The organism is Lysobacter dokdonensis DS-58 (genome assembly GCF_000770795.1).
Classification (GTDB): Bacteria; Pseudomonadota; Gammaproteobacteria; order Xanthomonadales; family Xanthomonadaceae; genus Noviluteimonas; species Noviluteimonas dokdonensis.
In genome coordinates, this window is the sequence record NZ_JRKJ01000023.1 from 1 (window position 1) to 110785 (window position 110785).

The window sequence follows — 110785 nt, forward strand, 5'->3', positions numbered from 1 at the left end:
GGCGCGGATGCTGCGTACGTCGAACACGTCCGCCACGCGAGCCACGACCCCGCGCTGCTGCAGGCCGGCGCCGCGCTCGCAGGCAACCGCATCCCCGAAGCCGAAACGCTGCTGCGCGCGCACCTTCACCGCGCACCGACGGACGTGGCCGCGATCCGCATGTTCGCCGAGCTCGCCGCGCGTGTCGGCCGCAGCGAGGAAGCCGAACATCTGCTGTCGCGCGCGCTCGAACTCGCACCGAGCTTCCACGCCGCGCGTTTGCACCATGCGCTGGTGCTGAACCGCAACAACAAGCCGGCCGACGCGCTGGCGCAGGTCGAGCGCCTGTTGCGCGTGGACCCGAACAACCCGGCGTATCGCAATCTGCACGCCGTCGTGCTGTGCCGCATCGGCGAATACGCGCGCGCACTCGACATCTACGCCCGCCTGCTGCGCCAATACCCGGCGCAGGGCAAGATCTGGATGAGTTACGGGCATGCGCTGAAGACCGAGGGCCGGCAGGACGAGGCCATCGCCGCGTACAAGCGCTGCATCGCGCTGGATCCGTCGTTCGGCGAAGCGTGGTGGAGCCTGGCGAACCTCAAGACGTTCCGATTCGATGCGACCGACCTGGCGACGATGCGCCGGCAACTCGACAAGGACGCCTTGCCCGCCGAGCATCGTTTCCACCTGGAATTCGCCCTCGGCAAGGCGCTGGAAGACGCGGGCGAATACGCCGAATCCTTCGTGCACTACGACAACGGCAACCGGCATCGCCGCGAAACGATCCACTACACGCCCGAGGACAACACGGCGCGCGTGCGCCTGATCAAGCGCACCTACACCAAAGCCTTCTTCGCATCGCGCGCCGGTAGCGGATGCGACGCGCCCGACCCGATCTTCATCGTCGGCATGCCGCGCGCGGGCTCGACCCTGATCGAGCAGATCCTGGCCAGCCACTCCGCGGTCGAAGGCACGATGGAATTGCCGGAGATCATCGCGATCACGCGGGAGATGCGCCGACAGGTGGACGCCGCGCAATCGCAGCCCTATCACGAGGCGCTGGCCGAACTCGATCCTGCGCAGTTGCGCGCACTCGGCGAGCGCTACCTCGAACGCACGCGCGTCCATCGCAAGACCGGCGCGCCGCGGTTCATCGACAAGATGCCAAACAACTTCGCGCACATCGGCCTGATCCAGCTGGCGCTGCCGAACGCGAAGATCATCGACGCGCGCCGCCATCCGATGGCCTGCTGCTTCTCCAACTTCAAGCAACACTACGCGCGCGGGCAGAACTTCAGCTACGGCCTCGAGGACATCGGCCGCTACTACCGCGACTACGTCGAGGCCATGGCGCACTGGGACGCCGTGCTGCCCGGCCGCATCCATCGTGTCGACTACGAACGCATGGTCGCCGACACCGAAGGCGAAGTGCGCCGCCTGCTCGATTACCTGGGCCTGCCCTTCGAGGCCGGCTGCCTGCGATTCCACGAAAACGATCGCCCGGTGCGCACCGCGAGTTCCGAACAGGTGCGCCGGCCGATCTACAAAGACGGCGTCGACCAATGGCGTCATTACGCACCCTGGCTCGGTCCGCTCGAGGCGGCGCTGGGTCCGGTGCTCGAGGATCCATCGTTGTCCTAGCAGATCGGATTTCCACACCTTGGGAGGGGAGCTGGATGCATCGTTCAAGTCAGACATCGCGAAAGAACCGCCACGTGTGCAAGCGCTTGCCGCTGGTGGCCGCCATCTACCTCGCCTTCGGATCCGCCCTCGCACAGGAGGCCGCGCAAACCCCGCCCGCCCAGGCGCCCGCACGGCAAGCGGTGCTGGACACCGTCACGGTGACCGCGCAGAAGCGCACCGAGGACGTGCAGAAGGTGCCGATCAGCATCCAGGTGCTCGGCAAGGAAAAGCTCGACGAGCTCGACCTGAAGGATTTCAACGATTACGCGGCCTACGTGCCGGCGCTGTCCTTCGACACCGGTGAAGGCGGCAGCGCGGTGCCCTACATGCGCGGCGTGGCCAGCGGAGAGAACAGCAACCACTCGGGCCCGCAGCCCAGCGTGGGCGTGTACTTCGACGAGCAGCCGGTGACCACCATCGGCGGCGTGCTCGACATCAACCTGTACGACATCGACCACGTCGAAGCGCTCGCCGGCCCGCAGGGCACGCTGTACGGCGCGAGCTCGCAGGCGGGCACGCTGCGCATCATCACGCGCAAGCCGGACAAGGAAGCGTTCTCGGCCGGCTACGCATTCGGCGTGAACACGCTGACCGGCGGCGACAACGGTTTCGTGGCCGAAGGCTTCGTCAACCTGCCGATCGGCAAGAACGCGGCGATCCGCGTCGTGGCGTGGGACAAGAAGGACGCCGGCTACGTCGACAACAAGCCGGCCACGCGCACCTTCCCCTCGTGGGACGCCGACTCCGGCGGCAACGGCACGATCACCAACGTCGGCACCGTCGCCGAGGACAACTACAACGACATCTTCACCCGCGGCGCGCGCGCGGCGTTGCGCTTCGACTTCGCCGAGAACTGGTCGGTCACGCCGATGGTGATGACGCAGAAGACCGACAGCTACGGCAACTTCGCCGGCGACGACCACCTCGGCGACTACATCGTCAACAAGTACTACCCCGAAAGCGCGACGGACGACTGGACCTCGGCCGCGCTGACGGTGGAAGGCAAGATCGGCAACTTCGACCTGACGTATGCGTACTCGCACCTGCGCCGCGAGATCGACAGCGAGTTCGACTACAGCGATTACTCGTTCTGGTACGACAGCCTGGATGGATCGGGCGCTTACTTCTACGACGACACCGGTGCGCTCATCAATCCCTCGCAGATCATCGTCGGCGTGGACAAGTACACCAAGCAGAGCCACGAGCTGCGCATCGCCTCGCCGAGCGACGAGGACTTCCGCTTCGTCGCCGGCGTGTTCTTCCAGAAACAGACGCACGACATCCTGCAGCAATACAAGGTGATCGGCGATCTGGCGGCCTCGCTGGAAGTGACCGGTTGGCCCGACACGATCTGGCTGACCAACCAGGGCCGTCGCGACACCGACGAAGCGGCCTTCGGCGAAGTCTCCTACGATTTCAACGACCACTGGACCGCCACGGTCGGCGCGCGCTATTTCCGCTACGACAACAGCCTGCGCGGGTTCTTCGGTTACAGCGCCGGGTACAGCAGCAACTACGGCGAAGCGTTGTGCTTCCTCGACACGCCGTACCACGGCGCGCCGTGCGTCAACCTGGACAACACGGTCAAGAAGAGCGACACGATCTTCAAGGGCAACCTGACCTACCACATCGACGAGAACAAGCTGATCTACGGCACGTGGTCGGAAGGTTTCCGGCCCGGCGGGTTGAACCGCAACGGCAACGTCGGTCCCTACCTGCCCGATTACCTGACCAACTGGGAACTGGGCTGGAAGACGACGTGGCAGGACAACCGCCTCGCGTTCAACGGCGCGGTGTTCCAGGAAGACTGGGACGACATCCAGTACTCGTTCCTGCCGCCGAGCGGCTCGGGCCTGACCGTCATCCGCAACGCGGGCAATGCACGCGTGCGCGGCCTGGAAATGGACCTGAGCTGGGCGGCGACCTACAACTTCCGCCTCAACGGCGGCGTGGCCTTCTACGACGCGGAGTTGACGAAGGAGTACTGCGGCTTCAACGACCTCGCGGGCAATCCGGTGACCGCGTGCCCGCCGGGCACGGTGAATCCGAACGATCCCCTCGATCCGGACGACGACGAAGTGGTCGACGGCGCGCAGGCGCCGGTCGGCACGCGCCTGCCGGTGACGCCGCGCTTCAAGGGCAACGTGACGGGGCGCTACGCGTTCGACATCGGGTCGCTGGAGTCGTACGTGCAGGGCTCGCTGGTGCACGTCGGCAGCCGCCCGGCGGCGTTGACGCGCGAGGACCTGGCCGCGTTCGGCGACCTGGATTCCTACACGCAGTTCGACTTCTCCGTCGGCATCCGCAAGGACACCTGGTCGCTGGACTTCTTCCTGAAGAACGCCTTCGACGACCACCCGGAGCAGACGCGCTTCGCGCAATGCGCCACCGATACCTGCGGCTTCCAGTCGTACACGGTGCACGGCGCGCCGCGCAGCATCGGGATCCGGTTCTCGCAGGAATTCTGAGACGATTTGCCAACCACCGGTGGCGGCCCCACGCCGCCACCGGTTTTTTTTTCACCCGACGAAGAGGGATAGCCCCCCGATGACCCGTACGTTGCTGGGCGCGATGCTCGCGCTGACCATCGCCGCGCCGTGCGCCGCGGCCGACCTGACGCCCGAACAGGCGCGCGCGCGCGAGATCTATTCGACACTGATCGCGTACAACACCGCCGAAGGCAACGCGCAGGTGCCGGTGATGGCCAAGTGGCTGGCGAAGCAATTCCGCGACGCGGGGTTCGCCGAAGCCGACATCCACGTGTTGCCCGTGGGCGAGACCGCGTCGCTCGTCGTGCGCTATCCCGGCGACGGCAGCGGTGGCAAGCCGATCCTGTTGATGGCGCACATGGACGTCGTGGCGGCCGATCCGAAGGACTGGAAGCGTGATCCGTTCAAGTTGGTCGAGGAGAACGGGTATTTCTTCGGCCGCGGTACGAGCGACGTGAAGGATGGCATCGCCACGCTCACCGCGACCTTCCTGCGGTTGAAGAAGGAAGGCTTCGTGCCCACGCGCGACCTGGTCATCGTGTTCACCGGCGATGAGGAAACGCAGATGGCCACCACGCGCGATCTCACCACGACGCATCGCACGCTCATCGACGCCGAGTACGCGCTCAACGCCGACGGTGGCGGCGGGACGCTGGAAGAAGACGGCACGCCGCGTTCGTACAGCATGCAGACGGCGGAGAAGACCTACGCCGATTTCGAACTCACGACGCACAACCCCGGCGGCCACAGCTCGCGGCCCACGCCGCGCAACGCGATCTACGAACTGGCCGATGCACTCAAGAAGGTGCAGGCGCATGCGTTCCCCGTGATGTGGAACGACACGACCGTCGCGGAGTTGCGCGCCGAGGGCAAGGTCGCGCCGGGCGCGGTGGGGGCGGCGATGGCGGCCTTCGCGAAGGACCAACGCGACGCGAAGGCGATCGCGACGCTCGCCGCCGATCCGGGCAGCGTCGGCCGCATCCGCACGACGTGCGTGGCGACGATGCTGCGCGGCGGTCACGGACGCAATGCGCTGCCGCAATCGGCGACCGCGAACGTCAACTGCCGCATCTTCCCGGGCACGCCGGTGGACGACGTGCGGAAGACCTTGCAGGGCGTGGTCGGCCAGGACGTCGAAGTGACGACGATCGGTTCGCCCGTCTCCAGCGATGCCTCGCCGCTGCGGCCCGATGTCGTCGCCGCGGTGACGCGCGCGGTGCACACGCTGTATCCGGGCATCGAGATCGTGCCCAACCAATCCTCGGGCGCGACGGACGGGATGTATTTCCGCTCCGCGGGCATTCCGACGTATGGCGTGTCGGGGATGTTCGCGAAGGACAGCGATGCGTTCGCGCACGGGCTGGACGAGCGCGTGCCGGTGAAGGGGTTCTACGACGGGCTCGATTACTGGTACGTGTTGCTGAAGGACCTGGCCGGGAAGAAGTAAAAAAAAAGGCGGCCCGAGGGCCGCCTTTTTTCTTGCGCGCGGGGTTACTTCACCCCGTGCATCAACTTCTGGATCAAGGGCGCGATCAGGAACAACGCCACGCCGCCCACCATCAGGATGATGAAGCCCTGCGTGTAGCTGGCGTACGCCGAATCGATGGTCATTCCCGTTTCGCCGCTCGCGTGGCTGGCGAAAATGCCCGACAGGTTGTTGCCGATGCCCGTCGAGAGGAACCAGCCGCCCATGCCGAAGCCCACCAGGCGCACCGGCGCGAGCTTGGTGGTCATCGACAGGCCGATCGGCGACAGGCACAGCTCGCCCACCGACTGGATGACGTAGACCATGAAGAGCGTCCAGAACGGGATCTTGCCGGCGACGACCATGCCCGACAGCGCGGCCATCAACAGCAGGAAGGCCAGGCCGTTGAAGATGATGCCCAGGCCGAACTTGCGCGGGATCGACGGGTTGTGGCGGCCCATCTTGATCCACGTCCACGCCACGATCGGCGCGAGCGTGATGATCGCCAGCGAGTTCACCGACTGGAACCAACCCACCGGGAAGATCCAGCTGCCGAAGTTGCGGTCGACGATCTGCTCGGCGAGGAAGTTGAACGAGCTGCCCGCCTGTTCGAAGAAGCACCAGAACAGGATGTTGAAGGTGAAAATGATCAGCATCGCAATGGCGCGGTCGCGCGCGACCTTGCCGTCGCGGATGCCTTCCATCAGCAACATGCCGCACAACGCGAGGAACAACACCGTCAGCACGGCCTGCAACTTCGCCGCGTCGATGGCGAGCAGGAAGTAGTACACCGGGATCGACGCCAGGCAGAACGCCAGCACGTACAACACCTTGTGCTTGCCGCCCGCCCCTTCCGCCGGCCGGCCGATGCCACCAAGCTGGCGGCGTCCGAACCAGAACCACACCAGGCTGATCAGCATGCCGACGCCCGACACCATGAAGACGATCTTGTAGGTCGGCATCTCCGGCGTGCCGCCGAACATGTGTTCGGCCATCCAGCCGGTCAGCAGCGGCGCGATCATCGCGCCCAGGTTGATGCCCATGTAGAACAGGGTGAAGCCCGAATCGCGGCGCTCGTCGCCCTGCGCGTAGAGCTTGCCGACCATCGTCGAGATGTTCGGCTTGAACAGCCCGTTACCCGCGATCACGGTGGCGAGACCCACCTTGAAGACCGTCTCGTCGGGGTAGGCGATCATGAACAAGCCCGCCGACATCACCACCGCGCCGAGCAGGATCGAACGCTGGTAACCGATCACTCGGTCGGCGATGTACCCACCGAAGATCGCCGCGGCATAGACCAGTGCGAGATACGCGCCGTAGATGCGGCTCGCCGGCGCCTGGCCTTCGCCGCTGCCGTCGAAGAACGCCTGCACGATGTACAGCGTCAGTGCCCAACGGATCCCGTAGAACGCGAAGCGCTCCCAGAACTCCGTCATGAACAACATCCACAACGGCCTGGGGTGTCCCAAGACCTGTCGGAATTCCGGAATGGGCGCGCTCGCGCCCGATGTCGCCGCTGAACTCATGCGGTGCCCCTGATTTCGAATCGATGGTGCGCCAGCCGGGATGGCAGGCAATCCGGTCGAGGTTTACCGGCTAGCGAGGGGCCAAGTCAAACCGGCGAGTTGTGATGTTGCGCCGCAGCAAGAGGCGTCGCGCATTCAGGCGGGCGGCTGGGCGTGCGCGGGCAAGCCGATCACCGTGCGGACTTCGAACAGCTCCGGGAAGAAGGTCAGCTCCAGCGCCTGGCGGAGGAATCCGACGCCACTCGACCCGCCGGTGCCCTTCTTGAAGCCGATGATCCGCATCACCGTGCGCATGTGGCGGAAGCGCCAGAGCTGGAATTGCGTTTCCAGGTCGACGAGGTCCTCGCACAGGTGGTAGGCCTCCCAGTTGCCGCGCGTGTTCTCGTACACCGCTTCGAACACCGGGACCAGCTCCGCCGAGAACGCGTGCGGTTGCGACCAGTCGCGGTCCAGGTGCCTGGCCGGGATCGGGTGGCCGTGGCGCGCGAGGTACATCAGCGTCTCGTCGTACAGGCTCGGCGCATCGAGCACGGCCTTCAGGCGCGCCTGGCCGTCCGGGTCGTAGGCGAACACGCGCAGCATCTGCGCGTTCTTGTTGCCCAGCAGGAATTCGATGGTGCGGTACTGCAGCGACTGGAACCCCGACGATGGCCCGAGGATCTCGCGGAATTCCATGTATTCCGACGGCGTGAGCGTCTCGAGCACCGACCACATCTCTGTGAGCTGGCGCAGCACCTGCTTGCAGCGCGCGAAGATCTTCTGGCACGGCTCCAGGCGGTCCGCGCGCAGGTGCGCGATCGCCGCCGACAGCTCGTGGACCAGCAACTTCATCCACAGCTCGGAGACCTGGTGCTGGACGATGAACAGCAACTCGTCGTGGTGCGGCGGGTTCGACAAGGGTTGCTGCGCGGACAACAGACGCCCGAGTTGCAGGTAACCGCCGTACGTCATCCGCCCTTCAAGGTCGACGTGGATGCCTTCTTCGAGCGGGCGCTGGTTGTCTTCGATGGCCATGCTCACACCCGTGTTTGCCGCGTTGCAGCGCGAAAGAGTAGCGCGGGACGGATAGAGTAAGACAGCGGTCACACCCGGCGGGGACGATGCCGGGGGCGCTCCGCGCTACACGACGCGCCAACCAAGGCGCGCATTCCAATCATTTCGGGGGTTACATCGATGTCGAATCGGAACGTGCGCCGCCTGGCGCTCGCGGCAGGGTTGTTTTGCGCCGGCATGGGCGCCGCGCAGGCGCAGGTGGTGATCAGCCAGGTGTACGGCGGCGGCGGCAACAGCGGCGCCACGCTCAGGAACGACTTCATCGAACTGCGCAACAACGGCACGGTGGCCGTCGACGTCTCGACCTGGTCGGTGCAGTACGCCTCGGCGACGGGCGCCTCGTGGCAGCGCACCAACCTCGTCGGCAGCATCCCGGCCGGCGGCTACTACCTCATCCAGGAAGCGCAGGGCGCGGGCGGCACCACCGCCCTGCCGACCCCGAACGCGATCGGCACGATCCCGATGGCCGGCGGCGCAGGCAAGGTCGCGCTCGTCACCAACCAGGTGAGCCTCACCGTCGCGTGCCCGACGGCGAACGTCGCCGACTTCGTCGGTTTCGGTGCCACCGCCAATTGCTTCGAAGGCGCCGCACCGACCGCCGCGCCGTCGAACACCACGTCCGTGCTGCGCAAGAACGCAGGCGCGCAGGACACCAACCAGAACGGCGACGACTTCGCCACCGGCACGCCGGATCCGCGCAACGGCGACTCCACGCCGCCGCCGCCCGTCGACCCGCCGATCGCACTGACGATCCACCAGGTGCAGGGCGCCGGACTCGCTTCGCCGTACGCCGACAAGCGCGTGATCGTCGAAGGCATCGTCACCGCGCTGAAGTTCAACAACGGCTTCTTCCTGCAGGCCCACGATGCGGACGCGGATGCGGACTCCGACACGTCCGAGGGCGTCTTCGTATTCACCTCTTCCGCGCCGACGGTCGCCGTCGGCGACCGCGTCAAGGTGACGGGCAAGGTGCAGGAATACACGCCGTCGACCAATCTCAACCAGTTGAGCATCACCGAGATCGTCGAGCCGTCCATCGAGAAGGTGTCCTCGGGCAACGCACTGCCCGTGATCGTCGCGCTCGGCGCGTACGACCTCTCCACGTCCGCGACGCCGGGGACGCTCGAACGCCTCGAGGGCATGCGCGTGTCGCTGGCCGAAGCCGTCGTCGTCGGCGCCTCCGACGGACGCATCACCGAAACCACCGCGACGGCCTCGACCGACGGCGTGTTCTACGTGACGCTGCCCGACGTCGCGGTGCCGTTCCGCGAGCCGGGCATCGGCGTGATGGATGCCATCGCGATCCCCGCCGGCAAGAATCCGCCGCGCTTCGACACCAACCAGGAGCGCCTGATGGTCCGCAGCCGCGGGCAGGTCGGGGCGAATGCACTGGCGCTGGACAACGAAGCCATCGTCGCCGGCCTGTCCGGCGTGCTCGATTACTTCGACGGCACGTGGGCATTGCTGCCCGACGCCGCGACGCCGCCGCAGGCCGTCGGCGGCAAGACGCCGATCTACGTTGCGCCCGCGAAGCACGAAGAAGCCACCATCGGCGGCTTCAACCTGCTGCGCTTCTTCGACGAGGTGAACGACAGCAACGGCGCACCGACGCTCACGCCCGCCGCGCTCGACTTCCGCCTGGGCAAGACCGCGCGCGCGATCTGCGAAGGCCTGCAGGCGCCGGACATCCTCGGCGTCGTTGAAGTCGAGAACATGCACGTGTTGCAACTGCTGTCCGAGCGTATCGACGCCACGTGCGCCGTCGCCCCGCATTACGTGCCGTACCTGGTGCAGGGCAACGATCCGGGCGGCATCAACGTCGGCGTGCTCGCGTCCACGCGCGACAATGGCGCGGGCGTGCCGCGCGTCGAAATCGTCGATGTCACGCAGTTCGGCAAGGACGCGACCTTCGCCAATCCGAACGCCACCACGAGCCTGCTCAACGACCGTCCGCCGCTGCTCGTGCGCACCGTGATCCACCAGGACAACGGCGCGTCGTATCCGGTCAGCGTCATCGTCAACCACCTGCGGTCGCTCAACGGTGTCGACGACAGCACGCCGGGCAGCAACGGCTGGTCGAGCGAAGGCGCGCGCGTGCGCGGCAAGCGCGCGGCGCAGGCGGCGTACCTGGCCGGTCTGGTGCAGGAACTGGAAACGCAAAATCCGAGTGAACGCTTCGTGCTGGTCGGCGATTTCAACGCGTTCGAATTCAACGACGGCTACGTCGACGTCATGGGCGTGGTGAAGGGCACGCCGGTCGCCGACGACCAGGTGCTGACGGCGATCGCCTCGCCGCTGACGACGCCGCTGCTCGACGGCAAGGACTTCGTCGCCGATCCGAACGAGCGCTATTCGTACGTGTTCGAAGGCAACGCGCAGACGCTCGACCACGCGCTGCTGAACCAGGCCGTCGTCGACAGCGCGCTGCATGTCGAAGTCGACCATGCGCGCATCAACGCCGACTTCGGCGTGCACCACTTCGGCGATGCGACGCTGCCGATCCGCGTGTCCGACCACGACCCGGTGCGGGTGCGCATCGCGGTGCCCGCCTTCCGTTCGGCGGACCTGCGCACGACCTTGTCGGCGCCGGCCACCGCGCATCCGGGGCAGGTCGTGCATTTCGATGCGGCGGTGTCGAACGCAGGCCCGAACGACGCGGAGAACGCGAGCGTGGCGTTCGTGTTCGACGGCGCGTGGTCGCCGTCGACGACCGCGCCGGGCTGGGCGTGCGATGCGCCCGTGCAGGACGCCGCGACCACGACGGTGATCTGCCGCAACCCGGTGTTCGCCAGCGGCGCTGCGGCCGACTTCGACATCGATGTCGCGGTGCCGCAGGCCATGGCCGTCGGCACGCTGAAGCTGGCTGCGAGCGCGGCCTCGTCCATCACCGATCCGGCCAACGCCGACAACGGTGCGACGGCGAGCGTTGCGATCGCGGCGCAGGCCAACCTGATCGCAGCGATCACCGGTTCTACGCTGCCGGTGAAGGCCGGCGCGAAGACGCAGGCGCCGGTGCGCGTGCGCAACACCGGCCCGGATGCGATGTGGCAACCGACCATGACCCTGACCGGCGACGTGCCGGCAGGCCTGGTGACCCTCGCCGTGCCGGCGGGCTGGTCGTGCACGACGATCAATGCGGGCACGGGCTTCCAGTCGAACTGCCAGTACGGCGATTGGCTGGCGGCCGGGCAGATGCAGACCTTCCCCGTCTCGATCGTGGTGCCCGGACCGCCGGGCCGCACGATCACGCTCACGGTGCAGGTGGCCTCGCCCACCACGCCCGACAGCCGCCCGCAGGACGACACGGCGACGGCGGTGCTGCGCGTCGCACGCTGAGGGCGGCCCGCGGCGCAACGGGAACGCGGCCTGCGGGCCGCGTTTCCTTTTCCGGCGTGACGAGGGGCAGGCACGGTCTTGAACCGGCTGCGGGTATCATCCGGGGTTCCTGTCGCCCGAGACGAAGTCCGCATGACCCTCGCCGCACAGTTCCAGATCGAATACCTGCAATACCTCGGCCCCGACGGCAAGGCGGTCGCCGAACTGCCGCAGGCCTTCCGCGATGCATCGGCCCTGGTGCCGCTGTTCAAGCAGATGTTGTACGTGCGCACCTTCGACGCGAAGGCCATCGCGCTGCAACGCACCGGCAAACTCGGCACGTATGCCGCGTGCCTCGGCCACGAGGCCACGCACGTGGGCATCGGTGCCTCGATGCAGCCCGACGACGTCTTCGCCCCCAGCTACCGCGAGTACGGCGCGCAGTTCATGCGCGGCGTCAAACCGCGCGAAGTGCTGATGTACTGGGGCGGCGACGAACGCGGCAACGATTTCTCCGGCCCGAAGCACGACTACCCGTGGTGCGTGCCGATCGCCACGCAGTGCCTGCACGCCGCGGGCGCGGCGCTCGCGTTCAAGCTGCGCGGCGAAAATCGCGTTGCGGTGACGTGCTGCGGCGATGGCGGCAGTTCGAAGACCGATACGTACGCGGCGATCAACTCCGCCGGTGCGTACACGCTGCCGTTCATCCAATGCATCATCAACAACGGCTGGGCGATCTCGGTCCCGCGCACCGCGCAGACCGGTGCGCAGACGCTCGCGCAGAAGGGCCTGGCCGGCGGCCTGCATTGCCTGCAGGTGGACGGCAACGACCTGATCGCCGTGCTCGAAGGCATGCGCCGCGCGGTGGTGCGCGCGCGCAACGGCGAAGGCGGCAGCGTCATCGAATTCATGACCTATCGCCTGCACGACCACACCACCGCCGACGACGCGCGCCGCTACCGCGACGAAGCCGAGGTCAAGGACGCATGGACGCGCGATCCGGTGCCTCGCATGCGCGCGCACCTCACCGCCAACGGCGCCTGGAACGAGGCGCAGGAAGCGGCGTGGATCGAGGAATGCGGCAAGTTGGTCGACGTGGAAATCAACGCATATCTCGAAAGCAAGGTACAGCCGGTGACGGCGATGTTCGACTATCTGTATGCGGATCCGCCGCCGGACCTGCTGGCGCAACGCGCCGCCGCCGTCGCACTGGAGGGCAAGCCCCATGGCTGATGCCGCTCCCGCGATCACATTGATCGAAGCGATCACGCAGGCGCTCGCGTACGAAATGCGCGCCGACGACACCGTCGTCGTGCTCGGCGAAGACGTCGGCGTCAACGGCGGCGTGTTCCGCGCCACCGCCGGCTTGCAGGCGACCTTCGGCCCGCAGCGCGTGCTCGACACGCCGCTCGACGAAACCACCATCGCCGGCCTCACCGTCGGCCTGGCCTCGCAAGGCATGAAGCCCGTCGCCGAAGCGCAGTTCGACGGCTTCGTGTACCCGATGGTCGACCACATCATCTGCCATGCGGCGCGCTTCCGTTACCGCACGCGCGGGCGCCTCACCTGCCCGATGGTGCTGCGCGTGCCGTGGGGCGGCGGCATCCGTGCGCCGGAGCATCACTCCGAAGCCAACGAAGCCATCTTCACCAACGTGCCGGGTTTGCGCGTCGTGTTGCCGTCCTCGCCCGCGCGCGCCTATGGCCTGTTGCTCGCCGCGATCCGCGACCCGGATCCGGTGATCTTCATGGAACCCAAGCGCATCTACCGCCAGTACAAGGAAGTCGTGCCCGACGACGGCGAAGCCTTGCCGCTGGACGTGTGCTACGTGCTGCGCGACGGCACCGACGTGACGCTGGTGACGTGGGGCGCGCAGGTGAAGGAATGCCTGGAAGCCGCCGACGCGCTCGCGAAGGACGGCATCAGCGCCGAAGTCATCGACGTGGCGACGCTGCGTCCGCTCGACTTCGCCACCATCGCCGAATCGGTCAGCAAGACCGGTCGCTGCGTGATCGTGCACGAGGCCCCGAAGACCGCGGGCTTCGGCGCGGAGATCGCCGCGCGGCTTGCCGAAGAGTCGATGTACGACCTCGTCGCGCCAGTCGAACGCGTCACCGGTTACGACACCCACATCCCGTTGTTCCGCCTCGAGATGAAGTACCTGCCGAGCGTGGACAAGATCGTCGCCGCCGCCAAGCGCGCGGCCGCGCACGCATAAGGACACGCCATGAGCAAACAGTTCCTGCTTCCCGACCTCGGCGAAGGCCTGCCCGACGCGACCATCGTCGAGTGGTACGTCAAGGTCGGCGACACGATCAAGCTCGACGACAACCTCGTGTCGATGGAAACCGCGAAGGCGGTCGTCGACGTGCCCTCGCCCGTGTCGGGCAAGGTGCTCAAGCTCGCCGGTGGTCCGGGTGATGTCATCGTCACCGGCACGATGCTCGCCGAATTCGAGATCGACCCGTCGATGCCGCAGCGCGCGGAAGGCCAGGACACCGGCCACCACCACGGTCCGCCGAAAGGCGCGGGCGCGCACGTGTCCGATGACAAGGTCGTGGCCTCCGACGAAGGCGGCGTGATCACCGAGACCGACAAGCCCGCACCGAAGGCCGAGCGCGAAGACAGCGGTACCGTCGTCGGCGCGATGCAATCGTCCGACGCGGTGCGCAGCGAAGCGGCGGTCGCGGTCGGCGGCGTCAAGGCGCTGCCGGCGGTGCGTGCGCTGGCCCGCAAGCTGGGCGTGGACATCACCCGTGTGCGCGCCACCGGCCCCGACGGCGTGGTCACCAACCAGGACGTCAAGAACGCCGCGGCCGACGGCTCGGCGGCGATCGGCGCGGCCCCCGCGGCGCGCACGCACGCCCCCACGGCCTCGCAGCCGACGCAGCCGGTCGCCGCACCCGCGCGCACCACGGTGTCGCAGGCGGGCAAGCCGATGCGCACGCAGCCGCCGGGCGTGCAGGCCACGGGACAACCGGAACAGTTGAAGGGCGTGCGCCGCAACATGGCGCGCGTGATGGCCGATGCGCATGCGAAGGTCGTGCCGACCACGCTCAGCGACGACGCCGACATCCATGCCTGGGTGCCAGGCAACGACATCACCGGGCGCCTGGTGCGCGCGATCGTCGCCGCGGCCAAGGCCGTGCCGGCGCTCAACGCGTGGTTCGACGGCGAGGCGCTGACGCGCACGCTGCACCCGCATGTCGACATCGGCATCGCGGTGGACACCGACGACGGGTTGTTCGTGCCCGCGCTGCGCAACGCCGACATGCTCGACGCACGCGGCGTGCGCGAAGCGGTCAACCGCCTGCGCACGCAGGTCGAAGACCGCACGATCCCGATGACCGAGCTCACCGGTTACACGATCTCGCTGTCGAACTTCGGCATGTTCGCCGGCCGTTACGCGACGCCGGTCATCGTGCCGCCGTGCGTGGCGATCGTCGCCGCGGGCAAGGGCCGCCACCAGATGACGCCGGTGATGGGCGGCTTCGAGTCGCACAAAGTCATCCCGCTGTCGGTGACCTTCGACCACCGCGCCTGCACGGGCGGCGAAGCGGCGCGCTTCCTCAAGGCGATGCTCGACGACCTCGCCAGATCCCACTGAAGGAACACCCCATGGCGCACCGCAGCCGCCTCGCTGGTTTCATCATCGACTGCAATTCCGATGACCACGCCGCGGCCGCGGATTTCTGGAGCCAGGCGCTGGGGTTCGAGAAGGAACAGCACTACGTCGAAGAGGGCGCGGAGTACACCAACCTGACCGGCACGCCGTCGGACCTGCAGGTCGAAGTGCAGCAGGTGAGCCACGAATCGCGCGTGCACCTGGACATCGAAACCGACGACCAGGACGCCGAAGTCGCACGCCTGGAAGCGCTGGGCGCCAAGCGCATCGCGTGGGTCAAGCGCTGGTGGGTGATGGAAGCGCCGACCGGCCAGCGCTTCTGCGTGGTGAAGATGCGCCACCCGGAAAAAGGCGCGAAGCCCAACGACTGGTGATCAGCGTGGCGTGTCGTCCGCGACGACGCGATTGCGCCCCGCTTTCTTGGCCCGATACAACGCCTGGTCCGCGCGCTCGAACACGTGTTCGGGCCCGCCCTGGTTCGACGCCGAATCCGCGATCCCCACCGACACCGTGACCGGCACCGGCAACGCGAGACGCTCCACTTCGCGCCGGATGCGCTCGCCGATCTCCGCACCGCCGTCCAGGCGCGTATCGGGCAACACCACCAGGAATTCCTCGCCGCCGAAGCGCGCGGCGACGTCGCTGGCGCGCACCGAACGCGACACCGCGTCGGCCACCGCGCACAACACGCGATCGCCGAACAGATGGCCGTGCCGGTCGTTGATGCGCTTGAAGTGGTCGATGTCGAGGACGAGCAGCACGTAGGGCTGCGCGTCGAGTTCGCGCTGCACGTCGCTGCGTGCGCGCAGGCGCTCCAGGCCCGCGCGATTCAACAAGCCGGTGAGCTGGTCGTGGTGCGCGGTGTATTGCAGGTCGTCGTGGCGGCGCTGCAGGTCGGCGCGCGCGTGGCCCTGCTCGAGCATCAGGCGGCGCAGTTCGAGCAGGTGCTGCACCTGCCGCGCGAGCAGCCGCAGGCCTTCGAGCTGCGGATTGCCGAGCATGCGCGGCACGACGTCGGCCACGCTGAGTACGCCGAGCGCATGGCCTTCGGGGCTGAGCAACGGCACGCCCGCGTAGAAGCGCGGACGCAGGCCGAGCACGCGGCGCCGTTGCGCGTAGACCGGGTGTTCTTCGAGATCCTGCACGACGAGCGTGTCGTGCGGCGCGTCGATGGCGTGCCCGCACAGCGAGCGCGCGCGATCCAGTTGCGGCTGGTCGATGCCGATGCGCGCCTTGAACCACAGGCGGTCGCGGTCGATCAGCGAGATCGCCGCCGCCGGCATGTCGCACAGCGTGGCGGCCAGCCTGACGATGTCGTCGAAGGCCTCTTCCGGTGCGGTGTCCACGATCGCATAGCCGTCGAGCGCCGCCTGGCGCTCCGCTTCGCGGACGTCGAACATGAGGGAGGTCGGGACGGCGGACATGGGCGTGCGGGGGGAAGTGGAACGGGCGGCTTCCCTGCCGACGCGATGACACTGAACAGGCGGCAGATTCTACAGGCCGCCCGCTTTCGAACCGTTACTGCTTCCGCAACATGCGATGCCGGATCCAGAACGCCAGGCCCAGCGCCGCGAGGAACACGCCGTAGGAGACCGACGTCCCCACGATCTGCTGCCACATGCGCCCGTATCCGCGGTCGGCCCAGGCCTGCGCCCAGTGCAGGCTGAGGACGAAGGCCACCGCCGACGCCGCCAGCGCGCCGACGTCGAACCCCCGCCGCCAGGCGGGGCGTGGCTGGCGCGGGTAGATCCAGTAGAGCACCGCCAGGATCAGGAACCAGGGCAGGAACAGCAGGGCGGCGAGGTTGATCTCGACGAACGGGGACATCACGCCTCTTCCGCGAACCCGGCGAGCGCAGCGCGCAGGTCGTCGACGCTGCCGTCGGCCGGCACGCGACCGAGCACGCCTTCGCCGAAGCGCACGGTGCCTGCGGCGGCGTCGACCGTGAGGCTGCGCCCCGCGTCCTGCTTCGCCCGTGCGACGAGCTGGCCCGCATCGCGCGCCGAGTCGAAGCCTTCGCTTTGCAGCAGCACGCGGTCGCCGTCGACGAGTTTGAAATAGAACTTGCCGTCGGCTTCGCGGTACTGCTTGAACGCCGGCGCGGCGCGCCTGGATTCGCGCGCCTGCGCGGCGCCGGACTGTTGCGAGAGATCGCGCAGGCCCACCGAATCGCGCAATGTCGTCATCAGCGGCGCGGCGTAGGTTTCGCGCAAACGCCGCGCACCATCGCGCAGCAGCGCTTCGATCTTCGCCGGCTCCGCCATCAGCGCTTCGTATTTTTCGCGCAGCGGCGCGACGTCGCGATCGATGCGTTCGAACAGCTGCTGCTTCGCATCGCCCCATGCGATGCCGTCCGCGAAGGCCTTGCGCATCGCGTCCACTTCATCGGCGGACGCGAACGCCTGGTACAGCTGGAACAGTGCCGACTCCTGCGTGTCCTTCGGCTCGCCCGGCGCACGCGAATCGGTCTTGATCGCGAAGATCAGCTTCTTCAACTGCTCGCGGGGCGCGAACAGCGGGATCGTGTTGTCGTAGCTCTTGCTCATCTTGCGGCCGTCGAGACCGGGCAAGGTGGCGACGTGTTCCTCGATCGCCGCTTCGGGCAACGTGAAGTGCTCGCCGTACAGATGGTTGAACCGCTGGCCGAAGTCGCGCGCCATCTCGATGTGCTGCACCTGGTCGCGGCCCACGGGCACCTTGTGCGCGTTGAACAACAGGATGTCGGCGGCCATCAATACGGGGTACATGAACAGGCCCGCGGTGACGCCCGCATCGTCGTCCACTTGTTCGACGCGATTGCGGTCGACCGCCGCCTTGTACGCATGCGCGCGGTTGAGCAGGCCCTTGCCCGCCACGCACGTCAGCAGCCAGGTCAGTTCGGTGGTCTCGGGGACGTCGCTCTGCCGGTAGAACCAGACCTTCGCCGGATCCAGCCCGCACGCGAGCCACGCGGCGGCGATCTCGAGCGTCGAACGCTGCACGCGCGCCGGGTCCTGCACCTTGATCAGCGCGTGGTAGTCGGCGAGGAAGTAGAAGCTTTCGGTATTCGCATCCAGGCTGGCGGCGACCGCCGGCCGGATCGCACCGACGTAGTTGCCCAAATGCGGCGTCCCCGACGTGGTGATGCCGGTGAGGACGCGGGTGCGGGGAGACTTCGAGGCCATGAAAACCAACGGCGATTGAACAGGCGCCCAGTGTAACCGGCCGACCTGCAACCCCACCGGCCCGGGCCGTGCGTTGGAACGGGCGCATCAATCCTCCGCGAGGCCCACCATGTTGCGTTCCCTGTTGTTCGCCGCCGCCCTGCTCGCGTCCACGCAGGCCCATGCCGCGCTGGTCGATATCGACCTCATCGACCGCGACACCGGCCGATGGCTGCCCGAAACCCCTTTCCGCGGCGACACCTGGGTCGCCGGTGCGCCCGGCCATCGGTACGCCGTGCGCCTGACGAACACGACGGGCGAGCGCGTGCTCGTCGTGTTGTCGGTCGATGGCGTCAACGCGGTCACCGGGCAAACCGCGCGCCCGTCGCAGGCCGGCTATGTGCTCGAGCCGTGGCAGAGCACCGAAGTCGCCGGCTGGCGCAAATCGCTCGACGACATCGCGCAATTCGTCTTCACCGATTTGCCCGATTCGTATGCGGCACGCACGGGCCGGCCGCGCAATGTCGGGGTCGTCGGCATCGCCGTGTTCCGCGAGGCACGACCGGTGGTGTACGAGTACGAAACACCGCCGCAAATCGCACGCGATGCCGCGCAGCCTGCGCCCGCCGCGCCACGCGCGCAGTCGAGCGCGAAGGCCGCCGCCGAATCGAGCGCGCAGCAACAGCGCCTGGGCACGGGCCACGGCGCGCGCGAGTGGTCGCGCGTGGAGCGCACCGATTTCGTCCGCGCGACGCGCTCGCCGACGCAGGTGACCGAATTGCGCTACGACGACTACGACACGCTCGCGGCGATCGGCGTGTATCCGCGTCCGCGTCCGCACCATTGGCGCGATGCGCCGCGCGCATTCCCGAACGGCTTCGTCGCCGATCCGCCGGGGGGCTGATCGCCCGGAAGGCAAAAGGGACGGCCCGGTGTCCGCCGGGCCGTCCCTTTTTCATGCGTCCTTGCCTACCGCGGCGCCACTCCTGTACGCCGCTTCCCTCCCTCGTCGGGCCTCAGCAGTTGCTGTCCTTGCAATCCTCAGCCTTCTCTTCGACCTTTTCGCCCGCCTTCTGCACGTCCTTGCCCGCGCCGGCCACGGTGTTGCACGCGGCGAGCATGTTCATCGAGAACATCGCGAGGACCATCAGGTACACGGTGCGCTTGAGTGCCGTCTTCGTCATGGGAATGCGTCTCCTGGGGATGGAAGGGACGGCACTCCGCCGTCCACGGATCGCATTCCACGCAAGCGGCCGTGAAGCCGGTGTCGAATCTGCGTCGCGCGATCTGCTCCGTTCAGCAGACGTACGGCGCGTGCACGCCGCGTCAACGACGGGACGGCGCGGTTCGCGCGTCAGTCGCGCATCAACGTCGACTTGCCGAACAGGCTTTCGACGAGATCCACCGCCAGCTGCGCCGTGGCATTGCGCGAATCCAGCAGCGGGTTGAGCTCGACGATGTCGAGCGACCCCATGCGTCCGGTGTCGGCGATCATCTCCATCACCAGCTGCGCTTCGCGGTAGTTCGGGCCGCCGGGCACGGTCGTGCCGACGCCGGGCGCGATGCTCGGGTCGAGGAAGTCGACGTCGAAGCTCACGTGCACGTGCGTGTCGGCGTCGACGCCTTCGAGCGCCGCTTCCATCGCGCGCTTCATCCCGACTTCGTCGATGTAGCGCATGTCGTACACATCCAGCCCGTGTTCCTTGACCAGGCGCTTCTCGCCTTCGTCGACCGAGCGGATGCCGATCTGCCGGATCTCCCCGGCCTGCAGGGCGGGCGACACGCCACCGATGTGCGTGAGCTCGCGCGGGCCCATGCCGCACAGGCACGCCACCGGCATGCCGTGGATGTTGCCCGACGGGGTGACGTTGGAGGTGTTGAAGTCCGCATGCGCGTCGAGCCAGATCACGCGCAGCTTCTTGCCCTTGCGACGGCAATGGTTGGCGACCGCGGTGATCGACCCGATGCCCAGGCAGTGATCGCCGCCCAGCAGGATCGGCATGCGCCCGACCGCGAGTTCGGAGGCCACCGCTTCCATCACGACGCGGTTCCAGTCCGTCACTTCCTTGAGATGCCGATAGCCGTCGTTCGGCGGCTGCCACGGATTGCGGGGACCATCGAGGTTGCCGCGATCGACCAGGTCGATGCCACGCGCGACGAGCGCTTCGGGCAAGCCTGCGATGCGCAGTGCGTCGGGGCCGAGGCCCGCGCCGCGATGACCGGCGCCGACATCCGTCGGCGCACCCAGGAGACTGACGGGGGGATAGGTGCGAGCCATGCCGGGATGGTATCGCAAGCGGCGCGGAACGCCGCGAGGGTGGTGCCGGCAGTCAGAATCGAACTGACGACCTACCGCTTACAAGGCGGTTGCTCTACCAACTGAGCTATGCCGGCGAAAGCGCGGGCATCCTAACCCATTCGAGCGAACGCACGCGCCTCAGCGCAGGTTCGCGCAGTCGAGCGGTTCCGTGCGCGGCGCGGCGCTGTCCCGCGCGGCGAGGGCAGCGTCGAACGCATTGGTCGCGGCCACGTCGATCCAGCCTTGCGTGCGTACGTCGCCCACCGGTTCCACCTTCGCCTGGTCGAATCCCGCGGCCTGCACCTGCGCCAGGCGGCGGCGCGCCGACTCCTCGCTGCCGAAGCGCCCGAGTGCGATGCCGTTACGGTCAACGCCGGTCGGCATGACGATCAGATCGTCCAGGCCCGCGGCCGTCATACGGTCGGCCAATGCCTGGGCGGCCTCCTGCGTGGCCAGCGGAGGCGCGATCACGCGCCATCCGCGCGGCGCGCCGACAACGACGTTGCGCACGTTCGCGCGCAGCACCTGCGGTTGCAGGCGTTCGTGCGCGCGACGCAGCAGCGCGGGGTTGTCGAACGGGCCGAAGGAGACGCAGCGCGCGTCGGCGGGGATTGCGGCCGTCGCGAGCGACGTCGACGGCGCGGGCGTTTGCGGGCGCGCGCGTTGCGGCGCCTCGGCCAGCAATTGCAGACGCGGGACGCCCGCGGGCGCTTCGATCGGGGCGCCCTGATTCCGCGGCGAACGCGAAGCCCACCACGCCGCGACGCCGACGTTGATCACGACCAGGAAAACGATGAGCGCGCGCTGCATCATGCGGCGGCCTCCATATGCGCCCAGCGCGCGAGGCCTTCGAGAACGAGCGTGGAGCGCACGCGTGCGTCCGGAAGGTGCGCATGCAACGCGTCCGCGCCCCCACCGTGCAGGAGGAGCGTCGGCGCGCTGCCGAGCAATCGCGTGGCTTCGGTCGCGCTGCGTTCGATCAGCGCGACCGCCGCGCCGTCGCAACCGGACACCAGTGCGTCTTCGGTGTCGTTCGCGAATTCGGCGTACGTGCCGCCGATGGGCGCGAGTTGGGTCGCGCGTGCATGGAGCATTTCGCGCATGAGCGTGGGCGATGGTGCGATGCGGCCACCACGGTGCAGGCCGCCGGCATCGACGAGATCGATCGTGAGCCCGGTGCCGACGCCGACGACCAGCGCCGGCCACGCATCCCGTGCACCGATCATCGCGAGGAACCGGTCGACGCCGAGCTTGCGCGGATTGGCATAGGCGATGCGCAAGCCGTCGAATGTCGCCGTCGTGCGCGCGATGGCGATGCGGCGGAAGCGCCCCGTCAATGCATCGAGCAAGCGCACGCGCGCGTCTTCGCCGGCGACACTGGCGAGGTACGCCACGCCGCCCGATGGCAACGAATCGATCTCGGACGGCGCGAACGCGCGCACGTCGCCTACGCCGCCGTCCGCACCGAGGGGTGCGCACTTCAGTCGCGTGTTGCCGAAATCGAACAGCCAGTCCTGCGTCATGCCCCGCGTATCCGAACGCTGACTTCGCCGGAGTGGACCACACGCACCTCACCGTCGTCGAGGCGCACGCGCAACGCGCCGTCGGGCGCGAGCCCTTCCGCGACGGCGTTCCGGTTTCCGTCGTGCTGGTGCAACACGACCGCGCGGCCCGCCAGTGCATCGACGGCGGCGTGGCGTGCGAGGAAGGGGTCGAGGCCCTCGCGATCGAACGCGCTCAACGCCGGCAACAGGTGCGACAGGACGGAGGCGGCGATGGCGTTGCGCGTGCGCGCATCCCCGAGCGTGGCCAGGTCGCACCACGGCTGATCGATCTCGCGCGCGAAGGCCGCCGGCATCCGCACGTTGAGCCCGAGCCCGATGACCGCGCGCACCGGTCCGCCATGCTCGCCACCGCCTTCGACGAGCAATCCCCCGAGCTTGCGCAGGGCCGCGTCGTCTTCCACGACGAGGTCGTTCGGCCATTTCAGTTTGACGTTCGGATGGCCCGACGCATGCAGCGCTTCGGCTGCAGCGATGCCCGCGACGATCGGCAGCCCCCCGAGCCGCGCGAGCCCGCCACCGAAATGGCGAGCGACGGACAGATACAGGTGCGCGGCCAGGGGCGACGCCCACGCCCTTCCGCGCCGGCCGCGTCCGCCGGTCTGGCGCTCGGCCAGCAGAACGTCCGCTTTGCGCACATTCGTGCTGCGGCGCAACAGTTCGGAGTTGGTCGAATCGATCGACCACACGACTTCCAGGCCGGCCAAGGCGTCCCGCGCCGCCGGCGACAGGCCGTCCTGAATGGCCTGCGCGTCGAGCAGGTCGATGGGGTGCTCGAGGGCGTAACCACTGCCTGCGCGCGCCGCGATTCCCACGCCCGCCGCGCGCAAGGCCTCGATCCGCTTCCAGATCGCGGCCCGCGTCGTGCCGGCCTCCGCGGCGAGGCGATCGCCGCTGGCGGGGCCTTGCGCCAACCGGGCGAGGAGGTCGCGGTCGTCCATGCGGGTCCGGGTGGTGCGGGGTCGCGGGGATTCTACGACTGCGATGACCGACGAGCGGTCGGCGGGGCTTGCAACTTTCTGCGTCGACGCCGCATCCACGCTATAGTCCGGGGCCTCCACCCCCTGGCCTGTGCACCCCACCCGCACCAGGATCCCGCCATGACGTCCCGTGCCCTCCTTTGCATTGCGTTGCTGCTCGGCAGCACGGGCGTGTTCGCCCGCGACGTGCACCTGGCCGGCCCGGGCGGCGGTGGCGGCGGCAAGGGCGGCAACCTGCAGCAGTGCGACGACGTCGACAACGCCGTGGCCGCGGCCACCGCGAAGGCGCCGGCCAAGCCGCGCACGACGGTCGCCAGCACGCAACCGGCGCGTCCGATCAAGGTGAAGTCGGTGCCGGCCGCGCGCGGCGATACCGACGCCGATGCCCCGCGCATGCCGACGCCGCGCTGGCACAGCTTCCTGCCGGGCATGTTCCGGTAAGCAGCCGGTCCCCCGCGTCGCTTGCGTTCGTTCCTTCGGCGCTTCCTGCGCCCCGACCCCATCGATGAAGCGCACTGGCGCGACGCGGTCGCGTCCGTTCCCTTCGTGCATGCGCTCGATGCGCAACGACAGTCCAGGCTGCACGCGCTCACCTCGCGCTTCGTGCACGACAAGGCGATCACGCCGGTCGGCGATCTGACGCTCGACGACACCCAACGCATCCAGCTCGCCGCGCTGTGCTGCCTGCCCTTGCTCGAGTTCGGCGCCGAAGGCCTGCACGGCTGGTCGCAATTGCTCGTCTATCCCGATGCGTTCCGCGTCAACCGTACGCACGTCGATGCCGCGGGCGTGCTGCACGAATGGGACGACGAATTGATCGGCGAGGCGTGGGAAACCGGACCGGTGATCCTGTCGTGGGCCGACGTGCAGGCGGATTTCGAATCGCCGCGCGAAGGCTTCTGCGTCGCCGTGCACGAGATCGCGCACAAGCTCGATGCACTCGACGGTGTGCTCGACGGCACGCCCCCGTTGCCGCGCGCATGGCAGCGCGAATGGGCGCGCGATTTCCAGAAGGCGTACGACGCGTTCGCCGACAAGGTCGACCGCAATCGCAAGACGCAGATCGACCCCTACGCCGCCGAAGCCCCGGAGGAATTCTTCGCGGTGTGCACCGAATACCACTTCAGCGCGCCGGGCTTGCTGCGCGCGGAAATGCCCGCGATCGCCGCGCACATGGAAAAACTCTACGGGCCCTCGCCCTTCGCCTGAGTCACAGGCCGGGCGGCAGTTTCACTTCGAAGCGCGCGCCGCCCAGTTCTTCCGAGCGCCGCACGTCCAGTTCGCCGCGATACCCGCGCACGATGTCCTGCACGATCGCCAGGCCGATGCCGTGGCCCTGCACGCGTTCGTCGCCGCGCACGCCGCGCTGCAACAGTTGCGCGACGCGCTCGGGCGCGATGCCCGGGCCGTCGTCGTCCACGGCGAGCAGCAAACCGTCGCGGCGGCCCGGCGAGGTCTCGCCGACGCGCACCGTCAACAACACGCGCGCGCGCGCCCACTTGAACGCGTTCTCCAGCAGGTTGCCGAGCAGTTCCTGCAGGTCGCCCGGTTCGCCGTGGAAACGCGCGTTGGGATCGAACTCGAATTCGCACAACACCTTGCGCGAGGCGTATACCTTCTCCAACCCGCGCACGATCTGCTCGGCATGCGGCTCGATGTCGATGGGCGCGGCGAACAACGCATGGCCGCTCGATGCGGCGCGCGCGAGCTGGTAGGACACCATCTCGTTCATGCGCCGCAACTGCGTGGCGACTTCCTCGCGCAGCTCGGCTTCCGGCGTCGGGTTGTCCAGGCGCGCGCGCAGCACGGCGAGCGGCGTCTTCAGACTGTGCGCGAGGTCGGCCAACGTGTTGCGCTGGCGGTCGAGGTTCTCGCGCTCGCTCGTGATGAAGGCATTGATGCTTTCGGTGAGCGGTTCGAGTTCGCGCGGATGCTGCGCGCTCATGCGCGCGAGCTGGCCCCGATGCACACGCTTGAGTTCGCCGACGACCTGCCGCAACGGACGCAGCGACCACCGCAAGACGAGCATCTGCAACAGCAGCAACACCAGGCCCGCGCCGCCGAGGTATCCCCACAGCGCGCGGCGGAACACGCGGATCTGCGAGGCCAGCGCGCTGGTGTCCTCGGAGATGTACACCGTGTACGGGAACTCGCCCTGCGGGCCGCCTTCGGCCCACACCAAGCCCTTGCCGAGGCGATAGACCTCGCCGGGCGTGCCGTCGCTGCGCGTGATCGGCAGCGGGCCTTCGAACTTGTCGATCGCGGGCGCGAGCATGCCGCCGAGCGGAAGCTCCGGGCCCTGCGCCGACGGTGAATCCCAGTGCCCGTTCGGCAGCACGACTTCCGCATACAACCCGCTACCGGGGCGTTCGAAGCGCGGTTCGGGCGGGGTGTCGGGCACGTAAAGCGTGCCATCGCGCAGGAACTCGATGCCGCTCGCGTATTCGAGCGCGTAGCTCTCCAGGCGCGTGCGGAGATTGCTCTGCGCGGTCTCGAGGAACGCGCGGTCGAGCGCGTAACCCGCGAGTGCGAGAAACGCGACGAGCCCCAGGCTCGCGGCGAGCAGCTGCCGCGACTGCAACGAGCGCGCGCGCCACCGAGTCTTGTCGAAGAGCGCGTCGCCCACAGGCTAGGAGGTCAATCCCCGCTGCGCGGGATGGCGAAGCGGTAGCCACGCCCGCGCACGGTCTCGATCGGCTTGAGTTCGCCTTCGGGATCGAGCTTCTTGCGCAGGCGGCCGATGAAGACTTCGAGCACGTTGGAGTCGCGGTCGAAGTCCTGCTGGTAAATGTGTTCGGTGAGGTCGGCCTTCGAGACCAGCTCGCCGGCATGCATCATCAGGTACTCGAGCACCTTGTATTCGTAGGAGGTCAGGTCGACGTTGGTGCCGTTGACCGTCACCGTCTGCGCGGCGAGGTCGAGCACGACCGGCCCGCATTCCAGCGTCGGCTTGCTCCATCCCGCGGCGCGGCGCACGAGCGCATTGATGCGCGCGAGCAGTTCCTCGACGTGGAAAGGCTTGACCAGGTAATCGTCGGCGCCCTGCTTGAGGCCCTCGACCTTGTCCTGCCACGACGAGCGCGCGGTGAGGATCAGCACCGGGAATTTCTTGCCTTCGTCGCGCAGGGCCTTGATCAGTTCCATGCCCGACATCTTGGGCAGGCCGAGGTCGATGATGCCGAGGTCGAACGGGACCTCGCGGCCCATGTAGAGGCCTTCCTCGCCATCCTGGGCGGAATCGACGGCGAATCCTTCGCGCTTGAGGCGGGCCGAGAGTGTTTCGCGAAGCGGGGCTTCGTCTTCGACGAGCAGGATGCGCATGGTGACTCCGTGTCTGCGAAGGCCTGAGCGGCCGTTGGCTCAGAGGGTGGGGTCGCCGTCGTCGTCGGAGCGTGTACGGGGCTTGTCCTTCCGCCCTTTCCCGCTGTCCCCGCCGCTCTTGGAGGGCCGTTGCGAGCGGGGTTCGTCCCACGCACGGTTACGGGCATCCTTCGCGGCCGGATCGTCCCAGAAGACCCGCACGCGACCCTTGTCGTCGATGATCTTGACACGATTCACGTCGCGTCCGTCGGACTGCACCTGCTCGGCGCTGAGCACCTGGCCGTTGCGTTCGGCGCGGCGCACGGACTCCGACAGGCCCTGCTGCCGGTCGCGCGCGTGCGGCTGCGGCTGTTGCTGCTGGTGCGGCGGCGGTTGCTGCGGCGGCTGCGGCTGGGCCCACGCGACGGCGCTGACGCCCGCAAGGGCGACGGCAAGCGACGATCGGCGACGGGACAACGACAGCGGCATGGGGCGCTCGGCTCGGTGCAGCGGGGATGCGTCATTTTTCGAACGCGGCAGTGAATCACGTCTGAACTTTTTCTTCACGCTGGCGGACCGTTCATGGCCGCTCTGCCCGGGAAGTACGTTGCGGGGCCTCAGAACAGCTCCCCGACGCAGCACCGCAACGACCCGCCGGCGGCCTCGATCGCGGCCATGGGCACCGTGCGGAGGGTGAAACCCGCCGCCGCCAGGGCCTGCCGCGTGGCGGCCGTCAACGCCGCGCCTGCCCCCTCGCTCATCCATACGACATCGTTCGACAGCGTGATGGCGTTGCCGGCGAATGCCGCATGTTCGGCGTCCGACAGCGCGATGGCGTGCGGTCCGTAGACCGCCCGGAGCGCATCGACGACGGCGGCGTCGGCGAACCCGCGCGGACACACCAGCGCCGCGCGGCCCGCCAGCACGGCGAGCACGACGTTCGTGTGGTATTCGCCCGGCGCCAGGTCGAACAACAACGTGGCGCGCAAGCCGAGGGCTTCGTGCATCAGCTGCGCACCGGTCTCGTCGCAGCGTTCCGACAATCCGCACCAACCCACGCCGCGCGCGCGGTCGATCACCAGCGCGCCGGTGAGTTCGCAGGGATGCACCTGGTCGGAGAGGTCGATTTCCGCGTAATCCAATACACCGCCGAAGAAGGCGCGGATGTCGGCGCGCGCGGCTTCGCGCTGGCGCACGGGATGGCGCATGCGGCCGACGAGATAGCGTCCGGCGCCGGTGGCGAAGACGTTGTTCGGGAACAGGCCGTCGGGCGCGTCGGGATCGCCCGGGAAGCAGATCGTGGGCACCACTTGCGCGAGTGCGCGATGCAACGCGCGATGTTCTTCGGACGCGCGCATCGCGTCGAAGCGCGCGGCATCGGCCATGTAGCGGTTGTCGCGCGCGGATTCGTCGGCCAGGCGGAAGCCGTCGGGCGCGACGAGGAAGGCGCCCCGCGCGGTGGGCGGGCCGAAGTCGTGCGCGAACCCGCGCACGCGCGCGACGAACGCCCCGAGATCGCGCGTGATCATGCCGCCACCGCCGGCGATTGCGTGAGCGCCAGCGCCTGTTCGATCAGGGACCAATCGGCACCGGGCTTGTGCGCGCCCTCGCTCAGCACCTGGCGGAACGCGCGGCCGCCGCGTTCGCCCGCGAACAAGCCGAGCAGATGCCGCGTGATGTGCTTGAGGAACACACCGCGCGCAAGTTGATCTTCGATGTACGGACGCAGCGCGCGCAGCAATTCCCCGCGCGTGCGCAACGCGCCGCCGAACCACGCGACGTCGAGGCGGTGCAGCAAGTACGGGTCGTGGTACGCCGCGCGGCCGAGCATCGCGCCATCGACGTGGTCCAGGTGCTTCGTCGCTTCGTCATCCGTTGCGATGCCGCCGTTGACGATCACCTGCAACCCGGGACGGTCGCGCTTGAGCGCATACGCCCAGTCGTAGCGCAGCGGCGGCACTTCGCGGTTCTCCTTCGGCGACAGGCCTTGCAGCCAGGCGTTGCGCGCGTGCACGACGAACATGCGGCACCCGGCGTCGGCCACGGTGTCGATGAAGGCGAGGAAGCGACCGAAGTCGTGGTCGTCGTCGACGCCGAGTCGGCATTTCACCGTCACCGGCACGTCGCACGCGGCGATCATCGCGGCGACGCTGTCTGCGACCAACGCCGGTTCGCGCATCAGGCACGCACCAAACCGCCCGGCCTGCACGCGATCGGACGGGCATCCGCAATTGAGGTTGATCTCATCGAAGCCGTGTTCGGCGCCGATGCGCGCGGCCTGCGCGAGCAGTTCCGGTTCGCTGCCGCCCAACTGCAACGCGACGGGATGTTCGACCGGATCCAACGCGAGCAGGCGCGTGCGGTCGCCATGGATCACCGCGTTGGCATGCACCATTTCGGTGTACAGCCGCGCGTGCGGCGCGAGCGTGCGATGGAACACGCGGCAATGCGTGTCCGTCCAATCCATCATCGGGGCGACGGATAACATGATTTCGCTATGTCGCTGATTATACTGCTTATTCATTTTCCGCAAAGGCGTTTAAACGGGGCGTGTGCGAGACTCAGTGCACACGCGGTGCACAAGCGGGAAAGATCCGAGTAATAATCGGTGCACGATTGAGCGGACACAGAATGCACACATGGCCTCTTTTGCCCAGTTGCCATCAGGGAAATGGCGCGTTCAAGTGCGTCGCGGTGGATTGTATAGGGCCGCCACGTTCCCACTAAAGCGCGAAGCTGAAGCATGGGCGCGAGCGGTCGAAGGACAGGCTCACCAGGTCGCCGCCAGCGGCTACGCGCTGCCGCCAAAGGGCGCATCTCTCGGCGAATTGATCGACGCTTACATAGCTTCGCGCGCCGGCACTGGCGGTAAGACGAAGGCCGCAACGCTAAGGATGCTGAAGGCACGACTCGGCAAGGTAAAGCTGCAATCGCTGACGGCGATCGTCCTGCGGGACTTCGTCGACAAGCGCGTGGACGACGGCGCCGGCGGCGTAACTATTGCCGCGGACCTGTCTTTTCTCGGGGCAGTGCTGACGTGGGGTCGCCATGTTCGCCACCTTGACCTGCCGGCCGAGCTTCCTTCGCAGACGCGTGCGTCCCTCAAACATCGCGGGCTGGACACCCGCAGCAAGGAGCGGGAGCGGGAGCCAACCGACGATGAACTGAATCGACTTTACAAACATTGGGAGTCGAGCGACCGCCGGAAGATCGACATGCCAACCCTGTGCCGTTTCGCCCTGGCGACCGGCATGCGCCTTGGCGAGATCTGCGCGCTGCGTGTCGAGGACATCGACTTGAAGCGAAAGACTGCGCTGATCCGCGATCGCAAAGACCCGCGCAACAAGATTGGGAACAATCAGACCGTCCCGCTGCTATCTGCCGCAGTGGACATCGTGAAGCCACTGCTGCTGGATCGCGAGATTGGCCTCCTGTTCGGCGTAAAGGCCGACTCCGCGTCGACAGCGTTCACCCGCGCTTGTAAGGCGGTCACGCCACCCATTGCAGACCTGCACATGCATGACCTTCGCCATCGCGCGACTGCCCAATTCTTTCGAATGGGCCTAGACATCCCACGCGTCGCGCTACTGACGGGCCACAAGACTTGGACAATGCTGCGCCGATACACATCGATTAAACCGGAAGACGTACACGCAATCATTGAAGGGGCAAAGTCACATGGCGAGTAAGAAACCCAACCTCACTGTCAAATCCGGTTTCTGGATTGACCCAAATCATCTGCCGGAAGAAGTGCGCTCCGACCTGATGCTGGAACTAAATGACTCAGGGCTCGATTACGAGCAACAACAGGCACTCCTCACGCACGCAAATCAAATTGCACAGATGCCACACACCGGAGATGTGCCCACGGCCCAACAATGTGATGAATTGAAGAAGCTCGTCACCGATGTGCACCGCCTGCAAAACTGTTTAAACGCCTTGAGCGAAGCAACTATTGCGACGCTAGAGATTCACACCCGCGAGGCGGCCGTACTTGAGGACCCTTATCCATTCTCTTATGCCATTCTGGAAAAGCTTGGAGACATCGAGTCGGACGGCATACTTAGTGAGTCCTGGGACTGGATCAACGCCCTCGGCGAGGCTGCCGAATACGCACTCACCCAGCAGTCTCCATCTAGGCAAGCCAAACCCAAGCAAGCGCGCGCACGCAGTGTGGTTGCCGAATTGGCCCGATATTTCATAAAGATGACCGGGAAGGCGCCGCCACTGGATGCGGCATCGTGGTTCGCTGGGTTCGCGGGCAGGCTCGCAGAACACATGCAACTTGAAGTCGGTCCCCGCATCGTGAGATCGGGAATTGAGCTGGTCACCGAGCCACAGGGCAAAGTCTGAACGTTGATCTCCAGAATTCGGCGATCACTGTAGGGGCGAGGGAACCTCGCCCTTTGGAGAATGCCCCGTAAGCGAACCGGCACTCTGTCGGGAATAACGGGGCAACATGGTCACCGACCAGAAAAGCAACATCGAACGCATTCGGAAGATGGCAGACAGCTTGGACTGCTTGCTGGAGGAAGACTTCCGGATGCTCGCAGGTGCAACGCAATCCACCGTTGAGGCGTGGCGCAAGCGCGGACAAGGGCCCGCGTATATCCGCCTTGGTAACCGCGTTCTGTACCCACGCGAGGCCGTCGCAGAGCACCTTCGTTCCATCACGCGCGAGCGCAACAGTGCCGCGGCGTCTCTCCTGTGAGCCGGCGCTCACGAGGTCGGCTCCGGTCATGGAGTACGGAGGCCGGAGAATTCTTTCGACTTGTCACCCGCCCTCCCAAGGACGGTGACCCCGAGTCACTTTCGAAATTGCAAGCGGCTCGGTGGGAAGCGGCCCGACGGTCAATTCGAGCAGGCCTACGCTCCATGCCAGTCGAATGCGTACTGGCTTATGCGCACAGCATGGCAACCACGTCGACCCGTTGGCAGGACATGCCGAATCCGCAGCCGCCGTTTGACTTAGATGTGCTTGAGGCATACCGAATGGTTTTGCGCGAACTCGTCTTCCCAAGCAGCCGACGATGAGCAACACGAGCATTGACCTGTTATTGAGTCGCCTTGATGGCGTGAAGCCAAACGGTAGGGGCTGGCGGGCGTACTGCCCTTGCTGTGGTGGACGTGGTTCCAAGGTTAGCGTTGCCGCGGGAGATGACGGGCGGGCGCTGCTTCATTGCTTCGGCGGATGCGATGCGGCCACTGTTGTCGAGGCCGTCGGCTTGTCATTGGGTGCCCTGTTTCCGGAACGACCGGCGGACGATACGCCTGAATCAAGGCGGCGCATGCGGCGAATCGCCCGCGAAGCGCAATGGGGCGCAGCACTGGAAATGCTGGATACGGAATTGTGCGTGATTCATTTCGCCGCGCGCGAGGTAAAAGCCGGCCGCGCAATGAGCAGTGAAGACGCCGCGCGCCTGGAGCTCGCCGTAACTCGCGTGTGCGATGCGCGATTCGTGCTGCGCGAGCAGAAGCCATGGCGACCGCAACGGAACTTGCGCTAATGGAAGCCGCGATGGGCCTTGAACAACGCGTGCTAGCGGCGGACGCGTCGGGTGTCCTGGTGGGGACGGCAGTACGGCCTTCTGTCACGCCTCACCGCGTGCTATGGGATGCCTTGGGCTTGGCCTTCGACGCCCGAGGAACGCCGCCACCGAATCTAGACAACGCCGTCAGGGTGCTTGAGGGCCATCGCGACCTAAAAGGCCGCGTGTGGTTTGACGAATTCACGGGGCGCGTGATGACAACCCTCGGCGGTACCGTGCATGAGTGGGGCGACGGCGAAACGATCAGTACGACACTGTTCCTACAGCGGACGATCGGCCTTTCGCAAATGGGCTCAACTACGGTCGACCAAGCCGTTTCTGCGGTCGCCTTCGCGCACCGTCGCAATAGTGCGCAGGAATGGCTACGCTCGCTGCAGTGGGATCGTGTCGACCGTCTTCCCTGTTTTCTTTCAAGGGCCTTCGGAACGGCGCAGAGTGAGTACACCGCCGCTGTCGGGCGATGCTTCATGGTGGGAATGGTCGCGCGTATTCTCCGACCTGGGTGCAAGGTCGACACGATGCCTGTCTTCGAAGGCGCGCAAGGCCTCGGAAAGTCTGCCGCGCTGCAAGCTCTGGTCGGAACGAATTGGTTCGCCGAGGCGGCCGAAAGCGTCACATCAAAAGACTTCTTCGTCGTTCTGAAAGGGAAAGCGTTAGTCGAGATTGCGGAACTCGACACGATCAGTCGCGCAGAAGTAACGGCAGTCAAACGCGTATTGACCTGTGCTACCGATCGCTATCGTGCGCCTTATGGCAAGCGTGCCGAAGACCATGCCCGCACGTGCGTCTTCTCGGGGACGACCAATCGCGACGACTGGAACCGAGATGAAACGGGCGCGCGCCGGTTCTGGCCGGTGGCTTGCAAGTCAATTGACTTGGAGTGGATTCGCGATATTCGCGAGCAGCTCTTTGCAGAAGCGGTTGCGCGGCTTGATCGCGGAGAACCTTGGTGGGACGTCCCTGCTGAAGAGGCGAAGCGTGAGCAGGAAGCTCGTCGCGAAGTTGACGAATGGGCAGAACCGATTGCGCGGTACTTGAAAGGCCGGCGAGAAGTTCAAGTTGCGGCCGTCATGGAAACCGGTTTAGGTATTCCACCGGAAAGGTGGACCAAGCCGCTGCAAATGCGCGTCGCCTCCATCCTAAAGGGAATGGGATGGGTGAAGCGGGATACGTGGTGGGAAGGTCGGAAGGCCAAGGTTTGGCAACGTCCGGATGCGAAGGATCTTGGAGGTGGGGAAGGTGGGAAGGACGAACCGTTCTAATTTAAGGGTTCGCCCCACCTTCCCACCTTCCCGCCTAGCCAAATGATTTGTAGAGACTGCATAGGGCATTCTAGGAACTGGTAGGTAGGTGGGTAGGGTGGGACATGTGGGAGCTGCCGGCCGTGGCGTTGGGTCCTTCCTTGAGGGGGTGAGGTGCGGCGTCCTCGACACCGTAACAATCGAATTTTGCGTGGCACGGCGAAACCGATTTGTTGTTTACCTCACCTCGTAAACTTTCTCCGTGATTGGCCAGAGTTTTGCTTGTGCGATTGGTGGTGGATGCAGTCCTCAGCGAACCCGTCTCTGCGAGGATTTTCCCTACATCAGGGAAATCAACTGAGAAAAAGCGGGCCTCCCGCCAGCTTCTAACGCCAGATGCGGGGCACAAGCGCTTGCGCTTCCTGTCCGCCGGCAACGTTGAGACTTTGAACGGGAACGTCGGAACAGGGAACCGTATCAGGGACCGCATCAGGGAGGCGCGGCGTAAGAGTCGCGTGCGAGGCTTGCTCCAGTCCAACACCTCAGAGGAAGGCATGAGTGATCGTATCGATCGGAAGAAGCTCTACGATCTGGTCTGGAGCGAGCCCATCAGCACGTTGGCGGAAAAATTCGGGTACTCCGACGTCGGCCTTTCCAAGTTGTGCAAGCGCCATGGCATTCCCCTTCCCGCCCGAGGACATTGGGCAAGGATCCAGGCCGGCCAGAAGCTTCGGCAGCCTCCGCTTCCCGCTGCCAAGGCGGGGCAGGACGGCCTCGCGTTGAAACCGCTCCCCGATGCGGAGCGGCACTCGCGCGCGGCCCAAAAGGCGCAGAGCGCCGCCGTTCGCCATTCCATTTCCGCGGATGCCGTCGTGAGGGACACGGAGAAACTTCACCCGTTGGCAAGAGGAGCGCGTCGTCGCCTTAGGCAGAAGGACAGCAGAGTTGATCCGAAGCAGCTGAGATATGCGCCGAAGGAGGTCCTCGACATCGAGGTGACGCCCGGATCCATCGACAGAGCAACCTCCATTGCCAGTGCGGTGCTCGTCGCCCTTGAGAAGCTGGGGGCTACCGTCCTTGTCGACCGCGACAAGGGCCGCACCGTTCTCGCACTGATGGACACCCAGCTTCGAATCAAAATCTCCGAGCACGTCGCGCGGTCTGACCACCAGGCGACCGTCGCGGAACAGCGGGCGGTGGAGCGAGACCGCAACAACATCCGCTGGGGATCGGGCACTGTGGAATACCCCCACATCCCGCGGCACGACTTCACGCCCACGGGGCTACTGACCATCACGGCATCGGGTTGGCCCCATCGGAGCTGGCGCGACACAAGGCGCACGCCCCTCGAGCAGCGATTGGGCGAGGTGGTCGCGGGCATCCTGTCCTTGGCAGAAGAGGTCCGCGATCGCGAGCAGACGGAGGCTCGCAAGAAGGCCGAGCACGAGTGCAAAGTGCAGCGCTACGAGCGTGAGATGGCACGCAGGACCGAAGAGCGAGCCGCTTACCGACAGCTGCGGTTGGACGCCAAGCGCTGGGTGGCCGCCAATGAGCTTCGAGCGTACTTGCGCGCCGTTGGCAGCGTGGCGGCTTTGCATGGCACCGATTCGAACGAACTCGCAGAGTGGATCGGGTGGGCCTCGAGGAAGGCCGATTGGCTCGACCCCACGGTTCTGGTGTCGGACGCAATTCTGGATGCGCCGCAGCCGGAGAAGCCACGATCCTGGTACTGGTGACCGCGGGCTAACGGCCCCTTGACCATCTCCATTATTTCGATATTCTTCGAAATATGGAAATGCCATCCGCCCTCGCCAGCCTCTCCGCCCTCGGCCACGAGTCCCGTCTCCGCGCCTTCCGCCGCCTCGTTGAGGCCGGCCCCGACGGTATGCCGGTCGGCGAGCTCCGTGAGTACCTGGACCTCCCCGCCGCGACCCTGACCGCACACCTCAATATTCTGCGTGGGTCGGGGCTGGTGGTCGACCAGCGCGAGGGCCGCGTGATCCGCGTGCGCGCGAACTACGCGCAGATGAACGCCCTGATCGCCTACCTCACCGAGAACTGCTGCGCCGGGACCGCGGACTGCGGCCCCACCCCCACTGCCTGCAAGCCACGCAAGAAAGGAGCCTCGAAGTGAACCGCTTCCACGTACACCTCAACGTCGCCGACCTCGCCGCCAGCATCCGCTTCTATTCGCAGCTCTTTGCCGCGCCGCCTGCCGTCGTCAAGGACGACTACGCGAAGTGGATGCTCGAAGACCCGCGCGTGAACTTCGCGATTTCCAACACCGGGCGCGCACCGGGCGTTGACCATCTGGGCCTGCAAGTCGACAACGGCGACGAGCTCGTCGCGCTCGGCAAGCGCCTCGACGCCGCCGGCGGCACCGTGATTCCCGAGGAGGCGACGATCTGTTGCTACGCACGCTCCGACAAGAACTGGACCGAAGACCCACAGGGCACGCGCTGGGAGACATTCCATACCTTCGGCGAAGCGACGACGTACTACGCCGGCGATGCGGCCTGTGCGACCGACGGCGCGGCATGCACGCCGAACGTCGCGGAGATGAATCCCAAGGTCGACAAGGGCTCGCCGTGCTGCTCACCCGCCGCGGCCTGCTGCTGAGGACGCCGACATGCAAAATGTCGTTTACAACGCACTGTTCCTGTGCACCGGCAACTCCGCCCGCAGCCAGATCGCCGAGGTTCTGTTGAACGCGATGGGCAAGGGCCGCTTCCGCGCGTATAGCGCTGGCAGCCACCCAAGCGGCGAAGTGCATCCACTGGCGGTGCGCACCATTCGCGACCACGGCCTGAGCGCGCAGGGGCTTCGCAGTAAGAGCTGGGACGAGTTCGCCGGCCCGGACGCGCCCACTATGGATTTCGTCATCACGGTCTGCGACAACGCGGCTGGCGAAACCTGCCCGGTGTGGCCCGGGCATCCTGCGGTCGCGCACTGGGGCGTTCCCGATCCTGCCGCATCCGGCGACCCCCAAGCGTTCAAGGACGCATGGTTGGTCCTTAGGCGTCGCATCGAGCTGCTCCTCGCGCTTCCGCTCGAAAAGCTGGACAACTTGGCGCGCACGCAGAAGTTGAACGAGATCGCGATGCACGGCGAGGAGCACTTGGCATGAAGCGCGTGCTCTTCGTGTGCGTTGAGAACTCGAACCGCAGCCAGATGGCGGAGGCGTTCGCGCATATCCATGGCGGTGATGGTGTCGAGGCATTGAGCGCGGGTTCGGCGCCGTCGGGCGTGATCAACCCTAAGGCGGTCCGCTTCATGTCCGAGCTGGGTTACGACCTGACGCAACACGCCTCCAAGTCCCTGGACGAAATCGACGGCGAGTTCGATGCCGTCATCACCATGGGCTGCGGCGACAACTGCCCGTGGGTGCCTGCAAAGCGCCGTGAGGATTGGGGCTTGCCCGACCCCAAGCACATGGACGATGCGGGCTACCGCGCCGTCCGCGACGACATCGAGGCGCGCGTCAAGGCGTTGCTCGCGGAGATCGCATGAACCTGCGCCGCCGCCTTCTTGCGGAGTTCCTCGGCACGGCGTTGCTGTTGGCGACCGTCGTCGGATCGGGCGTCATGGGTGTCGCGTTATCGGCCGGCAATGATGGCATCGCCTTGCTGGCAAACGCCGCGGCCACGGCGGGCGTGTTGTACGTCCTGATCGGTATCCTGGGGCCAATCTCTGGCGCCCACTTCAACCCGGCGGTCACCTTGGCGATGCGCCTGCGCCGCGAAATCGGCTCGCGCGATGCAGGCCTTTACATCGTGTTGCAAGTCATCGGCGCAATTGCAGGCGTCATGCTGGCACACGCCATGTTCGATCTTCCCCTGATCCAACCCGGCAACCATACCCGCACGGGGATGGCGCAGTGGATCAGTGAAGGCATCGCGACGTGCGGCTTGTTGCTGACGATCCTGTTGGGGGTTCGGCACCGACCGACGGCCATCCCCGCGCTGGTCGCGAGCTACATCTTCGCCGCCTATTGGTTCACAGCCAGCACGTCCTTCGCCAACCCCGCGGTCACGCTGGCGCGGTCGTTGACCCAATCGTTCGCCGGCATCCGTCCGGCGGATGTCCTGGGCTTCACGATCGCGCAGCTAGTCGGCACCGGTGTCGCGCTCGCCCTCGCGGGGATGCTTGTTCCGCAGCGCGCCGAAATCGTCGAAGACGTTGGGGGCGAAGCCGCGTCCAAGCCCTAGGAGATCGTCATGAGCACCAACTTCGAGAACAAAATCGAAATCTTCGAGGCCATGGCTTCGGCTTTGCGGGTGTTGACTGGGCGGCTTGCCGAGGTGGCGCGCGAGGCCACCCACGAACAGATTCAAGCGAAGGAAGATGGCGCCGCTGCGGTTGCGCGGCTCCCGGACGATCTCGAACTGAAGGCCCTGAAGGCTCGACCTGAAATCGCCGTGGACTTGATTCGCATGATTGGCGATGTCCGCCGCATCAGCGAGCTCGTCGACCACCTTGCGGCGCGGACAACGCTGAAAGTACCGGCGGTGTCGGCCGAGATGGATGATCGGCTCCGTCGCATTTTCGACCTGACCGGAACCCTGCTCGGCGAAACGCAGGACGCGATCGCAAGCCGCGGCGTCGAGCAGGCCCGTGCCGCCGCGCGCCGCGAATCGGAGCTCGATGATTGGTATGACCTACTACTCACGGAGATGTTCGAAGACGTCGTCGAGGAAGGCGCGGTGCCGCCGCAACTGCACGACGTCGCGGCGACGGCAAAGCTGTTGGAACGCGTGGGTGGATCCGCGGTCGAACTGGCGCAAGGCGCAGCGCGCGTTCTGGGTCGCTCCGCCTCCGCCTAAACTTCGACGATGGGCCTGTTGGGGGTCGCGCCCTACCGCCGACTAGACGTCCAGGAGAGCCGCGTTTTCCGTACTCCGCTCCATCTGCAACGTCGGATGATCGATGCCGAACTGCGCGTGGAGCATCGCTGCCAATCCCGGCCGCACAATGTTGTGAGCACCATAGAATTGGGAATGAGGATTTAGGATCGTCTGGCGTCGCTTACTCCAGCAGTTCGTCCAGCCCGATCAGCGCGTATGTGAGATCCCCCATGTCGCGCGCAATGCGGGCGCGAACATCTGGCGCAAGCCGAGAACTGTCAAACTCCCCGACGAAATCCAGATCCCCGAAGGTTGCGTTAGGTTCGACCGCTGCCTTCGCGAGCAGATAGCGATCGCGGCACCGGAATACCTCAGTTTCATGTTGGTCGAGCCTCATTCTCGTTCGAGACGGGTAATCGTGCCGTCTGCCGTGGGCTCGAAGCGAACGCGATCCGCCGGCTTGAGGGACCGAAGATCGATCCCCGGAGCCTTGAACGTCATGGTCATGGCCGGCCATCGCAGCGCCGCGACCGGGCCATGTGCGATGGTGATCCGACCACCTTGCGCATCAACGGATTCGACAACCCCTTCGGCCGAGGCACTGGTTCTGGCCGAGGAAGATCCCGTGGAAGACGCGGATGACGATGGAGAACGGCCGGTCACTTGCGGAGTCGATTCCGGTGATCGCGTACACGCAGAAAGCAGCACGATTGCGAGCAACAACCTGAGTTTTCTCACGGCAGTCTCCTGGTAGCTGTGGATGGGGTTCGAGCAAGTTCGCGCCTTCGAAGCAGAAGAAAGGCAGCAGGAATCACCAGCATCGAGAGCAGGGGCGCGCTGAGCATCCCGCCGACCATGGGCGCCGCGATGCGTTGCATGACTTCGGAGCCGGCGCCTCCACCGAGCAAGATCGGAAGCAAGCCGGCCAGGATCACGGCGACGGTCATCGCCTTGGGTCGCACCCGTTGCACAGCGCCCTCTCGGATTGCTTCTTCGAGTTCGACCGCTCCGGCGTTAGCGTTTTCCGCCAGTTGCTTTTCCCAAGCGTGGCGCAAGTACAGCAGCATGATGATGCCGAATTCCGCTGCAACACCGGCCAATGCAATGAAGCCGATCAGGGTCGCAACTGATACTGCGTGGCCCAAGACCCATATCAGCCAGAGTCCACCAATGAGGGCCAACGGCAGGCTCAGCATGATGATTGCGGCGTCGGAGGCGCGCCGGAATACGAAATAGATCAGGCCAAAAATAATTACCAACGTCGCCGGCACAACGATGCGCAGCCGCTCGCTAGCGCGCTTCCAGTATTCGTACTGCCCGGACCAATCGACGGAATATCCCGCCGGCATCGGGACTTGATCGGCGACAGTGCGCTGCAAGTCCGCCACCACGGATCCCAGGTCGCGGCCGGCCACGTCGATGTAGATGTAGTTCGTGAGCCTCGCGTTATCGCTTCGCAGCATCGGCGGCCCTTCGGACACCCTTAACTCGGCGACCTGGCCGAGCGTGAGCTGTACCCCACCGGGGGCAATTAGGGGCATTTGCCCGAGGGCCGCAGTCGAGTCGCGCAGGCTCCTCGGATAGCGGACGACGACGGGATAGCGTTCGCGTCCCTGGATGGTCTCGGAAATGGGTTCACCGCCGACCACCGTGGCGATCAGGCGCTGCACCTCCGCTTGGCTCACCCCATACCGTGCTGCCACGTCCGGCTTGACCTGGACGTCAAGGTACCGGCCGCCGGTAATGCGTTCGGCCAAGGCCGAATTCACGCCGGGCACAGTGCGCGCGAGCTGCTCGATGCGATCGCTGAGCATGGCCAGCACGGCGGCATCCTGTCCTGACACCTTGATGCCGATCGGGCCTTTGATGCCCGTTGCCAGCATGTCGATACGGTTGCGGATCGGCGGCACGAACAGATTCGTCAGGCCCGGCACGTTCACCGCACGATCCAGTTCCTCGCGCAGCTTCTCCGGTGTCATGCCGGGTCGCCACTGGCTTCGAGGCTTGAAGGTGATCGTCGTTTCGAACATCTCCAGCGGCGCCGGGTCGGTCGCGGTTTCCGCACGTCCCGCCTTGCCGAACACATGGTCCACCTCGGGGACGGTCTTGAGCATGCGATCGGTCTGCTGCAACAGCTGCGAGACCTTGCCCGCCGACAACCCCGGCAGCGCGCTGGGCATATACAGCAGCGTGCCCTCCTCCAATGGCGGCATAAACTCGCTGCCCAGCCGTAGCAGGGGTACCAGGCTGAGCAGCAGCATCACGCCGGCAAGCACCAGCGTCAGCTTCGGAAAGCGCAGCACCGCATCCAGCACGGGTCGATACACCGCGATCAAGGCGCGATTGAGCGGATTGTCCTGTTCGGATCGGATGCGGCCGCGGATCAGGTAGCCCATCAACACCGGAATCAAGGTGATCGAAAGGCCCGCTGCCGCTGCCATGGCATAGGTCTTGGTGAAGGCCAGCGGCGCGAACAGGCGGCCCTCCTGTGCCTGCAATGCGAACACCGGGACAAACGACAGCGTGATCACCAACAGGCTGACGAACAGGGCTGGGCCGACTTCGCTGGCCGACAACGCCATCAACTCCCAGCGTTCGTCTCCCTCGGGTTCGCGCTGCTTTTCATCCCGGAAATGTTCGAGATGCTTGTGCGCATTTTCGATCATCACCACCGCAGCATCGACCATCGCACCGATCGCAATGGCAATGCCACCCAGCGACAGCAGGTTGGCGGTGATGCCTTGGTAGTGCATCACAACGAACGCCGCGAGCACGCCCAGCGGCAGGGTGATGACGGCAACAAGCGAAGAGCGCAAATGCCACAGGAACAGCGCACACACCAACGCGACGACGAGGAACTCCTCGCCCAGCTTGCGGGTGAGGTTATGCACAGCGTTGAGGATCAGCTCCGAGCGGTCGTAGGTCGGCACGATCTCGACGCCGGCCGGCAAGCTGCGTCTTAAGGTTGCAAGCTTCGCCTTCACTGCTTCGATCGTCGCCAATGCGTTCTTGCCCGATCGCAGGATGATCACGCCGCCCGCGACTTCCCCTTCCCCATCAAGTTCGGTGATGCCACGCCGCAGTATGGGTCCGCGCTGCACGATCGCCACATCCCGCAGCAACGCCGGGACGCCATTGACGTTGGTCGCCACTGGCACCTGTTCAAAGTCAGCACGGCTGCGCAGATAGCCCTCGCTGCGCACGATGAGCTCGGCCTCGCCTTGTTCGATCACCGATCCGCCGGTGGCGCCGTTTGCCGAATTGATGGCGTCGACTAGCTGATCGATGGTGATCCCCCGGGCAGCCAGCGCTTGTGGATCCGGGATCACTTGCCATGCTTGGACCATGCCGCCAACGCTGGCGACTTCGGCGACGTCGGGTACCGTCTTAAGGTCATATCGCAGGAACCAGTCCTGCAGGGCGCGCAGTTGCCCAAGGTCGTGGCGACCGCTGCGATCGACGAGCGCGTACTCGTAGATCCAGCCCACACCCGTCGCATCAGGGCCAATCGCCGGATTGACCTGCGCCGGCAAGCGATCCCGCGCCTGGCTCAAATACTCGAGCACGCGCGAGCGTGCCCAGTACAGGTCGGTCTTGTCGTCGAACAGCACGTAGACGAACGAATCGCCGAAAAAAGAGAAGCCGCGCACGGCCTTTACTCCGGGCACCGACAACATCGTCGTCGTCAGCGGATACGTGACTTGGTCTTCCACGACCCGCGGCGGCTGTCCGGGCCATTCGGTGCGGATGATGACCTGTGTGTCGGACAGGTCCGGCAACGCGTCGAGCGGCGTGCGGACGACCGACCAGATGCCGGCGATCGCAAGCGCCATGGCGGCGAGCAGCACTAGTACTCGGTTTTCGATTGAGGCGCGGATGAGGCGGGCGATCACGGCTGTCGCTCCGATGCTGGGAGGACATCACGGATCGTGCAGTCCGGGCTCGCCTCGGGCGCAAACTTGGGCACCAGTTGCATGTCCATGAAAGGAGACTTGCCGGGTTTTTTGAAGTGCTTATCCGGCACCATCGGGTCGAACCAATAGAGAACGCGACATTGCACCTTCGGTCGCGCGCCGACCGACGACTTCTTTTCAGAACGTGTCGCCGGTTTCGGCGGCGCGGGCGACTGCGGCGCGGTCATGTTTGGCATGCCGGGCATTACATCCCTCGGCAAATCGCTTTCATCCGGATTGAGTTCCTGGGCCTTGTCCGCATTGAGGCGCTCCAGCGCGCCGGAGAGATTCGCTTCCGAATCAATCAGAAACTGTCCCGAGACAACGACCCGCTCACCGCCCTGCAGGCCCGCCAAGATTTCGGTCATGCCATTGCTGCTGCGTCCGGTTTGCACAGCCACCGGGTGGAACGAGTCATCAGCGCCGAGCACGATCACTCGCGCCTGCGTTCCGGCTCCGATCAGCGCTTCGGTCGGCAGCACCGGATGTTCGACGCCAGCAGTGGGTCGCAAGGCAACCTGCGCGAACATGCCGGGTGCAAGCGCGCCATTCGGGTTGCCCAGCACGATGCGCGCCCGCTGCGTGCGACTGCTCGTGTCGATCTGCGGCAACATGACTTCCACGCGACCGCGGAACGTTTGGCCAGGGAATGCGTCGACGGCCGCCTCGACCGGCGTCCCCGCCGCGACGTCTGCGAGTCCCGCCTGCGGAATCGCGGCTTCGAGCCAGACCGTCCGCGTTCCGTTGATGCGGAACAACAGCGTCCCCGCTGGCGCCGACTGCCCTTCGCGCACGCCGATTTCACTGACGACCCCCGTTACGGGCGACGTCAATGTGAGTTGTCCACGCGGGCCCGCGCCACTGCCTGCGGGCACTCCCAAAGCACGCAACCGCGCGTGTGCCGCCGATTGCAATTCTCTCCCCGTGGTCGAGTGCGAACCGCCTAGGGCCTGTGCCTCAGCGATCGCCGTATTCCAGCTCGGCGCGATAATGCTGGCCAAGGGTTGCCCTGCTCGCACCGGCTCGAACGGTGCACGGATGTGCAAGCGCTCGACGATCGTGTCGACACGCGCACTGACTACGCGCTCCTGGCGCAAATCCCAACCGATGGTCCCCGGCACCCGGAGGTCCGCGTCCAGCTGGCTACGCTTCACCACAGTCGTACGGATGCCGAGGTTTTGACGCACATTGGGCGCGATCGAAATGCCGCCCGCCACTGCTTCATCCGCATACTTCGGCACCATCTGCATGTCCATGAAAGGCGACTTGCCCGGTTTGTCGAAGTGCTGATCCGGCACCATCGGGTCGTACCAATAGAGGACCTTGCGTTCGCCGGATTGTGAGGTTGCCGTGCCGGCGGCAGGACCGCGCCCTTGGGAGCGTCCCCACCAATAACCGGCGCCGGCAGCGCCCATCAGCGCGAGGGACACGGCGGCGATCACGACGGCGCGATGGGTGATCTTCATGGCTGCGTCTCCGCGGGAAGAAGAAACGCCAATGCGGCCCAGGCACGTCCGAGCTCACCGAGGTGTTCGGCGTGCGCAAGATGCACATCGAGTTCGTCGCGTCGCGCGTTGAGCCATGGCTGCAAATCGCCGCCCGCACGGTAGGCGGCAAACGTCGTCGCGCTGCGATCCTGCGCGAGTGGCAGCAATGCATCCTCGTGCAAAGCAACCTGGCGCTTGAGTCCTTCCCACCGGGCCAGGTCGGCACGAATCCGCGCCGCTTCCTGACGCCGCAGATCTTCCCGGCTGGCGAGTGCGGCTTGGTAATCGGCCTCGCGTGCGGCGATGCCGCGATCCTGTCGATTGCGTGAGAACAGCGGCAGGCCAATTCCGACCTCCAGCATGATCATGTCGCTACGCCCACCGGAACGCTGGCCGTACGAGGCGCCAACGCTCCAGTCCGACCGCTTCTCGGCGCGCGCGACATCGATGGCGGCTGCAGCGGTCTCGACCTGCGCCGTCGCGGACAGCAATGGACCGACTTGGTCCACCGCTGCCAGCAAATTGGCTTCCGGCATCGGCAACGCATTGAAATCGGGCGCCGCTTCGCTCGCATCGACTGCGGCATCGCCTACCCAGCGCGCAAGGCTTGCTTGCGCGACTCGCTTGTCCGCCTGTGCGGCTTCGATGCGGTTGTCGAGTTCCAGCAATGCCGCCTCGGTGGCGAGCGCGTCGCTCACCGATTCGCCGCCGCCTGCCACACGCGCCTTGGACAGCTTCACCGCCAACGCAGCTTGATCCCGCAGTGTTTGCAGCGCCGCCAATTCACGCTGTGCCGTCCACACCGCGATCCAGGCCTCGGCGGTGGCACGCCGCACAGCCAGGATTTCGGCGTCCGCCTTCGCTTGGGCCCCTTCGGTCTCCCGATCCGCAAATGATCGGCGTGCGTCGCGTTTCGCACGCGACGGAATCTGCTGCCACAGACCAATCTTTTTCATGGTCATGTCGTCGACGCTCGCATCGAACGCATCGCTGCCGGTCACCGGCAGATTGTCGATGCCGACGGTCAGCGTGGGGTCGGGTAGAGCGCCGGCGCGGGCGGCCTCTTCCTGGGCGGCAGCTACCCCGTAGCGACGGGCGTCGAGCGCGGGCGCGCGCGCAGCCGCCAGCCGGAGAGCCTCTGCCAACGAAACACCATCGGCGGCGACCGCAGTCGCGAATGGCGCGGCCAGAATGGCCGCGCACAAGAACCCAGCGAGGAGCGCGCGCGCAGGCACGCGACGTGCGCTGCAACGAACAAATCGGGTGTTCATGGAACCTCCAAAACGGACATGGCGACGCGCGCGGCGTTACAGCGCCGGCGCGGATTTGCTACGTCGTTTGGGGGTCTAGATCAGAAGGCTGCAGAAACGCAGCCGCGGGGGCGGATCCGATCTGGAGATTGGCACGTCGGCCTGAACGGCGACCTGTACGGTGGAATGCAAGACAACAGGGATCGCCGTGGACGCTGGCAGCGCCAGCGACGGCACCGACAGTTTGACGAGATCAGCGGCGACGGAGTGTTCCGGATTGCAGTGCTTCTCGCACAAGGCCGGGTTGTCCCGGGCCTGTTCCATTCCCATCTCGGCGCAATGCTCTGCCATCCCCGTCATCTCGGCGGGCATCTGCTCAAGGGGGCATAAATACGCCGCCAGCGCGGCCTGCTGGAACAGCAGGCAGAAGACTGCCAACAGGGCAATCCGAAGGCGGTGGCGGGCGCGCCGGGTCATGGGCGGATAATACTCCGGCTTGGACGTTGGCGGGCCCCTTGGCCCACCCTGTCTCATGGGTCACTTTCGCCTTCCAATCGGTCGCATGCCGCCCCCTGGGGGCGGCCGGAGCGGAACTGCATCGGCGTCAGGATGGCAAATTCCGAAGCCTCGATCTGCGTCAGTAGGTTGCGGGCGAGTACGTCGTCAAACGCCTCCAGCGACACAAAGCCTAGGTAATCGAGCACCGCAAGGCGCTCGGCAGAAAGCACGCTTGAAGCAGGCGACAGCAGATAGTCGCCTGAGGGACAGCGGTAGATGTTGAGTGTGGTCATGGCGGACCCGGAGTCAGGCGTGCAGATGGCCCTCGTCACAGGGCGTACGCTCGACTTGCAAGGTCGCGTGCCCGTTTCCGATTTCCTTCACTAATGGTCTTGGTTCGAATCGATAGTCCTAGTCATTGGGCATCTTCGTTTCGCCGCGGCTGGCGAGTTATCGAGGTGATCGTCGCTTGCATGCCCACCGACGTGAACTCGAACGTAACGTTATCGCCAGGCCGAAGCGAATCAGTATCTATGCTTCCAGTCCGAAATGTTCTCGTCGTTGCCGACCACTTCAGCGACTCCACCGGCCCGTGAGCAATGGTGATTCGACCACCACGCGAGTCAACTGTCTTGACCACCCCGACCGCTGATGCGCTAGTGAAATGGCTGATGGCGTGCGGAGGTAATGATGGAGAATGACTGATAGCATGCGGCGTCGACTCCGGGGCTCGAGTGCATGCGGACAACAGCAAGAGTGCGATAAAACGTTGGAGTGTCTTCATGGCGAAGTCGCCCCGATGTCAGGTGTGCGCATGGGCCTCATCACACGGCGTACGTTCGACTTGCAAAGTCGCGTGCCCGATTCCAAATTTCTCTTCAAGCGCTGCCGCGAGCGCTACCCGGACCTCTTCTGGATCGCTCGTGGCGTCGCCAAGCACGATATGGGCCGTCAGCACAGGTTCCCGCGAGCCCAACGACCATGCGTGCAAATCATGAACCTCGATGACACCAGGATGCGATGTGAGGAGTGCACGCACCTGCTCCAGCTGAAGACCTGCCGGAACACCCTGCATCAGAATCTGCATGGCAGCGCGGAGCAGCGTCCAAGTGCGCGGCAGGACCCAGAGACCGATGAGGACGGCGATGATGGGGTCGGCGACGGTCCAACCGGTGTATCTGATGACGAGTGCGCCGATCAGCACGCCGACTGATCCCAGCATGTCACTCCACACCTCGAGGTAGGCACCTTTGACGTTGAGGCTTGTGCCGCTGCCCGCTTTCAGGAGCCGCATAGAGATCAAATTGATGACCAGGCCGATGATCGCGATCACGAGCATACCGGTTGACGCAACACTGGGCGGATTGCGGAAACGACCGACTGCTTCCCACAGGATGTAGCCGGCCACAACGAAGAGCAGCCCACCGTTGATCATCGCGCCGATGGCCTCCAGACGCGCATAGCCGTACGTTCGCTGGGCATCCGGAGGTCTCCTGGCCAGCCTTACGGCGATCAGGGAGATCGCCAGCGCAATGACGTCAGTCATCATGTGCGCGGCATCCGACAGGAGCGCCAAGCTGTTCGTCAGCAATCCGCCGACAACCTCCGCCACTAGAAACGCGGACGTGAGACCGAACGCCCACCACAGGGGCTTCTCATGTTCGATCTCACTAAGGCCGTGATCGTGTCCCGCGCCCATATGCAATCTCCGGTCCGAAGTCAGGAAGCTGTGTCATCTTTCGCGTCTCGCCGAAACCACGCGGAGCGCAAAAAAGCAGGCAGTTGTTTGGCACGAAACACCAGCAATCCCGCCGCGAGCACGAGGTAGATCCACGCCATGGCGGTTAGCACGGCAATTTCTTTTTCAGGGATCGCTTGATAGGCGAACGCGAGTCCAAGTTGGATGAAGAAGAGAACCAGCAACGCCGCAGCGCCCCACAGGCCAAGGCGCCACCCCAGAAGCAAGGTCAAGGCAAACAGCGACTGGGCAGCGGTCAGAAAGAATTCCTCATGCTGTCGCGCGTCGAGCGGCAGCGACGTGAACTCGCCTGCACCAAGGCTCATGGCGATCGGCAGCATCCCCACCAGCAGAGTCCATTGATTGATCTTGTCGCTGATCATGGTGGTCAGGCCCGCCCTGGCGCGACCATCGACGACGAACAGGATAGCGATCGTGATCGCGGGAGCTTCGCTGGCCAGTGGCGCAAGCCACTGAATGAGCAAAAACTCATCGAGACCCAATCGGCGACCTGAGGCGACAAGAGACTCGGCGAACGGCTCGGCCGCCAACAGGATGACCCCAGCCGCGACGACGCTCATCACCGCCATCGTGGCCCAGCGCTTGAAAGGCGAAAGCTGGGCGATGATCGCGCCGGGTCCCGGCTCCTCGTCTTCCTCTTCTTCTTCATTCTCCGCGCGCGATGTGCGCCACAGGTAAAGGCAAAACAATGCGGCCAGCACGATGAAATCAACGATGCCGATCCGGTCCTTCAGCACGATGATGAAAGCGTACGCACTGGCGAGAGCCAGGAACGCGATCTCCACCGCGTTCGTGCTCTGTAACGCAATTCCACGTTGTCGCGATCGCCACCAGTGAAGACCCACAAGCAATGGCCACGCCAAGCCGATGAGCAAACGATTGGCGCCCGTCATGTTGGCCGCGGCATACGCAACGTAGCCAGAACCCGGATCTTGCCCGGCGCGATAGGCGAAATAGAAATCCACCGCGTATTCGGGCAAGACGGTGATCAACGCAACCACGGCCAAGACGAACCCGGTTGCAAGGTATTTCTCGGCCGCCTCGGCGCCCCATGAGAGCAGAAATCCCGCAGCCAGAATGGCCACGCCAAAGAGGAACATGTCGCCGACGGGGCCTAGACTGCGATCGCTCAAGCGTAGGAACATCGCCGGCAGGAGCGCCGCTACGGCCAGCGACACCGGAAGGGCGAACTCGCGCAAGGCATTGTGGAGACGTGCCATCAACCGCTCCTTCGAAGTTCGAAACGCGTCTTCGAGACGCACAGGAAGCGGTGGGGCAAGCCCACCGCTCCTGCTCTCCGACTAGCTGGCGTTGTCGATCGGAAGGGTTTGTTCGATTGGACTGACATAGATCCAACCAGCATCGGACCGGCCAGTCCGACCCACGCGACGGAAGATCTCCACCGCCCGAGCGACGTCGTCGTCTTCGCAGAACAACTCCATTTGCACTTCGCTGATCACCTGATCACCAAGAGCAACCGAGTACTCCTGTTCGCGCGCGCTCAACGCACGCAGCAACCCTTTCACGTCAAATAGCGCTAGCCGCTGAAATCCGGCCGCACCTAGCGCGTGAACAAGATCAGAAACACGATTTCGGTGCACGAATGCCTTGATCTGTTTCATTACACGGCCTCCTTCGGATTGGATCCGGCCGCCTTGCGTTCGGCGCGGGTTTCAAGCCATTCGTAAAGCACGGGGAGCAGCACGAGGGTTAGAAGTGTCGAGCTAATCAGACCGCCGACTACCACGGTCGCCAGCGGCCGCTGTGTTTCGGCACCCACGCCGGTCGAGAGCAGCATCGGCACCAAGCCCAGGATCGCGACACTCGCGGTCATCAGCACCGGTCGCAACCGCAATGCCGTGCCCTGCACTACCGCCTCGCGGACAGACAGACCCTTGTCGCGCAGCTCGTTGAGGAAGCTCACCAGCACAATGCCGTTAAGCATCGCCACACCGAACACGGCGATGAAGCCGATCGCCGACGGCACCGAAAGGTACTGGCCGGTAATGGCCAGTGCGATCAACCCGCCGATGGTCGCAAACGGTACGTTGGCGATGATCAGCGTCGCGTACTTGACCGAGTTGAAGGCGGTATACAACAACACGAAGATGAAGAAGATCGTGGCCGGCACGATCAGCGCCAGCTTTGCCAAAGCGCGTTGCTGATTCTCAAAGGCACCGCCCCACTCGATCCAGTAGCCGGCCGGCAACTGCACCTGCTGCTTGATCGCCGCGTTCGCGTCCTTTACGAATCCATCGACGTCGCGGCCGCGCACATCCATCTGGATCACTGCATAACGCTGCAACTGCTCGCGGCGAACGAACGAATAACCCTCGGCGACGCTGACCTCGGCCACTTCCGACAGCGGCACCAAGGCTCCGCTAGCAGTGCGCAACGGAATCTGTCGCAGTCGTTCGACCGAATCACGGGTGCCCTCGCTCAGCCGAACCGCAATGTCAAAGCGCTTGACTCCATCGAGTAGCACGCTGACTGGCTCGCCGCCCAACCCGTTGCGCACGATGGTCAGCACTTCTTCGGCATTCATACCGTGTCGGGCGAGCTCATCGCGGTTGACTTGGATCCGGATCTGCGGCTTGCCGACGTTCGCTTCCAACGATAGGTCCGCAACGCCCTGAACCTTGCCAAGGACCGTCTTGATTTCGCCGCTGAGCTTGTCGAGTTCCCCGAGATCCTCGCCGTACAACTTCAGCGCCAGCGTGGCGCGCACGCCCGAGATCAGTTCTTCGACGCGCATCTGGATTGGCTGCGTGTAACCGGGTACGACATTGGGCACGACCTTTTCCAGCGTCTCCTGCATGGCCACTTCCAGCTCCTTGATGTCGCGTCCGCTGGTCCACTCGTCCTCGGGCTTCAGAGCCGTGTAGATCTCCATGTAGTTGACATCGGCAGTCTCGCCCTTTTCGGCGCGACCGATCATGGCAAGCGTCGTCTCAACTTCGGGGAATTGCTTGAACGCAGCCGAGATTGCGTTGCTGGTGCGGATCGACTCATTGAGCGAGGTCGACGGAATGCCCGTCACTCGCCACATGATCGAGCCCTCCTGCAGTTGCGGCATAAATTCCTTGCCCAGGAACGGGAATAGCGCAAGGCTCGCGACCAACGCCACAACGGCACTGATCACCACCGCTCGCTTTTTTGCCAACGCCTTGTCGAGCAACGGCCGATACATACGCTTGATCCGCGCCACCAGCCAGGTGTCGCGTTCCGGCTTCGGCTTGAGAATCATGGAGGCCAGCACCGGGATCAGGGTCAGGCTCAAGACGAGTGAACCCGCCATTGCAAACGCAATGTTGAAGGCCATGGGCTTGAACATCTTGCCTTCCAGACCCTCGAGCGCAAACAACGGCAAAAACACCACGATGATGATGATGATCGCGAAGGCGATCGGATTGGCGATTTCCTTGGCCGCGGCCAATACCGCCGACGTCTTGTCGACTTTCTCGCCGTGCTCCAAGCGCTCGGCCATGATCCGGAACGCGTTCTCCACCATCACCACGGCGCCATCGACCATCATGCCGATACCAATGGCGAGACCGGCAAGCGACATCAGGTTTGCCGACAGCCCCGCTTGGCCCATGCCGATGAAGGCGATCAGCATGGCCAGCGGCAACGTAACGATGACCACGAGCGCCGAACGCACCTCACCAAGGAACAGGAACAGAATGATCGCCACGAGGATCGAGCCCTCGATCAGGGCGCGTACCGCGGTTTCCACCGCCTTGTTGACCAAGTCGGTGCGCTCGTAGATCGGCTTGAGGACCATGGTCTTGGGCAACGCGTCGCGCACGACGTCGAGCTTGCCCTTGACGCTTTCGACGACGTTCTTTGCGTTCTCGCCAATGCGTGCCAACGCCATGCCGAGTACGACCTCCTGCCCGTCACGCGTGACCGCACCGAAACGCGGAGCAGGTGCTTCCGTTACGTTCGCCACATCACGCAGGTACACCGGCACTCCGTGCTCGGCCTTCAGGACGATGCCGCCAATATCCGCGCTGGACTTCAGCAGCCCAAGTCCGCGCACGAGGAACTGCTCGCGCCCCACATCCATGACGTTGCCGCCGACTTGACCGTTATTGGCCGGGATCGCATTGATCACGTCGCCAAACCCCAAGCCGCGGGCATACAGGCGCTGCGGATCGATCTGCACCTGATATTCGCGTTCGCCACCGCCCCAGGACGTTACGTCATCCACACCGGGCGCTGTACGCAGAATCAGGCGTACGGTCCATTCCTGCCAGGTGCGCAGGTCCATGTCCGTCACTTGGTCCTTGGTAACCCCGGGGGCGCGTTCGACCGTGTACCAGAACACTTGGCCAAGACCCGAGGTGTTCGGCCCCATGCTGGGCTTGCCATAGCCTTCGGGCAAGCGGTCGCCAATCTCCTGCAATCGCTCGTTGACCAGCTGGCGCGCGAAGTAGATGTCCATGTCGTCTTCGAAGTACACGGCGACATACGACAACCCAAACAGGCTGACCGAGCGAATTTCCTGCACTTTCGGCAAACCGGCCAACGCCGACTCCACGGGCGTGGTTAGCAACTGCTCCACGTCTTCCGCCGCAAGGCCAGGAGATTCGGTGTAAATGTTGACTTGCGCCGGCGTGACATCCGGGAAGGCATCGATCGGCACGCTGCGCACTGCGCTGAAGCCCAGAAAGGCTACGACCGCGAAGATGATCAGCACCAGGAACTTGTAGCGCAGGGAGAGTTCGACCAAGCGATTCAGCATGGCGCACCTCCCAACAACGGGAGAAGGGAATTAGTGACCATGCCCTTCTCCCAGCTGCGCCTTGAGGATCTGCGACTTGACCGCGAACGCGCCAGCCACAACGACAGAGTCGCCCGCCTTCAGGCCTTCGCGGATGACCGTGCGATCACCGATCACTTCCCCGGTACGCACCGGCACCGGCTCCAGCGCGCCTTCGGCGTTGCGGCGGAACACAACGGTCTCGCCTTCCAGCTGCACCAGCGCGTCGGTAGGAATGGCAAGCTGCGTGGCGGCCTTGTTGTCGGAGTTGGCCCCCGAGGCGGCTTCGAAATACACCTCGACAAAATCGCCACCGTGCAGGCGGTCACCCTTGTTCGGTACTTCCAGCCGGACGCTGGCCGTCCGCGTCGCGTCAGACGTGCGGTGGGCGCTGCGCAACACCTTGCCCGAGATGCGTTCGCCCTGGACGACGATGGTCGCGGAGCTGCCCGGTTCGATGCGCGAGACCGTGCCGGACGGCAGCTTGGCATCGACCCATACAACGGACTCATCGACAAGGCGGAATAGCGGCTTTCCCGGCTCAATGCGCTCGCCTACGACGAACTCGTCTTCGGTAATGCGCCCGGCGTGCGGTGCGGTCAGTGTGAATTGCCCGTTGACACCGCCGCTGGCGGTGCCCGGCAGGCCGTAAGCCTGTGCCTTGGCGCGCGCGCGATCCACCGCCACCTTGGCTTCGTTGATACGACGCCCGGCCACGGCTTCGCGACCCAATGCGGAAACGCGCCGCCATTCCTGTTCGGCGATGCGCAGTTCGGCTTGCGCATCGGACACCTCGACACTCGCGAGCGTAGCGAGCGGTGCCCCCGCGCGGACTTCGTCTCCGAGCTTGGCATGACGGCGAACAACAAGAGCCTCGACCTGCGGGGTGATCAACGTGGTGCCATAGGCACTATCGACCACTTCACCCGGAGCACGCAGTTCCTCGCTGAGGGAGGACGGTTGCAATGTCTGCAGACGGATGCCGGCGGCCTTCATGGACGCCTCATCCATCTTGACGGGACCTGCGGCCTCTTCTTCGCCGCCTTCGGCGTGATCTGCTTCGCCTTCGGCATGTTCCGCTTCAGCGGTGGGCTTGGCCGCATCGGCGTCAGTGGATTTGGAACACGACGCCAGCACGAGCAGCAACGAGGCAGCCAGCGGCAGGGTCAACAAGCGGATGCGATCCATCGAAATCTCTCTCATGGGGTGCCCTCCAGCCCGGCCCAGCGTTCGAGCTGACCGGTGGCGGCGAGGTAGTCGGCATAGCTGCGCCACAGGCGCGCTTCGAGTTCGGCGCCCGCGAGCGCCGTATCTAGGGTTTGCTTCAACTGCAGAAGGTAGTCCGCGGTGGACAGTTCTCCCTCTCGCCACAGGCGCTCCAGTAACGCGGCGCGGCGCTCGACATCGGTGCCCCGACTGGCCTGCCAGCGTGACCAGGCCGCTTGCGCAGCGGCATAGCTTTCAACGGCGCGCTGCCGGTCGACGGTGAGTTCCAGTTCGATCCGCTTCGCGTCCGCGGCGGCGACATCGGCATCGGCCTGCGCGGCGACGACCTCCGCCCGGTAGGAGTTCCTGACGAACAATGGGATCGTGACCGACACGCCCACAACGTTGTCCTGGAGTTCACCGTAGTCGACGCGTCCGCCGTACACACCGACGGTGGGATCGGCAATCCGGTTGCGGCGAGCTACCGTGACGTCACGTTCGGCTGCCAATGCAGCCGCCTGCGCGGCCTGCCAATCCGGCAGCTGCTCCACGCCCGTCAGCGGTGTGCTCGGTGCCGGCAGCGTGTCGGTGGGCAAAGAGATCGCGGCAAGCGATTCAGGGCGGCCGCCGACGGCTCGAAAGCGCGCTTCGGCATCTGCACGATCGGCGATCAGCTGCGACTGATCCGCTTGCGCCTCGTCGCGCGCCAGCTGTGCCAAATCGCGTTCGAGTCCGGAGATGTCGTCGGCGGCGAATTGCTTGTCGGCCAACTCGGCGAAGCGCGTTACCAGTGTCAAACGTCTTTCGCCCGTTCGCACGCGTTGCTGCGCTGTTTGCAAGTCCGCCCAACTCGCGAACCATTGACGGGCGAAATCGCGTCGGCGCAGCTTGGCTTCGGCTGTGACCTGATCGGCACGCGCGGCAGCGGCGTCGCGACGCACGCGGCGTTTGCCGCTCAAATCCAGCGTGAGGTTGATCCCGGCGGTCCGGGTGCGGTCAACCCCTTCATCCTCGCCTTCCAGATCGAGTTCTGGGTTGTAGAGCGGCTGACCCGCCGCATCCAAGCGCGCTTGCGCGGCGGCGAGCTGCGCCTCGGTGGCGCGATAGCTTGGATGTTGTTGCCAGGCCGACTTCACGGCCTCGCGAATCGGGGCAGGCGCCCGGGCTGCCGGCAACTCCGCGGCAGACAACGAACCTGCGAGCAAGCATGCCGCGAGTAATGCGGCCGCCAGCGGCCGAACGCGGCATGCGCGCGGCGCGGAAACAAGGTGCATTGAAAAATCCTCTGAATGATGGTGCCTCCAGCGCGATAGGCCAGAGGGAACTTATGCACATCACTCAGACAATCGGTGGCTTCAACTCACTGCGCAGCGCTGCGTTCGGCGGCGTTTGCAGCGTGAGGCCCGGCGGACATTCTCGGGGGGCACCAAACGTGGCGTCGGCGTCCGTGAGGACTGCTGCCGCATGATGACAACTACAGTGCTGACAAGTGGCTGCGTGCGAGGCCGCAGTTGCGGGCACGCTCTCGTCCGTAATTGGTGGCGCTGCCTTGGCCACCGCGTCCTGCGAACTCGCGGTACCCAGTCCCAACTCGGCGAAGTCATGACTGACGCACGCGCTGGCCGCGCCAATCTTCAGCACCATCAACACGAGCACGAGCAGAGCCAACCGCGCCGAACCACGCAGGCGGGCGAGCAGGGTCGGGGCGGAAGCGGCGTGCATCCTCCCAGCATACAGGCCTAGGCCGGTGTTACGGAATTTCACGCTTGGCGGGCACGCGCGTGGCCGCGCAGGCTGTGGCGACGGGGATTTCGACTCGGTTCCAATCGACCCACCCTTGGGCCAGGACCGTCCACGCCGTGCGCAGGAACAGCATCGCCACCAAGGTGCCCACCAACAGATCCGGCCAAGGGCTCTGCGACCAGGCAACCAGCACCGCGGCAATGATCACGCCTACGTTGTTCACGAGGTCATTGCGCGAACACAGCCAGACCGACCGCATGTTCATGTCGTCACTGCGAAACCGCGTCAGCAACACAAAGCACGTTAGGTTCCCGACCAGCGCCACCGCCGCGGCGACAGCCATGTACGAGGCACGTGGTTCGGCGCCCAGCCACGCGCTGCGCGCAACTTCCATCAACACACCCAGTCCGAACAACGCCTGGATGCCGCCCTTGAGAAACACGGCCTTGGTGCGCTGACGCAGCGTGCCGCCGATCACCATGAGGCTCAGCACATACACGGAGGCATCGCCCAAGCTGTCCAGCGAGTCCGCTTGCAGCGCACTCGAGTCAGCCCACCAGCCCACGCCGAATTCGCCCACGAACAGGACCACGTTGATGACCAACACGATCCACAGCACGCGACGGCGCGCACGATCTGTATTCGCGCTCAGCGCGCTCGCCGTGTCATTGCAGCCGCAACCACTCATCCTGCGCGTCCTCCGCTGGCATCCGCCACTCTTCGCGTCGAACGAATGTTCACCCAGAAGCCGATCGCTGCCGCGATTGCCACGGCCGCCTGGGCGGCCAGCGATTGCAACGAGGGATACACACCCAGCCAGTCAATGCGCGGCGCAGGCACCAGCGCTTGCGCCACCCACCCGGCTTCCTGCAGGGCAGCGATGCCCTTGCCCACCAAAACCACGGCCAGGATGGCGATCAGGAGCGAACTGATCGAGAAGAACTGGCTGATGGGGAGGCGACGACTGATGCGCAACATCCAGAACGCAACCGCACCAAGTACGACGGTGCCCGCGACCAATCCGCCGATGATGGCGCCGCCATTGTGGTCACTCCACATGGCGATGAAGAACAAGATCGTTTCGAACACTTCGCGATAAACGGCGATGAATGCCAGCGAGAAGAGGAAGATGGCCGAGCGCCGCGTCAGTGCCGCCGACATCTTCGCGTGCAGGTAATGCTGCCACCGTCCGGCCAGGCTCTTCTGATGCATCCAGATGCCAACGCTGAGCAGCACGGCCGCAGCGAACAATGCCGAAAGCCCCTCGGTCACCTCGCGATTAGCGCCGCTGACCCCAACGAGATAGGTGGCCACCGCCCACGTGACAACGCCAGCCAGCAACGCGCCAATCCAGCCGGCGTGCACGTAAGGCAGGACGTCGCGGCGTTCGGCTTTGCGCAAGAATGCGATCATGCCGATGACGATCAGCAACGCTTCCAGGCCTTCGCGAAGAAGAATGGTGAAGCTGCCAAGGAAGGCGGTGGTCGCGTCGGTACGACTTTCCTGTAGCGTGGTAGCCGCGCGATCGAAGAGCGTGACGATGCGCCCCGCCTGCGCCGTGACTTCTGCGGCGGGTACGGCCTCTGCGATTTGCGCGCGAAACTGGCCCATCGCCGTTTCGATCTCACGCATGAGCGGGCGGTTGCGCGCGGCCAACATCGGCTCGACCGGCTCGACGCCGTCCAGGTATGCCGACAACGCCAGCGCCTTGGCCTGTGCCTGATCACCGGCGCGGTAGGCCTGCAGGGCCGCGTCCAGCTGTTGGCGCGCAATTGAGAAGGTCGCCGCAGCCTCCCGCTTTCTGGCTTCCACGGACTCAGGGTGAGCGCGCAGATACGCGGTGATCGCTTGCGCTTGATCCGCCTGGAGGGATTTCGCGAGGTCCTGTTCGCTGGCGCGCGAGAGCGCTTCCAGTGAGGGCACGACGGTGTGCACCGCAGGATCGTCGCGCCACAAGGCTTCGCCCCGCGCCCTCGCCTCGGGTCCGTAGGCGAATCCACCGACGTAAAACGCCAGCGCCCAGCGGTCGGCTTCGGATAGTTGGCTGAAGCTCGCCATCGCGGTCCCCGGCAAGCCTTGCGTGATCACCTGGTACAGCGCGAGCGGACTGCGTTGTGCGGCGCGCTGCGCATCGGCAAATGCGATCGGCGGCGGCGAAAGGCTGGCGGCGGCCGGTCCATCGCCATGTCCCGATGCGCCGTGGCACGCAGCGCACTGCTGCGCATACAGGTGCGCTGCCGCGCCTACGCGCGGTGGCGCCTTGGGCTGGGCCTCGATCCCATAGGCCGTCAGTAACTGGTCTGCCAAAGCATGGGCGGCCTTGCCGACGCGCTCCGGCGAATCGCGGCGAGCGATACGCGCCTTCAGCTCGTCAGCCGCGGTCAGCAGCCCGGCCTGTTGCGGCTGTGCGGGCAGGCCCTGCAGCTTGTCGCGCACGCTGGCGGCAAACTCCTGCATCTCCGCGTACTCGCCAGGCTCCACGACCTCGCCGTCTCGCACCGCGCCGGGATAGTCCACGGCGATGTAGTCCAGCAACTGCCAAGCTTGGCGCGCATCGGCCAGCGGATCCGCCGCCCAGCTCATCCCTATCCCGCCCCACATGAGTAGGGCTCCCACGACACATCGCATCCAGCAGGAACGCATCGATCGCACAGGCAGGGTCCGGGGAAAAGGCGCGCAGGGGCGCGGGGGGTCTTGACCAACTCGTCCCAGTGTAAACTCCGTAGCAGCTACAGAGTCAAGCGAGATGCGAATGAAAATCAGTGAGGCGGCGTCGGCTAGCGGGTGTCACTTGGAAACCATCCGCTACTACGAACGGATCGGCTTGATGCCCCGCCCCGGGCGCACCGGCAGTGGTTACCGCGCCTATGCGCCAGAGGAAGTTGAACGGCTGCGCTTCATCGCCCGCGGCCGGGATCTGGGCTTCACCCTCGAAGAAATCCGCAGCCTCCTCCGGCTGGCCCAAGATCCGGCGCTGTCCTGTGCCGAGGTCGACCAATTGGCGCGGCAGCATCTCAACGACATCCAGGCTCGGATTGCCGACCTTCAACGCATGGCCGTGGAGTTGGAACGCACAATCGGCCGCTGCCGCGGGGGAGAGCGCGGCGCGTGCACGATCCTGGAGACCTTGCGGCAGCCCGTTGCGGCAGCGTCATGAGCCTGCAGCTGGCCCTGGCGCAATTCGATTTTGGAGTTGGAGATCTTGGCGGGAACACCGACAGGATCATTACCCTCATCGCCGAGGCCCGGGACCGATACCGCGCCGACTTGGTGCTATTTCCGGAACTGGCGATCAGCGGATATCCGCCTGAAGACCTGTTGTTGCGCCCGCGCTTCCTGGCTGACTGTGAGCAGGCATTGCAGCGGATCGCCGAGAACACGTTTGGCATTGTGGCCGTAGTGGGTTGGCCGCAAGCCGCGGGGGCCGTGGTGTACAACGCCGCCAGCGTGTTGCGCAACGGCGGCGTCGCCACGACGTATCGCAAGCGCGACTTGCCCAACTACGCCGTGTTCGACGAACGCCGATATTTCGCCGTCGATCCCGATGCGGGCGCGTGCGTGTTTGAGGTCAAAGGCGTCCAGATCGGACTCCTGATTTGTCAGGACCTCTGGGGCATCGAACCAATTGCGGAAACTGCGGCCGCAGGCGCACAACTGGTGCTGGTTCCCAATGCGTCGCCCTTCGAGCGTGACAAGCATGCCGAGCGCGATGCACTGCTCGCCGAGCGCACGCGCGACCACCATGTTGCCATCGCCTATGTCAATGTGGTCGGCGGCCAGGACGGCCTCCTCTTTGACGGGGCTTCGCTGCTGGCCGACGGCGACGGCCACGTGCATCCGGCGGCGGTGGCCTTCGAGTCGCACTGGCTCATTGCCGACTTTGGCAAGAATTCAAAACAGTTCACGCCCACCTCGTGGCCGGTCGACACCGATGAGAGCCGCGATGGGTTGGCGTGGCGCGCCGTGGTACGCGGCACGCGCGACTATTGCCGCAAAAATGGCTTTAACCGCGTCTGGGTCGGGTTGTCCGGCGGACTGGACTCCGCGGTCGTGCTTGCGATCGCAGTGGACGCATTAGGCGCAGAGAACGTCCGCGCGGCGCGCATGCCCTCGCAGTACACAGCCTCGCTGTCGAATGATCTGGCGGAGGAGCAGTGTCGGGCACTCGGTGTGGACGTGCACACCTTGGCTATCGAATCGCCGTTTCAGGGGTTCCTCGCAGCGCTTGGCCCACTGTTCGCCGGTCAGCAGATCGATACCACCGAAGAGAACATCCAAGCGCGTGTGCGTGGGGCGCTACTGATGTCCCTATCCAACAAACTGGGTGGCTTGTTGCTGACTACGGGCAACAAAAGCGAATACGCGGTGGGTTACACGACCATCTATGGCGACATGTGCGGTGGCTACGCGCCGCTTAAGGACCTCTACAAGTCCGAGGTCTACGCCCTCGCACGCTGGCGCAACACCGTGGCCGGCGCGCCAGTCATTCCATCCGGTGCCATCGAACGTCCCCCCTCTGCGGAGCTTCGCCAGAACCAACGAGACCAGGAGACCTTGCCGCCGTACGATGTGTTGGATGCAATCCTGTTCCGACACGTCGACCAAGAACAGTCGCGGGATGAAATCGTGCAGGCCGGATTCGATCCATCGATCGTCGAGCGGGTGCTGGACCTGGTACGCGCGAGTGAATGGAAACGCCAGCAGGCAGCGCCCGGCCCTAAGATTTCCCGCCGCGCGTTGGGTCGCGAGAGACGGTATCCGATCAGTAACGGATACCGCAGCTAGTCTTACCGGTACACCAGTGCGGAAACAAGAACCTCGCGCAGTTTAGGAGAACGGTCGCGTGCCTGGCGGCGCGACCGACATCGGCCTACCTAGCCGGAGGCCATTGACGCGCAGCTCTGAGCGCACCGGCGACAGGTCTCCGCGCATCGCTGCATTTCCGGATCGTCGCCGAATCCCTCGCACGCGACCGCGCATTGACGGCAAATCTCCGCGCATGCACCGCAGGTCACGCTATGAATCTCTGCGCCTCGCAACATGGCGTCGGCGCTGGTCGCGCAAATATCAGCGCATGTCGCCAGCAACGCGACATGCGCGGGTGCAGCGTGTTTGCCACCCATACTCAGACAGTGATTGATGGTTTCCAGGCACGTGGCATGACATTCGGTACAGCTCTCGATGCAATCATTCATTTCATGCGATCGGTGGGCAGCGGAATGGTGCGTCATGCGGGGCCTCCAGCGAGATCGGGCAGATGGATGTGGCTGTCTGTTACCACCGCACTCAGGATGGCCTCGGTGCCGTTAAGACGATGCGGTGAGACGGGAACCGAGGGCCGCGAGCTCGGCCGGCCGCGCAACTCATCTGCGTGCGATGCGCGTTCGCTGCCTGTTATCCGATGCTCGGTTCGCTTCACTTGAACTGTCAGCACACCGCAGCGACGCGAGTGTCGGACAGCACGCGTCAGCGGGAGTGCGACCGCACTCTGCAACCAACGCCACGAGATCCCGCTCCAGCTGCGAAAGTTCGGCGAGTCGCCGGCGCACGTCCGCAAGCTTTTGCTCAGTCAGCTGCCGGGTCTGCTCGCAGGCACGTTTTCCCTTGACCGCCAGCAACCCCGCAATCTCGTCCAAGGTGAAACCCATCGCCTGGGCGTGTCGGATGAATTGAAGCCGGGTGACCTCGGCAGGGCCGTAATGGCGCACGCCGCCCAGGGGTCGCGGCGGCTCGGGGAGCAGCCCGCGGCGCTGGTAGTAGCGCACCGTCTCGACGTTGACATCGGCGGAGGCGGCCAGCCGGCTGATGGTGAGGGTCATAAGCTTGACTCCGTACTTAGGTACGGACGCTAGTATGCGCCGATGTCTAGCAGTCCCACCAAATCGCCCGTCGCCGGGATCCTCGGCGCGAGCCTCGCCGCCATCGGCGCTTCAATCTGCTGTGTGGTGCCTTTGGTCCTCGTCTTGCTCGGCATCAGCGGGGCATGGATCGCCAACCTGACGGCGCTGGACGCTTGGCGCCCCTGGTTCAGCGCAGCCACGCTGGCATGCTTGGGCTGGGCCTTTTGGAGTGTTTACGGGTCATCCGCACGCTGCCGAGCAGACGGTAGTTGCATTGATCCATCCGTGCTGCGTCGGCGTCGCAGATGGCTATGGATCGCGACCTTCGTGATCGCGCTACTGCTGCTCTTTCCGTATTACGTGCCTTGGCTTTTGTAGGAGACGAACGATGCGCAAGTGGATGATTGGTCTGATGATGGTATGGACGGGCATTGCCTTTGCGGCCACGCCAAAGAAGACCGTGCTGGACGTGGAGAACATGACCTGTCCGGCCTGCAGCATCACCATCGAGAAGGCCCTCGATAACGTGCCTGGTGTGACCGCGACTCAGGTCGACACAGAGAGGGCGACCGTAACCGTGAGCTTCGATGCCGAACGCACCACGGTGTCTGCCATTGCGCGTGCGGTGACCGACGCGGGATTTCCGGCCAACGCGAGGACGAACGGTGGTTGAGCTGCAACTGCAAAGCGCCCTGACGTGCCCGGAATGCGGGCATCAGGCAACGGAGACCATGCCGACCACTGCCTGCCAGTTCTTCTACGACTGTCGCGGCTGTGGCACGGTGTTGCGTCCGAAGGCGGGCGACTGCTGCGTGTTCTGTTCTTACGGCACGGCGCCTTGCCCACCCATCCAACAACGCGCGCCTTGCTGCGGATAGCGGTATCGCGCGACACCGTGGGTCGGCACGAATCATTTCCACTAGCACCGCACATAACTGGCGATTACGCGAAATTCTTGCGATGTCCGCTCCCCGCGAGCAGCGGTCGGTGAGCTAGTCGCGTAAAACCTCGCGAGATCCGTCCGGGGAGTGAGGGATCTCAGTCCTCACAGGAATCGCCCACGTCAGAAACCCGAGACTCGTAATCGTCCTGCGCCGACCTCACGCGGCGGAACTCCGAGCTGCAATCGTCAGAGTAATCTTCCGCATCCGCGCATTGCTGGAGACGTCGAGCAGCATATGAGAGCTCGCTTGCTGCAGTTTCGGCGTCATCCCGTGCGGAACGACATAGGGCGGGATCGCTGTAGTACTGCGCAACGGCTACGGATGAAACGCAAAGACCGACGGCGACTATGATTGACTTGATCGTCATGTACTTCCCCACTTAGATGACGTAGTTACGGTCCTGGATCATATTCCGCTTGCAATTCTTTTCGCCGCGACTCAACCATATCCTCGATTGCTTGGTTACATCCGCGTTGAAAATCTGTGGAATCGTGGTCGCAGGCGGCGGATTCGAGCAGCTCTCGCTCGAACGCCCAGGTATATCCACGAGTTTCTTCTGCACACGAGTCCGTGCACCTGAGTTGGTGGAAGAAGCGAACTCCTGTAGTCGAAACAATGGGCCGATCCTGCTCGGTCGATAGAGCGATCGCTTGCTCGTCCGTGCAGACTTGAGTTGCGGCGCACTTTCGAATATCGACAAGAGGCTGTTCTCTTGCCGACGGTCCGCAGCCTGACATTGCAATCGCGACAGCAAGAGCTACAAAGCAAAGGTTCAAGGTGGGCTGAAGCGTCATGGCGCGCTCGCGATCAACGGGCAGATGAAACGGCGACTTGGTGATTAATTTATCGCTTCACCCGAATCCTTCCTTTTTCATCCTCGACGCCATATTTTCCCGGTCCGATTGCAACCATGCGGCCGTCGCGCCCTTGCAGTCCGTGGGCTCCTTTTGGAATTGCCACCATGCGACCGTCCCGCCCTTGAAGGCCATGCCCTCCCGCTGGAATCGCAGCCATGCGGCCATCCTTGCCTTCTAGTCCGTGGCCACCCTTCGGAGTTGCCACCATTCGCCCGTCCCTGCCCTGCAGACCATGGCCACCTGCACGAATCGCGACCATCCGCCCATCTCGGCCTTCGAGACCGTGCCCGCCCTTCGGAATGGCCACCATTCGGCCATCACGCCCTTGCAACCCGTGACCTCCGGCGGGAATCGTCACCGAGACGCCGTCTCGCCCCGTGAGCTTGTGCGGCATGTACATCTCCGTTGACTACGAGTAATGGACAGCATGTGCGCCGCATGTTCGAAATGAGTTGCGACGCTGGGCGCCGCTCTCCCGCGAAGAATTCCTGCGGTGGAGGCATGGCGCGTCGAACAACGCACGCCTAAAGGAGCTAAGGACACTCAGGCAAGCTCAATAGATTATTCGGCTCGTCGCCATCGTTCTCGGTCTTCAAATACTTACGGCCATTTCGGGTCGCTACGATCACCCAAACGCTGTCACCGCGCACTGAAACGTAGAAGCGCCAGCGTCCTGATTCGATGTGCTCGATTGCATCTTCTTGTGAGATTTTCCAAGGACCGTTACCCACGCCTCCGACATGCGTAATGCGCTCGTGAGCGCTCTGTCGATCCCGCTTGTTGATGCATTGGATTTGAGCAACGTCCGCCATGTGCATACCCCGTGCCAAATGACACTACACACTACGGTAGCGCTGCAGGGTAGCGGCCAGGCCACCAAGATTCACCGCCCCCTCGCTAGGTCAAGGGTCGCAGCAGTTTCTTGTTGGTCGACTCGGGGAGACATAACGCCCCCCTATGCGAAGTCGATGCTCTACAAGTGTGGTCGCAGTCTTGCGGACCGTGCACTACTTCTCGATCTTTCGATGCCCCTTGATATTGATCCAACCGCGAGAAACGGGTCCACCGATGACCAGGGAGCGCGTGAATTTCGAGAAGCATGCCGCTGAATAACCAACTGCGTTTGTTGCCATCTCGCATGCGGCACGGGGGGCGCCGATTCTCGGTAAGCAACCAAGGAAGATCCATGGCTAGCACGCACAACATTGAGTTTCCCGAGTCGTTTCACATTCGCAAGCCGGTGCAGTGATCTGATCGCGCTCAAGGCATACGCGATTAAGGCGATCGAAGTAAAGACGTGCACGGCGAGGTTGCGACGCCACCCGGCCATGGGGCGGATCGAGTAGGCAACCCTTCTCGCGCGCGATCCGTGTGGAGCGCTTTCGTTGGATTCATGGCATCGACTTCTTTGGCGAGGTTAAGGCTCCGACCACTGCTCCGGAGCCACGAGTCCCGGGTTCATGGCCGGCCACGGCGCACCGATAATGATCGTGCTTTCGTCCGGGCGCGCCAAATGCACCGCGGCAAATTCCACCCGGGGCCCACCGTGGCACAGCCGCAGCAGCTCGCCCACCGCCAACGCCCCCGCCGCTGCGCCCGTGAAGGGCGTGGCGATGCTGCGCCCGGCCAGGCGCAGCACACCGCAACCGTCGCCGCTTGCGGCGTGCAGGTGCTGGTAAGCCTGTTTGCGCGCCGTTGCGTGCGCCTGGTCGACCGACGGATTCGTAGGCTCTGGCCAGCAAACGTCAGCGGCGCGCGAGGCCGGAAAGGTGTGCAGGGTGATTCCCAAGTAGTCACTGGGGCCACGCCCCAAGCCTGTCTCGATGATGCGGGCGAAGCCCACGCGCTCAATCGTGCGTCGCGTGGCCGGATTGTCGACGCCAATCAATGCGACGGACGGCTCGTCCCCGGTGACAGTGAAGTCCGGAGCGAAACGGCGCTCGATGATCGATGTCCGAAATCCGCGCTGCTCCGCCCACGCCGCCGCCATGCGCGTCTTGCGGCGCCTCACGTCGATCTCGCGGCTGAGCAGCGAAGTACTCTTGTTCGCACGCGAGACAACATCCACGTCCTGCAGCACCAGATGGCACTGGTCCACGGCGTACGGCAGCAAGCCCAAAGTCCACAGGTAGGCTTGGCCCAGGTTTCCCAGTCCGACGAGCCAAGCTGATTGCGGCAGGGCGGTCAGACCAGGCCCGCTCGCGGCCTCCGTCCATTGGCTCCACGGTTCCCACAGCGACCAGCCGATGCGGCGCCGGCAGGCGAGCGGCTGCGTGCCACGAAAATGCTGGAAAACCTCGGCAACAGCCATCGCGCCGGCGAGGACCGCGGCTGCCGCGCAATCGCCTTGCTCGGCAAGTGCGTCATCCTCGAGCGGCACCACCGCTGCCGTCCAGCCGTCGAAGGTTGCGCGAACACCCACCCCCCCGCCCGGGATTCCAGCGCCGAGGGCAATGCAAGGCACCGTCGAATCGATGTCAGTCGTTCGCTGCACGCCGAGCAATTCCAAGGCCGCCGCAAGGCGCAAGGGCGCAGGCGCATCGGGATGCCCGCGCCAGCGCGCTCGCAAGGCCTGGTCGGGACCGACGTACGTGACACCTCCCAGCAAGCACGGCAAGGCCGTTGCTGCCGCGGTGAACAAAGCCACCTGCGCCATTTCGCTTAGTCCATCGCCGAATACCAACTGCACGCGGTAACGCGAAAAGATGGCCACCGCTTCGGCTTCACTGGCTGCCTCCCCGGTATCCAGCGCGAGCTTCACGACGCGATTCAGTCGCTCGCCGATGTCTTCCATCGACTCATTCATTGTCATCCTCCAATACCAAGAAGCGGTTGTCGCACCCGCCCATCGCCTGCCAATGGTGGTCGCCTTCGTATACGTACGCGCCCACGGACCAGTGACGTATCCGCGGCCGCGCAAAGTTGGGCAGGATGATCGCGACGTGACCGCGCGTGGCAATCAAGGGGTTCTGGCGATCGATTCGGCTTTGACCGGCGCTGTGCGGGTGCACATGGACATCGGCGACCACCTGCACGCCGCGTTCGCGAACGATCGTCCACAACGCGCGGAATGCGGCCGCCGGCAGCTCCACAACGCCCCGGGCATGCACTTCCGGATGCAGATCGTCGAAGTACAGCACGTCAGTGACGCGACGGCCCTGCGCAGTCAGGTGCCCGAGTAAGAACGCACCCGATTCGTGGCTTTCGCCGTCAGTGCGCGCGTGTAGCTCGGCCACCAGGCGGTCCCACAACGCCCGGGGAACACAAAGCTCACTGGGCGCAGGCATAGTCGGGCGACCCCAGCAGGTCGGACACGACCCGCACGTAACGGTGAATGCCGACGGCCGGATCCCACAGCATGGACGGGTGCTGGTGGCGCCACACTTCATGCCCTTGGATCGCAACGCGATCGCACGGAATGTAAAGCGCGCTCGCATTCCAGTTGGGATTGAACGCGGCCGAGACGCGCGCCTCGCCGCGGGGCCACAGGGCCGGCGACAAGGGCGCGTTCGAAGCCGGATCCCACGGCTGCGCCGTGGGTGCGGTACGAGGGTAGTTCGACAGCTCGAACCGCAGCACGACCCGGCTGCCATCGCCCGCCCGCACCCAGATAAGCGCGTGCGGCCACGACAGCGAGTCCAGTAGTCCCCAACGGCCCGACAGCGAGCCGTTGAGGAAAGCCCCGGAGTTCACGTCGGCCTCGAAGGCCTGTTGATCCAAAGACGCCATGTCAGCCCTCCACCCGCTTGAAAGGGACCAAGTCGAACGCCACAGCGCACAGCGCGCCGGAGGTCAGCGTGCCGATCTGGGTGTCCGGGTCGGGACGTTCGTCGCTCCCCACCAGCTCGAGCACATGCTCGGCCGCATCGCGCGGCGACATGTCGAAGACGTTGTGCGTGGCCCACTGGTGTACGTGGGCGACGCGGGTCACCGGCGGGAAATCGCGCGATTGGGTTACGCCATTGAAGGTGACGTTCACCGTCACGCGCGGGCAGCGTCCCTGATGCAGCCGCACGATCGCGGCCCCGCCCTCGCGTTTGCCCGATGCCAGTGTCTGGACCGGCGTGTGCAGGTCGACCGGTCCGTCGCGATCTTCGGCGAAGAGCAGCTGGTCGCCCTGCCCGATATTCTGGGCGCCGAGTGCAGCTAGCGCCTCGCCCACCGACAGCTCCCCGTTGAAGTCGCCGACCAGCACCTGCGCAGCACCTTCGCACTGCAAAACGATCTTGATGTTTTTCACGTTGTGCTACCTCTTGTGTCATTCGCCGTTGGGGAATTCCAACGCCGTTACACAACAAGTCGCGTGGTGCGTGAAAAACCCGGAAAGAGACCTCAGTCAGCGCTCGGAATCGCAGGACACAAGAAGAAGTACGGGCAACGCGGGCACTGCTCGAGGTCGGTGGTGATCGGAAACTCGCCGGACGCGATAGCCGCGGCGAAGTCGCGTACCTGATCCACTTTCGACTGCAACTGGTTCTGCTTGAACTCCAGATCGACCGAGTCGTTTGAGGTCAGGTAGTGAACCTGAAGACGCGCGCCTGGCCCATAGACCTGACGCCCGGCCAGCAGCCGCAGCGCGTCGGGCAGCTCTCGCGTGACGGTCTTCGGGCGCCGCCCCGTGCGGTACCGGCGCACCACCCCCCCGCTGCCAGGTTCGGCTTGTTCCAGACGCACGCGAACGGGGACGCCGCCGACCCGCAGGTCGACTTCTTGCGAGGTAGCGCCAGGGGCGCGCAGGTGCTCCTCGGCCACTGTGAGCATACGCAGGGCATATTCTTTGTATACCGGCGCGAAGGGATGCTCGCATGGTCCCTGTTGCGCCCAGACCGCGTCGAGCTTGGGCCCATACTCGTCGAGTGGCACCTCGCGGGTGGCGCGTTCTTGGAGTACCCACGACAGCACCGCATACACCGCCCGGTGGAACAATACGTAACCGTCGTCATCGCGGCTAGCGCGCAGCCCCAAGCTCTTGGCGTAGGCGTATTTGCGGGGGCAGCGCTCGTACTGATCCAAGTCGCGGGCATCGTGGATTTCCGGTTCCAGTTTGAGCTCTGGCCTCGCCGGCAGGTCGTCGCCGGCGAGCAACAGCTCCGTATTAGGGACCCGCACCAGCTCAAGACGGGCAACGATGGACGGAAGGAACTTCGACTCGCTGGCCTTCTGCGAACCCAGAACTTCCGATCGCGATAGGTGGAGGTGATCGCGTGCGCGCGACAGCGCCACGTAGAACAGACTTTCTTCTTCGAACTGGTCGTGGATGTCCTCCGCACGCAGCATTCCCTCCGGCGGCGGGCAGAGTTTGCCGCGGTTGGACTGCGGGAAATGGCGGGTAGCCAGGTACGGCACGAACACCACCGGAAACTCCAAGCCTTTGCTGGCATGCACTGTCATCAGCCGAACCGCATCTATCGAGGCGGCAGCCGCGGGAAGCTCCCGAAGCGCACGCTCCTCGCCAAACTGCTCCAGGCGCCGAATCCAGCGCAGCAGGTTCTTCTTCGGATTGCCCTTGCGCGGGTCGAAGTGCTCGGCCGCGAACTGCAGCAACTGAAAGATGGCCAAGCGTCGCTGCTCACCCCCGCTTCCGGGCTGCTCGAGAAACTCGTCGATCAGCGCACGGCGTTCGAAGAGCACGTGGTTGAGAACCTCGGCCACCGTGCTCTCGAACCGCAGCCCAGCCAGGTCGTCGCGAAGGCGTTCGAGCGCGGCCCGCGCCGGCGCTGCGCAGGCCGCGATGACGGCGGGGTCAGACAAGGATGCCAGCGGCGATCGGTCGGCCGCATGCGCCAGCTCCAGGAACGAACGCACGTCCGCTAAACCCATGCGATAGGATTGGGTAATGGCCAGTCGCAGCAGCGCGCCGCGACTGGGCTCGGCTACGAAGGAGACCACGGCGAGGAGATTGCGCACCTCGTCCCGCTCGAAGATGTCGCCCAAATACATCGATGGCACGCCAAGCGCTTGCAGTCGTTCGGCCACTCGCTCGGCGTGCGTGTGCGTTCGCACCACGATGGCCTGGTCCCGGAACGGAATGCCGTCCGCGCGATGAGCTTCAATCGCATGCGCGATGGCCGCAACTTCCGCGTCCAACGTCGGGGCGATGACCAACTTCGGTCGTATTCCGCTGCCTCGGATCGCCTCCAATTGTCCCGCCGCGCGCCAAACAGGATCGTCTAAGCTGCGCGCAAAGGCGGTGTAGGTGTCGACGATCTGCTGGCCCGAGCGGTAGTTGAATTTCAACGGCAGCACGACCGCGCCAGGGAAATCCTGTGCGAACAGACGCATGTTGGCCGGTGAGGCACCGCGGAACCGGTAGATCGATTGTCGGACATCACCAACCACCCACAGATTGCGGCCGTCACCGGCGATCAGCTTTAGCAACCGCGAGCTGGCGCGATTGACGTCTTGGTACTCATCGACCAACACATGTGGAAACTGCGCGCGAATCATCGCGAGCAGGTCGTCGTTCTGCTCGAGCAGCGTGATCGTCCGCCAAATCAGATCACCAAAGTCGACGCCCCCTTGCTCGCGCAGCATGGCTTCGTAGCGGCCATAGACTCTGGCCACTTCTGCCGCCTTGGCGGCGGCTTCGCGCGCCTCGTCAGTGACCGCATGCGCTTGCATCTGCTCGGCCAAAGCGGCGTACTGCTCGGGCGTACACAGCTCGTCCTTGGCACGGGAAATCGCGCCCAAGATCGGCTGCATCAGCGCCAGCGGATCGCTCAAGCGCAGGTAGTAGTGCAGATCCAGGCTGGGAAGCAAGGATTCCAGGCGCTCGAGCGCATCGGCCGGATCTACGATGCGTACCGGTTCCTGCAGGCCGGCCAAGGCCGCGTGTTTGCGCAGCAACTCCAAGCCGAAGGCGTGAAAAGTCCCCGCCCACAATTCGTTGGCCGACGGGATCGTGCGCGCGATGCGTTCTTTGATTTCGCGCGCTGCCTTGTTGGAAAACGTCAGGGCGAGTATCGAGCGCGGATCCACGCCAGTTTCTAGCAGCCGCTCGATGCGGCCGATGAGGGTCCGCGTTTTTCCCGTCCCCGGCCCGGCCTCGACAAGCGCAGGCCCTCCTTCATGATCGGCGGCGATGCGTTGGGAGGCATCCAAGCTGGGCAAAGGCTTGTCTGCTTGCGCGGGCGGCGGCGATGGGACCAGCAGCGCGTACTGCAGTTGCTGGTAGACCAACCCTGGCGTGACGCCGAGCCGGCTCGCGATCTGCGAGGCCGACAGTCGCTCGTCAATGAACAGGTGCCTGGCATGGTGGGTTGGCAACAAAAATTCACGCGCGAACACATTTGCGTAGCGTTCGCGCAACTCCTGCGCGCTGTAGCCTTCCACGCGCCCGGCGCCCAACGGCGTGGTTTGCTCGGGTCCGCTCGGATCCACGACGGTACTGACCAACACCGGATCGGCCGGCGATTCGATGATCCAGTGCGCGTACTCGTGGGCCTGGACAAAGAATTGGAGCTCAGGACTCAGTGCGCCGGACACGAAGATGCGTTGGCGCTTTCGCTGCAAGGCGCCGGCACCGCCACCCAGTAGCGGGTAGTCGGGCGGAACGACCATCACGCGAAGTCCGGCGTCGTTCATCGCCGCGGCCAGAAGTTCTTGCGCCTTATCGCCACAGCCGCATTCTGCAATCAGTTGCGCGCGTTGCTGCTGGGCCTTAAGGCGAACCGAGGTAAATGCATCCATGAAGACTCACGAGTCAGAGGTTTCTCGAAGCCACTGTTGCTTGAGCGCGTCGGGCAACGATGACTGCTCCACGGCCTGCTGAAAGGTCCATCGCTCAAAGGCTGGCTTCTTGGTTGAATACGAAACCACCTGCGGTATGGAAGCTTGAAACAACCACGCCCTGACTACCTCGATATGGACTCCTAACGGTCGCGAGATGGCATCAAGCAAACGTCGAGGCACGGGCGGGGCAATCAGGTGTTCTTCCAGCAGCGCCAAGATAAATTCGTCTATCCCGAGCGCGTCGATCCAAGAGCTCGTCACGCCGCGTGCGCGAAGAGCTTGCTCGAGGCTGTCGATTTGCAGGCGATTGGCGGCCACGGCGGCCGCCACCGGCGGTGGCGCCTGCGTCGCCTCGTCCTGTTCCCGAACCAGCACCTGCACGCGGCTCATCGTGCGATTGACGATTTCGTCCTCACGCTGAAGATCCAGGCCTTCGATGGGAAAACCAGCCGTCGCCGCCCATGCGGTCGCGAAATCAACGAGGTCTCGTTCGTACTGGGGATACTTCTTCGCCCATTCGCGCACCAGCGCTTCGGTGGGCCACGCCATCGCCGCCCCGAACGCATCAAGGACTTCATCGCGGGTCATTTTGTTGTTCATGGCGCGGTCCTTTCATCTAGTGCTTTAGTGACGCGGTCGAGCCAGTTGCGCACGGTTCGGTCGCTGACACCAAAGTGTTCTGCAATTTCTGCCTGGGTTCGCCCGAGCACCCGTGCCTGCAGGAATGCCTCGCAGGCATCGTCGGGCAGACCCGCCAGGCGCTGTTCGACCTGTGCAAGCTCCTCCTGCCCGGCCGCGCGTTCGGCCGGATCCTCGGCTTGACTCAGGATGCGGGCGTCGACTTCAGTCGGCGCGCACCCCCCGTCGCCGTCGTAGCGCTTGATCCGCTTCCCGCGCTCCTTGCGTAGCGCGCTCACCGCCTTCCCATAGCGCCGCGTCCAAGGATGGTCCTTGGATTTCATCGCGTCGATCGAACGCCGGAGGATAAATGAGTGGAAGAAGCGCACGCCGTATTCCAGCGTTGGGTCGTCGCGCTGGATGCGACGGACAAGGTTCTCGAAAACCACGCTCAGGTGGTCGTCGAGGTCAGCTTCTGAGATGCGATACAGCATGCGCATCTGGCTGGCGATCATCGACGTGGCGCACCGGGTCAGGCCTTCGAAGGCCAAGAAAAAGACTTCCTGATCGCGGGCACTTGCCTCGCGCGCGAAGTGCAGCAGCACTTCGGGGGGCAGATCCTTCTGTCGGGCCGCAGCTCGCAGCCGGTCGATCAGCTGTGGGCGCTCCAGCGTGGTCAGGGCGTCGATCGCGGCTTGAACCTCCGGGCGCCGGGCCGATGGCACGGCCGCGGCTTCGGAGTCGGGTGGTTCGAGGTCGGCATTCATGCAGGCATCTCCTCCAGACGTTCCGACCCCCAAGGTGCAGAATCCGTGTGAACTGATTCCTTGTTGGCGCGGTCACGGCGGACGACAGGCCGCGACGAAGCATATTGCTGGGTCGTTCCACCCTTAGTCGAGGCAGGGCTCGGAAAACCGGAAATCGCCCGCGCGAGCTCGGTCGGGTGCGGCTTGGATACCCTGTGCCACCTTTCGGGGCGACGCACCAATGTGCACGTCCACATTGGGTGGAGAGCAGCGTCGCTTAGCGCGCCGCCATCGAAGCAGGGCAGAATCGGGGACGCGCGATTGCACACGTCGTGCACACGTTCTGAGCAAATAAGCGAGAAACCAGCCGAAACGTGTCTTTTCCCGTCCAATCCATCATCGGGGCGACGGACAGGCGCAGCGTTTCGGGCGCGATGTGCTGGGGCATGGGCACGATTCTACCGTCGGCCCATGGCCGCCCGGGCAATCTTCCCCGGACCCTTGGGGCAATTGCCCGCGCGGACAATGTTCGCGCCGGCGCGGACGCGGTTTCCTGTCGTGGCGATCCAACGCCAATCAAACGGGGACACCATGGGAATCGATCTGGACTACTTCGAAAAACGCGTGCGCAGCCTGGAACAGGCCCTGCACCGCCTGCAACACGACCTCGAGGACGCGCACGAAATCGCGGGCCGCATCGTCGAGGAGTACCAGCAGTGGGTGAAGAGCGAGACGCCGGGCCGCGAGTTGATCCTGCGCCGTCTCGAAGAACTCATCGTGCGCGGCAGCCCGCGCAGCGTGTACGCCAAGACGCTCGTGCTCGAGTTCGGCATTTCGCGCACCAAGTCTTACCAGATGGTCAAGGACTACCTGGTCGAACGTGACGCCGCCAACGCAACGCAACGCGCGGCACTCAACGGCGACGTGTTTTCGGCGTCCACGCTGCGCTGATCCGTTTTCCCCCGGGGCTGGTTCGCAGGGATCGCGACCGGCCCCTTTTCTTTTCGTCCTGCAAGCGCACCGTGATGCCCGAAGTGACAATGGTCGATGCGCGCTGCCGATGATCAACTGGTTGCACCTGCCGGGCTCCACCTGCAGGCCGGAGCCGAAGACGCGCACAAGCAGGCCGATGCCTGCAGCCCGTCGGCCGGCGCAGATCCCCCCTCTCCCTGACTGCGCCGGCGGCTCCCTCTCTTCTGCGGAATCACTTCAATGCATTCGGGATGCGCGAGCGTTCCAGTGCGAGCCAACCGGCTTCGGTGATTTCCCAACCGCCCATCACCTTGCGTGCGTACCCGCGTTCGACCATCCGCGCCATGGCGTGGAGGTCGACCGCGTGGCGCACGGTGATGGATTCGGTGAGCTTGCGCAGCTCTTCGCGGTCGACGGGATCCAGGCGCGCGTTCACGTCTTCGCCCTGCGCTGTGGTGGTCTGCAGAAACGTCATGCCCGAACGAACGACCCGCGGTTCGACGTCAGGACACGCACGCGGCCGCGGGGAAAGCCGCGATTCAGCCGCGTGAGGATGCGTTCAGTCGTGCGTGAGGTGCGCAAGCGCGGCCGTTGCGGCCTCGCGGTCGTCGTCGTCGAAGGGCACCACGCGCATCGACGCGACGGTCCCGGCATCCAGGCAACGCACGTTGATGTCGACGCCGTCCGGATGGCTGCGCGGAATGTAGAACGCCTTGACGCCGCACACCGAACAGAAGCGGTGCTTCGCCGCGCCCGTGTTGAACGTGTACTCGGTCAACGCATCCGCGCCGGACACCAGGCGGAAGCGCGAGGCCGGCACGATCAGGTGCAGGAAGCCGGTCATGCGGCAGATGGAGCAGTTGCAATCGAGCACATCGATGTCGGCAGGCGCGTCGACTTCGAACCGCACGCGGCGACAATGACAGCCGCCGCGATGCACCACGTGTTCCGAAGGACTCATTTCTTGCCGTGGCCCTTGCCGTTGTTGCCATGGCCCTTGCCGTGGTCGTCGTGGCCCTTGCCCGCATGCCCGTTGTCCGACTTCGACTTGGACTTCGACTTGTCCTTGCCCTTGCCATGGTTCGGATACGCGCGCTCGAGTTCCGAGTCGAGCACGATGACGCGGCCCCAACGGTCGTACGTCGGCACGAAGCCTTTCTTCAACCGGTGGAATTCCGCCGAGCCGGGCTTGATCCCGAGTTGCTTGGCGATGTTGCCCCAGCCCTTGCCATGGTCGCGTTCGTACACATCGACCACGTAACGGCAGGGGCGGCCGATGATCGAGGCGATGTTGCACGCCATCCACACATCGCCCGGCGCCCAGCGGCGCGGGCCGAGCAATTCGGAAACGAGGTCGCGCGGCGCGCCGTTGTAGCGCACCAGTTCGTCGACGAACGGATCGCGATACCGCTGGCCGTAGCGATTCATGTCGCCGAGCCAGGTATCCATCCACACATCGCCGCTGCGCGGGTTCCAGCCGAAGGTGAAGTCCTGCGCGTGTGCGACGCCGCCCGTGGCGGCCAGCACCAGCGCGAGCGAGAGAGCCTTGAAGGAATGACGCACGTTGCCCCTGCCTGCTTGTGGTCGGTGATGCACGCAGTGTGTGCCCACAGCCTGAATGCGTTCTGAAATCGACGTCACGCCCCGCGCATCATGCGCCGTGCGTCACAGGCCCGGCGGACCGGCGGGCGTGAGGACGTGGCCAGGGCCGGCCGCGTCGCCGCGGCGGTCGACGACGACCAGGTTGCCCGTGCCGTCGATCGCGTACAGGCGCTCGCCGCCCGAGGTGGCCTGCAAGCGCAGGATGCGCCCGTCGCGGCGCCAGCGGCCTTCTTCGTGGAAATACTCGGCGCCCTCGCCGTCGAGGAAGGCCTCGACCAGTTCGTACTGCGCCACCACGCCGTTGCCGCGCTGCAGGCGCAGGCGCGTGTCGATGCCGTCGCAGTCGGCGCAGGCAACCACGCCTTGCCAACTCAGTTCGGCATCGGGGGATTCGAAGCGCGCGGTCGATGCATCGCTCGGCGCATCGCCGCCCCGGCAGCCGGCGAGCGCGACCGCCGCGAGAAGCGGCAGGAGGAGGATCGACGAATGGCGTGCGGGCGCGGCCATGCGGCCATTCTGGCGAGCATCGTGTGCACGCGGCCACGACACGCGCGGTCGGAGCATGGAGCGGTCATCGGGGACCCTGCCATGCGCCTGCATCTTTCGCCCTTCGCCTTCCTGCGACGCCATGCGTGGGGAGTGATCGTGCTCGTGTTGATCGTCGTGGGATGGTTCGCGACGATCGGGTGGGTCGCCGGCAAACTCAACGCCGACCTGGGGCGCACCTTCAAGGCCGCGCCCGTGCTCGAGGACAACGCGCATCGCGCCGACTGACGCGCGGGCGATTGTTTACTTCGCCGAGATCGTGAACTTGCCGAAGGCGACGCCGAGGTCCCAGCCCTGGCCGGTACCGGCGAGCGCGAGCGAGACTTCACCCTTCGTCATCGCACTGGCCTTCGACGATTTCGACGCGCCCGCGTGCGCCTCGGCCTGCGCGTAGCTGCCGAGCAATTCCTTGATGTCGCGGACGCCGGAGAATTCACCGGTACCGTTTTCGATCTTCGACTTGCCGAAGGTCAGGCCACCGCCCTTGGCTTCGATGTGCACGGCCATCTTCTGCCCGTTGTCGCAGGTGATCGTGCCGTTGCCCGACGCGGTCTTGTAGAACGCCGACCAGCCGGCGAGGTTGAACTTCAATTTGCAGTCGGTCTTGCCCTGGGCCATCGCGAGGGGCGCGGCGAGGACGAGGGTGAGCGGAAGCAGCTGGATGAGGCGGAGACGGCGCATGGCTAGGCTCCTCGGGGGGATCGATGCGCGGAAGGTAGCACCTGTGCCGTACCGCCGGTAGCAAGACGGCGCCCCTCGGGGCGCCGTCGGTCGCATCGCTACGGCTCAGTCATCGTCGCGGCCGTGGCCGCGCCGGTGCTTGCGATACCCGCGGCGGTCGTACTGCGGGTCGTAGTAGGACACGGTGCAGTTGCCCCGCGAATTGCAAGTCACCCGGCTCGCCGTGTTGTTGTAGCCGTGGCTGACGTACGGCTGCACGTAGGGGCGGTACGCGTAGCGGTGATGATCGTCGTTCCAGCGGCGATCGACCACGCGGTAATACACCGGACGTCCGTAGCGATCGCGCGCGACGATCAACCGGTCGACGTCACGGTAATTGCCGTACCGGTAATACGGCTGGCCGCCGCGCAGCACGACGTCGGCGACGTCGACGATGACGCGCGTCAGCCCATCGTCCTGCGCATGGGCAGGCGCCGGCAGCAGCGCGGAAAACGCAAGACCCGCCGCGAACACCGCGGGTGCGATGAACTTCGACAGTGTCGACATGGTGCTCTCCCTTGGGCCGGCATCGATGCGGGCCTGGGACGCACGATGCGACGCGCGGGATTAACGGAGGTCTAACCGTCCGGGGCTGCGCAAGCGGCCATTCAGCCGCTGGCGGCGCTTGCGATATCGGCCAGCGCCGCGGGCAGTTCGCTGGCCTGTGCGACGCGGCGCAATCGCGGTGCATCGTCGGCCACGTCGGCCTCCGCTTCGTGCGCCCACGTCACGTGATACGGCATGTAGACGCCCCAACCACCGAGCCCGAGTACCGGCGCGATGTCCGAACGCAGCGAGTTGCCGACCATCGCGAACTGGTGCGGCGCCAATTCGAATTCCTCGAACAGCCGCGCATACGTTTGCGGATCCTTTTCGCTGACGATCTCGATTCGGCGGAACAGGCCGGCGAGCCCGGATTGTTTGACCTTCGCTTCCTGGTGGAACAGATCGCCCTTGGTGATCAGCACCAGGTCGTGTCGCGTACCGATCGCTTCCACCGCTTCGCGGATGCCGGGCAACAACTCCACCGGATGCTGCAAAAGCGATTTGCCGAGCGCGACGATGCGATGCAGGTCGCTCGCCGACACACGCGCATCGGTGATCTCCACCGCGGCCTCGATCATCGACAGCACCATGCCTTTGACGCCATAGCCGAACAACGCGAGATTGCGCATCTCCACGGCGTACAGGCGTTCGTGCGCGCGGCCGTCGGCCAGGTCGACGTAGCGCCCCACGATGGATTCGAAATCGGCCTGCGCGCCGCGGTAGTAATCCTCACTGCGCCAGAGCGTGTCGTCACCGTCGAAACCGACCAGTCGGATGCCGTCGGCCGTGTGCGGGTTCGAAGACGGAGTCATGCGGGTGCGCCGTGCGGGGCATGACAGTGTACGAAAACGCGAAGGGGTGGCCGAAGCCACCCCCTCGTTCACTGCAAGGCACGGCCGACACCCCTGGGCCGGCCGGGCATCCGTTCCGTTACGGCGTGCTGGGCGGCGCGCCAGCGGTGCTGGCGGACGTCGGCATCGACGAGGACGTCGTCGTCTCCGTCGCGGTCGTTCCCGTCGTGCCCGACGAGTCCGTGGTGGTCGTAGTCGTCGACTCGGTGGTCGTTTCCTTGTCGTGCGCGCATGCGGCCAGCGTCAGCGAAGCAGTGACGATGGCGGCGGCGGTGAAGCAGCGAAGCGTGGTGTTCATTGGGGTTTCCTCGTCTATGTGCCTTGAAGCGGATCGGCCGGCCACGAGGGCCGGCCGAGGTGACGGACGTGCGATCAGCCGCCCGTATCCGACTTGGCTTCACCCTTGCCGTTCTTGGCGAGGTAAGCCTTGTATTCGTCCTGCGTCAGCTCGCCGTCGGCGTTGGCGTCGGCCTGCGCGAATGCGCTCGACAGGCTCTGCACCGAAGCCGATTCCGACGCGCTCAGCGTGCCGTTCTTGTCGGTGTCCAGGTCGGACCAGTTGACCTTCTTCGCATCCTTGCCGGACTGCGGCATGGCCGACTGCGTTGCATCCTGCGTGGTCGACTGCGTCGCGGCCGTCGCGTCCTGCGTGGCGGACGTCGCATCCTGCGTGGCGGCCTGGGTGGCCTCCTGCGTCGCCGACGTGGCGGCGTTGGTGGCGTCCTGCGTTGCCGACTGCGGCGTCGTGCTCTGCGCGAAGGCGAGCGGCGCGGCAACGGTCAGCGCGAGGGCGAGGAACAGCGGCTTGCGATTGGAAAGCTTCATTCGTCGGTCTCCTAGGGGGATCAAAACGTCGCGCCAGATGCATCGGCTTTTTCGGCGACGGTGGACACCATGCGCCCGCGCATCTGAATCCTCGCGACTTGCCGGTTGCGGCCTCCACGCCGCATTAACCAACCCGTTCGCGATTTGCGGTATCGCGAGCGAGCGGGTTGCGGCATGTCGGCGATGTGCCTGTTTTCAGGCCTTTTCGCCGGCGTTCGCGAGCTTCGCCCCGTCCGCGTCATCGCAGCGTTAACGCCGTCGATGACGCGCGACCGACCGGCGATGCAGGCTTACGAAAGTTTTACATCGGCCATGCAACGGCGTTAATGGCCGCCTCTCCACGATGGCTCGCAGACACCCCACACGCACTCCGAGGATTTCCCCCATGGGCACCCAGCGCCAGCCTTCCCGCTCCAAATCCCGCACCGTCGGATCGCAACCTGCCGCACAGCAGAGTTCGCCCGAATCGATGGCCAACGCGCACGACACGCCCGAACAAGCGCAGCGCACGCGCGAACGCGCCGCGCTGTCCAACCAGGGTGCGCAAGGCCGCCACGTGCCGATGTCCCTTCGGGAGAACGAAGACGACGACACTGCGACACGCCACTGATGCTGCCGAGCCTCGACATCCAGTGCCCCTACTGCGGCGAGACGATCACCGTCTTCATCGATGATTCGGCGGGGCCGCAACACTACGTCGAGGATTGCCAGGTGTGTTGCCGCCCGATCGTGTTCGATGTCGGCTTCGATCGCGACGGAGATCCCGTGGTGCGTGCCTCGTCCGAGAACGAGGCCTGACGGAGGACGCCGACATGAAACTGTTGCCGCTACTGTTGTGCGCGCTCGCATGGCCCGCGCTTGCGCAGACGCCACCCACCGCCGCCACGACCGCCGCGCCGGCCACGGGAGGCGATGCGTTCGCGCGTCTCGACCAGGACAAGGATGGCCGCGTCAGCTCGACCGAAGCCGATGCCGACGCGGGGTTCAGTGGGTCGTTCGCCGCGATGGACGCCAACGCGGACGGCTTCGTGACCAGCGACGAATACAAATCGCGCGCGAAGACCAACGCGCAACCGAAACCGCCGCGCTGATCCGGCTCAGCGCCCGACGGCGCCCAGCCAGTCCGCCTTGCCGATCGGCACGCCCGCGGTGCGCAGGATCGCGTAGGCGATCGACGCGTGGAAATACAGGTTGGGCAGCGCGTAGTTCGTAACGTAATCCTGCCCGTTGAAGTTCATTTCGGTCGTGCGCGTCTTGACGTGGATGGGACGCGCATCGGCGCCGTCGAATTGCGCGGCGTCGAAGGATTCGACATAGGCGATGCAGCGCGCGATGCGCGCGCGCAGTTCGTCGAAGGTGGTTTCTTCGTCCGGGAACGACGGCGCGTCGGTGCCGGTCAGGCGCGCGCAGCCGTTCTTCGCGTGGTCGGTGGCGATCTGCACCTGGCGCACGAGCGGCAGCATGTCCGGGATCAGGCGCGTTTGCAGCATCACTTCGGGCGCGATGTTCTTCTCGGCGGCGTACGCCTGCCCCGCATCGAGGACGTGCTGGAGGTTGCGCAGCGTGCGGACGAAGACGGGCGCGGTGAAGGCGTGCATCGGGTGCGACATGGCGGGGGCTCCGACGGGCCGGCGCGGCCCGGAAGCGGCACAGGTTACGCCGACGCGCGATGCGCGCCAGACGCGATCCTGGGTTTCTTCATCCCAACCAATGGCCGGCCGGCGCGGGACGCGCGAACAGGTAACCCTGCCCGTACACGCAGCCCATCCCGCGCAGGACCCCCCACTGCGCATCGGTCTCGATGCCTTCGGCGACGATCTCCGTGCCGAGGGCGTTGCCGAGCGCGAGGATCGCTTCGATCAGCGCCGAGCTGCGCGAGGGCACGCCGTTGGCGAAGGGCGCCACGAAGCTCTGGTCGATCTTGATCATGCGCAGCGGGAACTGGTGCACGTGGCCGAGCGAGGAGTAGCCGGTGCCGAAGTCGTCCAGCGCCGCCTCGACGCCGCGCTCGCGCAGGCGATGCAGCATCGCGACCACGGTGTCCGGATCGCCGAGCAGCGTGCCTTCGGTGACTTCCAGCAACAGCGCGCCCGGGTCGAAGCCGATCTCGTCGACCAGTTCCAGCAGGCGCTTGTCGAAATCGGTGTGCAGGAACAGGCGCGGCGAAACGTTGAGCGTGAGATAACGATGCACGCCGTCGCGTGCGGCGCACACCAACGGCCGCGCGGCTTCCAGTGCGAGGCGGAACATGCGCCAGTCGATCTGGCTGACCAGCCCGCTGTCTTCGGCGACCTTGAGGAAGTCCGAGGGCGTGAGCACGCCACGCGTCGGATGGCGCCAGCGCAGCAACGCTTCGTAACCGACGACGCTCGCATCGTCCAGGCGCACGATGGGCTGGAACCACGGCTCGAACTCGTCGCGCATCAGCGCATCGCGCAGCGCCTGCTCGAGGTCGAGCACGCCCATCGCCGTCTGGTGCATCGCATCGTCGAACAACACGAAGCGGTTGCGGCCGGCGTCCTTCGCGCGATAGAGCGCGACGTCGGCGTCATGGAGGATGCGGTCCACCGATTCGCACTGGCCATCGGCGATCGCGATGCCGATGCTGCACGAGAGCTGCACTTCGCGGCCGGCCACGTGCAGGGGCGGGGCGAGCGCGCGCAGCACGCGTTGCGCGACCTTGCTGGCGGTCTGCGGATCCTGCACGTGTTCGAGCAGCATGACGAACTCATCGCCCGCGATGCGCGCGACCACGTCGGGCGTGCGCACGCAGCCGGCCAGGCGGCGCGAGACCTGCTGCAAGACCTGGTCGCCGGCGCTGTGGCCGAGGCTGTCGTTGATGACCTTGAAGCGATCGACGTCGATGTAGAGCAGGCCGAAGCCGACCGAATCGTCGCGGCGCAGCCCGGCCAGCGCGCGCTCCACGCGATCGCGCAGGTACACGCGGTTCGGCAGGCCGGTCAGCGCGTCGTGCACCACCTGGTGCTGGAGCTGCGCTTCGACCTGCTCGCGCACGGCGATCTGTTCGCGCAGTTCGAGCGTGCGTGCTTCGACGCGATGTTCGAGTTCGGCGTTCGCCTGGCGCAGCAGCTCCGCCGCGCGGCGGCGCTGCAGCGAACTGCCGATCTGGTAGGACACGAAGGTGAGCAGTTCGGCATCGCGTTCGTTGTAGGCGTTCGCGTCCTCGTAGGTCTGGACGGCGACCACGCCGATGGCGCCCTCGGTGCTCAGCAACGGCGCACCGAGCCACTGGAGCGTCGGCGCACCGAGCATGCCGGCGTCGATTTGCCCCGCCGCCACCATCGTCATCGCGCTGTCGCGGGAGACCAGCGTTGGCCGTTGCGTGCGCAGCACGTGCTCGGTCAGGCCCTTGCCGAACGACCGCGCACTCCAGTCGCGCTCGTACTGGTCGGCCGCATAGGGGAAGGACACCGTGCCGCCGTCGTCGGACACCAGCGCGATGTAGAAATTCTTCGCATCGATCAGTTCGCCGACGACCGCGTGCACGTGGCGATAGAAGTTTCCGGTCGTCTCGTCCAGGCTCGCCAGCGCGGCGATGCGGTAGAGCGCGGCCTGCAGGCGCTCGCCGCGCTCGCGCTCGGAGACTTCGCGGCGCAGCTCGCTGTTGGCGACCTGCAACTGCTGCGTGCGCTCGACGACGTGGCGCTCGAGTTCGGCGCGGCCGCTCTTGCGCTCCAGCGCGGTGAGGATGTGCTCGGCGACGAACGCCAGCAGCGACATCTCCGCGGTGGTGTAGCAACGATCGCCGGTGTAGCTCTGCACGACGACCACGCCGTGGACGTCGCCATCGCGCAGCATCGGCACGCCGAGCCAGTCGGAACTGTCCGCGCCGTGCAGGCGCAACGGGCCGGAGACCTGTTGCATCAGTTCGGGCGTGGAGCCCATCAGCGGGCGCTTGTCGCGCGTGAGATACCACGTCAGGCCGCGTTCGATCCGCGCCAGCGGGATCTCTTCTTCCGGCAGCAGGATCTGGTCGTCGACGACGTCGGCGAAATACAGGAAGCGCAGCGCATCGCGGTCGCGATCGTACAGCGCGATGTAGAAGTTCTCTGCATACATCAGGTCGGCGACGATGCGATGCAGCCCGCGCAACATGTCGGGCATGTCGAGATCGGAACCGGCCATGTCGGCGATCGCGTAGAGCGAGCGCTGGAGTTTCTCGGCCTGCTCCAGGCGCGCGACGCTCTCGCGCATGCGGCGCAGGTCGAGCGTTTCGGCCAGGCGCGCGATGGACGCCTGGCACAGGTCGATGGGCGCGTGCGGGCTGTTGAGCACCGCAACCGCGCCTTCGCCGTCGTCGTAGAGCACGCGGGGGTTGACGTCGTCGTTCTCGCCGGCGCGGATCCGGGCGACGGCGTCGATGGCATCGGCGATGACCTTGGCGTCCGCGCACGCAGGCGGGAACGCCTCGATGTCACGGGGCCAGTGCGTCGACCACACGACGCAGGCGCAATGCGTATCGAGTTGCGGGTCGGCCTCGAACCAGGCCTGCACGACGGACTGTGGCGACGACGCGCGCAGCAGGCGTTCGGGCAGCGGAGGCTGCGCCGCACCCTCGTGCGCCGGCGATCGACCGAATTTCACGGACATGGAACTGGAACCCCCTGGAAGTCCGCAGGTTAGGGGCCGGCGGGGGCCGGTTCCGTGCGCTACGTCACCTTGCGGGTGCAACGGGCGTCTCGGCGGATGAATGGTTCACCGGCGCATCGTTCACACCGGCTGTACCCGGTATGCCCGAGCGTAATCACGCGCCCGGACCGGGTGCACAGGGGGAACACCATGCAGGAACAGCACGCCATCGCGGGGCAGACGGTCGACCTTGGGCCGGAGCTGGAAGCCGAACTGACCGCGCTCGACCGCGAAATGCCACGCATGCAATCGATGGCCGGAAACATTTTCGCTCTCGCCACCGCATGGGCCGAACGCCACGCCGCCATCCTGCAACGCACGCCCCCGTCCATGCGTCCGGCGATGGAAGCGCGGCTGCATCGCATCGGTATCCGCTGGGGCGTCGTGCACGGTGTGCGAATGACCGCGCAATTCCCCGCGATGGGTTCACCACGCTGAACTGCGTTATCCGACAATTCACCGCACGCAACATCTCGAATAACGCGCGCATGCGTAACGTCGTGCGACGGCCATGTCGGCCGCAACGGAGACAGTCGAGATGGCCAATCAGCAAAGCGGCAACGAAGGCATGAACCAGGGTCAGCAGAACCAAGGCAAGGGCGGCAGCGCGAACCAGGGCACGCAAGCCCAGGGCTCGCAGGACTCGCAGCAGCATTGGCAGCAGCAGTTCAAGAACGAGCCCTACTACCAGCAGGGCCGTCAGTTCGAGGATTACCAGCAGGCCTACCAGACCGGTGAACAGGGCCGCCAGCAGTACGGCAGCGGCGGGCAGAGTTTCTCGCAGTCCGAAACCCAGCTGCGCGGTGATTACGAGAACAACACCAAGGGCCAGCAGAACGCGCTGAAGTGGGACGACGGCGCGAACAAGGCCTGCGAAGCGGCGTGGAACCGCGCCGGCTCGCAATCGAGCGACCGCGACATGCAGTCGAAGGGCGCATCGTCGCAGGAGAATCGTGGCGAGAGCACGGGGCGCACTTCGTAACACGCCACGCGTCACCCTCCCCCCGGCCCCTCTCCTGCACTTGCAGGGGAGGGGTTTCGATTATGTGCGGTGCTTCATTCGCACGAGGGAGTCGATCAGCGATTCGAGCGCGACCGGGTCCACCGGTTTGACGACGTGCGCGTCGAAGCCGGCTTCCGCGGTGCGTTGCCGCACTTCCATCTGGCCCCAGCCGGTAATCGCGACGATCACCAGCGCATCGCCGCCTTCGGCCACGCGCATGCGGCGGCACACCTCGTACCCATCCACGCCGGGCATGCCGAGGTCGAGCAGCACCGCATCCGGCGTGAACGCGACCTGCCAGGTCAACGCGGAGGCCGCGTCATAGCCCGTGCGCACCTGGTGGCCCTGCATGCGCAGGAACAAGGCGAGCGAATCGGTGTGCTCGCGGTTGTCGTCGACGACGAGCAATCGCATGCGCTTGACCGACGGGGCGTGCGTTGCACCGTCGAGCGGTTCGGCGCGGACGTCGTCGGGCGCGAGCGGCAGGCGCACTTCGAACTCGCTGCCCTGCCCCAGCCCCGCGCTGCGCGCGATCACCGAGCCGCCGTGCATTTCCACGAGGCTGCGCACAAGTGTGAGTCCGATGCCAAGCCCGCCCGCCGCATGCCCGATGGAATGCTCGGCCTGGCTGAAGAGATCGAACACGCGCGCAATCTGGTCCGTCGCGATCCCGAGCCCGTTGTCCTGCACGACGATCACCGCATCGTTGTCGTCGCGCCGCGCGCTCAGCGTGATGCGACCGCCGGGATCGGTGTACTTCGCCGCGTTGTTGAGCAGGTTCGACAACACCTGCGCCAGGCGCACCGGGTCGGCATGCAGCACCAGCGGGGCATCGGGCAACGACACGCTGAGGGCGTGCTGGGCGGTATCGATCAAGGGCCGGCTCGTCTCTACCGCACGCTCGACGACATCGGCCAGCGACACCGACTGCAGGTGCATCGGCACCATGCCGCGCGTGATGCGCGAGACCTCCATCAAATCGTCGACGAGGCGCACGAGTTGCGCGACCTGCCGTTCCATCACGCCACGCAGGCGTTCGCCGTCCACGTGCGCGCCCACTTCGCCGTGATCGGCCATGCGCAGGATGTGCAGGCAATTGCGCAGCGGCGCGAGCGGGTTGCGCAACTCGTGCGCGAGCGTGGCGAGGAACTCGTCCTTGCGCTGGTCGACTTCGCGCAGCGCGACCTCCGCCATCTTGCGGTCGTGGATGTCGGTGGTCGATCCGTACCAGCCGGTGAGCTTGCCCGCTTCGTCATGCGCGGGGTTCGCGCGCACGAGGAACCAGCGGTACGCGCCGTCGCGGCGCCGCAACCGCAACTCGGTATCGAATTCCTCGCCCTGGAACGCGCGCCGCCACGCCGTGGCCACCACTTCGCGATCGCCGGGATGGATCGCGCTGTTGCGTTCCTCGCGCGTGACGTCGAGGCCCTGCCCCGTGTACTCGTTCCAGCGGTCGCTGAGCCAGGTCATCGCCCCATCGGCCGTCGCGCTCCACAGGATGGAGGGTGACGCATTCGCCAGGCACCGGAACCGCTCCTCGCTGTCGCGCAACGCCTGCTCGCTGCGCACGCGCGCGGAGATGTCCTCGAACAGCGCGGCCACGCGGCGGCTGTCCTTCGGCCCGAACGGGAAGGCATGCACGGCGTACCAACGCCCCAACGCCTCGGCGGGGAGCGTGCGCTGCGCCGAGCATTGCGTGCGCACGACGTCGGCGTAGAACTCGAACCAATGCGACTCGTGCGAGGGGGCGAGATCCCGCATCGATTTGCCGACCGCGCCGACGAGCCCGGTGTAGCGCTCGAACGCGCGATTGGTCTCGATGAAGCGATAGTCGACCGGTTCATTGCCGTCGAACACCACTTCGACGACGCAGAAGCCCTGGTCGATGCCGTCGAACAACGCGCGGTAGCTGACCTCGGGCGTGAAGCCTTCGCGCGGGCGCTGCGGTTCGGTCAGCGTCGGCACCGCGTCCTCGTCGACCGCGAGCAGGGTGATCGTCGATGCACGCAGCACGCCGGTGAAATCGCGCACGGCGGTGAAGCGCGCCATTGCGGCGAAGGTCGTGCCGTCGAGACGCGCGAGTTGCACGGCCACGGTCACCGGCGGTTTGCCGGCGTGCAATGCGCCGAGTGCATTCTGGATCGCGTCGCGATCGGCGACGTCGCCCAGGGATTCGAACGCGACCCCGCGTAGCGCGCCGATGCCGCGGCCGAGCATGCGCGCCGCCGCCGGATTGATGTCGACCAGGTGCCCGCCCGCATCGACGCGCAGCATGCCGACGTCCGCGCGGTCGGCGATGTCGACCCAACGCGACGCCGCTTGCGGTTCCTCCGCGCGACCGTTCTGCATGGCGGGCGCGGGGTCGTCGATCACGACCGCGAATCCGGGTCGATGGCGTCGAGCGCGTCGGCGATGGGGCCTTGGGTCGTCGGACGCACGAGCCGCGCGATCTCTTCCCCGTCGCGCAGGAAGATCAGCGTCGGCCACAGCTTCACGCGGAACGAGCGCCCCAGCGGTTTGCCGCGGCCGTCCTCGATCTTCAGGTGGTGGACGTCGGGATGGTCGGCGAAGGCGGCCGCGATGGCCCGCTGCGCGCCGACGCAGTGCCCGCACCACGGCGCGCCGAACTCGAGCACCGCCGGACCCGCACGCCCGTCCACCACCGCGCGTTCTGGCTCCGTGGATTCATAGTGTTGGGCGAGCGGCATCGTGGATCCGTGTGCATCCTGCAACGGCGCCAAGGTAAACCGCGCCGGGTGAGCGCGGCATCAGAGTTGGCTCAACTCTTGCGTGCGACCGGCTTCTTCAGCGCCGAACGGTAGCGCTCGTAGAGCGCCTGGACCTTCTCCACATAGGCTTCGGTCTCGGCGTAGGGCGGCACGCCGCCGTACTTCTCGACCGCGCCGGTGCCCGCGTTGTAAGCGGCGGCGACGAGCACCAGATCGCCCTTGTAGCGCCGCATGAGATCGCGGATGTGGCGCGCCGCGCCGTCGATGCTCTGGGCGGACTGGAACGGATCGGCCACGCCGTAGGCGCGCGCCAGCGACGGCATCAGCTGCATCACGCCCTGCGCACCCTTCGGCGACAGCGCGCGTGCATTGAAGTCGCTCTCGGCATGCGCGATGGCCCGCAACCAGGCATCTTCGACGCCGGTTTTCTTCGCGGCCTGGCGGAATTGCTCGGCGAACACGTCCAGGCGCGGCTTGCCGATCTCGCCGTAGCCTTCGTGCGCCCACGAATCGCGCGGCGCGCGGATCTTCACCGGCTCGGCCACTTCCTTCCAGCCGCGGATCGCGCGCGTGCTGTAGACGGCCTTGCCGTTGATGCGCGTCGTATACAGGTTGCCGCGCACGGGGCCCTGGTCGCCCCAGAAGTTCGGCACCTTGGCCTTGCGGTCGTTGACGCGCCTGGGCTTGCACTTCGAACCCGGCTCCGGTGCCGTCGAGAGGCTCAGCCGGTTATCGCGCAGGCATTCGTACACCGTGCGCGCCTGCGCGCCCGCGACGGGCAACAGGCACAGCAGCAGACCGGCGAGGGCGGCACGGGGCGTCATGGGGCGCCCATGAGACGCGCGGACTGTTCAGCATTGCGTGAAGGCCGCGTGTGCGGCGCAGCAACGTTCAGCGTCTCTTTTTCGGCGCCTTCGTCATCGCGTCGCGGTAGCGCTCGTACAACGCCGACACCTTCGCAACGTATTCGATCGTCTCGCGATACGGCGGCACGCCCTTGTACTGCGTGACCGTGCCGATGCCCGCGTTGTACGCCGCCGCCACCAGATCGAGGTCGCCCTTGTAGCGCCTCAGCAATTGCCTGAGGTGCCGCGCGCCCCCGTCGATGGATTGCGATGGCGAATACGGATCGGTCACCGCATATTCGCGCGCGACCTCGGGCATCAGTTGCATGACGCCGAGCGCACCCTTCTTCGAGGTGGCCTTCGCGTCGAAGCCGCTTTCCGCATGGGCGAACGCACGCAGCATCGCGTCTTCGACACCGGTTTTCTTCGCCGCCGCGCGGAACTCGGCATTGAAGGTTCTCAGTTGCGGCGGGCCGAGTTTGCCGAGGCCGACATGCGCCGGCGAGCCCGGCGGCGTCTGCACCGTGAACGCGAGCACCGGCACCGCACCCGGCAACTTGCGCGTGCCGTACACCGTCTTGCCGTCCTGCTGGCGCTCGTACAGCGTGCCTTGCACGACGCCGAGATTGCCCCACAGGTTCGGCACTTTCGCCACATCGTCTTCGATGTGTTTGGCGACGCACTTCGACCCGGGTTCAGGCGCGGTGGAGAGACTGACGGTGCCGTCGCGCACGCAGCGGTACACCGTTCGTGCGTGCGCGGGCAGCGCGACGAAGGTCGCCAGGAGGCAGAACATGGCCAGGGCCGTGCGCATCCGGCGGAATGTACACCCGGGAGGTCGAATGCGCGTGCAAGGCACATGGATGGGGATCATCGTGGCGGGGTTGTTGGTCACGGGCTGCGCGACCAAGCCCAAACCCGTCGAGGAAGCGCCGGCACCGGTCGAAGTGCCCGCGCCGCCAACCACCACGCGCGGCGAATTCCTGATCGAAGCGGACAAGAACGAAACGTGGAACGCCGTCGGGCAACTCGTCGTCAATACGCCGGGCGTCGAATACGAAGGCCGCTCGCAGATGCTCGACATGTACACGGTGCGCTACCGCGGCGTGGAGTTCCTCGTGCTGACCAAGGCGATGCTGTTGTCCGAGACGATCCGCAAGACGACGACGCGCGTCACTGCCACCACCCCCGACGGCGCACCGATCGACACCAACGCCAGCGCGGATTTGCTGGTGATGCTGGAACAGAAACTGCCCCAGGCGATCAAGGACGTGCAGGCGCGCTTCGCCGCGGAAGCCAAGGCGAAGGCCGACGCGAAGAAGAAGTCGAAATCGAAGTCCAAGTCGAAGAAAAAGAAGAAGACCTGAAAACCGATCGGGGAACGTTCGATTCCGCGCGCTAGGCCCGCGACGACAGCAGCCAACCCATCACGCCGACGTTCGCGATGACCGTCAGCCAGAAGACGAGCTGGAACGCCATCTTCTGCGTCTTGTGCCGCAGCAGGCCTTGCGCAAGCAACGCGCCGGGCCAGCCGCACAGCAACGCAAGCAGATGCAGGCTGTTCTCGGCGACACGCCGCCCTTGCCGTTGCGCCGCCGCCTTGTCCATCCAGTAGATGAGGAAGGCGAACCCGCTCATCAGGCCGAACGCCTGGCCCATCCCCAACGGGACCCATCCGAACAACGTCGCGAGCGCGATCGCGGCGCATGCGACAAGCCCCAAGAGCGCATGCGGAACCGGGCGCGCGCGCTTCGCCGCACGGCGCCCCGTCTCACGCATGGTTTACGCGTCCTTCGCGGCCGCGGGCAGTGCGTCGGTCTCTTCGTCCTTCCACGTGTGGTCGTGGTCGCCGTTGAGCAGGCGCATGCGGCTGCGTTCGACCTTGTCCTTGCCGTTCACGGTCGTCGTGCGCGTGGCCTCGAACATTTCCACCAAGCCCGTCGGGCGATGCACGACGAAGAAGCCTTCGTCCTTCACCGTCATTTCGATCTTCGCCAGCTCGGATTCCGGGATCTTGCCGTCGACGATGTGGTTGGCGTTCGCGCGCAGCGCGGCGCGCGCCTTCTCCGAATCCACGGCCTGGTGGTAGGACACGAACAGATCCTCCGCATCGTCCTCCGAAACGGAGAGGGAGAACGTCAGCTTGGCGGGGATGTTGGGGCCGCCGAGCGGGCTCGGGAGGTCGGTTTCCAGTTCGTACGCCTGCTCCGGCTCGAGGTCGATGCCCACGAACCCGTTGTACCAGGAGATGTTGCGCGCCAGCAGCGCTTCCATCATCGCGGGCGACAGCATCGTCTCCATCGCCTTGTCCATCGCCGCCTGCGCTTCCGCGCGCTTGGTCGCGCGCGTCTTTTCGTCGGCGATCTTCTTCACGCCGGCCTCGATCATGCCGTCGAAAATCGGGCGCATCGCGGCGCGGAAGCGCGGCATGAGCACATCCATGTTGCGCACGCCCGTGAAATTGCCATCGGCATTCAACTGCACCGAGACCGGCAGGTCATCGAGCGCGGCGGCGAGGGCCTTCATCTGCGCTTCTTCGGACTTGTCGCCTTCGAGCACTTCGAACGTGTAGCCCGAGCCCGTCCACGTCTGCACGAAGCCGTCGGCGGAGGATTCTGTGATGCGCACCACCGTCGTGCTCGAGGAACGCGACCGCTTGCGCACACCCTTCGTCTCGTCGGTGGTCGATTCGCTCGCCGCGTAGGTCAGCGACGTGCCGTCCTTCCACGGCAGCACCCACTTGACGGATTGCGCGGGCTTGGCCGCGTCGTCGGCGGCGGAGGACGACAGGACGGGCAGCGCGCACAGCAGCGCCACCACGAGAGTGCGACGGAACAACATGGAATTCCCCTGGTTCGATCAACCCCGCCCACTTGGCGGGACGCGCGGATTTTGAGCCAACCTCAAGGCCGAATTTCGATCGGAACCGGCACTTTCACCTGTTTCCACAGCGCCAGCATGTCGGCGTTGGACAGGGATATGCAGCCGTCGGTCCAGTCGCGCGAGGGATAGATGGCCACCGCCGCGCGGATCCGCGGGTCATTGGCCTGCCCGTGGATCATGATCGCGCCGCCGGGCGGTACGCCCTGGCGCTTGGCGCGGGCGCGGTCATCGGCATTCGGATAGGAGATGTGGATCGAGCGGTAGAACGCGCTGCCCGCGTTCTTGTAGTCGAGGACGTACAGGCCCTCCGGCGTTTTCTTGTCGCCCTCGCGTTGCTTGTGGCCGACGGGTGCGAGGCCCAGGCCGATGCGATACGTCGCGACCGTCTTGCCGTCGACGAACACCCACAAGCGGCGCTCGGATTTGTCGACGAGGATCTTGTCTGCGTAGACGGTTCTGGCCTGCGCGGCGCCGATGCACAGCGCCGCGAGGGCGACGAATGCGACACGCATGCGGTCAACCACCTGCCTTCGCATCGTCCACCGCATGCAGGAACTTCAACAACCCGGCGAAGTACGCGTCCTGGTCGTCGTAGAAGGCGCAATGGCTGCCGTTGGGGAGATAGAGGTACTGCCCTTGCGGCAGGCGCTTGCTCATCATCTCCATGTACTTCGGGTCCATCGTGTCGTAGCGCGCGCCGATGACGAGCGTCGGCACCTTGATGTCCTTCAGCGCATCGGTGCGGTCCCAATCCACGAGGAGGCCGCTGGCGCCGAGCTCGCTCGGGCCCTGCATCGGCACGTAGACCTTCTTGTTCAGATGGCGCACGAACCCGCGCATGACCGGCTCGGGCCATTCGGCCATCGGACGGCGCAGGACGTGGGCTTCGTAATGCGGCACGAGCAATTCTTCGAAGCGCGGATTGGCGTAGTCCTTCGCGGCATCGAGCTTGCGCAGTTCGGCCAATGCTTCAGGTGCGAGTTGCGGCATCAGCACATCGTTCGCGTATTTGTTGTACGCGGGAATGCTGGACACCATGTTCGAAATCACCAGTCCCTTGAGATGATCCTGGTGCTTGAGCGCGTACTCGATGGCGAGGATGCCGCCCCAGGAATGCCCGAGCAGGTAGAAGTTGTCCTTGTCGAGGCCGAGCGCGACGCGCACTTGTTCGACTTCATCGACGAAGCGATCGACGTCGAGCAGCTTCGGATCGTCGGGCTGGTCGCTGTAATACGAACCGAGCTGGTCGTAGTAGTAATACTCGACGCCATCGGCGGGCAGGAAGCTGTCGAACACCTCGAACGGCTCATGCGTCGCACCGGGCCCGCCGTGCAACAGCAGCACCTTGATGCGCGGGTTGTTGCCGACGCGCTTGGTCCACACTTTGAAATCGCCCGCCGGCGTGTGGATCGGGATCATGCGCACACCGCCCTGCCATGCGTCGGGGTGGTTGGCGCGCGAGTGGTAGTCGCGGAGCGTGGGCTCCGACGCGAATGCCTGCGTGCCGAACAAGAGGCCGAGGATCAGCGCGATCAGAAAGCGCGGCATGGCGTCGTTCCTTGCTGGGGCGTGCGGCGAGTCTAGCCCTCGTTGTGCGGTGCGATGGCGGCCCGCGGGGCGTCGCGCAGCACGAGCCAGGACATCACGCCGCCGGACACGTCGACGAGGATGTGCAGCGCGATCGCCGGCCAGATCGAATCGAAGACCGCGACGGTGACCATGTACAGCGCACCGAAGAGGCCCGTGCGCAGGATGCCCCCGAAGCCCTGGTAGGCGTGGCCGAGCGCGAAGAGCAGCGTCGAGAACGCGGCGGCACCCCACCAGCCCAGCCACGGTGCGAGCGCCCAGGTGAAGTAGCCGCGGTAGAGGAACTCTTCGCAGACGCCCGCGGTGATGGAGACGCCGATGAAGGCGCGGACTTCCGGGCGGGTGTGCGGCACGACGTCGGCGACGGGGGCGACTTGTGCCTGCAGACGTTCGCGTAATGCCGGGTCTCGGCGGACGTGGAAGATGCAGTACGCCTGGTAGGCACCGTATGCGAGGACCAGCAGCGTCGCGAGCGAGAGACGCCAACCTTCCGGCATCGTGAAGTTGAGGTCCGACCAAGGGCGGCCAGCGTAGAGCCAGTAACCGACGCCGACGGCGACGAGCAGCCAGGCCTGCACCGTGCTCGTCGACCACAGCCATGCGCGCGCGCGTGCAGGCGACTCGCGCAACCGCCGCGCGTACGCCTTCCAGCTGAAGAGCGTGTCGTAGAGCGGAAGCGCGATGGCGAAGAGCAGGACGTAGAGCAGGTCGAAGGTTGTCGGCATGGCAGACCTTCGGAGGTGGCAACAGGCGGCGCCACCCTAGCGCAGCTCCGACCTTTTTGCTGGCGCCAGCAAAATGGCCGGCCGGCTGCAATGTCAGTCGTTATCGGCTTCCGAGGTGTTGGCATCGGCGAACAACATCGAGAACTCATCGGGCGTCAGTTCGATGCCCTCCTCTCGTGCGACCGCGCTGTTGCGATCCCACAACTCGCGAATCGCCACTTCGATGCCGTCGCCCCAGTTCATCTGCGCGGCGACGATCTGCTGCCAGGTGCCTTCGCGGCCGAGCGATTCGGCGAGCTTCGGGGTCATCGCTTCGAGCACGGTGCGCTGCTGCGGATCCAGCTCGCCGATGGCGTCGAGCGCCAGGCATTCCAGCAAGCGGAGGAACGGGCGGCCTGCGTAGCGGTCTTCGGTCATCGTGGGTCTCGCATCGCTATTGCCATCGGGGGAGCATTTTATCGGCGCCGATACCGTCACGTCCTCGCCACCGCAATGGCTCAGCCGGTGGTTTCCGCATCAAGCGCCGCCAAGGCACGCCTGTCGCCGAGCAGCGCAGCCCGCATCCGCTCTTCGGTCAGGGGACGAACCACCCACTCGATCAGCCCCTTCCGCGACATCCGCATCGGCATCGCGAGCCAGTAGCTCTGTCCGGGGCCGACGCAGTACCAGAACGTCTCCCCCATGCGCGCACCCAGCCCCGCACTGTTCTCGCCCGGCTGATAGGAAACCTGCTTCACCACTTTCAACTGGTGGCCCTTGACGGGGCCATCCGGTCCGTTGAATCGCATCGAGTCGAACGACCCGCGCAAGCGAGCGCTATCGCGTCGGTACTGCCAAGCAGAGGCCCAAGCAAACAAGCCGATGAAGAAGAAGGCCGCGAGAAAGCCAAGCGAGTCCGTCATTCGGCGCGAAGCTCAGCGCCAGGCAAGGACGCGCTCGATGGATGTCGCCGCCTGGTCTCTGCAACCGTATCGGCGATCAGCTGCCGGAGAACGTCCAAGTCGACATCCGTCAATCGCCGCACGGACAGGCACGACTTGCCCATCTTGTGCTTGCCCAGCTTCGCCAGGAGCGCGGCTTGACCAGGTGCGTCCGGGGCAAGGTAGATGCTGAGATCCGGCTTGCGGGAGGAGAAGCCGGTGATGCACATCTCGCCGGAGTGACCGCTGTCGTAGGTGTACGCGTAGCGATCGAAGCCGACGATGGTCGGGCCCCACATCCGCGCAGGGTGCCCCGTCGCGCGCTCCATCATTTCGCGCAGTGTCGCGCAGTCGGCGCGGCGCTGGGCGTCGGGAAGTGCGGCGATGTAGGACTCGACGCTGGCTTCGGTGGCGGTGGTCTTCGGCATGAAGAGGAGTCTACCGCCGCCCGGGCGGCTCGCCGAGCGTTTCAAATCGATCGCTTTTCTGCGACCCGAGTTCCTGTAGGCGGCGACGACTGTTCAACGCAAAGGGAGCTCGCCTCGATGATCCGCTCGATATCTTTCTGCATTCGCGAGAACCACCAGGCGAACGCGACTGGCCGATGCGATTCGTCGCTGGCCGGGGATCCGCATTCGGTGAGCGCCGCCATGAGCTCAAGGTGGTAGCTCATCTCGACGAGTGCGATATGCGCGGACTCGGGCATGGCGTACACGACAGGCGCGCGGTGCTGCGCGTCGGCGAATATAGTCATTGCAACCTCCTCGATGAAGGGACCCTTGCGTCGGGGCGACGCAAGGTGTCGGGAGGTTCAAATCCGGGAACACACAGCCGGCGGAGTGATTTCCTCTTGCGAGGTCTTGTATTCGTCCCCTCCCGACGCAGAGGACATGCGTTGAAGCGGTCTGTGTGTTCGGAGATTTGAAGCTCCGAAGAGGATCGTGCGCCTGCCCACACACAGGAGCGATCAGCCGCAGGCGCACGATCCAACAGACCGTTCACTTCATCAGGAGGATTCGCCTTCAGGTTTTTCTGACTTCTTGCGCGTCTTGCGATGGCGCATGCTCAGTTCGCGCACGGCCTCGTCGAGCGCCGCATTACCGCCGGCCGCCTTCATCACCCCGTAGCTGGTGTTGGCCACCACCATGACGTCGCTGCCGAGCGCGGCGATGGTGTCGTCGATCTCCTCGACGAGCTGCTGCAGCGCCTTGAGGATCGGGATCAGGTTGTCGCGCGCCTCAAGGTCGGCGAAGGCCTCATCGATGTCGATGCCGCGCGGCAACAGATCGAGGTTCTGCGCGATCGTTACCAGGCACAGCCGCCCGTAGTTCTCGCTGCGCGGCCCCATCAATTGGAGCGAGCGGCGCTGGTCCACCGAGAGCGACACCCTGCCCGGAATCTGCTGCCGGATCTGCTCGATCAGCCCCAGCACCGTGGCCTGGACTTCCTTCGTGACCACCATGGACACGAGGTCTTGCTGCTTCATTGGAAAACTCCGCTTGATGTGTATGGCGGAGTCTTCCCTTAGGCGTGAAAGAACGTAATTGTGCTCTGGGGCAGCGTGTTAGGAATCTCGTGAGGGATGCGAAGCGTCAGGGGGCGGGATTGGCACCCCTCGAACCACTCCAGACGTCTAAGCAGACATCGGCACCGTCTACGGACATTCCTCGAATCTCCTCGGAGACAATGACGGCGACTCCGGAGACCACAACGGGTGCCTAGGGAGGCTTAGGCGGGTGTCTGCAGGGACACCGGACACGTGTTAGAACACACCGAGAATCCCTCTGGAGACGATGGCCGCGACTTGGGAGACACCATCGCGTGTATAGAGAGAAAATCGGCGAATACCTACGGAGACGCTGAAGACGTGTAAGGACACACTGCGAGTCTCTTCGGAAGCATTTGCGACGGCTACGGAGACACGATTTAGGCTATGAAGACAATCCTCCTCGCGTACGAACGCTCAGCCGAGCCTGCTGAGTCGGTGTTTCGCGCACGAGAGAGTCGGTCAGATTGAGAGGCGATACGACGGGGAGAAGCCATGTGGCTTGTTGCCATACCGCCGATCACCGCTTGCCAAAGTATGGAAGTTTATAGCTCACTCCACTGCTCACTGAGCGAATCTCACTCTGGATCTTTACCTGCCCGGTGAGCATTCTCAATGGCCGCATCACGACAGTGAGCGCGCCGTCGGAGATGGAGTAGATCGGAATGCGGTTGCCTGCCTCATCAGGGAACCCGTGAAGCGGCAACGTGTTCAATCCTTCGATAAGTTCTGAAATCATCGCCTGATCGGCCCCATGCTGATTAGGACAAGCGCCCTTATGCGCAAGTCCAGCTTCGATCAGGCTTTGCTCCACCAATGCTGTCATGTCGTACAACGACAAAAGGTAGTCGCGCAGCACAAGCGCCATTGAATATGCTTCAGGGCTATTCTTGTCCTTTTTTCTGAACTTGATTGGTGCGTAGATCTTTTCTTCAGTAGGCCCGGTGATGCTATATCCAAACGTTGCCGATAACGCATCATGCATGTTAATCCAGCAAAAATCGAAGCTACTGTGCTTTATGGTGTTGATCGGCATTTTGAAGAGCCTCTCGATTCTAAAATCGATTGCTCTCTTTACTTGATGCGCTTTCTTGCTGCCCCCCAGGCAAGCCTTGACTATGTCACCCAAGTACTCGCCAAGCGCCGCGCTTCGATGAAAAAGAAGCTCCAGATAGTTGAAGACCTCCGCCTTGCGGCCTTCGATTTCTGGCGATTCTAGGCCCTCAAAATCCAGCAGGCCTATCAGCATGCGGAGGACGGTCGCAGTCTTGTTGAAAGCGGTTGTGACATGGACTGCCGGCCGAGCTAGGTTCGCAGCATCGATCAGACTGACCCCTTCCTCAGTCAAGTAGCCTGGCGTAGCGATAGCAGGAAGCAAACTTGATTGGCCGCTAATCCTTCTCATGCTTAGAAGCTGTCGTCGTCCTGACGTGTTTGCCTCGAAATGAACTCGAGCCGGGGGAGAATGTGTCGCAACGCCCCGCGCGCATTTCTAAACGATGAGTGCTGAATTATTTCCAAAGCTCGTCGAGCCAATTCTGCGTCTGCAGACTTCTCGTCTGCCTCAGCACGCTCTCGCAACCACGCTTCGTCGGCACGGCGCTTTTCCCGGCTTTGAACGGACACTATGAGATGGGCAAGCGTAGGAGCGCCGTATCCACTCGGTGATTCGAAATATGAGCGGCCTGCTGTGGACTGCGATAACTCATCCACTAGATCCTTGGCTCCGATTTCACCACTTACGAAACGTTCGTAAAGATCGTTCCTCTTCACGCGCAACACAACAAGAGTACAGAGGAGAAGTGGATGTAAGTAACTATTCTCTTGCATCGTCCTCAGCGATATGGTGAAGAGAACCGCGCACTTTTGCTGATCTCGTAGCGAGCAATTAGTTGCCTCGAACATTGCGACAAACGCGGCGACCGCTTGATCACGGTCGAATCTAAGCTCCAAATGCTTTCTGTTTTCGAAGAATTCTTCCAGCCCATGCCTTGCGAACAACGCCTCGACGAATTGTCTAGCAGAGGGCTTTGGCAAGGAAATCGCCAGATCGAAGAATCGACGAAGGTAGTCGCTTGCGGCAGCGTCCAAGCCATAAACGTGTCGGATAGCGTTTGAAAGTTGTCGAGAGTCAGTAGCGACAACAAAAACAACAGATGGCACCGTAAACAGGTGCTTCACTGTTTCTAGGATTGAAATCGCGTAGTCGGGCCGACAACGGTCAAGTTCGTCAACGACGATGACAAGAGGCGCGGCACTCCCGTTCTCGGCGGCAAGCTGCGTAGCAAACGTTTCGAGTTCGCGCCTAAAGTCAGAAATTGATTGCTTCGCATCTTGATACCGCTGAATCTCGTCTTCCGCCAGCTTTTCAGACGCACACGCAACCACCTCTTCTAAGGGCTCCGACAGGTCAAGAACTCCCAGTGTTCCAGCCTTAATGAGGGCGGGAAGCGCTCTCACGACAACTCTTGCACCAACCTTCTTCAGCTTGGCCAATTGAGCCCAAGCCGGACTGTCCGCCTGGATACGCATTGCCGCCATTCCCGCACTCAACTCTCCAATAAGAGCAATAAGCGGGTCGCGCGAGAAATCGCTTTCCCATGCATTAAAGTAGAGGGATTGCACGTGGTCGCGGCGCAGCCTGTGTCGCCACATCTGCAGAAACGTGGTCTTTCCTTGCCCCCAAGGGGCCTCCAGATTAATTACGAAAGACTCCGGCGATTTGGCAATGAGTCCACTCAATGCATCAGCGAATTCTTGGAGATCGAACGTATCCGAACTAAAAGGGTCCTTCTCGTCGATTCGAAGCGAGGGAGGTTTAGGGATGAGATTCACGGTTCCCGGCCCTTAGTGCGAAGAGTTCGTCTTCCGATCAATGAGCATCATTGAGAGTTGCTGTCGTTGCCGGCAAGCAGCAGGACGACTTGGTTGCCTGTGCACCGGTCGCGGTTGCTGGCGGAAGCGCGATCACCGCGCCAATGACGAACAGGATGCCGCTGAAAATTGGCAGCAATACCTTCAACCAGGTGAAGGTCGTTCCCAAGTGAGTGATCTTTGCAGAGAAGGGCCACTCGGAAGGAATTCGTTCCGCCACCTCCCACCTGTCAGCCCACTTCGCCCTATCGTGCGCAGCCGCGTAGAACTCTTTGTAAGTGACGCGCGACACCCAGAACGCACCTACTAGACTCACGAGAACCGCCGCCAAAGCAGTAGTGATTGAGGAAATCGCCCAAACATTTCCAAACAGGGCTCGGCTTCCGCCGCTGATCGCCCAGTTCGCTGCGATCAGAGCAATACAGCTCTGGAAGCTGATGTCGGTGATTTTCGATGTCCAGTATGCATAACTGGTTTCAAGCGACTTAAGCCCGTCAGCGGGAGACTCGTAACGCCGCTTATCGCGGGGAGATTCTTGGGTGGATGACATTTATCCGCCGGACCCAATTCCGATGTTCGCAGCGGCCTTAGCCACCTTGCGGCCCACCTTCTTAACCGCGGTCCTTAGCCGCTTTGCCGCGGTTTTTTTTGCCGAAGACTTAGCAGTTTTTTTCGCGGCCTTTTTGACTGATTTCTTGGCCGCTTTTTTGACAGACTTCTTAGCTGCAGTCTTTCGAACGGCCTTTTTCGCGGACTTCTTGGCTGCTTTTTTCGTGGCCACCGGTTCCCCCTAATTTGGCTCGCTAGACGCCTCTCTTCCGTCCTTCACCCGCACTTGCTGTAACCGCAGTTAAGGCACGTCGCACACCCATCCATGATCACCACGGCCTTCGTCGAGCACTTGTGGCACATCGTCGCGCTCGGCGGGAAGCTCGCGCCTTCGCCGGTGACTTCGATCACTTCTTCGGTGCGTGCATCCGAGCCCGTCGCCAGGCCCAGGCTCACTTCACTGTTTTTTTTTGAGGCGCGGTTTTCGTAGGCGGCGCGCTTCTCGGCGATGAGCGCGCGTTGCGCGGGGCTCATCTCGGGGTCGTGGATCAGGCCGATCGACTTCATGTGTTCTTCGACGATCGCGCCGAGTTCGGCCACCAGCGAGGGCATGTAGACGCCGCCGGCCTTGAAGTAGCCGCCGCGGGGGTCGAAGACGGCCTTCATTTCTTCCACCAGGAACGTCACGTCGCCGCCCTTGCGGAACACGGCGGACATGATGCGCGTGAGCGCGACGATCCACTGGAAGTGCTCCATCGACTTGGAGTTGATGAAGATCTCGAACGGGCGGCGCAGTTCGTGCTCGGTGCCGGCGTTGAGCACGATGTCGTTGATCGTCACGTACATGGCGTGTTCGACCAGCGGCGACTTGATCTTGTAGGTGCTGCCGATCAGGACTTCCGGGCGCTCGATGCGCTCGTGCATCTGGATGACGTCGGCCGTCGGGAGCTGCGCTTCCACCGCGGCGCGGGCGACGGCTTCGGCTTTCGCTTCGCGTGCCTTGTCGTCGGCGGTGATGACGGCGTAGCCCTTGATCTTCTTGTCGATTTTGACGGCCATGTGCGTTCTCTAAATTGGGTCGAAAATCCCCTCCCGCAACACGCGGGAGGGGATGGTGTCGCTTACGCGCGCTTGCGCGCGGTCTTGCGGGCGCCGCCCTTGCGAGCGGGGGCCTTGCGGGCGGTGGTCTTGCGACCGGTCGCCTTGCGGGCCGTCTTCTTCACTGCGCGCTTGGTGGCGGCCTTCTTGGCGGCGACCTTGCGGCCGGCTTTCTTCGCCGTCCGCTTCATCGCCGTCTTCTTGGCTGCAACCTTCCGCGTGACCTTCTTGGCGGCCTTCTTGACCGAACGCTTGGCGGCGGCCTTCTTGCCGGCGACCTTGCGCGTGGCCTTCTTGCCCGCGCGCTTGGCGGCGGCCTTCTTGCCGGCCACCTTGCGCTTGAGCGTTGCGGCTTCCTTCTTCGCCGCAGCGGAGGCCGCGGTGAGCTTCTTCTTCGCCTTGGTCACTGCCTTCTTGGCGGACTTGGCCGCCTTGGAAGCCGTCTTCTTCGCACCAGACACTGCCTTGCCCGCGCGCTTGGCGACGGACTTGGCGGTTTCGACCACCGTGTCGGCGGCGTTGGAAAGGGTCGCCGTGACCCCGTTGCCGTTGCTCATTTGGCCTCCTGTTGGCCGTTGGCTTGTGGAACAACGCGATCCTATACCCGTCACATGCGTGAACACATGGTCAGCATGTGATCGGGCCGGCGTCAGAACTTCCCGTAATAGCCTTCCTTCAGCGCGTCGAACAGGTTGGCGGCGGTGTGCATTTCGCCGTCGTATTCGATCTGTTCGTTGCCCTTGACCTCCAGCACCGAGCCGTCTTCCAGCTCGAAACGGTAGGTCGTGTTTTCCAGGTCCGCTTCCTTGACCAGCACGCCCTGGAAGGCGGCGGGGTTGAAGCGGAACGTGGTGCAGCCCTTCAGGCCTTGCTGGTGGGCGTAGCGGTAGATGTCCTTGAAGTCTTCGTACGGGTAGTCCGTGGGGACGTTGGCCGTCTTGGAGATCGAGGAGTCCACCCACTTCTGCGCGGCGGCCTGCACGTCGACGTGTTCCTTCGGCGAGATGTCGTCGGCGGAGATGAAGTATTCAGGCAGCTTGGCTTCGGCGGTGTCGGCGAAGGGCATCGCCTTCTGGTTCACCAGCTCGCGGTAGGCCAGCAGCTCGAAGGAGTAGACGTCCACCTTCTCCTTGGTCTTCTTGCCTTCGCGGATGACGTTGCGGCTGTAGTGGTGCGCGAACGACGGCTCGATGCCGTTGGAGGCGTTGTTGGCCAGCGACAGCGAGATCGTGCCGGTCGGGGCGATCGAGGAGTGGTGCGTGAAGCGCGCGCCGACTTCGGCGAGCTCCTCCACCAGCTCCGGCGCCACTTCGGCCACGCGCTGCATGTAGCGCGAGTACTTGGCGTGCAGCAGCTTGCCTTCGATTTCCTGGCCGGCCTTCCAGCCGTCCTTCGCCATCTCCGGGCGCTTGCGCAGCATCTCGGCGGTGACGGGGAAGCGCTCTTCCATGATCGGCGCGGCGCCCTTTTCCTTCGCCAGCGACAGGCCCATTTCCCAGCCGGCCACCGCCATGTCGCGCGCGATGCGTTCGGTGAACTCGCACGACTCCTTCGAGCCGTACTTCATGCGCAGCATGGTCATCGTGCTGCCCAGGCCGAGGAAGCCCATGCCGTGGCGGCGCTTGCGCATGATTTCGTTGCGCTGCTGTTCCAGCGGCAGGCCGTTCACTTCGACCACGTTGTCGAGCATGCGGGTGAACACGCGCACGACTTCCTTGTATTCCTCCCAGTCGAACTCCGCCTGGTCGGTGAAGGCATTGCGCACGAACTTGGTGAGGTTCACCGAGCCGAGCAGGCACGCGCCGTAGGCCGGCAGGGGCTGCTCGCCGCAGGGATTGGTCGCGCGGATGTTCTCGCACCACCAGTTGTTGTTCATCTCGTTGACGCGGTCGATCAGGATGAAGCCCGGCTCGGCGTAATCGTACGTCGAGACCATGATCATGTCCCACAGGTGCCGCGCGCGGATGTGGCCGTAGATCTTGCAGGCCACCAGGCCGTCGTCGCGCACGATGTAGTTCTTGTGCGTCGGCCATTCGCGCCAGACGACCTGGCTGGCGTCGGTCAGGTCGGTGTCGCCCTGTTCCTTGATGTTGATCGGGAACACCAGCGGCCAGTCGCCGTCGGATTCCACCGCTTCCATGAAGCCGTCGGTGATCAGCAGCGAGAGGTTGAACTGGCGCAGGCGGCCGTCTTCGCGCTTGGCGCGGATGAAATCCTTCACGTCGGGATGCGAGACGTCGAAGGTGCCCATCTGCGCGCCGCGGCGGCCACCGGCCGAGGAGACGGTGAAACACATCTTGTCGTAGATATCCATGAAGGACATCGGGCCCGACGTGTACGCGCCGGCGCCGGCGACGAACGCGCCGCGCGGGCGGAGCGTCGAGAATTCATAGCCGATGCCGCAGCCGGCCTTCAGCGTCAGGCCCGCTTCGTGCACCTTCTCCAGGATGCCGTCCATCGAGTCTTCGATCGTGCCGGAGACCGTGCAGTTGATCGTCGAGGTGGCGGGCTTGTGTTCCAGGGCGCCGGCGTTGGAGGTGATGCGGCCGGCGGGAATGGCCCCGCGGCGCAGCGCCCATACGAAACGCTCGTGCCAGTACTTCTGCTTCTCCGGCGCGCCTTCGGCTTCGGCCAGGGCCTTCGCCACGCGCTGGTAGGTGCCGTCGATGTCGGCGTCGATCGCCTCGCCCGACTTGGTCTTCAACCGGTACTTCTTGTCCCAGATGTCGGCCGAGGCCGCTTGCATCGGAATGTCCTGGACCGCGTTGTCCATCTTGACCGCCTCGAGGCGCACCGTGCTCATGCTGCTCCTTCTTCTCGTCGTGGCCGGGTCGTGCCCGGTTCTCATCGTTGTGTGTCGCGCTCGGGGCACCTCGGGTTCCACGAAAGCAAGGGGGAAACGCCACCCAACGGCGTGTCCTTCGCTCCCTTCGAACCCTGATTTTCCCCTGACGTAACCGCGATTGCGGTCACGCTTACCGCCTGTGTCGGTGCGATCGGCCCGAAGCCGTGGAACACAACATTCGGGACCGTCCGTTGCCGCCACCACTACATGTTGTGGCGACGAGGAGCGAAACTACGCCCGCGTTGCGCAGCGTGTCAACGACTTGCGAAAAATAATTTGCGTGCTCCAGACGACAGGTGCGGAGGCGCAGAAACGCGGTCGCCCGACGCATCCGGCCACGGGTGTGCGAATAACGCCCGCGTTCAGCATTCCCTTGATTCGATGGCGCACCGCCGCGATTTCACATCGCTGACTCACTTGCCCCCGGGACAATGAACTCATGCGCCACGCACCACTCAAGACGCTCGCTGCCCTCACCCTCGCCGCCGGCTTCGGCGGCTTCGCCGCGACCGCGATCCGCGAGGGCCTGGAAGCGCCCGCGCAGGCCGAGCCGCGCGCCGCGGCTGCCGTTCCGGTGATGGGCGCGTTGCCGACGGCCGTCGACGGCCAGCCGATGCCGTCCCTGGCGCCGATGCTCGAGAAGGTCACGCCGGCGGTGGTCAGCGTGCACACCAAGCAGCGCGTGCGCATCCGCAATCCCTTCGCCGACGACCCGATGTTCCGCCGCCTGTTCCCGCAGGTGCCGCAGGAGCGCATCAACCAGTCGCTCGGTTCGGGCGTGATCGTCGACGCGGCCAAGGGCCTGGTGCTGACCAACCACCATGTGATCGAAGGCGCCGACGAGGTGTCCGTGACGTTGTCGGACGGGCGCACGTTCCCCGCGCAGTTCGTCGGTTCGGATCCCGATACCGACGTCGCGCTGATGCGCATCAGCGCCGACAAGCTCACCGCGTTGCCGCTCGCCAATTCCGACCAGATGCGCGTGGGCGATTTCGTCGTCGCGGTCGGCAACCCGTTCGGCTTCAGCCAGACGGTGACCTCGGGCATCGTCTCGGCGGTCGGGCGCAGCGGGTTGCCGGGCCTGGGCTTCCAGAACTTCATCCAGACCGATGCGTCGATCAACCCGGGCAATTCGGGCGGCGCGCTGGTGAACCTGCGCGGCGAACTCGTCGGCATCAACACCGCGACGTTCAATCCGCAGGGCTCGCGCGCGGGTGACATCGGGCTGGGCTTCGCCATTCCCGCCAATCTCGCCGGCAACGTGATGCGCCAGCTCGCCAGCACGGGCGAAGTGCGGCGCGGCACGCTCGGCATGGAAACGCAGACGGTCGACGATGCGCTCGCCAAGGGCCTCGGCCTGGAATCCACGCGCGGCGCCGTGGTCACGCGCGTGTTCCCGAACTCGGCCGCGGCCGCCGCCGGCGTGCGCGTCGGCGATGTCGTGCTGTCGGCCAACGGTCAGCGCATGGACAGCCGCGAGGCGCTGCACAACTTCGAAGGGCTGCAGGCCGTCGGCAGCGACATCGCGCTCGAACTGCGCCGCGACAAGGCGCCGCTCACCCTCAAGGCCACGTTGCGCGAACAACCGCGCGCCTACGATGGCGTCGTGCTCGATCCGCGCCTGACCGGCGCCACCTTCGCCGAGCTGCCCGAGCGCCTGCGCCAGGCCGGCCTGGACGGCGTGCTCGTCAGTGCGGTCGCACGCGGCAGCCGTGCGGCGCAGAATGGCTTGCAGAAGGACGACGTGGTGCTCGCCGCCACCAGCGGCGAGTTCAGCGACTTGGGTGGCTTCCGCGCCAGTTTCTCGCAATCGCCGCAGCGCCTGGTGCTGCGCGTGCTGCGCGGGAACTCGCGCGGCGACCTCCAGATGCAGTGACCCCCCACACACCGAACGGATGAGGAGAAGGCGATGTCCCCGGACAACAACGGTCGTGCGACCGACGCGATGAAAACGGATCTCGGCGAAGCCGGCCAGCACTTCAAGGGCGCCGCGGTCGCCGCGGGCGATGCGATCAAGGGCGCGGCCACCGCCGCGGGCGATGAAATGCGCCTGGGCAAGGCGCAGATGAAGGCCGAACTCGCCGACGGCACGCTGTCGTCGATTTCCGCCGCCGAGAATCTCGGTGCGGCCTCGCGCGAACAGGTCGACGCGATCATGGACAAGGGCCGCGACCTGATCGACAGCGCCGCCGAGTTGATCCGCGAGCGTCCGCTCGCCTCCTTCGGCGTCGCGTTCGCCGCGGGCTGGATCATCGCCAAGCTCGGTCGCAGCAGCGACAAGTAAGCGGACATCGCGATGACGGGGAGCGATGCCAACGGGGACGGCACTGAAGACGGCGCGCGCGAGCGCGCCGCGCCCGGCATCGCCGATGCGCTGAAGGAACTGGGCGACACCGGCAAGGCGACGTGGGCCGCGGGGCGCGAAGCCGCCACCGCGCTCCGCATCCTGGTCACCGCCGATTTCTCGCTCGCGCGCAGCGCCTTCGGTCGCACCCTCGCATTCACGGCGCTGGCGATCATCTTCGGTGCGTCGGCGTGGTTGTTGCTGACGGCCGCGCTGATCGCGTGGCTGTCGTTGAACGCCGGCTGGGCGTGGTGGATGTCGCTGCTCGTGTGCGGCGTCAGCAGCGTGTTGCTGGCCGGGCTCGCCGGATGGATGGCGGTCCGCTACTTCGAACACACGCGCATGAAGGCCACGCGCCGACAGTTGGCACGCCTTGGGATCGGCGAACTGGGCGACATGACGCCGGACGCAGGTTCCGGCAAATCCGCGAAGGCCGCGGAAGACCAGGTCGAGGCAGCGACCGAAAACGGCAAGAAGAAAGGACTCGGCGTGGACGTCACCCCCCCATGAGCTTCGAAGATCTCCAGAAGAAAGTCCGGCAGGCCGAGGTCGCGCTCGAGGCCAAGGAGCGCCAGGCCGCGGCCGATTGGCGGCAGACCAAGTCGACGTGGCTGCAGGCGTGGACGCCGGGGCGCATCGTCGTCGCCGGTCTCGTCGCGGGTTTCGCCGTCGGCAAGCTCGAACCGGCGAAAAGCGTGGCGAAGGGCAATACGGTGCTGCAGATGCTCACCGCGGTCGCCGGCATGTTCGCCGGCGGAAGCGCGCAGGCCGCCGCCGGCAAGGCCGAAGATGCCGCGCAGTCCGCCGAACAGGTCGCGCAGGCCACGCCGCCGGTGGACGCATGAGCTTCTCCTTCGAAACCGGCACCGACGAACAACCGCCGGCACCGCCACGCCCGCGTTCGACGAACGCGGCAATCGTGCTCGCGGTCCTCGCGGTGGCCTACACGTTGTACGTCGCGCAGGACCTGCTGTTGCCGGTGTTGCTGGCGATGTTCTTCGCGTTGGTGGGCAACCCGATCATCCGCGGGCTGAAGAAGCTCTGGGTGCCGCGCTTCGTGTCCGCGCTGCTCGTGCTCGGATTGGGGATGTTCGGCACCTACATGCTGGGCAAGGAATTGATCCAGCCGGGCGCCGAATGGATCCGCGAGGTGCCCAACGAGTTGCGAGGCCTGGCGCCGAAGCTGCGCTCGCTCACCAAGCCGGTGACCGAAGCCAATCGCGCGGCCGAGAACATCGCGCGCGCCGCGGGCGGCGAAACCGGCACGAAAGTGCAGGTCGTCAAGACCGAGGTGAACGACCCCTACCGCGTGCTGACCGCTACGCCGCGCGTGGTGGCCTCCGTGCTCGCGGTGGTGCTGCTGACGTTCTTCTTCATGGTTTACGGCGGGGACCTGCAACGCAATGCGATCGCATTGTTGCCGGGGCGACAGCAGAAGAAGCTCACGGTCGAGATCCTGCATGCGATCGAAACCGAGATCTCGCGCTACGTGCTGACCATCAGCATCATCAACGTGATCGTCGGCCTGGTGTTCGCCGGGTTGTTGTACGTGCTGCTCGACCTGCCCGCGGACGAGGCGTTGCTGTGGGGCACCATGGCGGGCCTGCTGAACTTCGCGCCCTACGTCGGCCCGCTGATCGGCATCTGCGTGATGCTGGTGATGGGTTTCGTCAGCTACGGGGAGCAGCTGGACGCGTTCGCGCCGGCCGCGCTTTACCTCGGGCTGCACACGCTCGAAGGGCAGATCGTCACGCCCATCGTGCTCGGCCGGCGCATGGCGCTCTCGCCGCTGGTGCTGATCCTGGCGCTGATGGTCTTCGGCTGGCTGTGGGGGATCATCGGGCTGCTGCTCGCGGTGCCGCTGCTGGTGTGCGTCAAGCTGGTGCTGGCGCGGATCGACGGCCTCGAGGGCTGGGCCAAGCTCCTGGAATAGAATGGCCGGGTGAGCCTTCGCATCCGCGCCATCACCCTCGACCTCGACGACACCCTGTGGCCCTTCGCGCCCATCGGCGCGCGCGTCGACTTCGTCCAGCACGACTGGCTGCTCGCCAATTGCCCGCGGACGGCCGAACGGTTTCCCGTCGATGCGATGCGCCGCCTGCGCGATGTCATCAACGCCGAGCATCCGCACCTGGCCCACGACTTCAGCCGGCTGCGCAAGCTCACCCTGGCGCGTGCGATGGAACTGGCGGGCGACGACGTGGCGCATGTCGAACCGGCGTTCGAAGCCTTCTTCGCCGAGCGCAACCGCGTGGAGTGCTATCCCGACGCGATCGACGCGCTGGAGCGCATCGCCGCACGCGTGCCCGTCGCAGCGGTGACCAACGGCAACGCCGACCTCGGACGCATCGGCCTGCGCCATCTGTTCGCGTTCCAGCTCGGCGCCAGCCAGCATGGTGCGCCGAAGCCCGACCCGACGATCTACCGTGCCGCGTGCGAACGCTTGGGGCAAGCGCCGCAGCACGTGCTGCACGTCGGCGACGACATCGATCTCGATGTGGTCGGCGCCGCGCAAGCCGGGCTGCGCACGTGCTGGATCCATCGCAACGACCTGCATCCCGAACCGACGTGGCCGCACGCGCACGTGCGCCCCGACCTCGCCTTTCCCACCCTCGACGCGTTGGCCGACTGGCTGGACGCGCACCTCCAGGACGACGTCGCATGACCGATTCGAACGGCTTCGCGCCGCGTGGCACGCAGGGCTTGCCGCTGTATTGCGTCGAACGCACGGGCTTCGACGCATGGCGGCAGTTGCAGTTGCCCGAGCTCGGGAGCTGGATCGACGCGCATTCCTTCAGCGGAATGTCGGGCAGCGTGTTGTTGCTGCCGGGCAAGGACGGCATCGCTGGCGCGGTGCTCGGCATCGGCGATCCGCTCGATCCCTTCTCCTACGCGCACGCGCCGTTCGCGTTGCCGCCGGGGGATTGGGCGCTGGCCTCCGACCTCGATGGCGACGCATTGCGTGCGTTGCAGCTCGGGTGGGGCCTGGGGTCGTACAAGTTCACGCGCTACAAGACGCCGTTGCGTGCACCGGCGCGCCTGGTTGCAGAACCCGATGCGGAAACGCTGGACGTCCTCGCAGCGAGCCTGCGCGTGCGCGACCTGGTGAACACGCCGGCCGAGGACATGGGGCCGGATCAACTCGAACAAGCGTGCTGTGAGCTGGCGGAAGCCAGCGGCGGGCGCATCGAGGTGATCAGCGGCGACGATCTGCTCAAGCACAACTTCCCCGCGATCCACGCGGTGGGCCGCGCATCGCATCGCGCGCCGCGGCTGATCGCGCTGCACTGGGGCCAGGAAGACGCGCCGAAGCTGACGCTCGTCGGCAAGGGCGTGTGCTTCGACACCGGCGGCCTGGACATCAAGCCGGCCGACGGCATGCGCAACATGAAGAAGGACATGGGCGGCGCGGCGCACGCGATCGCGCTCGCGGGCCTGGTGATGGCGCGCAAGTTGCCCGTGCGTTTGACGCTGTACGTCGCCGCGGTCGAAAACGCGATCGGCCCGATGAGTTACCGCCCGGGCGATGTCGTGCATACGCGCCTGGGCGTCACCGTCGAGATCGACAACACCGATGCCGAAGGGCGCGTGGTGTTGTGCGATGCACTGGCGCGCGCGGCGGAAGACAAGCCCGCGTTGCTGATGGATTTCGCGACGTTGACGGGCGCGGCGCGCATCGCGCTCGGGCCGGACCTGCCGGCGCTGTACGCGAACGACGAGTCGGCGGCCGCGGATTGGATCGAAGCCGCGAGCGCGCAACGCGACCCGGTGTGGCGCATGCCGATGTGGCGGCCGTACCTGCGTTATCTCGTGAGCAACGTAGCGGACTTGGCGAACAGCGGGCCGTCGCGCATGGCGGGCAGCATCACGGCGGCGTTGTACCTGGAGCGCTTCGTCCCGGCGACGCAGGCGTGGACGCACCTGGACGTGTATGCGTGGAACGACACCGATCGCCCGGGCAAGCCGGCGGGCGGGGAAGCGCAGGGGTTGCGTGCGGCCTGGGCGATGCTGAAGCACCGCTTCGGTTGAGGGCTACAGCCAGCCTTTCTGGCGCGCGAGCCGGTAGGCCTCGATGCGGTTTCCGACGCCGAGTTTGCCGATTGCTTCGGACAGATAGTTCCGCACCGTGCCGCTCGACAGATTCAGTTGCGCGGCGATCTCCGAGGCGGACATGCCATCGCCCGCCAGTCGCAGCACCTGCCGTTCGCGGTCGTTGAGCGGATCGGCATCGGTCCATGCATCGATCGCCAGCTGCGGATCGATCGCGCGGCCGCCGCGATGCACCTTGCGTAGCGCTTCGGCCAGGTCCTCCGCGGGCGCATCCTTCAGCAGGTAACCCGACACGCCGGCATCCAGCGCACGCCGCAGGAACCCCGCGCGCGCGAACGTCGTGACGATCACGACCTTCATCGGCAGCGCATGGCGCTGGATGCGTTGCGCGAGTTCGAGACCCGACAAGCCCGGCATTTCGATGTCGGTGACGAGCACGTCGGGCTTCAGGCGTTGCACTTCGCGCCAGGCGGCTTCGCCGTCTGGGGCGGTGCCGATCACTTCGAGGTCGCTTTCCAACGACAGCAGCGCGGACAACGCACCGCGCACGAGCGCCTGGTCTTCGGCCAGCAGGATGCGGATCACGCGGGCAGCCCGACGCGCACGAGCACCTTCGTGCCCTGGCCCTTCGGCGACTCGATGCTCATGGTGCCGCCCATGCAACGCACGCGGTCGCGCATGCCGGCGAGCCCGTTGCCGTCTTCCGCCACGCCGCCGCGCCCGTTGTCTTCCACGCACAAGCGGACACTGCGCGGGTCGGATTCGAACGCGACGCGCGCGCTCGTGGCCTGCGCGTGGCGCGCGATGTTGGTCGCCGCTTCGCGCACGACGAGCGAGAGCCCGCGCTCGATGTCGGGCGGCAGGCCGAGCGGCGGGCCTTCGTATTCGAGGTGGACGTTGGACGATTCGAGCAGCAAGCGCGCCGATGCCAGTTCCGCGGCGAGATCCGCGGACGACCGGATGCCCGTCACCGCGCTGCGCACTTCCGCCAGTGCGTGGCGTGCGACGCGCTCGGCTTCTTCGAGCTCGCGACGCGAAGCGGCCGGGTCGCGCTCGCTCAACTTGCGCGCCAGCTCCAGCTTCAACGTGATCAGCGACAACGTGTGCCCGAGCAGGTCGTGCAGGTCGCGGCCGATGCGTTCGCGCTCGGCCGTGGCCGCCAGGCGCCGGACTTCGTCGTGCGAGAGCTTGAGCGCGATGTCCTTGTCGGCGGCTGCGCGCTCGACGTTGACGATCAGGCCGATGATCAGCGTCATCACCGGCATCCATACGATCATCTGCCACGGGTAGCCGATCAGCGTGGCGATGCCCGCGTACAGCGCGTTGAGCACGAGCCACTGCACGAGATACACCGGGATCGCGCGATGCCGCTTGCCCGCATGCAGCATCACGCAGCCGAAGACGAAATAGCTGATGCCCGACGGATACCAGGGCAGCAACACGAAACACAGCGCCGCCATGCCGTAGGCGTAGCGGTCCGAGATGCGCCGCGAAGACAGCAAGGTCTTCGCGTACAACGCGATGAACACCGGATACGACAGCGCGGTCAGCCCGACCCACTTCCACGTGTAGCCCAGGCCGAACATCGGGGTGATGAACACCCACATCGACCAGAGCAGGTGGACCGCGTCGGTCCACGGCGATTTGCCCTGGCGGATGAGATCGGCGATGGCCGAATCGGGCGCGGGCGCGAAACCGCAGCGCGCGAGCACGCGCGCGATGCGGGGCGGGATCGGTGCGGCGGCGGCCAGGTGCATGCGGCGAATGCTATCAGCCGACCTTGCGCAGGCGACGCGCCGCGAGCCACGAAACACCGACGGTGAAGCCGGCCAGCAGGGCGATGTGCGGCAGCGGTTGCGTATCGACCAGGCCCACCGCGTCGAGCGCGAGCGCGTTGAGGTGGAAGCTCGGAAGTGCGGGCGCGATCGACTGCATCGCCTTGGGCAGGCTCGCGATCGGGAACCACAGGCCCGAGAGGAACGCCATCGGCAGGTAGAGCATGTTGATCACCGCCGGCGCGCCCTGCCCCTTCACCAGCGTGCCGAGCAGCAGGCCCAGCGCGCAGAAGGGCAGCACGCCCGGCACGTTCGACAGATACAGGCCCGCGATCTGCGCGCCGGTCACCGGCACGTGCGCGACGAACACCGCAAGCAGCACGAGCAAGGTCAGCACGCCCGACGCGACGGCCATCGCCATCACCATCTTGCCGGCGAGATACGCGAACGGCGGCATGGGCATCGCGCGCTTCAGCGTCAGCAGGCCGTTCTCGCGTTCCATGGCCATCGACACGCCGAAGCCGAACAATCCCGGTGCCATGACGCCAAAGGTGCCGTACGCGGCGAGCAGATAACGCCCCGCTTCGCTGCCCGGCCGCGCGAGGAACACGCCGAACATCAGGTAGAACACCGTCGGGAACAACAACGTCGGCAACATGAAGCCGGGGTTGCGCAGGTAGCGCAGGCATTCGGCGCGCATTTCCTGCAGGTAGGCGTTGAACACGCGGGCGCGCGGCATCTCGGCGACGCGTGGGCGATCGGAAAGGATCGACAGATCGGCGGACATCACGCGGCCTCCTGCAATGCGGCGACGCTGTCGTCGCGGGTGAGTTCGGTGAACGCTTCG

121 protein-coding genes, 1 tRNA gene and 1 pseudogene (1 of these 123 cut by a window edge) are annotated in these 110785 nt (G+C 65.2%); 43 read left to right on the top strand and 80 right to left on the bottom strand.

Annotated elements, in window-relative coordinates; genetic code table 11:
* From LF41_RS14145 to LF41_RS14155, 3 genes are all read left to right on the top strand, one after another.
* The coding region (locus LF41_RS14145; RefSeq protein ID WP_036171071.1) for a tetratricopeptide repeat-containing sulfotransferase family protein at positions 1 to 1623 on the top strand (1623 nt) is incomplete at its 5' end.
* 74 nt (positions 1624 to 1697) lie between these two features.
* Positions 1698 to 4133, top strand: a complete 2436-nt coding sequence (locus LF41_RS14150) for a TonB-dependent receptor (protein ID WP_036171076.1) — start codon at positions 1698 to 1700, stop codon at positions 4131 to 4133.
* Between the two features lie 79 nt (positions 4134 to 4212).
* Positions 4213 to 5601, top strand: coding sequence for a M20/M25/M40 family metallo-hydrolase (locus LF41_RS14155; RefSeq protein WP_036171079.1), 1389 nt, complete (start codon positions 4213 to 4215; stop codon positions 5599 to 5601).
* A gap of 44 nt (positions 5602 to 5645) precedes the next feature.
* Here LF41_RS14155 and LF41_RS14160 read toward each other — a convergent pair whose 3' ends face one another.
* Together LF41_RS14160 and LF41_RS14165 are read right to left on the bottom strand one after the other, a co-directional pair.
* A complete protein-coding gene (locus LF41_RS14160; RefSeq protein WP_036171084.1) occupies positions 5646 to 7145 on the bottom strand; it encodes a peptide MFS transporter in 1500 nt (499 codons plus the stop codon).
* Between the two features lie 135 nt (positions 7146 to 7280).
* A complete protein-coding gene (locus LF41_RS14165; protein ID WP_036171087.1) occupies positions 7281 to 8159 on the bottom strand; it encodes a tryptophan 2,3-dioxygenase in 879 nt (292 codons plus the stop codon).
* Positions 8160 to 8318: 159 nt separating this feature from the next.
* On the opposite strand from LF41_RS14165, the gene LF41_RS14170 reads away from it, so the two are divergent.
* From LF41_RS14170 to LF41_RS14190, 5 genes are all read left to right on the top strand, one after another.
* Positions 8319 to 11534 (top strand): lamin tail domain-containing protein, encoded by a 3216-nt coding sequence (locus tag LF41_RS14170; protein ID WP_052116473.1) that lies wholly within the window; start codon positions 8319 to 8321, stop codon positions 11532 to 11534.
* 132 nt (positions 11535 to 11666) lie between these two features.
* Positions 11667 to 12746, top strand: coding sequence for a pyruvate dehydrogenase (acetyl-transferring) E1 component subunit alpha (gene pdhA, locus LF41_RS14175; RefSeq protein ID WP_036171090.1), 1080 nt, complete (start codon positions 11667 to 11669; stop codon positions 12744 to 12746).
* Complete coding sequence (locus tag LF41_RS14180) at positions 12739 to 13731, top strand: alpha-ketoacid dehydrogenase subunit beta (protein WP_152600031.1); 993 nt, start codon at positions 12739 to 12741, stop codon at positions 13729 to 13731. The genes pdhA and LF41_RS14180 overlap by 8 nt, the downstream gene beginning before the upstream one ends.
* Positions 13732 to 13740: 9 nt before the next feature.
* Positions 13741 to 15120, top strand: coding sequence for a dihydrolipoamide acetyltransferase family protein (locus LF41_RS14185; RefSeq protein ID WP_036171095.1), 1380 nt, complete (start codon positions 13741 to 13743; stop codon positions 15118 to 15120).
* Positions 15121 to 15131: 11 nt separating this feature from the next.
* Positions 15132 to 15512 (top strand): VOC family protein, encoded by a 381-nt coding sequence (locus tag LF41_RS14190; protein WP_036171098.1) that lies wholly within the window; start codon positions 15132 to 15134, stop codon positions 15510 to 15512.
* Here the strand turns inward: LF41_RS14190 and LF41_RS14195 are convergent, their stop codons facing one another.
* The 3 genes and pseudogenes from LF41_RS14195 to LF41_RS14205 all read right to left on the bottom strand — a co-directional run.
* Positions 15513 to 16538, bottom strand: coding sequence for a GGDEF domain-containing protein (locus tag LF41_RS14195; RefSeq protein WP_036171555.1), 1026 nt, complete (start codon positions 16536 to 16538; stop codon positions 15513 to 15515).
* A 118-nt stretch (positions 16539 to 16656) separates the two neighbouring features.
* Entirely contained in the window at positions 16657 to 16965 is a 309-nt protein-coding gene (locus LF41_RS14200) for a hypothetical protein (protein WP_036171101.1), read from the bottom strand.
* Between the two features lie 122 nt (positions 16966 to 17087).
* Positions 17088 to 18302: pseudogene (locus LF41_RS14205) on the bottom strand (tryptophan--tRNA ligase); the annotation flags it as partial.
* Positions 18303 to 18411: 109 nt separating this feature from the next.
* Here LF41_RS14205 and LF41_RS14210 point away from each other — a divergent pair.
* Positions 18412 to 19185, top strand: coding sequence for a hypothetical protein (locus LF41_RS14210; protein WP_052116475.1), 774 nt, complete (start codon positions 18412 to 18414; stop codon positions 19183 to 19185).
* A 112-nt stretch (positions 19186 to 19297) separates the two neighbouring features.
* Here the strand turns inward: LF41_RS14210 and LF41_RS14215 are convergent, their stop codons facing one another.
* From LF41_RS14215 to LF41_RS14240, 6 genes are all read right to left on the bottom strand, one after another.
* On the bottom strand, positions 19298 to 19465 hold the full coding sequence (locus LF41_RS14215) for an entericidin A/B family lipoprotein (RefSeq protein WP_036171104.1): 168 nt from the start codon (positions 19463 to 19465) through the stop codon (positions 19298 to 19300).
* A 170-nt stretch (positions 19466 to 19635) separates the two neighbouring features.
* The gene (gene rocF / locus LF41_RS14220; protein WP_036171107.1) at positions 19636 to 20559 is read right to left on the bottom strand and encodes an arginase; all 924 of its coding nucleotides are present in this window, start codon (positions 20557 to 20559) and stop codon (positions 19636 to 19638) included.
* Between the two features lie 40 nt (positions 20560 to 20599).
* Positions 20600 to 20675: transfer RNA gene (locus LF41_RS14225), tRNA-Thr, on the bottom strand.
* A 43-nt stretch (positions 20676 to 20718) separates the two neighbouring features.
* Positions 20719 to 21393 (bottom strand): SPOR domain-containing protein, encoded by a 675-nt coding sequence (locus LF41_RS14230; protein ID WP_036171110.1) that lies wholly within the window; start codon positions 21391 to 21393, stop codon positions 20719 to 20721.
* Complete coding sequence (locus tag LF41_RS14235) at positions 21390 to 22103, bottom strand: type III pantothenate kinase (protein WP_036171113.1); 714 nt, start codon at positions 22101 to 22103, stop codon at positions 21390 to 21392. Before LF41_RS14235 ends, LF41_RS14230 begins: the two co-directional genes overlap by 4 nt.
* Positions 22100 to 23083 carry a biotin--[acetyl-CoA-carboxylase] ligase gene (locus tag LF41_RS14240; RefSeq protein WP_036171116.1) on the bottom strand — a complete coding sequence of 328 codons (984 nt, stop codon included), beginning with the start codon at positions 23081 to 23083 and terminating at the stop codon, positions 22100 to 22102. Before LF41_RS14240 ends, LF41_RS14235 begins: the two co-directional genes overlap by 4 nt.
* A 159-nt stretch (positions 23084 to 23242) precedes the next feature.
* Here LF41_RS14240 and LF41_RS14245 point away from each other — a divergent pair, with 159 nt between their 5' ends.
* Together LF41_RS14245 and LF41_RS14250 are read left to right on the top strand one after the other, a co-directional pair.
* On the top strand, positions 23243 to 23563 hold the full coding sequence (locus LF41_RS14245; protein ID WP_152600032.1) for a hypothetical protein: 321 nt from the start codon (positions 23243 to 23245) through the stop codon (positions 23561 to 23563).
* Positions 23564 to 23584: 21 nt separating this feature from the next.
* A complete protein-coding gene (locus LF41_RS14250; protein ID WP_036171122.1) occupies positions 23585 to 24331 on the top strand; it encodes a M90 family metallopeptidase in 747 nt (248 codons plus the stop codon).
* Position 24332: 1 nt separating this feature from the next.
* On the opposite strand, the gene LF41_RS14255 is transcribed toward LF41_RS14250, so the two are convergent.
* From LF41_RS14255 to dusA, 5 genes are all read right to left on the bottom strand, one after another.
* A complete protein-coding gene (locus tag LF41_RS14255) occupies positions 24333 to 25748 on the bottom strand; it encodes an ATP-binding protein (protein ID WP_036171126.1) in 1416 nt (471 codons plus the stop codon).
* Between the two features lie 11 nt (positions 25749 to 25759).
* The gene (locus LF41_RS14260; RefSeq protein WP_036171129.1) at positions 25760 to 26443 is read right to left on the bottom strand and encodes a response regulator transcription factor; all 684 of its coding nucleotides are present in this window, start codon (positions 26441 to 26443) and stop codon (positions 25760 to 25762) included.
* Between the two features lie 39 nt (positions 26444 to 26482).
* Positions 26483 to 26911, bottom strand: coding sequence for a hypothetical protein (locus LF41_RS14265; protein WP_052116476.1), 429 nt, complete (start codon positions 26909 to 26911; stop codon positions 26483 to 26485).
* Between the two features lie 128 nt (positions 26912 to 27039).
* Complete coding sequence (locus LF41_RS14270) at positions 27040 to 27951, bottom strand: arginine deiminase-related protein (RefSeq protein ID WP_036171132.1); 912 nt, start codon at positions 27949 to 27951, stop codon at positions 27040 to 27042.
* Positions 27948 to 28946, bottom strand: coding sequence for a tRNA dihydrouridine(20/20a) synthase DusA (dusA, locus tag LF41_RS14275; protein WP_036171135.1), 999 nt, complete (start codon positions 28944 to 28946; stop codon positions 27948 to 27950). The genes LF41_RS14270 and dusA overlap by 4 nt, the downstream gene beginning before the upstream one ends.
* A 115-nt stretch (positions 28947 to 29061) precedes the next feature.
* Between dusA and LF41_RS14280 the strand changes: the two genes are divergently transcribed.
* From LF41_RS14280 to LF41_RS14330, 12 genes are all read left to right on the top strand, one after another.
* Entirely contained in the window at positions 29062 to 30111 is a 1050-nt protein-coding gene (locus tag LF41_RS14280) for a tyrosine-type recombinase/integrase (protein ID WP_036171137.1), read from the top strand.
* Positions 30101 to 30775 (top strand): hypothetical protein, encoded by a 675-nt coding sequence (locus LF41_RS14285; RefSeq protein ID WP_036171141.1) that lies wholly within the window; start codon positions 30101 to 30103, stop codon positions 30773 to 30775. Before LF41_RS14280 ends, LF41_RS14285 begins: the two co-directional genes overlap by 11 nt.
* A 106-nt stretch (positions 30776 to 30881) precedes the next feature.
* Positions 30882 to 31133 (top strand): helix-turn-helix transcriptional regulator, encoded by a 252-nt coding sequence (locus LF41_RS14290; protein ID WP_036171144.1) that lies wholly within the window; start codon positions 30882 to 30884, stop codon positions 31131 to 31133.
* Between the two features lie 319 nt (positions 31134 to 31452).
* Complete coding sequence (locus LF41_RS16820) at positions 31453 to 31929, top strand: hypothetical protein (RefSeq protein WP_152600033.1); 477 nt, start codon at positions 31453 to 31455, stop codon at positions 31927 to 31929.
* Positions 31902 to 33233: a virulence-associated E family protein gene (locus LF41_RS14295; RefSeq protein ID WP_084073679.1), complete on the top strand. Its 1332-nt coding sequence runs from the start codon at positions 31902 to 31904 to the stop codon at positions 33231 to 33233. The genes LF41_RS16820 and LF41_RS14295 overlap by 28 nt, the downstream gene beginning before the upstream one ends.
* 533 nt (positions 33234 to 33766) lie before the next feature.
* The gene (locus LF41_RS16310; protein ID WP_152600034.1) at positions 33767 to 34948 is read left to right on the top strand and encodes a hypothetical protein; all 1182 of its coding nucleotides are present in this window, start codon (positions 33767 to 33769) and stop codon (positions 34946 to 34948) included.
* Positions 34949 to 35007: 59 nt separating this feature from the next.
* The gene (locus LF41_RS14305) at positions 35008 to 35346 is read left to right on the top strand and encodes an ArsR/SmtB family transcription factor (protein WP_425599480.1); all 339 of its coding nucleotides are present in this window, start codon (positions 35008 to 35010) and stop codon (positions 35344 to 35346) included.
* Positions 35343 to 35831 (top strand): ArsI/CadI family heavy metal resistance metalloenzyme, encoded by a 489-nt coding sequence (locus LF41_RS14310; RefSeq protein ID WP_036171150.1) that lies wholly within the window; start codon positions 35343 to 35345, stop codon positions 35829 to 35831. The genes LF41_RS14305 and LF41_RS14310 overlap by 4 nt, the downstream gene beginning before the upstream one ends.
* 10 nt (positions 35832 to 35841) lie before the next feature.
* Positions 35842 to 36339: an arsenate reductase ArsC gene (locus LF41_RS14315; RefSeq protein ID WP_036171153.1), complete on the top strand. Its 498-nt coding sequence runs from the start codon at positions 35842 to 35844 to the stop codon at positions 36337 to 36339.
* Positions 36336 to 36722, top strand: coding sequence for an arsenate reductase ArsC (locus tag LF41_RS14320; RefSeq protein WP_036171156.1), 387 nt, complete (start codon positions 36336 to 36338; stop codon positions 36720 to 36722). Before LF41_RS14315 ends, LF41_RS14320 begins: the two co-directional genes overlap by 4 nt.
* The gene (locus LF41_RS14325; protein WP_036171160.1) at positions 36719 to 37420 is read left to right on the top strand and encodes an aquaporin; all 702 of its coding nucleotides are present in this window, start codon (positions 36719 to 36721) and stop codon (positions 37418 to 37420) included. Before LF41_RS14320 ends, LF41_RS14325 begins: the two co-directional genes overlap by 4 nt.
* A gap of 9 nt (positions 37421 to 37429) precedes the next feature.
* Positions 37430 to 38035, top strand: coding sequence for a PhoU domain-containing protein (locus LF41_RS14330; protein ID WP_036171163.1), 606 nt, complete (start codon positions 37430 to 37432; stop codon positions 38033 to 38035).
* 202 nt (positions 38036 to 38237) lie between these two features.
* Here the strand turns inward: LF41_RS14330 and LF41_RS14335 are convergent, their stop codons facing one another.
* From LF41_RS14335 to LF41_RS14405, 17 genes are all read right to left on the bottom strand, one after another.
* The gene (locus tag LF41_RS14335) at positions 38238 to 38453 is read right to left on the bottom strand and encodes a hypothetical protein (protein WP_036171166.1); all 216 of its coding nucleotides are present in this window, start codon (positions 38451 to 38453) and stop codon (positions 38238 to 38240) included.
* Positions 38450 to 38794: a copper-binding protein gene (locus LF41_RS16530; RefSeq protein WP_338037859.1), complete on the bottom strand. Its 345-nt coding sequence runs from the start codon at positions 38792 to 38794 to the stop codon at positions 38450 to 38452. Before LF41_RS16530 ends, LF41_RS14335 begins: the two co-directional genes overlap by 4 nt.
* Positions 38791 to 41949, bottom strand: coding sequence for an efflux RND transporter permease subunit (locus LF41_RS14340; RefSeq protein ID WP_036171169.1), 3159 nt, complete (start codon positions 41947 to 41949; stop codon positions 38791 to 38793). Before LF41_RS14340 ends, LF41_RS16530 begins: the two co-directional genes overlap by 4 nt.
* Positions 41946 to 43475 (bottom strand): efflux RND transporter periplasmic adaptor subunit, encoded by a 1530-nt coding sequence (locus tag LF41_RS14345; RefSeq protein ID WP_036171172.1) that lies wholly within the window; start codon positions 43473 to 43475, stop codon positions 41946 to 41948. Before LF41_RS14345 ends, LF41_RS14340 begins: the two co-directional genes overlap by 4 nt.
* Positions 43472 to 44767, bottom strand: a complete 1296-nt coding sequence (locus LF41_RS14350; protein ID WP_084073682.1) for a TolC family protein — start codon at positions 44765 to 44767, stop codon at positions 43472 to 43474. Before LF41_RS14350 ends, LF41_RS14345 begins: the two co-directional genes overlap by 4 nt.
* 75 nt (positions 44768 to 44842) lie before the next feature.
* The gene (locus tag LF41_RS14355; protein WP_036171175.1) at positions 44843 to 45223 is read right to left on the bottom strand and encodes a hypothetical protein; all 381 of its coding nucleotides are present in this window, start codon (positions 45221 to 45223) and stop codon (positions 44843 to 44845) included.
* Positions 45224 to 45276: 53 nt separating this feature from the next.
* Complete coding sequence (locus LF41_RS14360; RefSeq protein ID WP_152600035.1) at positions 45277 to 45537, bottom strand: hypothetical protein; 261 nt, start codon at positions 45535 to 45537, stop codon at positions 45277 to 45279.
* A gap of 122 nt (positions 45538 to 45659) precedes the next feature.
* Entirely contained in the window at positions 45660 to 46028 is a 369-nt protein-coding gene (locus LF41_RS17395) for a copper-binding protein (RefSeq protein WP_084073683.1), read from the bottom strand.
* An 18-nt stretch (positions 46029 to 46046) separates the two neighbouring features.
* The gene (locus tag LF41_RS14365; RefSeq protein ID WP_036171179.1) at positions 46047 to 46943 is read right to left on the bottom strand and encodes a cation diffusion facilitator family transporter; all 897 of its coding nucleotides are present in this window, start codon (positions 46941 to 46943) and stop codon (positions 46047 to 46049) included.
* A 20-nt stretch (positions 46944 to 46963) separates the two neighbouring features.
* Entirely contained in the window at positions 46964 to 48223 is a 1260-nt protein-coding gene (locus tag LF41_RS14370; protein WP_052116479.1) for a sodium:proton exchanger, read from the bottom strand.
* Between the two features lie 81 nt (positions 48224 to 48304).
* A complete protein-coding gene (locus LF41_RS14375; protein WP_036171182.1) occupies positions 48305 to 48625 on the bottom strand; it encodes a P-II family nitrogen regulator in 321 nt (106 codons plus the stop codon).
* Complete coding sequence (locus LF41_RS14380) at positions 48625 to 51750, bottom strand: efflux RND transporter permease subunit (protein WP_036171185.1); 3126 nt, start codon at positions 51748 to 51750, stop codon at positions 48625 to 48627. The genes LF41_RS14375 and LF41_RS14380 overlap by 1 nt, the downstream gene beginning before the upstream one ends.
* A 30-nt stretch (positions 51751 to 51780) precedes the next feature.
* Positions 51781 to 52956 (bottom strand): efflux RND transporter periplasmic adaptor subunit, encoded by a 1176-nt coding sequence (locus LF41_RS14385; RefSeq protein ID WP_052116480.1) that lies wholly within the window; start codon positions 52954 to 52956, stop codon positions 51781 to 51783.
* Positions 52957 to 52967: 11 nt separating this feature from the next.
* Entirely contained in the window at positions 52968 to 54248 is a 1281-nt protein-coding gene (locus LF41_RS14390) for a TolC family protein (RefSeq protein ID WP_084073686.1), read from the bottom strand.
* A 64-nt stretch (positions 54249 to 54312) separates the two neighbouring features.
* Positions 54313 to 54696: a hypothetical protein gene (locus LF41_RS14395; RefSeq protein WP_036171191.1), complete on the bottom strand. Its 384-nt coding sequence runs from the start codon at positions 54694 to 54696 to the stop codon at positions 54313 to 54315.
* 28 nt (positions 54697 to 54724) lie between these two features.
* Positions 54725 to 55405 carry a cation efflux transmembrane domain-containing protein gene (locus tag LF41_RS14400; RefSeq protein WP_084073688.1) on the bottom strand — a complete coding sequence of 227 codons (681 nt, stop codon included), beginning with the start codon at positions 55403 to 55405 and terminating at the stop codon, positions 54725 to 54727.
* Complete coding sequence (locus LF41_RS14405) at positions 55402 to 57300, bottom strand: FTR1 family protein (protein ID WP_084073690.1); 1899 nt, start codon at positions 57298 to 57300, stop codon at positions 55402 to 55404. The genes LF41_RS14400 and LF41_RS14405 overlap by 4 nt, the downstream gene beginning before the upstream one ends.
* A gap of 169 nt (positions 57301 to 57469) precedes the next feature.
* Between LF41_RS14405 and LF41_RS14410 the strand changes: the two genes are divergently transcribed.
* Together LF41_RS14410 and LF41_RS14415 are read left to right on the top strand one after the other, a co-directional pair.
* Entirely contained in the window at positions 57470 to 57874 is a 405-nt protein-coding gene (locus LF41_RS14410) for a MerR family transcriptional regulator (RefSeq protein WP_036171197.1), read from the top strand.
* A complete protein-coding gene (locus tag LF41_RS14415; RefSeq protein ID WP_036171200.1) occupies positions 57871 to 59502 on the top strand; it encodes an NAD+ synthase in 1632 nt (543 codons plus the stop codon). The genes LF41_RS14410 and LF41_RS14415 overlap by 4 nt, the downstream gene beginning before the upstream one ends.
* Positions 59503 to 59591: 89 nt before the next feature.
* On the opposite strand, the gene LF41_RS17410 is transcribed toward LF41_RS14415, so the two are convergent.
* Positions 59592 to 59948: a four-helix bundle copper-binding protein gene (locus tag LF41_RS17410; protein ID WP_084073691.1), complete on the bottom strand. Its 357-nt coding sequence runs from the start codon at positions 59946 to 59948 to the stop codon at positions 59592 to 59594.
* A gap of 132 nt (positions 59949 to 60080) precedes the next feature.
* Entirely contained in the window at positions 60081 to 60536 is a 456-nt protein-coding gene (locus tag LF41_RS14420) for a MerR family transcriptional regulator (protein ID WP_084073693.1), read from the bottom strand.
* A 42-nt stretch (positions 60537 to 60578) separates the two neighbouring features.
* Here LF41_RS14420 and LF41_RS16545 point away from each other — a divergent pair, with 42 nt between their 5' ends.
* Genes LF41_RS16545 through LF41_RS17240 form a run of 3 tightly spaced genes read left to right on the top strand, consistent with a single transcriptional unit; the run spans position 60579 to position 61435 of the window.
* On the top strand, positions 60579 to 60935 hold the full coding sequence (locus LF41_RS16545; RefSeq protein WP_084073694.1) for a mercuric transporter MerT family protein: 357 nt from the start codon (positions 60579 to 60581) through the stop codon (positions 60933 to 60935).
* Positions 60936 to 60945: 10 nt separating this feature from the next.
* Positions 60946 to 61230 (top strand): heavy-metal-associated domain-containing protein, encoded by a 285-nt coding sequence (locus LF41_RS14430; RefSeq protein ID WP_036171207.1) that lies wholly within the window; start codon positions 60946 to 60948, stop codon positions 61228 to 61230.
* Positions 61223 to 61435 (top strand): GDCCVxC domain-containing (seleno)protein, encoded by a 213-nt coding sequence (locus LF41_RS17240; protein WP_084073696.1) that lies wholly within the window; start codon positions 61223 to 61225, stop codon positions 61433 to 61435. The genes LF41_RS14430 and LF41_RS17240 overlap by 8 nt, the downstream gene beginning before the upstream one ends.
* Positions 61436 to 62344: 909 nt before the next feature.
* On the opposite strand, the gene LF41_RS16825 is transcribed toward LF41_RS17240, so the two are convergent.
* From LF41_RS16825 to LF41_RS14470, 9 genes are all read right to left on the bottom strand, one after another.
* Positions 62345 to 62752: a hypothetical protein gene (locus tag LF41_RS16825; protein ID WP_152600037.1), complete on the bottom strand. Its 408-nt coding sequence runs from the start codon at positions 62750 to 62752 to the stop codon at positions 62345 to 62347.
* Positions 62753 to 62891: 139 nt separating this feature from the next.
* Positions 62892 to 63176, bottom strand: coding sequence for a DUF3892 domain-containing protein (locus LF41_RS16555; RefSeq protein ID WP_338037860.1), 285 nt, complete (start codon positions 63174 to 63176; stop codon positions 62892 to 62894).
* A gap of 599 nt (positions 63177 to 63775) precedes the next feature.
* On the bottom strand, positions 63776 to 65152 hold the full coding sequence (locus tag LF41_RS14440; RefSeq protein ID WP_052116482.1) for a ThiF family adenylyltransferase: 1377 nt from the start codon (positions 65150 to 65152) through the stop codon (positions 63776 to 63778).
* Between the two features lie 4 nt (positions 65153 to 65156).
* Positions 65157 to 65594 (bottom strand): hypothetical protein, encoded by a 438-nt coding sequence (locus LF41_RS14445; RefSeq protein ID WP_152600039.1) that lies wholly within the window; start codon positions 65592 to 65594, stop codon positions 65157 to 65159.
* A 34-nt stretch (positions 65595 to 65628) separates the two neighbouring features.
* On the bottom strand, positions 65629 to 66087 hold the full coding sequence (locus tag LF41_RS14450; protein ID WP_036171214.1) for a DUF7665 family protein: 459 nt from the start codon (positions 66085 to 66087) through the stop codon (positions 65629 to 65631).
* A 1-nt stretch (position 66088) separates the two neighbouring features.
* Entirely contained in the window at positions 66089 to 66598 is a 510-nt protein-coding gene (locus LF41_RS16315; RefSeq protein WP_052116484.1) for a hypothetical protein, read from the bottom strand.
* 92 nt (positions 66599 to 66690) lie between these two features.
* Positions 66691 to 70047: an ATP-dependent helicase gene (locus tag LF41_RS14460; RefSeq protein ID WP_036171217.1), complete on the bottom strand. Its 3357-nt coding sequence runs from the start codon at positions 70045 to 70047 to the stop codon at positions 66691 to 66693.
* A 6-nt stretch (positions 70048 to 70053) separates the two neighbouring features.
* Positions 70054 to 70689 (bottom strand): hypothetical protein, encoded by a 636-nt coding sequence (locus LF41_RS14465; RefSeq protein ID WP_036171220.1) that lies wholly within the window; start codon positions 70687 to 70689, stop codon positions 70054 to 70056.
* Positions 70686 to 71474: a sigma-70 family RNA polymerase sigma factor gene (locus LF41_RS14470; protein WP_036171222.1), complete on the bottom strand. Its 789-nt coding sequence runs from the start codon at positions 71472 to 71474 to the stop codon at positions 70686 to 70688. Before LF41_RS14470 ends, LF41_RS14465 begins: the two co-directional genes overlap by 4 nt.
* Before the next feature lie 570 nt (positions 71475 to 72044).
* On the opposite strand from LF41_RS14470, the gene LF41_RS14475 reads away from it, so the two are divergent.
* Entirely contained in the window at positions 72045 to 72404 is a 360-nt protein-coding gene (locus tag LF41_RS14475) for a hypothetical protein (protein WP_036171225.1), read from the top strand.
* Between the two features lie 253 nt (positions 72405 to 72657).
* Here LF41_RS14475 and LF41_RS14480 read toward each other — a convergent pair whose 3' ends face one another.
* The 4 genes from LF41_RS14480 to LF41_RS17055 all read right to left on the bottom strand — a co-directional run bounded on the left by LF41_RS14480 (position 72658) and on the right by LF41_RS17055 (position 74534).
* Complete coding sequence (locus tag LF41_RS14480) at positions 72658 to 72900, bottom strand: hypothetical protein (protein WP_036171228.1); 243 nt, start codon at positions 72898 to 72900, stop codon at positions 72658 to 72660.
* Positions 72901 to 72984: 84 nt separating this feature from the next.
* Positions 72985 to 73386 (bottom strand): GFA family protein, encoded by a 402-nt coding sequence (locus tag LF41_RS14485; protein ID WP_036171232.1) that lies wholly within the window; start codon positions 73384 to 73386, stop codon positions 72985 to 72987.
* The gene (locus tag LF41_RS17160) at positions 73383 to 73988 is read right to left on the bottom strand and encodes a hypothetical protein (RefSeq protein WP_152600040.1); all 606 of its coding nucleotides are present in this window, start codon (positions 73986 to 73988) and stop codon (positions 73383 to 73385) included. The genes LF41_RS14485 and LF41_RS17160 overlap by 4 nt, the downstream gene beginning before the upstream one ends.
* A 102-nt stretch (positions 73989 to 74090) precedes the next feature.
* Positions 74091 to 74534, bottom strand: a complete 444-nt coding sequence (locus LF41_RS17055) for a copper resistance protein NlpE N-terminal domain-containing protein (protein WP_036171234.1) — start codon at positions 74532 to 74534, stop codon at positions 74091 to 74093.
* An 81-nt stretch (positions 74535 to 74615) separates the two neighbouring features.
* Here LF41_RS17055 and LF41_RS17060 point away from each other — a divergent pair, with 81 nt between their 5' ends.
* Positions 74616 to 74801, top strand: coding sequence for a hypothetical protein (locus LF41_RS17060; RefSeq protein ID WP_036171236.1), 186 nt, complete (start codon positions 74616 to 74618; stop codon positions 74799 to 74801).
* Between the two features lie 15 nt (positions 74802 to 74816).
* On the opposite strand, the gene LF41_RS14505 is transcribed toward LF41_RS17060, so the two are convergent.
* The 5 genes from LF41_RS14505 to LF41_RS14525 form a co-directional block, all read right to left on the bottom strand.
* Positions 74817 to 75254, bottom strand: a complete 438-nt coding sequence (locus LF41_RS14505; protein WP_036171239.1) for a hypothetical protein — start codon at positions 75252 to 75254, stop codon at positions 74817 to 74819.
* Between the two features lie 105 nt (positions 75255 to 75359).
* On the bottom strand, positions 75360 to 75800 hold the full coding sequence (locus LF41_RS14510; RefSeq protein ID WP_036171242.1) for a hypothetical protein: 441 nt from the start codon (positions 75798 to 75800) through the stop codon (positions 75360 to 75362).
* Positions 75801 to 75901: 101 nt separating this feature from the next.
* Complete coding sequence (locus LF41_RS14515; RefSeq protein WP_052116486.1) at positions 75902 to 76651, bottom strand: HAD family hydrolase; 750 nt, start codon at positions 76649 to 76651, stop codon at positions 75902 to 75904.
* Between the two features lie 118 nt (positions 76652 to 76769).
* Complete coding sequence (locus tag LF41_RS14520) at positions 76770 to 76988, bottom strand: hypothetical protein (protein WP_036171244.1); 219 nt, start codon at positions 76986 to 76988, stop codon at positions 76770 to 76772.
* Between the two features lie 74 nt (positions 76989 to 77062).
* Positions 77063 to 77515 (bottom strand): EF-hand domain-containing protein, encoded by a 453-nt coding sequence (locus LF41_RS14525; protein WP_036171247.1) that lies wholly within the window; start codon positions 77513 to 77515, stop codon positions 77063 to 77065.
* Positions 77516 to 77900: 385 nt separating this feature from the next.
* Between LF41_RS14525 and LF41_RS14530 the strand changes: the two genes are divergently transcribed.
* Genes LF41_RS14530 through LF41_RS14540 form a run of 3 tightly spaced genes read left to right on the top strand, consistent with a single transcriptional unit; the run spans position 77901 to position 78606 of the window.
* The gene (locus tag LF41_RS14530; RefSeq protein ID WP_036171249.1) at positions 77901 to 78125 is read left to right on the top strand and encodes a hypothetical protein; all 225 of its coding nucleotides are present in this window, start codon (positions 77901 to 77903) and stop codon (positions 78123 to 78125) included.
* Entirely contained in the window at positions 78125 to 78313 is a 189-nt protein-coding gene (locus LF41_RS14535; protein ID WP_036171252.1) for a CPXCG motif-containing cysteine-rich protein, read from the top strand. The genes LF41_RS14530 and LF41_RS14535 overlap by 1 nt, the downstream gene beginning before the upstream one ends.
* Positions 78314 to 78327: 14 nt before the next feature.
* Entirely contained in the window at positions 78328 to 78606 is a 279-nt protein-coding gene (locus LF41_RS14540; RefSeq protein ID WP_052116487.1) for an EF-hand domain-containing protein, read from the top strand.
* Between the two features lie 6 nt (positions 78607 to 78612).
* Here the strand turns inward: LF41_RS14540 and LF41_RS14545 are convergent, their stop codons facing one another.
* Together LF41_RS14545 and LF41_RS14550 are read right to left on the bottom strand one after the other, a co-directional pair.
* Complete coding sequence (locus LF41_RS14545; RefSeq protein WP_036171255.1) at positions 78613 to 79125, bottom strand: DUF1993 domain-containing protein; 513 nt, start codon at positions 79123 to 79125, stop codon at positions 78613 to 78615.
* Positions 79126 to 79213: 88 nt separating this feature from the next.
* Complete coding sequence (locus LF41_RS14550) at positions 79214 to 82126, bottom strand: putative bifunctional diguanylate cyclase/phosphodiesterase (protein ID WP_036171258.1); 2913 nt, start codon at positions 82124 to 82126, stop codon at positions 79214 to 79216.
* 54 nt (positions 82127 to 82180) lie between these two features.
* Between LF41_RS14550 and LF41_RS14555 the strand changes: the two genes are divergently transcribed.
* Positions 82181 to 82603: a hypothetical protein gene (locus LF41_RS14555; RefSeq protein ID WP_152600041.1), complete on the top strand. Its 423-nt coding sequence runs from the start codon at positions 82181 to 82183 to the stop codon at positions 82601 to 82603.
* A gap of 100 nt (positions 82604 to 82703) precedes the next feature.
* Positions 82704 to 83147, top strand: a complete 444-nt coding sequence (locus LF41_RS16325) for a hypothetical protein (RefSeq protein WP_152600042.1) — start codon at positions 82704 to 82706, stop codon at positions 83145 to 83147.
* Between the two features lie 60 nt (positions 83148 to 83207).
* On the opposite strand, the gene LF41_RS14565 is transcribed toward LF41_RS16325, so the two are convergent.
* The 4 genes from LF41_RS14565 to LF41_RS14580 all read right to left on the bottom strand — a co-directional run bounded on the left by LF41_RS14565 (position 83208) and on the right by LF41_RS14580 (position 87538).
* On the bottom strand, positions 83208 to 85541 hold the full coding sequence (locus LF41_RS14565) for a hybrid sensor histidine kinase/response regulator (RefSeq protein WP_052116489.1): 2334 nt from the start codon (positions 85539 to 85541) through the stop codon (positions 83208 to 83210).
* Entirely contained in the window at positions 85538 to 85876 is a 339-nt protein-coding gene (locus tag LF41_RS14570; RefSeq protein WP_036171264.1) for a thioredoxin family protein, read from the bottom strand. Before LF41_RS14570 ends, LF41_RS14565 begins: the two co-directional genes overlap by 4 nt.
* A gap of 71 nt (positions 85877 to 85947) precedes the next feature.
* On the bottom strand, positions 85948 to 86721 hold the full coding sequence (locus LF41_RS14575; RefSeq protein WP_036171267.1) for a lytic transglycosylase domain-containing protein: 774 nt from the start codon (positions 86719 to 86721) through the stop codon (positions 85948 to 85950).
* Positions 86722 to 86788: 67 nt separating this feature from the next.
* A complete protein-coding gene (locus tag LF41_RS14580; RefSeq protein WP_237577805.1) occupies positions 86789 to 87538 on the bottom strand; it encodes a lytic transglycosylase domain-containing protein in 750 nt (249 codons plus the stop codon).
* Positions 87539 to 87605: 67 nt separating this feature from the next.
* Between LF41_RS14580 and LF41_RS14585 the strand changes: the two genes are divergently transcribed.
* Positions 87606 to 88109 carry a hypothetical protein gene (locus tag LF41_RS14585; protein WP_152600043.1) on the top strand — a complete coding sequence of 168 codons (504 nt, stop codon included), beginning with the start codon at positions 87606 to 87608 and terminating at the stop codon, positions 88107 to 88109.
* Positions 88110 to 88140: 31 nt separating this feature from the next.
* On the opposite strand, the gene LF41_RS14590 is transcribed toward LF41_RS14585, so the two are convergent.
* The 17 genes from LF41_RS14590 to LF41_RS14660 form a co-directional block, all read right to left on the bottom strand.
* Positions 88141 to 88521 (bottom strand): DUF1294 domain-containing protein, encoded by a 381-nt coding sequence (locus LF41_RS14590; protein WP_052116490.1) that lies wholly within the window; start codon positions 88519 to 88521, stop codon positions 88141 to 88143.
* 3 nt (positions 88522 to 88524) lie between these two features.
* Entirely contained in the window at positions 88525 to 89583 is a 1059-nt protein-coding gene (locus LF41_RS14595) for a hypothetical protein (protein WP_036171276.1), read from the bottom strand.
* Positions 89584 to 89645: 62 nt separating this feature from the next.
* Positions 89646 to 90137, bottom strand: a complete 492-nt coding sequence (locus LF41_RS14600; RefSeq protein ID WP_036171280.1) for a L,D-transpeptidase family protein — start codon at positions 90135 to 90137, stop codon at positions 89646 to 89648.
* A gap of 4 nt (positions 90138 to 90141) precedes the next feature.
* Positions 90142 to 91173 carry a proline iminopeptidase-family hydrolase gene (locus LF41_RS14605; protein ID WP_036171283.1) on the bottom strand — a complete coding sequence of 344 codons (1032 nt, stop codon included), beginning with the start codon at positions 91171 to 91173 and terminating at the stop codon, positions 90142 to 90144.
* A 32-nt stretch (positions 91174 to 91205) separates the two neighbouring features.
* Positions 91206 to 91937 (bottom strand): CPBP family intramembrane glutamic endopeptidase, encoded by a 732-nt coding sequence (locus LF41_RS14610; protein ID WP_036171286.1) that lies wholly within the window; start codon positions 91935 to 91937, stop codon positions 91206 to 91208.
* Between the two features lie 93 nt (positions 91938 to 92030).
* The gene (locus tag LF41_RS14615; RefSeq protein WP_036171289.1) at positions 92031 to 92354 is read right to left on the bottom strand and encodes a hypothetical protein; all 324 of its coding nucleotides are present in this window, start codon (positions 92352 to 92354) and stop codon (positions 92031 to 92033) included.
* A gap of 80 nt (positions 92355 to 92434) precedes the next feature.
* A complete protein-coding gene (locus LF41_RS14620) occupies positions 92435 to 92839 on the bottom strand; it encodes an OPA3 family protein (protein ID WP_052116491.1) in 405 nt (134 codons plus the stop codon).
* Entirely contained in the window at positions 92836 to 93285 is a 450-nt protein-coding gene (locus tag LF41_RS14625) for a DUF1801 domain-containing protein (RefSeq protein ID WP_036171292.1), read from the bottom strand. Before LF41_RS14625 ends, LF41_RS14620 begins: the two co-directional genes overlap by 4 nt.
* A gap of 41 nt (positions 93286 to 93326) precedes the next feature.
* On the bottom strand, positions 93327 to 93611 hold the full coding sequence (locus LF41_RS14630; RefSeq protein ID WP_036171295.1) for an XAC0095 family protein: 285 nt from the start codon (positions 93609 to 93611) through the stop codon (positions 93327 to 93329).
* Between the two features lie 252 nt (positions 93612 to 93863).
* Positions 93864 to 94343 carry a hypothetical protein gene (locus LF41_RS14635; protein WP_036171297.1) on the bottom strand — a complete coding sequence of 160 codons (480 nt, stop codon included), beginning with the start codon at positions 94341 to 94343 and terminating at the stop codon, positions 93864 to 93866.
* Positions 94344 to 94923: 580 nt separating this feature from the next.
* On the bottom strand, positions 94924 to 95652 hold the full coding sequence (locus LF41_RS14640; protein ID WP_036171313.1) for a hypothetical protein: 729 nt from the start codon (positions 95650 to 95652) through the stop codon (positions 94924 to 94926).
* 158 nt (positions 95653 to 95810) lie between these two features.
* Entirely contained in the window at positions 95811 to 97238 is a 1428-nt protein-coding gene (locus tag LF41_RS16565) for a KAP family P-loop NTPase fold protein (protein WP_084073701.1), read from the bottom strand.
* 37 nt (positions 97239 to 97275) lie between these two features.
* Positions 97276 to 97827, bottom strand: coding sequence for a hypothetical protein (locus LF41_RS16830; protein ID WP_152600044.1), 552 nt, complete (start codon positions 97825 to 97827; stop codon positions 97276 to 97278).
* Positions 97828 to 98058 carry a hypothetical protein gene (locus tag LF41_RS17400; protein WP_202594060.1) on the bottom strand — a complete coding sequence of 77 codons (231 nt, stop codon included), beginning with the start codon at positions 98056 to 98058 and terminating at the stop codon, positions 97828 to 97830.
* A gap of 44 nt (positions 98059 to 98102) precedes the next feature.
* Positions 98103 to 98885 (bottom strand): TSCPD domain-containing protein, encoded by a 783-nt coding sequence (locus tag LF41_RS14650; protein ID WP_036171316.1) that lies wholly within the window; start codon positions 98883 to 98885, stop codon positions 98103 to 98105.
* Positions 98886 to 98947: 62 nt separating this feature from the next.
* Entirely contained in the window at positions 98948 to 99481 is a 534-nt protein-coding gene (locus LF41_RS14655; RefSeq protein WP_036171319.1) for a hypothetical protein, read from the bottom strand.
* Between the two features lie 92 nt (positions 99482 to 99573).
* Positions 99574 to 101727, bottom strand: a complete 2154-nt coding sequence (locus LF41_RS14660; protein WP_036171321.1) for an adenosylcobalamin-dependent ribonucleoside-diphosphate reductase — start codon at positions 101725 to 101727, stop codon at positions 99574 to 99576.
* 481 nt (positions 101728 to 102208) lie between these two features.
* Between LF41_RS14660 and LF41_RS14665 the strand changes: the two genes are divergently transcribed.
* Genes LF41_RS14665 through LF41_RS14695 form a run of 7 tightly spaced genes read left to right on the top strand, consistent with a single transcriptional unit; the run spans position 102209 to position 108142 of the window.
* The gene (locus LF41_RS14665) at positions 102209 to 103645 is read left to right on the top strand and encodes a Do family serine endopeptidase (protein WP_036171324.1); all 1437 of its coding nucleotides are present in this window, start codon (positions 102209 to 102211) and stop codon (positions 103643 to 103645) included.
* Positions 103646 to 103678: 33 nt separating this feature from the next.
* Entirely contained in the window at positions 103679 to 104053 is a 375-nt protein-coding gene (locus LF41_RS14670; RefSeq protein WP_036171326.1) for a hypothetical protein, read from the top strand.
* Positions 104054 to 104065: 12 nt separating this feature from the next.
* Positions 104066 to 104623, top strand: a complete 558-nt coding sequence (locus tag LF41_RS14675) for a phage holin family protein (protein WP_052116493.1) — start codon at positions 104066 to 104068, stop codon at positions 104621 to 104623.
* On the top strand, positions 104620 to 104958 hold the full coding sequence (locus LF41_RS14680; RefSeq protein WP_052116494.1) for a hypothetical protein: 339 nt from the start codon (positions 104620 to 104622) through the stop codon (positions 104956 to 104958). The genes LF41_RS14675 and LF41_RS14680 overlap by 4 nt, the downstream gene beginning before the upstream one ends.
* Complete coding sequence (locus LF41_RS14685; protein WP_036171329.1) at positions 104955 to 106046, top strand: AI-2E family transporter; 1092 nt, start codon at positions 104955 to 104957, stop codon at positions 106044 to 106046. The genes LF41_RS14680 and LF41_RS14685 overlap by 4 nt, the downstream gene beginning before the upstream one ends.
* A 9-nt stretch (positions 106047 to 106055) precedes the next feature.
* Positions 106056 to 106778, top strand: coding sequence for an HAD family hydrolase (locus LF41_RS14690; RefSeq protein WP_036171332.1), 723 nt, complete (start codon positions 106056 to 106058; stop codon positions 106776 to 106778).
* Entirely contained in the window at positions 106775 to 108142 is a 1368-nt protein-coding gene (locus tag LF41_RS14695; protein WP_036171335.1) for a leucyl aminopeptidase family protein, read from the top strand. Before LF41_RS14690 ends, LF41_RS14695 begins: the two co-directional genes overlap by 4 nt.
* Positions 108143 to 108145: 3 nt before the next feature.
* Here the strand turns inward: LF41_RS14695 and LF41_RS14700 are convergent, their stop codons facing one another.
* The 4 genes in view from LF41_RS14700 to LF41_RS14715 are tightly spaced (at most 13 nt apart) and all read right to left on the bottom strand, a layout consistent with a single transcriptional unit that may run on beyond the window.
* Entirely contained in the window at positions 108146 to 108748 is a 603-nt protein-coding gene (locus tag LF41_RS14700) for a response regulator transcription factor (RefSeq protein ID WP_036171338.1), read from the bottom strand.
* Positions 108745 to 109920 (bottom strand): sensor histidine kinase, encoded by a 1176-nt coding sequence (locus LF41_RS14705; RefSeq protein ID WP_084073702.1) that lies wholly within the window; start codon positions 109918 to 109920, stop codon positions 108745 to 108747. Before LF41_RS14705 ends, LF41_RS14700 begins: the two co-directional genes overlap by 4 nt.
* 13 nt (positions 109921 to 109933) lie before the next feature.
* A complete protein-coding gene (locus tag LF41_RS14710; protein WP_036171341.1) occupies positions 109934 to 110725 on the bottom strand; it encodes an ABC transporter permease in 792 nt (263 codons plus the stop codon).
* Positions 110725 to 110785, bottom strand: the 3' portion of a protein-coding gene (locus tag LF41_RS14715) for an ABC transporter ATP-binding protein (RefSeq protein ID WP_036171344.1). It continues 860 nt past the right edge of the window; 61 of the gene's 921 nt are visible here — the last part of the coding sequence; its start codon lies off the right edge, out of view; it ends in the stop codon at positions 110725 to 110727. The genes LF41_RS14710 and LF41_RS14715 overlap by 1 nt, the downstream gene beginning before the upstream one ends.

Coding starts and splice junctions, on each gene's coding strand:
- LF41_RS14155 (WP_036171079.1), top strand. CDS start 4,213: ATGACCCGTACGTTGCTGGGCGCGATGCTCGCGCTGACCATCGCCGCG.
- LF41_RS14160 (WP_036171084.1), bottom strand. CDS start 7,145: ATGAGTTCAGCGGCGACATCGGGCGCGAGCGCGCCCATTCCGGAATTC.
- LF41_RS14165 (WP_036171087.1), bottom strand. CDS start 8,159: ATGGCCATCGAAGACAACCAGCGCCCGCTCGAAGAAGGCATCCACGTC.
- LF41_RS14170 (WP_052116473.1), top strand. CDS start 8,319: ATGTCGAATCGGAACGTGCGCCGCCTGGCGCTCGCGGCAGGGTTGTTT.
- pdhA (WP_036171090.1), top strand. CDS start 11,667: ATGACCCTCGCCGCACAGTTCCAGATCGAATACCTGCAATACCTCGGC.
- LF41_RS14180 (WP_152600031.1), top strand. CDS start 12,739: ATGGCTGATGCCGCTCCCGCGATCACATTGATCGAAGCGATCACGCAG.
- LF41_RS14185 (WP_036171095.1), top strand. CDS start 13,741: ATGAGCAAACAGTTCCTGCTTCCCGACCTCGGCGAAGGCCTGCCCGAC.
- LF41_RS14190 (WP_036171098.1), top strand. CDS start 15,132: ATGGCGCACCGCAGCCGCCTCGCTGGTTTCATCATCGACTGCAATTCC.
- LF41_RS14195 (WP_036171555.1), bottom strand. CDS start 16,538: ATGTTCGACGTCCGCGAAGCGGAGCGCCAGGCGGCGCTCGACGGCTAT.
- LF41_RS14200 (WP_036171101.1), bottom strand. CDS start 16,965: ATGTCCCCGTTCGTCGAGATCAACCTCGCCGCCCTGCTGTTCCTGCCC.
- LF41_RS14210 (WP_052116475.1), top strand. CDS start 18,412: ATGTTGCGTTCCCTGTTGTTCGCCGCCGCCCTGCTCGCGTCCACGCAG.
- LF41_RS14215 (WP_036171104.1), bottom strand. CDS start 19,465: ATGACGAAGACGGCACTCAAGCGCACCGTGTACCTGATGGTCCTCGCG.
- rocF (WP_036171107.1), bottom strand. CDS start 20,559: ATGGCTCGCACCTATCCCCCCGTCAGTCTCCTGGGTGCGCCGACGGAT.
- LF41_RS14230 (WP_036171110.1), bottom strand. CDS start 21,393: ATGATGCAGCGCGCGCTCATCGTTTTCCTGGTCGTGATCAACGTCGGC.
- LF41_RS14235 (WP_036171113.1), bottom strand. CDS start 22,103: ATGACGCAGGACTGGCTGTTCGATTTCGGCAACACGCGACTGAAGTGC.
- LF41_RS14240 (WP_036171116.1), bottom strand. CDS start 23,083: ATGGACGACCGCGACCTCCTCGCCCGGTTGGCGCAAGGCCCCGCCAGC.
- LF41_RS14245 (WP_152600032.1), top strand. CDS start 23,243: ATGACGTCCCGTGCCCTCCTTTGCATTGCGTTGCTGCTCGGCAGCACG.
- LF41_RS14260 (WP_036171129.1), bottom strand. CDS start 26,443: ATGCGCATCCTGCTCGTCGAAGACGAAGCCCCGCTTCGCGAAACACTC.
- LF41_RS14265 (WP_052116476.1), bottom strand. CDS start 26,911: ATGCCGCTGTCGTTGTCCCGTCGCCGATCGTCGCTTGCCGTCGCCCTT.
- LF41_RS14270 (WP_036171132.1), bottom strand. CDS start 27,951: ATGATCACGCGCGATCTCGGGGCGTTCGTCGCGCGCGTGCGCGGGTTC.
- dusA (WP_036171135.1), bottom strand. CDS start 28,946: ATGAATAAGCAGTATAATCAGCGACATAGCGAAATCATGTTATCCGTC.
- LF41_RS14280 (WP_036171137.1), top strand. CDS start 29,062: ATGGCCTCTTTTGCCCAGTTGCCATCAGGGAAATGGCGCGTTCAAGTG.
- LF41_RS14285 (WP_036171141.1), top strand. CDS start 30,101: ATGGCGAGTAAGAAACCCAACCTCACTGTCAAATCCGGTTTCTGGATT.
- LF41_RS14290 (WP_036171144.1), top strand. CDS start 30,882: ATGGTCACCGACCAGAAAAGCAACATCGAACGCATTCGGAAGATGGCA.
- LF41_RS16820 (WP_152600033.1), top strand. CDS start 31,453: ATGAGCAACACGAGCATTGACCTGTTATTGAGTCGCCTTGATGGCGTG.
- LF41_RS14295 (WP_084073679.1), top strand. CDS start 31,902: ATGGCGACCGCAACGGAACTTGCGCTAATGGAAGCCGCGATGGGCCTT.
- LF41_RS16310 (WP_152600034.1), top strand. CDS start 33,767: ATGAGTGATCGTATCGATCGGAAGAAGCTCTACGATCTGGTCTGGAGC.
- LF41_RS14305 (WP_425599480.1), top strand. CDS start 35,008: ATGCCATCCGCCCTCGCCAGCCTCTCCGCCCTCGGCCACGAGTCCCGT.
- LF41_RS14315 (WP_036171153.1), top strand. CDS start 35,842: ATGCAAAATGTCGTTTACAACGCACTGTTCCTGTGCACCGGCAACTCC.
- LF41_RS14320 (WP_036171156.1), top strand. CDS start 36,336: ATGAAGCGCGTGCTCTTCGTGTGCGTTGAGAACTCGAACCGCAGCCAG.
- LF41_RS14325 (WP_036171160.1), top strand. CDS start 36,719: ATGAACCTGCGCCGCCGCCTTCTTGCGGAGTTCCTCGGCACGGCGTTG.
- LF41_RS14330 (WP_036171163.1), top strand. CDS start 37,430: ATGAGCACCAACTTCGAGAACAAAATCGAAATCTTCGAGGCCATGGCT.
- LF41_RS14335 (WP_036171166.1), bottom strand. CDS start 38,453: ATGAGGCTCGACCAACATGAAACTGAGGTATTCCGGTGCCGCGATCGC.
- LF41_RS14345 (WP_036171172.1), bottom strand. CDS start 43,475: ATGAAGATCACCCATCGCGCCGTCGTGATCGCCGCCGTGTCCCTCGCG.
- LF41_RS14350 (WP_084073682.1), bottom strand. CDS start 44,767: ATGAACACCCGATTTGTTCGTTGCAGCGCACGTCGCGTGCCTGCGCGC.
- LF41_RS14355 (WP_036171175.1), bottom strand. CDS start 45,223: ATGACCCGGCGCGCCCGCCACCGCCTTCGGATTGCCCTGTTGGCAGTC.
- LF41_RS14360 (WP_152600035.1), bottom strand. CDS start 45,537: ATGACCACACTCAACATCTACCGCTGTCCCTCAGGCGACTATCTGCTG.
- LF41_RS17395 (WP_084073683.1), bottom strand. CDS start 46,028: ATGAAGACACTCCAACGTTTTATCGCACTCTTGCTGTTGTCCGCATGC.
- LF41_RS14365 (WP_036171179.1), bottom strand. CDS start 46,943: ATGGGCGCGGGACACGATCACGGCCTTAGTGAGATCGAACATGAGAAG.
- LF41_RS14370 (WP_052116479.1), bottom strand. CDS start 48,223: ATGGCACGTCTCCACAATGCCTTGCGCGAGTTCGCCCTTCCGGTGTCG.
- LF41_RS14375 (WP_036171182.1), bottom strand. CDS start 48,625: ATGAAACAGATCAAGGCATTCGTGCACCGAAATCGTGTTTCTGATCTT.
- LF41_RS14380 (WP_036171185.1), bottom strand. CDS start 51,750: ATGCTGAATCGCTTGGTCGAACTCTCCCTGCGCTACAAGTTCCTGGTG.
- LF41_RS14385 (WP_052116480.1), bottom strand. CDS start 52,956: ATGGATCGCATCCGCTTGTTGACCCTGCCGCTGGCTGCCTCGTTGCTG.
- LF41_RS14390 (WP_084073686.1), bottom strand. CDS start 54,248: ATGCACCTTGTTTCCGCGCCGCGCGCATGCCGCGTTCGGCCGCTGGCG.
- LF41_RS14395 (WP_036171191.1), bottom strand. CDS start 54,696: ATGCACGCCGCTTCCGCCCCGACCCTGCTCGCCCGCCTGCGTGGTTCG.
- LF41_RS14400 (WP_084073688.1), bottom strand. CDS start 55,405: ATGAGTGGTTGCGGCTGCAATGACACGGCGAGCGCGCTGAGCGCGAAT.
- LF41_RS14405 (WP_084073690.1), bottom strand. CDS start 57,300: ATGAGCTGGGCGGCGGATCCGCTGGCCGATGCGCGCCAAGCTTGGCAG.
- LF41_RS14410 (WP_036171197.1), top strand. CDS start 57,470: ATGAAAATCAGTGAGGCGGCGTCGGCTAGCGGGTGTCACTTGGAAACC.
- LF41_RS14415 (WP_036171200.1), top strand. CDS start 57,871: ATGAGCCTGCAGCTGGCCCTGGCGCAATTCGATTTTGGAGTTGGAGAT.
- LF41_RS17410 (WP_084073691.1), bottom strand. CDS start 59,948: ATGACGCACCATTCCGCTGCCCACCGATCGCATGAAATGAATGATTGC.
- LF41_RS14420 (WP_084073693.1), bottom strand. CDS start 60,536: ATGACCCTCACCATCAGCCGGCTGGCCGCCTCCGCCGATGTCAACGTC.
- LF41_RS16545 (WP_084073694.1), top strand. CDS start 60,579: ATGTCTAGCAGTCCCACCAAATCGCCCGTCGCCGGGATCCTCGGCGCG.
- LF41_RS14430 (WP_036171207.1), top strand. CDS start 60,946: ATGCGCAAGTGGATGATTGGTCTGATGATGGTATGGACGGGCATTGCC.
- LF41_RS16825 (WP_152600037.1), bottom strand. CDS start 62,752: ATGCCGCACAAGCTCACGGGGCGAGACGGCGTCTCGGTGACGATTCCC.
- LF41_RS16555 (WP_338037860.1), bottom strand. CDS start 63,176: ATGCACATGGCGGACGTTGCTCAAATCCAATGCATCAACAAGCGGGAT.
- LF41_RS14440 (WP_052116482.1), bottom strand. CDS start 65,152: ATGGAAGACATCGGCGAGCGACTGAATCGCGTCGTGAAGCTCGCGCTG.
- LF41_RS14450 (WP_036171214.1), bottom strand. CDS start 66,087: ATGGCGTCTTTGGATCAACAGGCCTTCGAGGCCGACGTGAACTCCGGG.
- LF41_RS14460 (WP_036171217.1), bottom strand. CDS start 70,047: ATGGATGCATTTACCTCGGTTCGCCTTAAGGCCCAGCAGCAACGCGCG.
- LF41_RS14465 (WP_036171220.1), bottom strand. CDS start 70,689: ATGAACAACAAAATGACCCGCGATGAAGTCCTTGATGCGTTCGGGGCG.
- LF41_RS14470 (WP_036171222.1), bottom strand. CDS start 71,474: ATGAATGCCGACCTCGAACCACCCGACTCCGAAGCCGCGGCCGTGCCA.
- LF41_RS14475 (WP_036171225.1), top strand. CDS start 72,045: ATGGGAATCGATCTGGACTACTTCGAAAAACGCGTGCGCAGCCTGGAA.
- LF41_RS14480 (WP_036171228.1), bottom strand. CDS start 72,900: ATGACGTTTCTGCAGACCACCACAGCGCAGGGCGAAGACGTGAACGCG.
- LF41_RS14485 (WP_036171232.1), bottom strand. CDS start 73,386: ATGAGTCCTTCGGAACACGTGGTGCATCGCGGCGGCTGTCATTGTCGC.
- LF41_RS17055 (WP_036171234.1), bottom strand. CDS start 74,534: ATGGCCGCGCCCGCACGCCATTCGTCGATCCTCCTCCTGCCGCTTCTC.
- LF41_RS17060 (WP_036171236.1), top strand. CDS start 74,616: ATGCGCCTGCATCTTTCGCCCTTCGCCTTCCTGCGACGCCATGCGTGG.
- LF41_RS14505 (WP_036171239.1), bottom strand. CDS start 75,254: ATGCGCCGTCTCCGCCTCATCCAGCTGCTTCCGCTCACCCTCGTCCTC.
- LF41_RS14510 (WP_036171242.1), bottom strand. CDS start 75,800: ATGTCGACACTGTCGAAGTTCATCGCACCCGCGGTGTTCGCGGCGGGT.
- LF41_RS14515 (WP_052116486.1), bottom strand. CDS start 76,651: ATGACTCCGTCTTCGAACCCGCACACGGCCGACGGCATCCGACTGGTC.
- LF41_RS14520 (WP_036171244.1), bottom strand. CDS start 76,988: ATGAACACCACGCTTCGCTGCTTCACCGCCGCCGCCATCGTCACTGCT.
- LF41_RS14525 (WP_036171247.1), bottom strand. CDS start 77,515: ATGAAGCTTTCCAATCGCAAGCCGCTGTTCCTCGCCCTCGCGCTGACC.
- LF41_RS14530 (WP_036171249.1), top strand. CDS start 77,901: ATGGGCACCCAGCGCCAGCCTTCCCGCTCCAAATCCCGCACCGTCGGA.
- LF41_RS14535 (WP_036171252.1), top strand. CDS start 78,125: ATGCTGCCGAGCCTCGACATCCAGTGCCCCTACTGCGGCGAGACGATC.
- LF41_RS14540 (WP_052116487.1), top strand. CDS start 78,328: ATGAAACTGTTGCCGCTACTGTTGTGCGCGCTCGCATGGCCCGCGCTT.
- LF41_RS14545 (WP_036171255.1), bottom strand. CDS start 79,125: ATGTCGCACCCGATGCACGCCTTCACCGCGCCCGTCTTCGTCCGCACG.
- LF41_RS14550 (WP_036171258.1), bottom strand. CDS start 82,126: ATGTCCGTGAAATTCGGTCGATCGCCGGCGCACGAGGGTGCGGCGCAG.
- LF41_RS16325 (WP_152600042.1), top strand. CDS start 82,704: ATGGCCAATCAGCAAAGCGGCAACGAAGGCATGAACCAGGGTCAGCAG.
- LF41_RS14570 (WP_036171264.1), bottom strand. CDS start 85,876: ATGCCGCTCGCCCAACACTATGAATCCACGGAGCCAGAACGCGCGGTG.
- LF41_RS14575 (WP_036171267.1), bottom strand. CDS start 86,721: ATGACGCCCCGTGCCGCCCTCGCCGGTCTGCTGCTGTGCCTGTTGCCC.
- LF41_RS14580 (WP_237577805.1), bottom strand. CDS start 87,538: ATGTTCTGCCTCCTGGCGACCTTCGTCGCGCTGCCCGCGCACGCACGA.
- LF41_RS14585 (WP_152600043.1), top strand. CDS start 87,606: ATGGGGATCATCGTGGCGGGGTTGTTGGTCACGGGCTGCGCGACCAAG.
- LF41_RS14590 (WP_052116490.1), bottom strand. CDS start 88,521: ATGCGTGAGACGGGGCGCCGTGCGGCGAAGCGCGCGCGCCCGGTTCCG.
- LF41_RS14595 (WP_036171276.1), bottom strand. CDS start 89,583: ATGTTGTTCCGTCGCACTCTCGTGGTGGCGCTGCTGTGCGCGCTGCCC.
- LF41_RS14600 (WP_036171280.1), bottom strand. CDS start 90,137: ATGCGTGTCGCATTCGTCGCCCTCGCGGCGCTGTGCATCGGCGCCGCG.
- LF41_RS14605 (WP_036171283.1), bottom strand. CDS start 91,173: ATGCCGCGCTTTCTGATCGCGCTGATCCTCGGCCTCTTGTTCGGCACG.
- LF41_RS14610 (WP_036171286.1), bottom strand. CDS start 91,937: ATGCCGACAACCTTCGACCTGCTCTACGTCCTGCTCTTCGCCATCGCG.
- LF41_RS14615 (WP_036171289.1), bottom strand. CDS start 92,354: ATGACCGAAGACCGCTACGCAGGCCGCCCGTTCCTCCGCTTGCTGGAA.
- LF41_RS14620 (WP_052116491.1), bottom strand. CDS start 92,839: ATGACGGACTCGCTTGGCTTTCTCGCGGCCTTCTTCTTCATCGGCTTG.
- LF41_RS14625 (WP_036171292.1), bottom strand. CDS start 93,285: ATGCCGAAGACCACCGCCACCGAAGCCAGCGTCGAGTCCTACATCGCC.
- LF41_RS14630 (WP_036171295.1), bottom strand. CDS start 93,611: ATGACTATATTCGCCGACGCGCAGCACCGCGCGCCTGTCGTGTACGCC.
- LF41_RS14635 (WP_036171297.1), bottom strand. CDS start 94,343: ATGAAGCAGCAAGACCTCGTGTCCATGGTGGTCACGAAGGAAGTCCAG.
- LF41_RS14640 (WP_036171313.1), bottom strand. CDS start 95,652: ATGCTGATAGGCCTGCTGGATTTTGAGGGCCTAGAATCGCCAGAAATC.
- LF41_RS16830 (WP_152600044.1), bottom strand. CDS start 97,827: ATGTCATCCACCCAAGAATCTCCCCGCGATAAGCGGCGTTACGAGTCT.
- LF41_RS14650 (WP_036171316.1), bottom strand. CDS start 98,885: ATGGCCGTCAAAATCGACAAGAAGATCAAGGGCTACGCCGTCATCACC.
- LF41_RS14655 (WP_036171319.1), bottom strand. CDS start 99,481: ATGAGCAACGGCAACGGGGTCACGGCGACCCTTTCCAACGCCGCCGAC.
- LF41_RS14660 (WP_036171321.1), bottom strand. CDS start 101,727: ATGAGCACGGTGCGCCTCGAGGCGGTCAAGATGGACAACGCGGTCCAG.
- LF41_RS14665 (WP_036171324.1), top strand. CDS start 102,209: ATGCGCCACGCACCACTCAAGACGCTCGCTGCCCTCACCCTCGCCGCC.
- LF41_RS14670 (WP_036171326.1), top strand. CDS start 103,679: ATGTCCCCGGACAACAACGGTCGTGCGACCGACGCGATGAAAACGGAT.
- LF41_RS14675 (WP_052116493.1), top strand. CDS start 104,066: ATGACGGGGAGCGATGCCAACGGGGACGGCACTGAAGACGGCGCGCGC.
- LF41_RS14680 (WP_052116494.1), top strand. CDS start 104,620: ATGAGCTTCGAAGATCTCCAGAAGAAAGTCCGGCAGGCCGAGGTCGCG.
- LF41_RS14685 (WP_036171329.1), top strand. CDS start 104,955: ATGAGCTTCTCCTTCGAAACCGGCACCGACGAACAACCGCCGGCACCG.
- LF41_RS14695 (WP_036171335.1), top strand. CDS start 106,775: ATGACCGATTCGAACGGCTTCGCGCCGCGTGGCACGCAGGGCTTGCCG.
- LF41_RS14705 (WP_084073702.1), bottom strand. CDS start 109,920: ATGCACCTGGCCGCCGCCGCACCGATCCCGCCCCGCATCGCGCGCGTG.
- LF41_RS14710 (WP_036171341.1), bottom strand. CDS start 110,725: ATGTCCGCCGATCTGTCGATCCTTTCCGATCGCCCACGCGTCGCCGAG.